The following is a 115,343-nucleotide window of genomic DNA, read 5'->3' on the forward strand; positions in this document are numbered from 1 at the left end:
TTGATTTTCCGGTATAGCGGCTTCCGACGTCTCGGAAAACCAAGTAGTTATCTCTAAGTTACTTTTAATAACGGCGTGAATGCTGAAACCTTTAGAAAAAAAGCAACAAAATTAAAGAAATAGCGAGAAAGGATAAGAAAGCGTGACTGGCAGTGAAATTATCAAAAAAAGATGAGAAAAAGGCTAAAGTTGTCGAAACGTCAGCCGGGGGAAATATTGTGTTTTAATTAACCAAAGGACTTTAGTTAACCGAGAATACCTTTATAAGAATTAACCTAATTTATTAGCCTAGCAGCGTTAAAGCTAAGTTCGGCGCTTGCTTAGCTTGAGCTAAAATAGTGGTACTGACTTGCTGCAGTATTTGTTGTTTGAGCATTTGAGTGGTTTCTTTGGCGTAGTCTGTATCTTTGATTCGACTGTTTGATGCCCCCAAGTTCTCATGAACATTTTCAAGGTTATTAATCGCATGGTCAAAGCGGTTTTGCATCGCCCCGAGTTCAGAACGGTGACTATCAACATACTTCATCGCTGTATCCAAAATAGACACGGCGCGCTGTGCTCCACCAACATCAGTGACATTAATATCATCGACTGACTCGTAATAACCCGCCGACATCGAAAGCTCACTGGCTAACGAGCCTGAGAAAGAGATCGTGCCTGCCGTGTCTTCGCCTGACATATAGATCTGAAGCTGCCCTTCATCATTGACGGAAGCCGAAACCAGATCCGTTTGACCATTGATATAAGTCGCTAGCTCTTCAATGTCATCGCCCGCCTTGGCATTAATGTTGATCTCTTGAGGCTGACCAAAACGATCGGTAAACGCCATCGTCATATCTGTCTGGTTGGATTTAACTTCCCACGAGTCACTTGCCATGCCATTGGCAACATAGCTAAAGCCGCCCATGTTGATATCATCGGTGCGCATGTTTTTCAAACCTATATGCACCGCCTCACCAGAGCTGCCACCGATTTGAAATGACGAGCTACCAAAGCTGCCGTTAAGGAGCTTTTTCCCACCAAATGACGTGGTTTCCGCAATTCGGTTCAACTCATCATTTAAGGCGGTTACTTCTTCTTGAATAGCCGTCCTTTCTGATTGGCTATTCGAACCATTAGTCGCTTGCAGTGACAGGTCTCGCATGCGTTGCATGATATTGGTGGTTTCATTCATCGCCCCTTCTGCTGTCTGCATAATGGAGATACCGTCGTTAGCATTTCGAACCGCAACATCGATGCCGCTCATCTGTGCTTCTAATCGATTAGAGATTTGTAAGCCAGCAGCATCGTCTTTTGCACTATTAATACGACTCCCTGAAGCCAAGCGCTCCAAAGATTGGTTCAGCATGTTATTGGCATTAGAGAGATTCCTCTGAGCCACTAATGCTGAAACATTCGTATTCACAGTTATAGCCATAGACCTTCACTTACAAAAAGATGAATAAAACTTACGATTGCTCTTGTATCGACCTATTTATATAAAACTTTAAAAAAAAGGAGCCATGAGGCTCCCTTTGTTTATTCTATTTGAGACGACTTACTTAATCGTTAGTGTACTCAACATCTCAGCTGAAGGAGCAAAGTAGTAAGCGCCAGTAACGGCTTTAGTAAAGCGAAGCAGTTGGTCTGTTTTGCCATCTGTTTCGCCGTACATACTCTCTAGCATCGCATCGAAATTATGACGAACATTACAGTAAGCGATGAACAGTAAACCGTGATCGCCTGTTGCTGTGCCGTAAGGTAGGCTATGACGAACAATTTTAAGGCCCTTGCCTTCTTCTTTGATATCCACACGACCAACGTGAGACGCCGCTGGAACATCGTCTAGCTCGATCGAATCTGGCTTGGTACGGCCAACCACTTTCTCTTGTGCCGATACGTTTAATCTATTCCAAGCTGGCAGGTTATGCACAAAACGCTGCACCATTACGTAGCTACCACCTGCGAATTCACCTTCAGGCACAATCGCCACTTCAGCACGCTGCGCGTCTTTCGGGTTTTCAGTGCCATCAACGAAATCAGTCATGTCACGTGAGTCTAGGAAACGGTAACCGTAAGTTTCATCTACTACTTCAACGTCTGCCGCTACTTCAGATAGCAATTTACGTAGGATGAAGAAGTGTAGGTCATGTCGGTTTGAATGACAGTGAATCAGAACATCAGACAGTGTGCTCGGTGCTGTGATATCACCTTCACCAAGCGCAGGAAAATCAATTAGATCAGAGGGAGCAGCGTGCTCGAACTTATCCCAAAAAGCTTTTGAGAATGCTACCGACGCCGTTAGGTTCGCATCAGGTTGAGTTTGGTTTAGCTCGTCGATTAGAGTCGGAAGCTTTTGAATTTCTGCTAGTACATTAGCAGTATTAGCGTTCACTTTAAGTTGAACGTAAAGAGCGAAAGGCCCAGCTTCAGGCAAAATAGCACTTTGAACGTTAGGCTGCTCATTTGAAACATTAAGCATAGATTATTCCTTCCAGTTTTAGCTTCTAAGTATAATTGTGAATGGTACAAATGTTTTGATGAGAATCAGTCTTCGTGCTCAACCACTTTAAAGCAATCCCTAGCGGCATGGCTATTGGTTAAATAAAGCGCTAACCAGAGGAGCAATAATAGGGTGATAGCATTTGACCAACGGAACCATCCGTTATCCGAATAGATTAGATAAATTGTGTGGGAGCCCTGTGCCAAGATAGCCATCATGGTAACCCAACGTCCCCATGACACGACTTTGTTAAGGCGCTTTCTATCTGGAGATCTTAGTCCAAATAACCACATCAATAACAAACTAGGGACACTCAACGCAATCCCGACATAAAACATCTGGTGGTCTGGATAGATGGTCTCAAGAATATCCGTTCCCGACTCTCGGCTTGCGCCCGCAACAATGAAAACGACCAAAGCTTTCGCAAGAAACAGCCAACCTAACCATAATAAGATTGGGGCTTTCAAAAAGCCGTGTTTATCGTATTGTTCTATGGAGTACCGCACAACTCTCACTTTCACTTGTTTTCAAACCAACACTTTAACGCAAATCATTCATACTTAACTAGGTTTGCGTTATCTTATTGGTTAATCCGTTTTAATTGTCGAACTCAGTATGAAAAAGAAAACTAATACACCGTCTGTTGAATCTCAACAAGAAGCACTGAAGATAGCCAAAGCGACGCAAAAGCCAGCTCAAACCAAAGAACAAACAAAATTAATTGCTCAAGGTATCGAAAAAGGCATCGCACTTTACAAGAAACAGCAAAAAGAACGCAGCCGCCAAGCCGATAAAGCAAGAAAACGCGTAAAGAAAGAGAAGCAAACTCAACAAACTAATCTAGACGAAGAGAACAATGTAGACACAATTGTTGAAACAACATCAAATCACGCCAGCAAATTGCCGTGGTTACTATTGATCGCAAGCTGGGTAGGTTTCGCGATTTATTTGATGAAATAGCAGGATAAATGTATGAAAAAGGAATTAGTCGCTTTAGCTATGACAGGCATATTAGTCGGGTGCACGACACCGACAACAGTCCCACATAGCAAATCTGACCAAGTACAAATGGATTACCACGGACTGATTGATATCAACGAGTGCGAATATAAAGGGGAAGTCACCGGCAGCGAAGGCCATTGGTATAGTTATCTGTTTTACCCGAACGACACTCTGATTCAAGGCGCAATGAATGAGCTAAAGTCCAATGCTATTGGATTAGGTGCGGACACCGTAATTTTCACACTTCCCCAAGATTTTGCGACTTCCGTAACCATGTTGGGCACCGCTTATCGGTGTCGCTAATTCGACTTATCGGTAATCGGTAATCGGTAATCGGTAAGGAGAAGAAAGAAGAAAGAAGAAAGCCAGCTTTCGCTGGCTTATGCACTAAATCCAAGGCTTGTTGCTATATCGCCTTTACGCTGGATAACCCATTGACTGTCAAATGGCCCCCAGTCGGATAATTGGTAATAGCCATCATTATGACGTCGCCCATCTTGAACAAACATAAGTTCAATACCGATCCCCGGTAACGCCTTGAGTACATCTTGAATAGTACGACGAGGCCACCCCGTTTTTTCGATGAGTTTAGGCACATTTGGCCTATCAAGGCTTTCCACTAACAATGCTAAATATAGCCGCCTTGCAAAAACAGGACTCAACTCCATTGACACCTCCTATATATGTGCAACTCAATTATTTCTTTTTTTGCTGACAACATGTTGAGGCTGATCAATAAGTCTCCAATAGTGACATTTTCTTACTGTTTTTTTTCACTCTATGAAATATTCCTCACTCTATTTTGTCTGAATTGCCGCTTCCTGATAGGATTCAACTCATAACAACGAAATAAAATCACCCAAAGGAAGAATAATGACTATCACTATGTTTGGCATTCCGAATTGCGACACCATCAAAAAAGCAAAAAAATGGCTCGAAGCTGAAGGTATTGAGTTCGAATTTCACGATTATCGTAAACAAGGCATCACCGAAGAGTTGGTAACAAGCTTCTGTTCAGATCTTGGGTGGGAGCTTGTGTTAAACAAACGTGGTACGACTTACCGCCAATTTTCTCAAGAGCAAAAAGACACATTAACGGAAGAAAAAGCCGTAATTCTGCTTGTTGAACAACCAGCAATGATCAAGCGCCCTATCTTGAAAGTCGATGGCAAGCTTCATATTGGCTTCAAAGCTGATCAATACGCTGCTATTTTTGCGTAATCAGCTGTATTAGAACAGATAACAAAGCGTTGAACTTCCCCTGTTCAACGCCTGAAATTAATGACTAGACGTTTAATTTAAACAAGGAACTCAAGGATGACAGACAGCCCAACTTTGGCTCTGGCAAAAGACCTAATCAGCCGTCAATCGGTAACACCAGAAGATGCAGGCTGCCAAGACCTGATGATTGATCGCTTAAAAGCGCTAGGTTTTGAAATCGAAGTGATGGTATTTGAAGATACGACGAACTTCTGGGCTCGCCGTGGTACCGAAGCCCCCCTATTTGCTTTTGCTGGTCACACTGATGTTGTACCTGCAGGCCCAATTGAGCAGTGGAACACTAAGCCATTTGAACCGACTATCGTAGATGGTTTCCTACACGGTCGCGGCGCGGCAGATATGAAAGGTTCTCTGGCTTCAATGGTTGTGGCTGTAGAACAGTTCATTGCTAAGCACCCTGATCACACAGGCTCAATCGGTTTCCTTATCACGTCAGATGAAGAAGGCCCGTTCATCAACGGGACAGTGCGCGTTGTCGAAGCATTGATGGCTCGTGGTGAGAACATCGACATGTGTATTGTTGGCGAACCATCAAGTACTGAGTACGTAGGTGATGTCGTAAAGAACGGCCGTCGTGGTTCTATCACTGGCGATCTAACGATTAAAGGCACACAAGGTCACGTTGCCTACCCTCACCTTGCGAACAACCCGGTACACAGCTCTCTGCTTGCGATCAATGAATTGGCGACGACCGAGTGGGACAAAGGTAATGATTATTTCCCACCAACCAGCTTCCAGATCCCAAATGTAAGTGCGGGCACTGGCGCATCAAACGTGATTCCTGGTGAATTTAATGTTCAGTTTAACCTTCGCTTTAGCACTGAGTTAAACAACGATATCATCGTTGAAAGAATCACAAATACACTCGACAAATACGATTTCGAATACGATTTAAAATGGACATTCAATGGCGACCCGTTCTTAACCGACGCAGGCTCGTTGCTTGATGCTATTGTCGATGCAGTAGGTCACGTGAATGATGTTAAGCCGGCACTGCTTACCACAGGTGGTACATCAGACGGACGCTTTATTGCGCGCATGAAAGGACAAGTGGTAGAACTAGGCCCTGTTAATGCAACCATTCACAAGGTTAACGAGTGCGTGAAAGTGGCTGATTTAGAGAAACTAACTGACATGTACGAAAGAACATTAGTGAACCTGTTCGCTAAGTAGTTTTTTCATCAGCGATTCATAGCATCTAATTATTGAGAGACACGTTATGACACCAGAGCAGCTAACCGGACAATCAGATTCTCATCTAGAACCTAGCCTCATTGGCAGCAAAACCTTCTTGGTTCACAGTGAGGTCAAAGATGACCTAAACGATTTGATTGAAGCTGCTCAACTCGCGGGTTTCAAAATGGAGATTGCCAGTGGCTTTCGCGACTATGAAAGGCAATCTCTGATTTGGAACCGTAAGTTTTCTGGTGAAGCACCAATATTAGACTCAGAAAGCCAACCACTTGATGCTTCAAGACTCAGTGAACATCAAAAGTTGTCAGCGATACTGAGGTGGTCTGCACTGCCTGGGGCGAGTCGTCACCATTGGGGTTGTGACTTTGATGTCTTTGCTCGTAATCACTTACCTGAAGGCACACAGCTGCAACTGGAACCATGGGAATACCTTACTGGCCACCAGCAAGCGTTTTACCAATGGCTTTTTGCCAATGCATCTCAATTTGGGTTCTTCTTTCCGTACAGCCAAGACCTCGGCGGTGTGGCGATCGAACCATGGCATATCAGCCATCGAAAAGTATCGGAGTTGTGTTTATCACAGTTATCTCCCACTTTACTTGGCAAGCAACTCCAATCTAAGCCAATATTAGGGTATGAAATTATTGCGGAGCAGCTAGACGAGATCTATGCGCGCTTCGTGGCGAATATCAGTCATTAGGAGCGCTTATGTTAGAGTGGCTTACAAACCCTTGGGTTATCATCATCATCGTGGTTAGCGTTGTGGTGGGTAATATTGCTGCGCTCAAACAGACCGCTAATATGGATCTGACAGGTCGTAACAAAACAGAAAAAGACTTAGACAAGCTCAATCAATTGGATAAACAGAACCAAGAAAAAGCTCAAAAAGATGAGTCTACTGACAGCAAAAGCACTTAGCGTAAAGTCCTTGATACGCTAGCCCCAACAAGTCAGGCGCGTGTTACCCCTTGTTAGCGAAATGACAACATAAATTGACAACACGCACATAAAACACTGACTAACAAACATAAAACACTGACTAACAAACATAAAAAAGAGGACATTGTATGTCCTCTTTTTTTTCTTCTAAATTTGCTCAGTGCTTATTCAGATTTTGCTTCTTTCTTGTCTTTGGTTTGGTCTGCAACGTGTGCTAATACCGGTACCATTGACTTAAGTAGCTCTTCTTCTACAGGCTTACCTGTTGCATCCGTTACGTTAATCGATGTACGGTTGCCAAGATCACCAAATAAGAAGGTGTAAGTACCTGGCGCTAAGTCAATAGGCTGTAGGCCAATCTCTTCCCAGAATTCATCATCTGGCGCGGCATACTTAGCTTTCACTGTACCTTGAGACTGGTTACGCTCTTCAAGTTCGAAGCCCATCGTCGGTAGCAAGGTAGGTAGACGTTGCCACAATACATTGTATGGTGTACGAGCAATGATCACAGGGAAACCACTGCGGTCCGAACCCATTGAGATAGGAATGCGTTTCACCAACTCTTGCGCTTTCAACGCAGCTTCAGCACGAAGGTTGGCATCGTATTTAGCCATCACTAGATTCGTTAAGAACGCGTTGTAACGCTCTTTATTGGTTGCCGATACTGGTTTCTCTTCAGAACCTTCACGCCAATCAATCAGATTAATCTTGAAGCCATGGCGATTGTTCGCTTGGAAACGAGAGAGAGAATAGCGGCTACCAATCTCGACTTCTTCATCTTCAGAAACCCAAGTTACCCAATCGGTCTCAATATCGCTATCTGATTGTTCAAGAATGCCAATGCCACGCTGAGTTAGCATATCTACAGCCGTTTGCCATACTCGGTCAGCCTCTTCAGCACGAAGGAGCCATAACGTCACTTCACCATTTTGACGCTCAGTACGAGCACCTGGGATCAGTTCAAGAACCTGTTGAGGAGGACGAATATCCACTTGACGACCGGTACCACCACTGAATTCACCGTTTGGGATATCAAAGTTTGGGTAAAACTGAGGCTGAGCATCTTCAGGCAATTGCCATTGTGAAAACTCAGGTGTTTCTAAGTATTCAAAATCATCTTTGGCTTGGCGACGTTGAGTCGGGCTGCCAGAACATGCTGTAAGAACGAAAACAGCCAGTGAACCGATCACTAGCTGGTGAGAATACTTCATTTATACTCCTAAATGCCGAAGGTTCGCTTCGGCATTGCTTTATACGTTTTTAGTAAATGCACGCTTCAGTCATTGCTTGAGCAACAACAGGTTGAGCTGGTTTTGACAGTTCAGTCAGTGGTAGACGTAAGCCACCTTCAGCAATCAGACCCATTTTGTGAACCGCCCATTTTACGGGAATAGGGTTAGACTCAACGAACAAATTCTTATGTAGAGGCATCAAACGCTCATTGATCGCTTCAGCTTCCTCAAACTTGCCTTCCTTCGCTAGCTTGAACATAGTCGCCATATCAGCAGCTGCAACATTGTTCGTTACAGAGATCACACCATCGCCACCACGCTTAACAAATTCAAGACCAGTTAAGTCATCACCACTTAGTAAGATAAAGTCTTCGCCACAAAGTTCACGGTGAATTGCAATTCTTTCGAGATCACCCGTCGCATCTTTAAGTGCAACGATGTTTTCGATCTCGGCAAGGCGAGCAACCGTTTCTGGCAACAAGTCTACCGCAGTGCGACCAGGTACATTGTAAAGGATCTGTGGAACGTCACTGACTTCAGCAATTGCTTTGTAATGTTGGTACAAACCTTCTTGAGTCGGTTTGTTGTAGTACGGCGTTACGCTCAGGCAACCAGCAATACCAGAACCATTGAGCAAACGGCTGAAAAGTACAGATTCGTGAGTTGCGTTTGCACCCGTACCAGCGATAACAGGAATACGGCCATCAGCAAATTCAACGACCTTATTGACGACTTTGACATGCTCTTCAATAGTGAGTGTTGAAGACTCACCAGTTGTGCCAACCGCAACCAGACCATCACTACCTGCTGCAACATGGTGATCAACTAACTTTTTAAGGCTGTCGAAATCCACTTCACCATCTGTATTAAATGGTGTAACTAGCGCAACGATACTTCCTGAAAACATGTCTATCTCCCTTAATTTATTCTTTTTGCATGTTACTGTAAGCCAATCAATAAACACAAGACATTAAAGTGGCTTACCAGCAACATCTGCAGTAAATATTGTCGTATGTTTGAGGTAAAACGACTTATAACGGCGTTCGACCTAGAATTTGGGTAACCTACACTCAATCTAGCGAATAGCTCTGCACTCGATGTCAGTAACAAGTAAGCAATGCTCTCACGCCACTCTTTGAATTTTGAACACTCTAAATATTCCTATTACTTGTTACATATTTGAAGCAAAGTGCCTCATAAAAGCCCCAAGCACACACTTATTCCTCTAGCTAACTGTGCTAACATGCATGAATCAATGGAATATAAGAGACGTGATTTTATGACTCAACATCTAGTAATCACAGCTGTGGGCACAGATCGCCCAGGTGTATGCAACCAAGTGGTTCATTTAGTCACCCAATCAGGCTGTAACATTATTGATAGCCGTATCGCTCAATTTGGCGAAGAATTTACGCTTATCATGCTACTGTCTGGAAAGGCAAACAACATCACCCGCGTTGAAACCACCCTGCCCTTGCTTGGACAAGAGCACGACTTGATTACGATTATGAAGCGAACCTCAACTCATGATGTTATTGAGAACTCTTACACAGTAGAGGTGTTCGTTGAGTCAGACGATAAAATCGGCCTTACTGAGCAGTTTACCCAGTTCTTCGCAGACCGAAACATCGGCCTCGATTCGTTAAGTGCGCGAACCATCAATAAGTCTAAGGTTCAGCTCGACAACGACCAATTCCATATCTCTATTACCGCTTCTGTGCAATCAGAATGTAATTTGATGCAGCTACAAGAAGAATTCGACGCGCTGTGCCAGAGCCTATCCGTACAAGGCTCGCTCAACTTTATCAAAAACAGTTTTTAAAAAGGAAATATCATGAATACGCTAACGGCTGGTGTTCCAGCACCTGCTTTTTCTCTTCCAGATCAAGATGGCAATATCGTATCTCTTGGTGACTTCAAAGGTAAAAAAGTCCTTTTCTATTTTTACCCTAAAGCAATGACTCCAGGTTGTATTGTGCAAGCAGAAGGCCTGCGTGATATCAAAGCACAGCTTGATGATCTGAATGTGGTTGTTTTAGGTGTGAGTGTTGACCCAGTTAAACGCCTACCAAATTTCGTTGCGAAGAAATCTCTGAACTTCACACTTCTATCTGATGAAGACCACAGTGTTGCTGAACAGTTTGGTGTTTGGGGCGAGAAGAAATTTATGGGTAAAGTGTACGACGGTCTGCACCGTATTAGCTTTCTAATTGATGAAGAAGGTCAGATTGAACACGTCTTCAACAAGTTCAAAACAAAGACTCACCACGAAGTGGTTCTAGACTACTTCAATCCAGAAGCTTAATGTTGATTTTAGTGAGTTGATTCTCTAAATTCGCACCTAGCGAATCTAAATACACTACTCACTACTAAGCCAAATGCCAAAAGGCCGAATATCATGGATATTCGGCCTTTTTGTACTTATTAAAATTGATAGCGCATTCAAATTGATAGCGCGTTCAATTACGATTGGTGTTCAGGGTCATCATCGAGAGCGTGACTCGGTAGGGCATTCCAAACCGCTTTCACTAGCGTGGCTAGAGGGATCGCAAAGAACACTCCCCAGAACCCCCACAGTCCGCCAAACACCAACACCGCTACAATAATCGCTACTGGGTGTAGGTTCACTGCTTCAGAGAACAGAACAGGAACGAGCACGTTACCATCTAACGCTTGGATAATACCGTAAGCGAGAAGCAACCAATAAAACTGAGGTTCTAAGCCCCACTGGAACAGGCCAACAATCGCGACTGGAACGGTCACAGCCGCCGCGCCGATATAAGGAATCAATACCGAGAAGCCGACCGCGACAGCCAGCAGTGCTGAATAACGTAAATCCAGAATCGCAAAGGTTACGTAGCTGACACCACCGACGATCAAAATCTCAAGCACCTTACCGCGAATGTAATTTGAGATTTGTTGGTTCATCTCTACCCAAACCTTGGTCGCTAGACGACGGTTCTTAGGCAGAACACCACTAGCCATACTGATCATCTCTTCTTTGTCTTTCAAAAGGAAGAAAATCAGCAGCGGTACAAGAATCAGGTAAACCGCAAGCGTCGCCAAACTAACAAGAGAAGCTAAAGAGCCCTTCACAACGCTTTCGCCAAAGCCTAATGCTTTGTTTTTCGCATTAGACACAATCGATTCAACGATCTGCAGGTTTGCTAGTTCAGGGTAACGCTCAGGGATGGTTGCGATGAACTTCTGTAAGCCACCATACATGCTTGGAATATCATTGATAAGGTTACCTACCTGTTCCCAAATCGTTGGTACTAGACCAAACAGCGCAAGTAACATCACGCTAAAGAACATTAAAATCACCAACATCACTGATGGGGTTCTTGGAACACCGAGTCTTTGAAGTTGAGTAACCGGCCACTCAAGCAGATAAGCCAAAACAATAGCCACCAAAAGTGGGGCAATGAGGTGACCAAAGAAGTAGATCGTAATAAAGCCGAAGAGAATGATGGCAACCAAGCTGACAGCATGGGGATCAGAGAAACGTCGTTTATACCAACGATTGACCATTTCAAGCATTTGACTGCAATTCCTTTTTAGTGACGAGGAGATGATAGTAATTAGAGCAAACCTCTACGATGACGTCATAGGCTTGCTTTGACAAAAAAGTAACAATATCTTTCATCGAGCTGTTATCAGAGACATAAATTGACAATGATTGCCCTACTTCTAACTTTACACTGTGACGCTTGGCTAATAATAGTGCCATTGGACAGCGCTCTTGGCGTAAATCTAGAATATTAGGTGTCATTCTTTAGCTCGATGCTTATTATAAGGGTCGTATTGTAATCTGTTTTTGAAAACGCGCCATCATTCATTCATCTTCCTTCATGATAGCGCACGCACTTGGTAAAGGTTACATCAGATAGAGAACCAATTTGCATTGCACTTGTCTTACTGTCAGAAGAAACGGAGTATTACTGACTAATATGTTTAAACGCGCTCGCTCAATTGCTTGCTTATGCATCGCAGCTACATTAAGCACTCCAACGTTGGCAAATACCAATGGTTTGGAGCTACCCGATATCGGCACCGCGGCAGGCGGCACACTCACTATCGACCAAGAACTTATCTATGGTGATGCCTACATGCGCATCATCAGAAGCAGCCAGCCTATCGTAAACGACCCGGTTCTAAACCAATACATTGACACGCTTGGCCATCGCCTTGTCGCGAACGCAAATGATGTAAAGACACCTTTTCAGTTCTTTATGATCCGTGACCGAAACATCAACGCTTTTGCTTTTTTTGGTGGTTATGTTGCTTTGCACTCAGGTTTGTTCTTGCATGCACAGTCTGAAAGTGAACTCGCTTCCGTATTGGCGCACGAAATCGCGCACGTTACCCAGCGTCACTTAGCACGTAGTATGGAAGATCAAGCTCGCCGCTCTCCTGCAACCATCGCAGCACTGGCCGCTTCTGTATTATTAGCGATTGCAGCACCAGAAGCCGGTATCGCAGCTATCACTGCAACAACTGCTGGTAACATGCAAAGCCAAATAAACTACACCCGAAGTAATGAAAAAGAAGCCGACCGCTTTGGCATCAACACGCTGGCAAAAGCAGGGTTCGATGTAAACGCGATGCCACGTTTCTTTGGCCGCTTAGCTGATGAATACCGCTATGCAAGCACACCGCCACCAATGCTATTAACTCACCCATTGCCTGAAGACCGAATCACAGATTCACGCGCCCGTGCTCGCAGCTATACCCCACTAAAACTGGCTCCGTCACTGGATTACCATTTAGCAAGAGCCCGGATTGTTGCGCGCTATGCAGGGATTAATAATGATGCAGCTCTTGATTGGTTTGAGCGAAAGCTGAAGAAAGCCCCCAAAGCCTTGGTTCCATCATTAGAGTATGGGCAAGCACTGGTTTACCTAGATTCAAAAAAATTAGATAAAGCAGAACCAATTCTGACCAAGCTGATGAATAGCGACCCAACCAACTTGTTCTATCTGGATGCTATTTCAGATCTGCACATTGAACAGAAAAAGCCTGAGATTGCGATTAAAGAACTTAAGTCAGCACTTGAGCGTCAACCAAACAACTCAGTTCTAACCATAAACTACGCCAATGCACTGATCGAAAATGAAGACCTACAGGAAGCCGTTCGCGTGTTGCAACGTTACACGCACGATAACCCGAACGACACCAATGGGTGGTACCTGCTTTCAAAGGCAAATACAAACCTTGGTAACAGCGATGAAGAACTGTCTGCTAGGGCAGAGATCTTGGCACTGCAAGCCAACTGGAACAAAGCGATTCAGTACTACACGCAGGCGAGCCAAATCGCAGAACTAGGCAGCCTAAAACAAGCACGTTATGACGCTCGAATTGATCAACTAATGATACAGCGCGAACGCTTCTTATCGTTGCAATAAGTATAATGACTGGTAGCGAAGCTCGTTGCCAAAATACAAAGAAAGCTCAACGTTACACAATAAGAAGCCACTCAGTTGGCTTCGGCTGAACTATTAAATCAAAAATAATAATGAGGAAGAACCATGTCTGTCGTGATTTATCATAACCCACGCTGCTCAAAGAGCCGTCAAACTCTCGAACTGCTTGAAGCAAACGGCGTACAACCAGAGGTGATCAAATACCTAGATGCGCCTTTGACTGTTGAACAGCTGAAAGTGCTTTTCACTCAGCTTGGTTTTGAGAGTGTTCGCGACATGATGCGTACCAAAGAAGCGGATTACAAAGAAGCGAACCTTGGTGACGCATCAGTGACTGATGAAGATCTTTTCGCTGCAATGGCAACGAATCCAAAACTGTTTGAACGTCCAGTGGTTGTCGCGAACAACAAAGCAAAAATTGGTCGTCCACCAGAACAAGTACTAGAGATTCTGTAATCCAATATGAGCATCAACATTCTTGTTCTCTACTATAGTCGACACGGCAACACCCAAGCGCTAGCAAGGCAAATCGCTCGAGGGGTGGAATCCATCCCGAACTGCGAAGCCATGCTAAGAACGGTGAACAACGTGTATACGGTAGAAGAGCAGCCGGATTCGCGCTATCAACCAACAGATCCTATTGCGACCTTACAAGATCTCCGTTCTTGCGATGGTTTAGCACTCGGCAGCCCAGTATGGTTTGGCAATATGGCTGGGCCAATGAAGCACTTTTGGGATAGCACAACATCGTTATGGATTAATGGCGATCTCATCGATAAACCAGCTTGTGTATTTACTTCCTCTTCATCACTACATGGTGGTCAAGAGACGACACAGCAAAGCATGATGCTGCCTCTACTTCATCATGGCATGTTAGTCGTGGGCATCCCCTATTCAGAACCTGCGCTGCACACCACTCAAACCGGTGGCACACCTTACGGTGCAAGCAGCACTGGAGAGAGCGCTTCATTAAGCAAAGAAGAAATTGAGTTGGCGAAAAACCTAGGCAAACGCGTAGCGCGCATCGCTATTAACCAGAAGGGAATGCCTCAATGATGTATATGTCAGAGAGACCGATGTCTCCCAAAACCAAGCTATTTCGCTACCTTGCTTTAACGGGCAATTTGTCGCTTTTATTCTGGGTGGTTGCTTGGCAGATGACACTTTCACCGCACCCTCACCTCAGTAATGTAACACTGGCGATTGCTTGGGCTATACCGCTGTTACTACCATTACCGGGAATATTATCGGGCAAGCCTTATACGCATGCTTGGGCGAATTTCGTCTTAATGCTCTACTTCCTACACGCGTTAACTATTATGTATGTAGACGGTGGAGAGCGCTTGTTAGCCGCTGTAGAACTGCTTTTGACGACTCTAGGCTTCGCAGGCAATATATTATTTACCCGTTTTAGAGCCAAAGAGTTAGGCATCAAGTTGAAGCGCCTTTCCGAAGTAGAAAAGAAAGAGAAAGCTAAGTTCGAACAATAATATTGGTTCGATGCTCTAGATCTGACATGACAACAGATAAACAAAAAGCCCTGCGAGATTTCTCTTGCAGGGCTTTTTTCGTGATTTCATATCAATCTGTCATGTCGGTAGACGATTACGAGCGAACCCATTCGTATACTAAGCTTGGCTTAGCGTGCACTGGCGCTGTGACTGGTAGCGCTTCCTCATCAGATTCACCTAGCGTCACCTCAGTTGTATTTGTTAGCTCAGCACCTGTAGATAACTCACTGCCTTTCATCACTTGAACGCTTGGGGTAGTTTCATTGCCCATCGCATCAGTAACAACAGCAGAGTCATCGCCTACAGACATAATGTTATCTTGCGCTTCAAATTCTGGGCTCACTTCAGGTTCGATATAAGACTCTTCAACCTTCGCGACTTGGCGAATGCTTTCAACTTCTTGTTCAAACTCTTGTTGGGTCGATAACAAATGAATTCGGAACGTCACTTCATTGTTTTGAATTTGTAGAATATCTAAGCTTGCCACCGAGTTTAGACGCTTCAGTGCATTCTCCAATTGGAAGAAGTCTTGCGCGTTATTCAGGCTGATAAACTGCGTTAAGATTGATTCCGAAGATTCACTCGCCACCGTTACTGCACTCTTACTCGCGTAGTAGTTACTGATTTGGTCAACAAGCTTCTTAGAAGTCGTCGCGCTGTTGCCCGATACCGAACCACTCACAGGCGATGTTGGCGCGCTCGTCAGTTGGTTTGGTTTTTGATCATACAAAGTCCAGCGTAATCCAGAAGACTGTGCCTTAATCACCAAAACAGCATCAACAGGGTAACGTTGACTCGCGTTGCTAATCGGTGTGACAAAGCTGCCCCACAAATCCGAGGTGGCCACTCCCGTAACATCATCAAAATCACCAACAGGAAACATCAAAGGCAAACCGCGCTCTTTTGCATTGGCTTGTAAGCCTACAGCTAACAGTGAGTTGGAGTGTTCCCAGACAATGTTCTTGTCGTAGTTACTCTCTTCTACCAGCCAAACAAGAATATTTGAGCGAGTATCAGGCCAGTACGGTAATTGCGCTTGAGTCAGTAGTGAACGAATTTGAGCACCGTTAAAACGCATACGCAATGTTGATTGGTCATTGCTTTCGCCAAAACTCATTTGAGACATGTACTGCGCACTCTTACGCATCGCCTTTTGAATCGTCTCATTCGACGCGACATCAGTTTGGCCAGTAGCACGTATCAATACCTGCTCCATGCCAGTATTTCTTGCCACTTGTTCTGGTTGTTTGTCTTCAGCGTTAATCGCAACTTCAGCACTAAAGATATCTACTTGAGTTAAGGCATAACTCGGAGAGGCTAATAGTCCCATCAACAACAATGCTATGTAGCGCATATTGATCCTAATATTCAAAGCTTGTGCCTTGATGATAAGCAACTATGGATTGAGGGGCAAGGTCGTTAGCCCCCACTGTGTTTAATAACCATAAAATATCACCTGACCATGATAAATCGTTCACTTGTAAACTGAATTTTTCTTATTTTGATAGAGATAAACATAACTAATATAAATAAATTTGATCTATCTGACATAGCAACCGATTGCCAAGTGATAGAATCCCGCGAATTTTATTTTTCGCTTTTCATATAACGACCATTTTTAAGGACATAACATGAAAAATGCTCTGCAAGGTGCGCAAATGCTATTTGTCGCTTTTGGTGCACTTGTACTGGTGCCCCTGCTGACAGGCCTTGATCCCAACGTAGCGCTCTTTGGTGCAGGTATCGGTACCCTTTTATTCCAACTTATTACACGCCGTTCAGTACCTATTTTCCTTGCGTCTTCTTTTGCATTCATCGCACCTATCATGTTTGGCATTCAAACTTGGGGTGTAGGTGCAACTATGGGCGGCCTTATGGCGGCAGGTGTTGTGTATGTATTAATGGGTGCCTTAATTAAGGTACGTGGTGTAGCCTTTATCCACAAACTGCTTCCCCCAGTCGTAGTTGGCCCTGTAATCATGGTGATCGGCTTAGGTCTTGCTCCTGTTGCGGTAAACATGGCGCTAGGTAAAACAGGCGATGGTGCGGTTCAGCTTATCGATGCAGACGCAGCGTTATGGATTTCTTCTATCTCATTACTGGTAACGATTGTCATCAGTGTTTTCTCGAAAGGCTTTCTTAAGCTGCTGCCGATCTTCGGCGGTATTGTGGCTGGTTATGTAACGAGCTTAGTATACGGTGTCGTTGATTTTACCCCTGTCGCTCAGGCCGCTTGGTTAGCTCTACCTAACTTCACAGCGCCAGAGTTCAACATCAACGCTATCTTCTTTATGGTATTTGTAGCAATTGCACCTGCTGTTGAACACGTAGGCGACATGCTTGCTATTTCGAATGTAACCGGTAAAGACTACCTTAAAAAGCCAGGTTTACACCGCACAATAACTGGTGACGGCGTGGCAACGATTGCAGCTTCTATGTTGGGCGCTCCACCAAATACAACCTACAGTGAAGTAACGGGGGCTGTAATGCTGACCAAAGCATTCAACCCAGTGATCATGACTTGGGCTGCAGTAACAGCGATTGTTCTAGCATTAGTAGGTAAGCTAGGCGCTCTATTACAAACAATCCCAGTTCCTGTGATGGGCGGCATCATGATTCTACTGTTTGGTTCAATCGCAACGGTAGGCTTGAATACTCTAATTCAGAACAAAGTTGACCTACACAAATCACGCAACCTTGTGATTGTCGGCATTACTTTGGTCTTCGGTATTGGCGGCATGGCATTTGGCATCGGCGACTTTAGCCTGCAAGGCGTAAGCTTATGCGGTATCGTTGCTATTCTACTGAACCTAGTCCTTCCTGAAGAGCTAGGCGACAACACCGTAGTAGACAAAGCCCAAATCGACTAACTGCAAGTCAACAAACTGTAGAGGCTTGTGATCCTCAATTAAGAGCATCACAAGCTAGCAAGATCAAAAAAGGGAGAGCATCGAATGCTCTCCCTTTTTATTAATACGGCTAATTCAGCGAGTTAAGAAACGGTTTAGCGTAACTTAAGCTGAAACCGAATTACTTAGTACCGAAGATCTTATCACCAGCATCGCCAAGACCAGGAACAATGTAGCCCTTGTCGTTTAGCTTCTCATCGATTGCAGCAGTGTAAAGCTCAACATCTGGGTGCGCTTTTTCTAGTGCAGCGATACCTTCAGGGGCAGCAACAAGTACCAGTACTTTAAATACTTTACAGCCTTGCTCTTTTAGAAGGTCAAGAGTTGCAATCATAGAACCGCCAGTTGCTAACATTGGATCAACCACTAGAGCAATACGCTCATCAATGTTAGATGCTAGCTTGTTGAAGTATGGTACAGGCTCTAATGTTTCTTCGTCACGGTAGATACCCACGACACTGATTCGAGCACTTGGCATATGCTCTAAAACACCATCCATCATGCCTAGACCTGCACGTAGGATTGGCACTACTGTTACCTTTTTACCTTTAATTTGGTCAACTTCTACTGGGCCGTTCCAACCATCAATAGTTACACGTTCAGTTTCAAAGTCTGATGTCGCTTCGTATGTTAGAAGGCTACCCACTTCTGTCGCTAGCTCACGAAAACGCTTAGTACTAATGTCACCTTCACGCATCAGGCCAATTTTATGTTTTACTAGCGGGTGTTTCACTTCAACAACTTTCATTTCCAACTCCGGCAATATTTAAACAAACCTGTAGATTATACACGAACTGTGGGGTTATTTCAGAATCTTTATTCTAATAAAAAAAACCGCGCAAACGTTTGCTCTTCGTAATCAAGCCCTGTTAGAATAGCGCCGTTTTCACATCCAACTTAAGTTCGAGGACTATCCCGTGAGTGGTAATACTTCTTCTCTAAGCTACAAAGACGCTGGTGTTGATATCGACGCAGGTAATGCACTAGTAGACCGTATTAAAGGTGCTGTTAAACGCACTCGTCGCCCTGAAGTAATGGGCGGTATTGGTGGCTTTGGCGCCCTATGTGAACTTCCAACGAAATACAAAGAGCCGGTACTTGTTTCAGGTACTGATGGTGTTGGTACTAAACTTCGCCTTGCTTTGGATCTGAAAAAACACGACACCATTGGTATCGACCTAGTGGCAATGTGTGTGAACGACTTAATCGTTCAAGGTGGTGAGCCGCTATTCTTCCTAGACTACTACGCAACAGGTAAGCTAGATGTAGATACAGCAGCAGATGTTGTTTCTGGTATTGCTGAAGGCTGTGTTCAAGCAGGTTGTGCACTCATCGGCGGTGAAACTGCTGAAATGCCAGGTATGTACGAAGGCGACGACTACGATGTAGCCGGCTTCTGTGTTGGTGTTGTAGAAAAAGCTGACATCATCGACGGTACTAAAGTAGCTGCAGGCGACGCACTTATCGCTGTTGGCTCAAGTGGTCCACACTCAAATGGTTACTCTTTGATTCGTAAAGTTCTAGAAGTTTCTGGTGCTGATAAGAGTGAAGAGCTAGAAGGTCGCACTATCGGTGAACACCTACTAGAACCGACTAAGATTTACATCAAATCGGCACTTAAGATGATTGCAGAGCATGACATTCATGCTATCTCGCACATCACAGGTGGTGGTTTCTGGGAAAACATCCCACGCGTACTTCCTGAAGGTACTAAAGCAGTGATTGATGGCAAGAGCTGGGAATGGCCTGCTATCTTCAACTGGCTACAAGAGAAAGGTAACGTGGAGACATTTGAAATGTACCGCACTTTCAACTGTGGTGTAGGCCTAGTTGTTGCTCTACCTAAAGATCAAGCAGACGCTGCGGTTGAACTGCTGAAAGCCGAAGGCGAAAACGCTTGGGTTATCGGTGAGATCGCAAACGCTGAAGCTGGCGAAGAGCAAGTTGAAATCAAATAAGTGATACGCTCACTTACTTAGTTAATCAATGAGGACCTTATGGTCCTCATTTTGCTATTTGGCCCACAGAAAACCTTAGTTTATGTAGGTACATTGTAAACAGTTCAGTTAATCAATCGCATGACCCACTCTATGAAAAACAGCCATTCTATGAATAACAGTCACTCTAAGAAAAACATCGTCGTTTTAGTTTCAGGAAGCGGAAGTAACTTGCAAGCAATTTTGGACGCCTGTGATAGCAATATGATTGATGCTTCAGTTAAAGCTGTCTTCTCAAACAAAGCAGAGGCTTTTGGTCTAGAGAGAGCAAAATCAGCAGGTGTTGACGCACATTCTGTGAACCCAAAAAACTATGGTTCACGTGAAGAGTTCGATCATGAATTGATGATTCAGATCGATGCTTACCAACCCGATTTAATCGTACTTGCGGGATACATGCGTATCTTGAGTTCAGAATTTGTTCGTCACTATGCCGGTAAAATGGTCAACATCCACCCTTCCCTGTTACCTAAATACCCGGGCCTACACACCCACCAGCGTGCCATTGATGCACAAGACAAAGAGCACGGTACAAGCGTCCACTTTGTTACCGAAGAACTTGATGGTGGCCCTGTAATCTTGCAAGCCAAGGTGCCGGTATTTGAAGATGATGATGCTGACATGTTAGCAAGCCGAGTACTGACTCAAGAGCACTGTATTTACCCGATGGTTTGTAAATGGTTTGCTGAAGATCGTTTATCGATGGTAAACGGGAGGGCTGTCTTAGACGGTGAAACATTAGGTACACACGGTTACGCAGAAGAGTAATTAATAAGGTTGTTCTCCCAGAGTAAATCACGGAAGAATAAGCCTTAAAAAACAGAAAACAAAAAGGCCGCTCACTGACTTATTAGTACAGTAAGCGGCCTTTTTTAATCAGGACAAATAATAGTATCGACTAGATTAGCTCAATGGTTCAGTAGGCGCTTGGCTTGCCACCTTCTTCGGAGCATAAGCGACATCTTCCAACGCTTGGTGGTTGTTGCCAATTAACTCTCCAAAATGAAACAGCGCGTATTCACCCGGCTTCATTCTAAACCACTCTTCATTGTCTGTTAGAGGCTGAGTTGCGACGACGGTTACCACATCATTAGGCGTGGTCTCTTCTTGGAAGTTAATCTCAACATCTTCATCAATCAGGCTCGCGTTACCAAAAGGAGCTCGTCTTGTTATCCAGTATAAATGGTTCGTACAGTAGTTCATCACGTACTCACCGTCACTGAGCAACATATTGAAAACACCTTTCTCTCGTAACTGGTCACAGCACTCAGCGACAAAGCGAAACATACCTTCCATATCTTGAGGAGGTTCAGGAAAACGGTCTTCAAGTTGTTTCAACAACCAGCAGAAAGAGAGTTCGCTGTCCGTCTCACCGACAGGTCTGAATCGACCACTAATCAGATCATCATAATCCGTTAGTTGACCATTGTGAGCAAAGGTCCAGTATCGTCCCCAAAGCTCACGAGTGAAAGGGTGAGTATTTTCTAGATTAACGCCACCGCGGTTAGCTTGACGGATATGACTGACAACAGCTTGGCTCTTAATTGGGTAGTTTTGAACCAGCTCAGCGATCTTTGATTCACAACTAGGATTAGGGTCTTTAAATGTACGAAAACCCTTCCCCTCATAGAAAGTAATACCCCAGCCATCACGATGTGGACCAGTGTTGCCTCCACGCTGCATAAGGCCAGTAAAGCTAAAACAAATATCAGTAGGCACATTCGCGCTCATACCGAGCAATTCACACATGGTTTAATCTACTCCCTATTTAAACCAATGGAGCCACAAACCTAGGCTCCAAATGTCTGTAAAACTATTATTCCATTTCTTTTTCAACAAGCTGAATCACAATGTGGATGATCTTAATGTGAATCTCTTGGATGCGATCAGCGTAGCCAAAGTGTGGGACTCGGATTTCGATATCAGCACAACCTGCCATTTTACCGCCATCTTTACCGGTCAGCGCAATGGTTTTCATCCCTTTAGCTTGAGCAGCTTCAATCGCTTTTAGGATGTTGCCAGAGTTACCTGAAGTCGACAAACCAAACAACACATCGCCTTTACGACCCACGGCTTCTACATAACGAGAAAATACGTGGTCGTAACCAAAGTCGTTACTCACGCAAGACAGGTGACTCGGATCTGAAATCGCAATACCAGCAAAACCTGGACGATTTTCACGGTATCGGCCTGTTAGCTCTTCCGCGAAATGCATTGCATCACAGTGTGAACCACCGTTACCACAAGAAAGCACTTTGCCTTCTTGCTTGAATGAATCTGCAATCATTTTTGCAGCAGCTTCAATTTGAGCAATGTTATGGTCATCACTCAAGAACTTGTTCAGAACGTCAGCAGCTTCGTTCAATTCACTTTTGATTAGGTCTTGGTACATTTGGCTTATCTCTTATGTTTTTTGACGCAACTTAAAGTGCGTGAAATGAGAATTGAGGGTTTTCCCCTCTTTATAACTGAGTTTACCCACAAACATGAAATAGTGTCGACACTTAAGCCCAAAGATTGCCACCTTTATTAACCTCTCATTGCCGATCCGTCCAAATATTCACCACCAACCTCTCACAATTAGAACTTTAACTCTATTGAGATCACTTTTTATTCACTTTGGAGTTTTACAAATATTTAATATTTTGTTTACACTTGACTGGTTAGACCTCTTACCTAAACTTAATAACAATAAGTGATCTCTGAAAAGGAAATCGATCATGAACATATTGCTCTCCCTACTCGGCATGTCAGCCATCTTAGGCGTCTGTCTTTACCATAGAGTTAGTCTGGTCCGTGCGTTAATTGTGTTAACTGGCGCAATGGTCGCATTAACCCTGTTTGGCAGCGTGGCAGTCACTGGCTGGCTTTGTTATCTATTGGCCATTGCAATCTTTGCTGTACCAGCAATTCGCCAGACCCTCATTAGCCAAAAAGCACTTTCTTTGTTTAAGAAGGTTCTACCAGCAATGTCTCAGACGGAAAAAGAGGCATTGGAAGCAGGCACAGTATGGTGGGAAGCAGAGCTGTTCAAAGGCAAGCCTGAGTGGAAGAAGCTTCAAAACATTGCGGATCCGAAACTTTCTGAGGCGGAACAAGCGTTTTTAGATGGCCCAGTCAATACAGTGTGTGAAATGGTCAATGATTACCAAGTAACACATGAGCTTGCTGATTTACCACCAGAAGTTTGGCAGTACCTAAAAGACCATAAATTCTTCGCCATGATCATCAAGAAAAAATACGGCGGTTTAGAATTCTCAGCTTACGCTCAGTCGTTAGTTCTACAGAAGCTAACGGGTGTTTCGAGCGTATTATCATCGACGGTTGGCGTACCTAACTCACTAGGTCCTGGTGAGCTATTGCAGCACTACGGCACAGAAGATCAAAGAAACCATTACCTGCCACGCCTAGCTGAAGGTAAAGAGATCCCTTGTTTCGCACTGACCAGTCCAGAAGCAGGCTCAGACGCAGGCTCTATCCCAGATTATGGTGTGGTATGTAAGGGTGAATGGCAAGGTGAAGAAGTATTGGGCATGCGCCTAACTTGGAACAAACGTTACATCACTCTAGCGCCTGTCGCGACCGTTTTAGGCTTAGCCTTTAAACTGAGAGACCCAGAAGGTCTGCTTGGTGACAAACAAGATCTTGGCATCACCTGTGCCCTTATCCCTACCGATTTAAAAGGCGTAGAGATTGGTAACCGCCACTTCCCACTCAACGTGCCTTTCCAAAATGGTCCGACTCAAGGTGATGACATCTTCGTGCCTATCGATTTCATCATCGGCGGCCAAAAAATGGCAGGACAAGGCTGGCGTATGTTGGTTGAATGCCTGTCGGTTGGTCGTGGTATCACACTGCCTTCAAACTCAACCGGTGGTATTAAATCTGCAGCATTAGCAACTGGTGCTTACGCTCGTATTCGTCGTCAATTCAAACAACCCATTGGTCGCATGGAAGGGGTTGAAGAGCCACTGGCACGTCTAGCTGGTAATGCTTATGTAATGGATGCAGCAAGCAACCTAACGGTTGCGGGTATCGATCTTGGTGAAAAGCCTTCGGTTATCTCAGCAATCGTGAAGTACCACTGTACTCACCGTGGCCAACGCAGCATCATCGATGCGATGGATATCGTCGGCGGTAAAGGCATTTGCTTAGGCCCATCGAACTTCCTCGCTCGTGGTTACCAAGGCTCACCAATTGCGATTACGGTTGAAGGCGCAAACATCCTGACTCGTTCAATGATCATCTATGGTCAAGGCGCGATTCGCTGCCACCCTTATGTTCTGAACGAAATGGAAGCGGCTTATTCGGAAAGCAGCGATGCACTTGATAAGTTTGATTCAGCATTAGCAGGACACGTTAGCTTTACTATGAGTAACCTAGTCCGCAGCTTGTGGTTTGGTTTAACCGACGGTCGTGGTTCAGACGCTCCAACACCATCCAATAAAACGGATAAGCAGACACAGCGTTACTACCAACAGCTGAACCGCTACAGTGCTAACCTAGCGCTACTGTCTGACATTTCAATGGCTGTATTAGGCGGTTCACTGAAACGCAGAGAGCGCCTATCAGCAAGACTGGGGGATATCCTGAGTCAACTCTACCTAGGTTCAGCAACACTTAAGCGCTTTGAAAGCGAAGGTAGCCATGCTGAAGATCTCCCATTAGTCCATTGGGGTATGCAAGACAGCTTGCGTCAAACTGAAGTCGCGATTGATGAGTTCTTGGCGAACTTCCCTAACCCTGTGATTGGTCAACTACTTCGCGTTGTGTTAATGCCATTTGGCCGTATCCGTCGTGCACCAAACGACAAGTTGGATAGCCAAGTCGCGCAAATCCTACAAACACCAAGTGAAACACGCTCTCGTATCGGCCGTGGCCAATACTTGGAAGCAACGGAATACAACCCTGTAGGCAAGATTGAAAAAGCGCTAGAAGTGATTCTTCAAGCTGAACCTCTGTTCGATAAGGTTTGTAAAGAAACACATCAAAAACGTGCTTTCTTACGACTCGACCTTGTCGCTCAGCTGGGACTTGAGAAAGGTATCTTAACGCAAGAAGAAGCAAATCTTCTGATTAGCGCTGAGGAACATAGACTGTACACAATTAACGTTGATGACTTCTCACCAGAGGAGCTTGCAGCAAAGACTCAGTACCCAGAACAATCGATTGATAACGTCGCTTAAGGTCAGAGACAGAAACAAAAACGGGACTCCTATGAGTCCCGTTTTTTTATTCATCACTTCATTGTCACAAATTTTAATGCTTACTATCTCGAGGCTTGCTCTATCTAAATTTAGTCTCTCGAGGTTTGTTGTCCCGAGGTTTACTCACTCAAGACAACAACCTCAAGACAACTCTAGGAATGCAGACTAGTTACTTAGGTGCCTTGAGCTGCATCTCGGGTAACGCTCTCTTCTTCGCTGTGATTTTACGTATTACAAACCAAATCAGTAAGCCCAATAAAATCGCAGCCACATTACCTACCGCTATAATCATTATGCTGCGCTGCCTGTCATCTTCTCTTTTTTGAAGAATCATTAATTTTTCAGCAATACGTTTCTGCTCAGCAAGAGCTTCCTCTTGAAGACGTCGAGATTCTGCTAGGTCTATCTCTTGAACAACGCTGTACGACTGCTCGGTAATCGGGAAGATCAGTGGACGCTGGCTTGACGCATCGGTGGCATAAACCATCCCCGACCAAGTGTAAATTCCCAAATCATCATTATAAGGCAACGTTAAAGACACTTTCATCGCATCAGCTTCGGCTTGGCCTTGCTTATACATCACATACCCATCAGGGGCTTTATACTCAACGTGAGCTGCTAACGAGCTCGGTGCAATCATACCTGGCTCGCCAGAAGCCACTACAGTATGAGATAAACCTTCTTTGCGAGACTGAATGAAGGTGGTTGTGATTGGCGTTGGGTAGACCAAGACTTCTTGCTCTTGTGCTCGCAGGAACACACCATTACCAGAAGTAATTCGAGCTCGATATTTACCAGGCTCAATGTCCATTGGTAACGACACGGTGAACACACCATCTCCAGCTTTTTCGTCAAGATCAACGCCATCATCGGCAAATTCCCCCATGACAACCGGAATTGGCCGCGCTTCTCTCACTAAGGACTCTTCGTTTTCGACGAACTTAGTGAATGTTACTTTAAGCTTCACACGGTCAAGAAAATCACGCAGCACAAGCGGCTTGCCATCGGATGTCAAACGAGCGGTAAATTTAATGTGTTCAGTTTGGTACAATTTGTCTGGAAATTCATTGGCGTCTAAAACCAGATGAGATAAAAGTTTGATATTATTTTTAGGTGAGACTTTACCTACCGCTTGCCAAGGACCCGGCATCGGATTGTCGATAGAGATAATATCCATTGACGATTCTTGGTACCAACGGACATTATCAGCATGACGCAAAGCGTGATACTTCTTGCCATCAGGACGAACCAAGACGACGGGTTTAGAATTATCGGCTCGATAGATCACAAAAGTAACTTGCTCGATACTGGGATCAACTCGAAAGCGATTATCCAATAAACTCATTACAGATTCTGTTGCTGCGTGTAAGCCAAAGCTCAACAGCAATAAACAACCGGTAGCCAATGCCCTTAACATACTTTCTCCCTACTGACGCCAGAGGCAGCTTCCGCTTTTCTCGACGAGGTCTAAACGACTTTGATGCGCTTCTACTTCATCGGCCGTAGCTCGCAAAACCTTTAGGGATTTTCGACCACTTTCTGCTCTTCGTATGCTTTCGCCTTCGCCTTCTTGTTGGCCAGCGTTAAATTGCAGCGAAGTTTGCCCACCTGTCATCAATAAGTAGACGTCAGCTAGAATCTCCGCATCGAGCAATGCGCCGTGAAGAGTACGGTGTGAGTTATCAATACCATAACGGTCACATAAGATATCTAGATTGTTTCTTTTCCCTGGGAATATCTTCTTCGCCATCGCCAAGGTATCGGTAACTTTGCAGTAGTCATCCGTTTTACCTATAGCAGGGTTAAGTTTCTCAAACTCATAGTCCATAAAGCCCGTATCGAAGGGCGCGTTATGAGCCACCAGCTCCGCACCTTTAATAAAGTCGAGAAACTCTTTATGTATGTCTTGGTATTCTGGTTTATCAATCAAGAATTCATCGGTAATACCGTGAACGCCAATTGCCTCTTCTTGAATCGCACGATCGGGCTTGATATAGACGTGAAAGTGACGCCCAGTCAGCCTACGGTTGATGATCTCTACTGCACCAATTTCAACGATGCGATGTCCCATATAGTGGGGGCCACCCTCTGTATTCATACCGGTGGTTTCGGTATCGAGTACAACGATGCGTTTGTTTTCATTCGAACTGTTTTTTTCGTTCGTGCTTTGTTCTGGAGTGCTACTGGTATTCATAAGGATAACTGTGTCAGACTATGCCGATAATGTGCTTGAGGTAATAGTATCAAATCATGACGAAACAAGTTGAAATTTTCACTGATGGTTCTTGTTTAGGCAACCCAGGTCCTGGCGGCTACGGCATTGTACTTCGCTACAAAAAAGTAGAGAAGACGTTAGCCGAAGGTTTCACCTTAACCACCAATAACCGCATGGAAATGCTCGCCGCTGTTGTGGCTCTCCAAGCCCTCAAAGAGCCTTGCTCTGTCATTCTGACCACAGATAGCCAATACGTGCGTCAAGGTATCACCCAGTGGATTCACAACTGGAAAAAGCGCGATTGGAAAACAGCCGATAAAAAGCCCGTTAAAAACGCAGACCTGTGGCAAAGACTCGACAAAGAGACGGCGCGCCATAGCGTTGATTGGCGCTGGGTTAAGGGGCACGCGGGGCACCGAGAAAATGAAATGTGTGATGATTTAGCTCGAAGTGCAGCTGAAAACCCGACCCAAGAAGATACGGGCTATCAGCCAAGCTGATCATTTTCTTAAAGGAAATGTCAGTATCTAAAACAGATATAGCAATGGAAAGCCGACTATGAGTCGGCTTTTTCTGCTTTTAACGGATACGAAGTTTTAGCGGAGTCCAAGGTGCGACGCGTATTGGTTCTAAAACTGGCTCCTACAGGAGAGAAGCGTCGCTTAAGGTGCCAATGTGGCTTGATAGGCTTAAGTGGATAAGTACGTTTACGAGCAACAATAAAGTATTGGCTACCAGCGAACGATGCACAGCTGCCTAAGCTGTTCTCCAACCACGTCCACATCGCTTGGTATTTACTCATCGGGAACAACGCGTAGGTGTCACAATGAATCACTTCATAATTAAGTACGCCTAGCCAATCTTTAATTCGGTTTGGCGTGTACATACGTCCACTCCATGGCAAGCTGTTCTTTCGCCAAGGCATCAAACTGGCAAGCCCAGTCACACTAAAAGGGTTAAAGCCGGTGATAATAATATAGCCATCGTCCATCATTACTCGGTCGACTTCCCTCAATAGCCGGTGTGGGTCGTTGCTATAATCTAACTGATGACTCAGCACCACAACATCAAAGCTTTTCTCTAAAAAGGGTAAATTATAACCATCTGCTATCACATTATGTAATGGGTTCTGGATATCTAGGTTTACTTGATGTTGAATGTTGCATGTGCAGCTAGAAATCTCACTGCTGAGGCCACCAAGTTTGAGCATATGGTAACCAAATAGTTTTGGGCACCACTCATCAAGTCGAGTTTGAATAGATTCTCTCAACCAGTCCCCATTGTGCAATTGTGCCCAAGTATAAGGACGCTCAAACTTCTTTCTGCTACGTGCTGGCTTCATCAATAATCTGTCTCACTTATTCTGTCTCACTAAAAGTGACTGGAGAACCAATAATGTTACATATCAAAAGCATACCTGCATTTAACGACAATTACATCTGGCTGATTCAAAATAGCGATCGCCGTTGTGCTGTCGTCGACCCTGGTGATGCAGCTCCAGTATTAGAGTACTTAGCACACCATGAGCTAACTTTAGATGCAATCTTGATTACGCACCACCACCACGATCACATTGGTGGCGTGCCAGAGCTGGTAAGACAATTCCCTGGCGTGGATGTCGTTGGCCCCAAAAATGAACCTATCCCGACCTTAACGCATCCCGTTGATGACGGTGACCAATTAGAGCTGTTTGGCGAAGTATTCCTCGTGCTAGGGCTCAGTGGGCACACCGCTGGGCACATTGGTTATGTGGGTGATGCCAAACTGTTTTGTGGCGATGTACTGTTTTCAGCTGGTTGTGGGCGAATCATGGAAGGCACACCACAGCAGATGTTTGATGCATTGAACAAGATCACAGCACTCCCACAAGAAACCGAGGTTTACTGTGCTCATGAATACACGGCAGCCAATATCGCTTTTGCACTGGCTGTTGAGCCTGACAACCAACATTTGCAACAATACCGCGACCAAGTGAATCGGCTTCGAGCCCAAAATAAGTCGACCATCCCCACAAATTTAAGACAAGAAAAGTTTGTTAACCCCTTCTTACGCTACACAGAACCAAGTGTAGTGAAATCAGTATCTAATCGTACTGAGCAGACCGATCCTTTATCGGTTTTTACCGCTTTACGTGCGTGGAAGAACGAATTTTAACAAATACAGGCTTGTCACTCATAGGGAGTGGCAAGTATTATCATCGGCCGTTTATTAAAAAGGCTGTAACATGCGAGTTAAGTACAGCTGGGCTTTGGTACTACTACTTTCTGGTTGCCAATTAACTCAGTCAGAGAATCCAGACCAAGCTTCCGAGCAAACCAACACCTCCCCTACTAAAGAAGTTTCTCAAGCGAACGTTTCATCGGGAGCGATCCAAGAACAACCAAAAGTTGAAACACCCGTCGTTACTCCACAAACACAGCAAGATGTTTGGAAACGTATTGCGATGCAACTTGAAATGGAAGTGCCGGACCAAAAGAAAGTCGACTACTACCGCACTTGGTACCTCAAGCACCCTGGTCATCTAAAAACTGTATCAAAACGCGCTGAACCTTTCCTTTACTTGATCACAACTAAGATTGAAGAAAGAGACTTGCCTTTAGAGCTGGCCCTGTTGCCCGTCGTTGAAAGCTCGTTTGATGCATTTGCTTATTCTCATGGTAGCGCTGCTGGACTATGGCAGTTCATTTCGGGTACTGGCAAAGCTTACGGACTAGAACAAAACTTCTGGTACGATGGCCGCCGTGACGTAGCCGCTTCAACCGACGCTGCATTGGATTTCTTAACCGACCTGAACAAACGTTTTGATGGGAACTGGCAACACGCAATCGCTGCCTACAACAGTGGCGGTGGTCGTGTGAACAGCGCAATCCGTAAGAACAAGAAGCTGGGTAAGCCAATCGACTTCTTCTCTCTAGACTTACCAAAAGAGACCAGCAGCTATGTACCTAAGCTACTTGCACTGGCCGACGTGATTGCCAACCAAGAAAAGTATGGCATCGATATCCCTACGATCCCGAACAAGGCAGTACTGACTCTGGTTAACCCAAATGAACAACTTGATTTAGCCATTGCCGCAAGCTACGCCGACATTCCTGTCAAAGAGCTGCAAGGCTACAACCCGGCTTATAACCAGTGGGCAACGGCACCAGAGAAACACCAACAATTATTGCTTCCTCTAAGCTCTGTTGAGAAGTTCAACAAAGAAGTGGCAGCCAATAAAGGCAAAGGCATGAAGTTGGTGCGCTATAAAGTGCAATCTGGCGATAGCATCAGCGTACTGGCGAGTAAATACAACACCACCAGCAAAGTGATCCGCTCTGCAAACGGTTTGAGCAACAATAATATTCGTGTTGGTCAGCACCTATTTATTCCAACATCAACCAAAGACGATAAGACATACGCACTAAGCGCTTCAAATCGCCTAGCAAGCACACAGTCAAAGAGTCGTGGTCAATATAAGCTTAGCCATACCGTAAAAAGTGGTGATAGCCTATGGACGATTGCGCGCGCAAATAAGGTATCTCACCAATCACTGGCTAAGTGGAATGGCATGGGACCACGTGATACTCTTAGAATTGGTCAAGAACTGGTCATTTGGAAGAATAGTTCAGACGGTGCCATCATCCGAACTGTCTTTTATAACGTAAGATCAGGTGACACAGTCAGCGGTATTGCATCAAAGTTCAAAGTAAAAAGCGCAGATGTTGTAAAATGGAACGCTTTGCAGAACAAGAAATACCTACAGCCAGGACAAAAACTGAAGCTGTATGTTGATGTAACTAAGGTAAGTGTATGAACCCGTCAAGTAACCCACTCGTCATGCTGTTGGATATATTCCGTTCACCAACAGCGTGTTTCTTAGCGCTTTATCAACGAAGTGCTTGGGGATGGCAACCCTACGTCGTATTAATGCTCAGCCCATTCTTATTTTGGGGAGCCTATTTTTCGAATGTAGATTTTGCATGGTTAAGCGCTGAGTTGTCACAGCAACTGGCTCAAACAAACCCTGACCAATTGGCGTTACTTGACAGTAATACTCTACTCGCGAGTGAAATCATCAGTGATGTATTCGGCCGTACGTTAACCATCATTCTGTTGGCATTTTGGTTTAACTTAGCAACAAAGCCAAGCCAACACCAACATAGCTTTTGGCGATGGTTTGCAGCCGCATCGGTAGTGATATTCCCTGCCGTTCTAGGCGATGTAGCAAGCTACGCAAGCCTGATACTCAAGCACGGGCATGTGATGAGCTACGCGGCCGACTTGAACAGCTTAAACGGCTTAATCAAGTTGCCACTAACCAATGATTGGTCGCAATTTGCCAGCTCATTACCACTCTTGTTGCCTTGGTACATTGTATTGGGTTATGCAGCAGTATTAACTTGGACGGAGTTTGAGCGTGGTCAGGCACTGGTCATCTCTGGTTTGCCATGGGTTGGCTATTACCTAATCTGGGCTCTCTACATTTTAATCTTTTAAGCTGAATAGATAAAAACAAGGCTAGCGAAAATTCACTAGCCTATTTATTCCCCTGCTTATTACCCAAAGTAACCACAGTGTGAATGGTGAATAGCTAAGATCCAATGACTAATAGGCTAATAGGCTAATAGGCTAGATAGCTTCTTCTATTTAGCCTTAAAGGTCACTCGCATAGGGTTATGATCAGAGGCGTCCGTAATGGGCGCCTTTGCTTTGTCTACTTCTAACCCTCGATAGAACACATGATCGAGCACCAACCCTGTCATAAACTGTGTACGGTTATCTGGTTCAAAAGCAACTTCCGTCAAACCTACCTGTTCCAACGCATCTTTCAATACAGCAAAGCGAGCTTCACTCCAACTGTTAAAATCCCCAGCAAAAATAACAGGCCCACGATACTTTTGGAGATTGTCGGTTAAGCTCTTGAGCTGAGCCTCATAATCTTCCGTACCAAAGGTAAAGTTCACCGCATGGATATTAATCACAGCCAGTTCTTCGCCATTACTTAGCAGATAGCGAGACCAAAGTGCAGATTTAGGTAATTGAAGCCAAGGTTCTTCATGAGTATAAGCACAAGCTTCAATCGGTAGATGCGTCGCTAGGTTGAGTACGCCTGCACTTTGTTCAAAAGCTTCAAATGCATTCACTCGAGTACTTCCCCATTGACCACTCGTTACCCATTGGCGAAGCCCTTCTGTCATACTCGCTTCTTGCAGCAAAACTAAATCGCTACCGGCTGACAGCTGATTTAACTCACTTTGCCAATTATTTCGGTTTTGCTTATAGATATTCCACACGGTAATGTCTAGGCCATCAGACACATCAATCGCTTTCGGGGCTGAGTTTTGGTAGCAGCTGTAGATATCGTTGCTAGTATTTTGAGAAGAAGTGATCAAATTGGGTTTATTCGGGATCACGAAGATAATATGAAAGCTAACAACAGCAAGCGTTATCAATAGCGTGATAACAATGATGGTTTTCTTAAACATACAGCACCCTACCAGAAATGAAAAAGGAGCGATAAACGCTCCTTTTAAGGTAATAGTTTTTTTATACGGCGTCTTCGTCTTCTTCGCCAGTACGAATACGTACCACACGTTCAACTTCAGTAATGAAGATCTTACCGTCACCAATTTTACCTGTTTGAGCCGTTTCGATAATGGTATCAACACATTGGTCAGCCACTTCGTCGGTCACAACAATTTCCAATTTCACTTTAGGTAAAAAATCGACCATGTACTCTGCGCCACGGTATAGCTCAGTATGACCTTTTTGACGTCCAAAGCCTTTAACTTCAGATACTGTCATACCCGTAATACCCACTTCTGCAAGTGCTTCACGTACATCATCAAGTTTGAATGGCTTGATAATGGCTTCAATCTTTTTCATGTTCATCCCTTAAACTGTGCGAATAGCTCATTATCGGTTAGCTATAGTAAACATTCAATGAAAAAAGCCAGAGCATTAAAGCTCTGGCTCGAAATTTATCATCTTGTTTAATCAGCGCTTTAAGAAGATTTTACTTAAGGCTTGAGTAGTAAGCAGCTAGATTAGCAATATCTTCATCACTCAGCATTGAAGCCTGAGCCTGCATTACAGCCGCCAAACCGCCGGTGCGCTGGCCGTTCTTATATGCCTTAATTGATGAAGCGATGTATTGCTCGTTTTGGCCTTTAAGATTTGGATATCCTGGGATCATTGCGATACCGTCTGCGCCATGACAAGCCGCACAGATTGCCGCTTTAGCTTGACCCGCAGCAACATCACCCGCCAGAGCGTTACCACTCAATAGTCCAAATCCAAGAACTAATCCTAGTGTAATTTTCTTCATTGCATATTCCATTAATTATTTTTATTAAAGTGACGGTGAATTGTGACACAAACTTTTTCTACTTGCTCCAAAGCGCTTCACAATCTTGACCTTCGTAGTTTTTATCTACGAATAGGCCTAAAACAGCGATCACTCGATCGCCATCCATTAATATCGGCGTTCTACGTCTTAACCAGCTGGGTACTTGGTATTCCTGAAAAAGCTTCTTGAGTTTTCGACTATGACCACGACCAACTGGGTGAGCCGACACTCCTTCAGGGTTAAAGATCACTCGTAAGGTTCCGTTGGCTTTAGTAAGGGAAAAACGTTGTACATCTCGGTTATGAGATGCACTACCACTCGACACCGCTTTTAAATGGATCTCACCTAAACCATCAGGCAATAATAAATTCTCATCAATCAAGATTTCACTTTTCCAGCTCGACAAATCTTTGGTGTCTTGTACCAAATAGAGCTGATTATTAAAGCGCCTAATCTCAACATCATTCAACACCAGCTTAGGATTGGCATCTGCCTGAGCACAAGCCACTTCATCCCAAATAAGTTTTAGCTGCTTTTGGCTTGGCATCGGTTGATTGCAATGGCTGAGCCACATTCTGATCAAACGTGCTCGTAACAAATCAGAATGCTGAGATAACGAATCAATGCTTAAGCTCTGGCTCTTACTGTTACAGCCTCCCAAAGCTTGTTGTAAGTGAGACTCAAGCAGTTCGTCGAGTAGCGACTCTTGTTCTGCACATAATTGAGCACTGCGACAGACCGATTCTCGAAAGCTAGGCCAGCGCTCTGTCAACGTCGGAGTGACTTGATGACGAATGAAATTTCGATCAAAGCGCAGATCCTGATTACTCTCATCTTCGACCCAAGTTAACCCCATATCGTGAGCCGACGCTTCGATGTCTAATCGAGTCACAGACAGCAGAGGTCTCACAATAAACGCTTCGCCAAACGACATCACTTTCGCCATTGAAGAGAGTCCTTTCGGACCACTGCCACGTTTTAATGCCAGCAAGAAAGTTTCAAGTTGGTCATCAATATGTTGGCCTGTAATTAGAACATCACCAAAACTAAGGTGCTTCTGAAGCGAATCATAACGAGCATCTCGAGCCAGCTTTTCAACACTTTCTCCGCTGTTAATATCTAGAGATACTCGCTCGATGGCTAAAGGAACCGACGACGCATCACACCATGTTTGGCATTGCTCAGCCCAAAGATCAGCATTCTTACTGAGACCGTGATGAACGTGCACCGCACAGCACTCAATGTGATGGGACTTAGCGTATTTCGCGGCCAATTCCAATAACACTCGAGAATCGACACCACCACTGAAAGCAACGACTAACCGACGAGGTTTGAGATCGCTTTGTTGAAATGCAGAGGTAAAAGTTTCGATTAAGTGAGTCATGGGGTTAAGTGAGCCGTGTGTACTAATGAGAAAGGAGAATGTTTTAATAATAAAAAAGGGTTGGCACTGAGTCCAACCCTTTCATCAACTTGTTACGGAAAGCAGGTCTTATACCTTGCTAAGGTCCCTTATCAGCAGTAACCGTAGCTCATTAGACGCTGGTAACGACGCTCTAGAAGTGCTTCGTTGTCAAATTGCTCTAGCTCTTCTAACTGCTTAACTAACATGTCTTTCATGTTCTGAGCTGTCTGTATTGGATCGCGGTGCGCGCCACCTAGAGGCTCAGGGATGATTTCATCGATAAGCTCAAGCTCTTTAAGGCGAGGAGCTACTAGGCCCATCGCTTCAGCAGCTTGTGGTGCTTTATCTGAATCACGCCATAAGATTGAAGCACAACCTTCTGGAGAGATTACTGAGTATGTAGAGTACTGAAGCATGTTCACGTAATCACCAACACCAATCGCTAGTGCACCACCAGAACCGCCTTCACCTACAACGTTACAGATAACTGGAACTGAAAGGCCGGCCATCACTTTTAGGTTCTTAGCGATAGCTTCAGATTGACCACGCTCTTCTGCACCAACACCTGGGTATGCACCCGCTGTGTCGATGAAAGTAATGATTGGCATATTGAAACGCTCAGCCGTTTCCATTAGGCGAAGTGCCTTACGGTAACCTTCTGGCTTTGGCATACCAAAGTTACGGATCACTTTCTCTTTAGTCTCACGACCTTTCTGGTGACCAATAACCATAACAGGACGACCATTTAGACGAGCCATACCACCCACTATTGCTTTGTCGTCAGCGTAAGCGCGATCGCCCGCCATCTCTTCAAACTCTGTGAAGGCATGCTCCAGGTAATCTTTGGTGTAAGGACGTTGAGGGTGACGAGCAAGTTGAGCTACCTGCCATGCACCTAAGTCACTAAAGATTTTCTGTTTAAGCTCTAAGCTTTTTTTCTCTAGTTGTTCAATTTCTTTGTCTAGATCTACCGCTGTGTCACCACCGTGACGCGAAACGTCACGTAGCGCTTCGATTTTTGCTTCAAGTTCAGCGATAGGCTTTTCAAATTCTAGAAAGTTCAGGCTCATCTATGAATCCTTGTTGATTCAGCTCCGCAGTTACGGAGCTAAATTTTAGTTAAATTCGAGTTCTACTTGGCTATTTCCAAGCAGCTGTTTTAATTCGTCTAGTAATGTATCACTTGGCGTCACACGCCATTCTGTGCCCAATGTTAACCGCGCTCTAGCGTCGGCACGTTGGTAGTATACATTGACTGGGACCGTTCCGGCTCTATAAGGTTCTAAGATTTGACCAAAGCGTTCAAAAAATTGACCGTTAATTTGGGATTGCTCGATAGATATCGACACCCCACGAGCATATTTCTCACGGGCGCTTCCTAAGTCCATGACCTCGCGCGCGGACATTTTAAGCCCACCATTGAAATCATCAAAGCTGACCTGTCCAGAAACAACCACAATTTTGTCTTTTTCGAGCAATTCTGCGTAGCGATCGAGCGCATCAGAGAACAACATCACTTCCATCCGACCCGATCGGTCATCAAGAGTCATCAAACCGATTCGAGTACCGCGCTTCGTGGTCATGACCCTAGCCGCAATGACCAAACCTGCAATCGTTAAGGATTGGTCACGACGAGTCGGCGTCGCATCTTTCAAACGACAGCTGGTGTATTTCGCAAGTTCTTTAATGTAAGCATTCACCGGGTGACCCGTTAAATACAAACCAAGCGTTTCGCGTTCACCTTCTAGCCAAACCTTTTCAGGCCATTTAGGCACTTGGGTATACTTGTGTTCAACCTCTTCCGGAGCGTCGGTCAACACACCAAACATATCAGATTGACCGAACGACTCAGCATGGTGATGTTGGCTTGCTGCCTTAACCGCATCTTTCAAAGATGCCATCATCGCCGCTCGGTGAGGACCTAATCTATCTAAGGCTCCGGATAGAATCAACTTTTCGATAACACGTTTGTTGACCTTCTTCAGATCAAGACGTGCACAGAAGTCGAATAAGTCTTTAAAGTAACCACCTTTGTTACGCGCTTCGATGATGGCTTCAATTGGGCCTTCACCCACCCCTTTAATCGCACCGATGCCATAAACAATTGCGCCATCTTCATCCACATTAAAGCGGTATAGGCCCGAGTTGATGTCAGGTGGAAGGAGCTTGAGCTTCATACGGAAACACTCATCGACAAGGCCAATAACCTTCTCGGTGTTATCCATATCCGCGGTCATTACTGCCGCCATGAATTCCGCAGGGTAGTGTGTTTTCAACCACAGTGTTTGATAAGAAACCAGTGCGTATGCAGCCGAGTGAGATTTGTTAAAGCCGTAGCCCGCAAACTTCTCTACCAAGTCAAAGATCTTCATGGACAGTTCGCCATCAACACCATTGGCTTCAGCACCTTCTTTGAAGGTACCGCGCTGTTTTGCCATCTCTTCAGGCTTTTTCTTACCCATCGCACGACGCAGCATATCGGCTCCACCAAGCGTATAACCCGCAAGAATCTGAGCGATTTGCATTACCTGTTCTTGATACAGGATGATGCCGTACGTAGGTTCTAGTGTCTCTTTAAGCGATTCGTGTTGCCACGTTTCATCAGGGTAAGAGACCGCCTCTCGTCCGTGTTTACGGTCGATGAAGTTATCTACCATGCCTGATTGCAGAGGGCCAGGACGGAACAAGGCCACCAATGCGATGATATCTTCAAAACAGTCGGGTTGCAGACGCTTGATCAGATCTTTCATACCACGCGATTCCAGTTGGAATACCGCGGTGGTTTCAGAATTTTGTAATAGGTTAAATGACGCTTGATCATCCAGAGGAATCGACTCGATACGAACCGGATCTTTCCCCTCTTTCGCTAAGCGAGGGTTTACTAGGCCTAATGCCCAGTCAATGATCGTCAGTGTACGCAGCCCCAAGAAGTCAAACTTAACCAAGCCAGCAGTTTCTACGTCATTCTTATCGAATTGCGTTACTGGGAAGTTACCTTCCGCATCGGCATAGATAGGTGCAAAGTCAGTAATCGTGGTCGGTGAGATTACAACACCACCCGCGTGCTTACCTGCGTTTCGCGTACAACCTTCTAGAATTCGACATTTATCAATCAGCTCACGAACTTCTTCATCACCATCATAAAGTTCAGGCAATGCAGGCTCTGCGAGGAATGCTTTCTCTAGCGTCATGCCCGGATCAGGCGGAACCAGCTTAGAAATTCGGTCAACAAAACCAAATGGGTGGCCTAATACACGGCCAACGTCACGGATTACCGCTTTTGCCGCCATAGTACCGAAGGTGATGATCTGAGAAACGGCATCACGGCCGTACATTTCAGCCACGTGATCAATAACTTGGTCACGCTTATCCATACAGAAGTCGATATCGAAATCGGGCATGGATACACGTTCTGGGTTCAAGAAACGTTCGAACAGCAAGTCATATTCAAGTGGATCAAGATCCGTGATATCAAGCGCGTAAGCCACCAAAGAACCAGCACCAGAACCACGACCCGGGCCTACTGGTACATCGTTATCTTTTGACCACTGGATGAACTCCATTACGATCAAGAAGTAACCTGGGAAACCCATGTTATTAACTACTTCTAGCTCGATTTTAAGTCGCTCATCGTATTCAGGCCTGCGTTCAGCTCTGACTTTTTCGTCAGGAAATAGGAATGCTAAACGTCGTTCAAGACCTTCTTCTGATTTTTTGATCAAGAAGTCTTCAATCGCCAAACCTTCCGTCGGGAAGTTCGGCAAGAAGTATTCGCCCAATCGAACGGTGACATTACAACGCTTAGCGATCTCAACACTGTTCTCTAATGCTTCAGGGATATCTGAGAACAACTCACACATCTCTTCTTCGCTACGGAGGTACTGTTGTGGACTGTAGTTTTTCGGTCGACGTGGATCAACCATGGTAAAGCCGTCGTGAATCGCCACACGGATTTCATGAGCGTCAAACAAGTCTTCAGAAATGAATACCACTTCGTTGGTCGCAACAACTGGCAGGTCTTCTTGCTCAGCCAATTCCAGCGCAAAGTGCAGATAAGACTCTTCGTCCGTACGTCCAGTTCGAATGAGCTCCAGATAAAAACGGTCTGCGAAATGTGTTTTGTAAAACTCAACGCTGCTTGCAACCAACTCTCTATTGCCTTTCAGCAACGCTTTACCAATCTCACCTTCTTTTGCACCCGATAAAAGAATCAGGCCTTCCGCATGTTCAATCAGCCACTCTTTATCAATAACAGGCTGATGCTGCACATGGCCACGAAGGTAAGCTTTTGATATTAATAACGTTAGGTTATTGTAGCCTTTATTACTCGTTGCAATAACGGTGAGTTTTGTCAATTCATCGCCAAAATCAGGAGACTGCATCAAGAAGTCAGCACCAATAATTGGTTTAACCCCACACCCATGAGCAGTACCGTAGAATTTCACCAAACCGCACAGGTTGGTAAAGTCGGTCAATGCTAGAGCAGGCATACCCATTTCAGCGACTTTTTTAACTAATGGTGGCACCTTGGATAGGCCATCCACCATCGAAAAGTCACTGTGTACGCGTAGGTGAACAAATTTTGGATCTGACATTATTTTTCCTGAGTTCTAGGTTTGAGCCTAGGATTACAACTGTGTGTATTCTATTTTTTTCTAGCGTCACTAAGCAACTTTATTCGATGCTAAGCTCTAGTTTACGTAAAGCTCTAATCTATATAGAGCTTATTCAATTCGCTCTAATCTATGCCAAGAATACGTTTTACTGGCTTAAAGCTTTTGCGGTAATGCTCGGTTACGCCATGTTTTTCAATCGCTTCAAAATGCGCTTTTGTCGGGTAACCTTTATGTTTAGCAAAACCAAACTCTGGATGAAGCTTATCAAGTTCTTCCATCTCTTGGTCACGAACCACTTTAGCGATGATAGACGCTGCGCTGATTTCAGCCACCCGTAAATCCCCTTTCACAATAGCCAGACCGGCCATCGGTAGCTCAGGGACTCGGTTTCCATCTATTAGCGCTATATCAGGTTGAACACTCAGCCCGGCAATAGCACGCTGCATAGCTACCATAGTCGCTTGTAAGATATTCAACTCATCAATTTCTTGTGGGGAACAACGCCCCACAGACCATGCCAAGGCTTTCTCTTTAATTTCAGGAAGCAGAGCAAGGCGCTTTTTCTCAGACAGTTTTTTTGAATCGTTCAAGCCTTCGATTGGGTTATTCGGATCGAGGATAACCGCGGCGGTAACTACATCACCAACTAACGGCCCACGCCCCACTTCATCAACACCAGCGAATAACTGGTAGCCTTGAGGATACTCAAAAGGAGGAAATTCTTTTTTCTCTTTTACTGCCATGACAATTCTCTTTGTAACTTTTAAGCAAATGCTTTTGAAAGAAGCACTTTATGATTCAACAAACTCTCGACCGATCAATTTCAGAACTGCGTTAGCTGCCTGTTTGTCAGCATCTTTACGAATCCAGTGATGCATTTCAGTAAAGCGTTCAATAAGTGGCGCGTTGTCAGTTGAAAGCATCTTATCGACCGATGGGAAAAGGTAATCTGGGTGACACTCCTCAAGAATGTGTTCTTTTACGATTTCTTCACCCGCTAGGATATTCGGTAACGAGACAAATTCTGTGATCGACAATTTCTTAACGATATAGCCAGTGAGCTTGTTGACCTTGTAGCCAACGACCATCGGTCGTTTCAGCAACATACACTCAAGAGCAACAGTACCAGAAGCTAACAAAACAGAATCAGCAGCAGTAATCACATTGGTAGCCGTATCTTCTACCAAGGTAAATTCAAGTTCAGGTGCCGTCGATTGCCAGATCTCTGTAAACTGTTTCTTGCGCTGTTCATTAACCAATGCAACAACAAAATTGATATCAGGGTACTTTTGCTTAATGCGCTGACAAGTTTCGATAAATGGTTGAGCAATCAAACTCATTTCACCACCACGGCTACCTGGCAATACCGCTAACCACGGCTTATCTTGATCTAAACCTAAAAGATCGCGAGCCTCTTTCTTATTCGGCTCCAGTGGAATGGTATCAGCCAACGTGTGGCCAACGAATTCACAAGCAACGTTATATTTATCATAAAACACTTTTTCGAATGGTAAGAAAGCCAGTACCAAATCGGTTGCTTTGTCGATTTTAAAGATACGCTTTGGACGCCATGCCCAGACTGAAGGGCTGACATAATGAACAGTCTTAATGCCCGCGTTCTTAAGATCTAATTCAAGTCTTAGATTAAAGTCTGGCGCATCGATACCGACGAAGACATCTGGCGGGTTTTGAGTAAAGTACTTAACTAGCTCCGCTTTCACTTTTAGCAAGCGAGGTAAACGACCAAGCACTTCTACAAGCCCCATCACGGCAAGCTCTTCCATTTCGAAAAGAGACTCACAACCAAGCGCCTTCATTTTTGGTCCGCCAATACCCACGAATTCAGCATTCGGATATTGTGATTTGATCGCTTTAATAAAGCCTTCGCCAAGCGTGTCACCAGAGAGTTCTCCGACAACGATACCTACACGCAGAGGTTCATTCGAAACAAAGTCCAAGCTATTGGTTGCTGCTTCTTGCTGTGCCATAGTTTTCTAATTCCCTTCTTGCCTAAAACAAAAAAGATCGCCTAACGAGTAGCGATCTTTTTGTTATACCAATCTAACGAGGTAACTATTGTCATACTCATATTGATTGGTACATAACCACATCAAGTATTAACGAATAATACCGCGCTCAGAGCTCTCTAGCATTTCTAACATAGGAGTTACCGAAGCAAACTCTTTCGCCATTTCAACTAAAGCGGCTTTCGCTTCTTCAAGTGTTTTGCCTGAACGGTATAACTCTTTGTACGCTTTCTGTAATGCTCGAATTTCTGGTTTCTCAAATCCGTTACGCTTCAAGCCCACTAGGTTGAGGCCGAATGGAGCGGCATGATTACCCTGTGCAAGCACGTACGGCAGTACATCTTGAACAACCGCAGAACAGCCGCCAATGTACGCATAAGCACCAATAGAACAAAATGGGTGAATAGCAGAAAGCGCCATAACACCCGCATAATCGCCAACGGTTACGTGGCCACCAAGAATAGCATTGTTACCAATGTGAGTATGGTTACCAACAATAACATCATGCGCTACGTGAGCATTTACACAAAGTAAGTTGTCATCGCCAATCACAGTGGTAGCTTTGTCTTGAGTTGTACCACGGTGGATCTGAACTGCTTCACGAATCACATTACGGTCACCGATCACAACAGTCGTGTCTTCACCACCGTATTTCTTATCTTGGTTTTCTTCTCCAATCACTGCGTGTGGGAAGATTCGGTTTTGCTTACCAATTGTCGTGTGACCTTTGATCACAACATGCGACATCACTTCAGTGTCATCACCAATTGTCACGTTACCAGCAATGTAAGTGAAAGGACCAACCGTCACGTTAGCACCGATAGTTACATCACCTTCGATTACTGCTGCCGGGTGAATTTTCGCTGTTTCATGAATCATATTAAAACTCTCTACGAGCACATTTAAGTTCAGCTGAACATACAACTACGCCGTCAACTTTCGCTACACCGTTGAACGATGCAATGCCACGACGTTCTTTTAAGAACTCAACTTCGATAACCAATTGGTCACCTGGCACTACTGGCTTGCGGAACTTCGCTTTATCTACGCTAGCAAAGTAGTAAAGCTCATTACCAGAAGGAGCACCAAAAGATTTAAATGCTAGAAGACCTGTTGCTTGCGCCATTGCTTCTAAGATCAACACACCTGGGAATACAGGAAGTTGTGGGAAGTGGCCTGTGAACTGAGGTTCGTTAACAGAAACATTCTTAATCGCAGTCAGTGTCTTTTCTTTTTCAAAGCTAGTCACACGATCAACCATTAAGAATGGGTAGCGATGAGGTAATAGTTCCTGAATTTCAGTAATGTTCATCGTTGTCTGTTCAGTAGTCAAAGTCGTATTCCTATGTATATTCTTTATTTAATGAGAAGGATTATAAACGAAAAAGACTCGCTGTACGCGAGCCTTTTATTAGAAATGCTGGAATTATGATTCCGCGCTGTTCTCGATAAGTTTTTCAACGGTTTTCAAACGCTTGTTCATTTCATCAATACGATGAACTCGCGTTGCTGTTTTACGCCAATCTTTATTTGGCTGTAAAGGAATACCTGAAGAGTACATGCCTTTTTCGGTGATACTGCGCATTACCATCCCCATACCGGTGATTGTAACGCCGTCAACGATTTCTATATGACCATTAATCACACAACCGCCACCAATAATACAGTACTTACCTATCGTTGTGCTGCCGGCAATGATAGTACCACCTGCAATAGCAGAACCATATCCGATGTGAACATTATGAGCTATCTGAAGTTGGTTATCTAAGATAACGTTATCTTCAATAATAGTGTCATCTAATGCGCCACGGTCAACGGTAGTACACGCGCCGATTTCTACGCGGTTACCAACACGAACTGAACCGACTTGCGGGATCTTAACCCACTCGCCTTTCTCATTCGCATAACCAAAACCATCGGATCCAATCACTGTACTAGATTGAATCAAACATGCTTCGCCAATCACCACTTCATGGTAAACACTTACGTTAGCCCAAAGCTTAGTACCTGCGCCAATTTTTGCATTTTGACCAATAAAGCAACCAGCACCGATAACGACGTCATCACCAAGCACTACGCCAGTTTCAATCACAGCATTGGCACCAATAGACACATTTTGTCCAATGGTCGCGTCGCCTAAAATTGAAGCAGAATCAGCAATACCAGCAGCTGGCGCTGGCGTGGTATCAAGCGCTTGAGCAACCTTAGCAAAAGCAACATAAGGGTCGCTGACCACAATAACGTTGGTCTTACACAGTTCACGCTCGCTCTCTTTAACCATAATAGCGGATGCTTTACAGTCGCCAAGGTGCTTGCTGTACTTCACGTTCGAAAGGAACGTAATATTTCCTTCTTGCGCTTTATCCATAGGAGCGACTGCTGAAACGGTAACTGCACCGTCTCCGTGTAGCTCTCCACCGGTAATCGTTGCCAATTCGGCTAAGGTCAGATTCTTCATAAAACTTATTTCAGTGATTTAATTACTTTTTCAGAGATGTTGTATTCTGGCTTACCGTACTGCAGAGCTTGAATATCAACGATCATGTCGTAGCCTTCTTTCTCTGCAACTTTAGTTACAGCATCTTGAATTACTTTGAATAGCTTCTGCTTCTCTTGTGCTTCACGACGTTGGCTTGCTTTTTCTAATGCTTGAGCTTTGATTTTGTATTTGCTGTCTAGTTGGCCGACTTCAATACGAAGTTTCTCTACTTCATCAGGCCCTAATAGCTCACCATCACGCTTAAGCTTTTCAATCTTAGTCTTAGCTTCAGCTTGGATACTTTGAAGCTCAGCAGCTTTATCTTTGAACTCTTCCTGCATTTTTTGAAGAACAACTTCACGCTGAGGTAGAGCCTGGAATACTTGTGCAGTATTTACATAGCCCACTTTTTGCGCAGCTTCAGCCGCTGTTGCAAAGAAAGAAGAGCTAAGAACTACAAGGCCTAAACCTGCTGCTTTAATCATATTTTTCAAAATATTGTCCTTTAAAGATTAGAAAGTTCTACCAATGGTGAATGTGAAGAATTCTTCGTCATCGCCTTCGTAGATTTTAATTGGTTTCGCTAGAGAGAAAACCAATGGTCCCATCGGTGACATCCACTGAAGAGCGGCACCATAAGATGAACGGTAATTTGTTGGGTCAGAGTAATCGTAGTAGTACTGTTGACCGCTATTAGGTACGCCACGGTCTACGAATTCGGTATCCCATACACTTGCCATATCGAAGAACACGCTAGTTCGAATCTGACTGCGCGCTTCATCAGAAGCAAACGGTGTTGGTACGATTAACTCTACGCTAGCCAAAGCAACCGCATTACCACCAACCGAATCATCGGTTGCAGAATTGTACGTCGGGTTGTTGCCCGTGCTATTTCCGTAAACAGCTTTTGGACCAGCTGAGTTCGAACCAAAACCACGTAGTGTTGTAAAACCACCCGCGTAGTAGTTTTCGTAGAATGGGAACAAGTTATCATTACCATCCGTTTGACCATAACCGTTACCATAGCCTAATCGACCACGCATCAATAGTGTGAACTCATGCTTTTTAGTCAACGGAATGTAATGTTTTACATCGTATTGCGCTTTGAAGTATTTCGCATCCGAGCCTGGTACGGTTATTTTCGCGAAAGCACGTTGGTGGTTACCTTCAGTAGGGAAGAAGCCACGGTTAAGGTTGTTGCGCGTCCAAGAGATATTGATATCGAAGTCATCGGTTAAGATATGCTCATCACCGTATTGGTCAATACTTCTCGCAAACTGTTCAACTTGAATATAGGTAGGAACGTTACCGATTTTGTTGTGCGTATAACCAAAACCAAACTCGAGACGGTTCAGCTCATCCATAGGGAAACCCCATGTTAAGCTCGTACCATAACTTTGGTTGGTATAATCGACAATACCCGCTTCAGAGGCTTCAAATTCGTTGTAGAAGATTTTCCCTCCCATACTCACGCCATCAAGGTTCCAGTATGGGTCGCGGTAGTCTAAGCTCACATTCTTTTGGTAATCGTTCATCATGGCGCTTACGCCAACACGGTTACCAGAACCTGCAAAGTTATCTTGCTGTAAACCAACCTGGAAGCTGACACCCGATTCAGTACCGTAGCCAACACCGAAGTTGACGCTACCCGAGTTCGCTTCCTTAACGTTGTAAACCAGATCCACTTGGTCTTCACTGCCAGGAACACGTACCGTTTGCACATCGACCGTTTCAAAAAAGCCTAAACGGTTAAGACGGTTCTTACCTGTATCAATCGACTTGGAGTTCAGCCAGCTGCCTTCCATTTGACGCATTTCACGACGCAGTACTTCATCTTTCGTTGAGTTGTTACCCGTGAATCGAATATCACGAACGTAGATACGGCTGCCCGCTTCTACATTGATAACCAACGACACTTCTTTGGTCTCATCGTCAAATTCAGGAATCGTACGAACTTGTGGGTACGCATAGCCAGATTCGCCTAGAATTCGTTTCACGCCCTCTTCTAAAGACGTTACAGAAGAACCGTTATATGTATCGCCATCTTCGAATGGCACTAACGCTTCGAAGTCAGCCTCGCGGCCGATAAGCTCACCACGGAAAGAGACATCTTTAACGGTATAAGCTTCGCCTTCATCTAGGCCTAGCGTGATGTAAACACCTTTCTTATCAGGAGAGATCGCAACCTGAGTCGAATCCACCTTAAATTTAAGGTAACCACGGTCAAGGTAGTAAGATTTCAACGCTTCGATATCACCAGCCAGTACTTGCTTCTGGTATTTTTCATCCGCAAGGAAATTCCACCATGCAACATCAACGTTCAAGTTGAAACGACTAAGTAGATCAGCGTCAGAGAAAACTTCGTTACCGATAAAGTTAATTTGCTGAATCTTAGCGGACACGCCCTCAGTAAATACAAACTTAAGGTCAGAACGGTTACGAGGCAGAGGCGTCACTACAGCTTTTACTGTCGCGTTGTATTTACCAACACTGTAGTAGAAATCTTCAAGGCCCTTCTCAATGTTACTCAGTGTAGTACGGTCAAGGGCTTCACCTTCACGAACACCAGATGCATCTAGGTTCTGCTGAAGTTGTTCTTCTTTGATCGCCTTGTTACCTGAGAATGAGATACTTGCGATGGTCGGTCGTTCTTTGACTTGAACAACTAAAACATCATCATCGCGAAGAACTTTAACGTCCTCAAAGTTGCCTGAAGCATACAGTGCACGAATGATCTCAGACACATCGCCGTCATCCACTTCATCGCCAATACGTACTGGCATTTTCAGTAGAGCTGCACCAAGTGCAACACGCTGTAAACCTTCGATCTTGATATCTTGAACTACAAAGTTTTGTGCTCCGTTCGCAGCCACACTAGTGGCCAATAGACTTGCGAACAGAATTTGCTTAATCGCCATACTTATTCTAATTATTCCTTGCTACTACCAATGCCTGTGAGAAACCATTCACAGACGAGTAAAATCATTAAATATTGCCAGAGCCATCAAAGAGAAGAGGATTGCGCCTCCCACTCTATATCCCATTTCTTGAACTTTTTCAGGTACAGGTTTACGAGTAACGGCCTCAATAGCGAAAAAGAGCAAATGTCCGCCATCAAGCATAGGCAGCGGAACTAAATTAATAATACCCAAGTTAACACTAATCAGAGCTAAAAAACCTAAGAAGTAAACTAAACCGTAATCGGCGGTTGCCCCTGCGCCTTTAGCAATTGAAATTGGGCCACTCAAGTTATTTAAGCCAACATCACCAACGATAAGCTTCTTAAGCATTGTCAGTGTCAAACCTATGATTTGACCTGTTTTATTAAATGCTTTTCCTACAGACTCAATTACACCAAATTGTAACTCAAAGCGATAATCTTCTGGCCATTCTGCGACTTCGGGAGCAATACCCGCATAGCCGATTGTAGAACCATCAGAAAATTCGCGACTATTGGGCGTCATAACCAATGACCGCTCAATACCATTTCGTAATACGACAAGGTCCAAGGGCATCATTGGGTGTGAACGGATTAATTCAACAACCGACTTCCACTGTTCAATAGGCTGACCATTAATTTCGACAATTTTATCGCCAGATTCTAGCCCTGCAGAATAGGCAGCACCGTCATCAATAACTTGAGCGAGCACTGTCGATATCTCTGGAGAATAGGGTCTAAAACCAAGCGTTGTCATTGCTGACTCAGTTTCTGGGTTGAACGACCAGTCAGAAATATCCAATGTTATCTGTTGTTCAAAGCCGATGTCGTCTTGAGAAGAAACCGTTACAGTCATGGACTCATCACCAATATGTGATATCAAACCCAAGTTTACTGATTCCCAATCTGCGGTTTTGATTCCTGAAATAGATTTAAGTTCCATTCCAGTTTCAATTCCGGCTCGTGCAACAATAGATTGCGGGGTGACCTCACCGATCACCGGTTTAACCGCAGGCACGCCAATCAAAAATACCAGCCAATATGCGAACACGGCAAAGATAAAGTTGAATGCTGGACCTGCACCCACAATCGCTGTTCGTTTCCACAACGGTTTCTTATCAAAAGCGTATTGCTGTTCGTCTTCAGAAAGGTCATCAACACGACCATCAAGCATCTTAACGTAGCCACCCAATGGAATGACTGACAAGCTATATTCCGTTCCATCGCGGCCAACTTTACTCCAGATCGATTTACCAAAACCAATCGAGAATTTTTCTACTTTCACACCGCAGCGACGAGCAACCCAGAAGTGTCCAAATTCATGAACAGCGACCAGAATACCAAGCGCTACAATAAAGGATGCGAAGTTCCACAGAATTCCACTCATGCTAGCTGCTCTTTTATAAATTGAATGGCTATTTGACGAGACATATTATCGAGCTCGAGAAGGCTTTCCAAGCTATCTAAGCCTTCAGAGTTATGTTGTTCACATACTTTGTTCATAACATGCTCGTTAATGATAGCAATATCGGTAAACTTCACTTGATTGTTCAAGAAAGCATCGACTGCAATTTCGTTTGCCGCATTAATTGCTGTTGTTGCATGCTGCCCCAAATAGCACGCCTCAATGGCTAATCTCAAACATGGGTAACGAGTTAAATCGGGCTCTAAGAAGGTAAGCTCGCCCACTTTGGTGAAATCCAGAGGCTTAACACCCGCTTCAGTACGATCAGGATAAGACATGGTCAAAGCAATTGGCGTCGCCATATCAGGTTCACCCATTTGAGCCAATACTGAGCCATCTTTGTACTGAACCATAGAATGAATCACAGACTGAGGGTGAATAATAACTTTGAGTTGCTCTTGAGAGGCATTAAATAGCCATTTCGCCTCAATGTACTCTAAGCCTTTATTCATCATCGTAGCTGAATCAACAGAGATCTTAGGGCCCATTGACCAGTTAGGGTGTGCAATCGCTCTCTCAGGTGTGACCGAATCTAACTCTGCAACATCCGTATAGCGAAAAGGGCCACCCGAACCAGTCAAAAGAATATGGTTGATACCATTTTCTTCAAGGTCACAACGGCCTAGTTTGGTTTGCACATTCTGAGGTAAACACTGAAAGATAGCATTATGCTCGCTGTCGACAGGAAGCAGTTCAGCGCCGTACTTCTCTACGGCGTCGATAAACAACTGGCCAGACATCACCAACGCTTCTTTGTTAGCCAGCAAGATGCGCTTACCAGCCTTAACCGCAGACATCGTAGGAAGCAAACCTGCCGCACCCACAATAGCAGCCATTACCGTGTCCACTTCATCTAGAGAAGCGACCTGACACATGCCTTCAGAACCAGAAAGAACTTTGATGTTTGGGTGATTTGTAGACAACACTTCAGTCAGCTTAGATGCTGCATCAGGGCAAGCCATAGCAACATAGCTTGGTTGCCACTTTTCAACTAACGCCAGCATCTTTTCAACATTCGAGCCTGCAGCCATTGCTACAACCGAATAGAGTTCTGGGTTTTGTTCAACGACTTTTAGTGTACTTGCACCAATTGAGCCGGTAGCGCCAAGGATAGTTAGATTTCGCATCACATATGACCGTAGAAATGTAATAAAGGGCAGAATCACTGCCCTTTTTTATTAGAATGCTAAATAAAGCAGAGCAAAGACAGGGAACGCAGCCGTTAAGCTATCTATTCTATCAAGTATACCACCATGACCAGGAATCAGATTACTGCTGTCTTTCACCCCAGAAACACGTTTAAACATGCTTTCAACAAGATCACCAAGAACAGAAATAACGACGGTCACAAGAGTAATAACAATCATGTGGAGAGGGCTTGTGAATTGGATATCAAACAAGTCAGCAAAGATCCAGGCCACGATCACTGCTGTAATGATGCCACCAATAAGACCTTCAATCGTTTTATTAGGACTCACCGCAGGGGCCATTTTGCGCTTGCCAAAGCTCTTTCCTGAAAAGTAAGCACCACTGTCCGCAGCCCAAACAAGCAAGCAAACGAACATCACCAATTTTGCGCCGTGGTAAGGATCAACATCAATACCGTTAGCACGCAGGATAACCACACTCCAGAAGAATGGTAGCAAAGTCAGCACGCCAAATGCGTGACGAAGAATGGATGAGTCTTTCCATGCTGGCATAGACTTAGGATAAGTCACTGCCATACCACTCGCGATTACCCACCAAATTGAACCAATCGTTAGAATGGCGTAGTGAGCACCCGATAAGTTATTAAGGCTAAATGCATCAAAAGGTATAAAAGCAAAACTTGCAGCACTTACCACAACTGTTGGAATCAACGCTAAATAACGTGATTTGCTTTCAACAAACTGAGTCCACTCCCAAAGACCCAATAGCGAGATTACTGCTAGTGAAAGAATAAACGTGGGAAGTGATAACTCGAAAATACCTAGAATAACTAGGGGAGCTAAAATCAACGCCGTAATAATTCGTTGTTTCAAACCAAAAAAATCCTTATTAACTGTCCATCAGAGCTTTAATTTGCTCACCGGTGCATCCAAAACGACGCTCGCGGTTTACAAACCAAGTCACAGCTTCTACTAAGCTGTCTTCATTAAAGTCTGGCCAGAATTGTTCAGTGAAATACATTTCGGCGTAAGCTAATTGCCAAAGCATAAAGTTACTAATGCGGCACTCGCCACTGGTGCGGATAAGTAGATCGACTTCTGGAATATCTGCCATCGTCAGGTGTTGTGTAATCATAGCTTCATCAATGTCTTCTACATTAATATCGCCAGACTTAACCTGTTGAGCAATCGAAGTCATCGCTTGCTGGATATCCCACTTACCGCCGTAGTTAGCCGCAATATTAATAACCATACCCGTATTGGTGCTAGTCAAAGCTTCCGCTTCTTCTATTTTCTTTTGTAGTCGCTCATTAAAACGACTTTTATCACCAATAACACGAAGTTGTAGATTATTTTTATGAAGCTTTTTTACTTCACTCGATAGCACTGAAATAAACAGTTCCATCAAGAGACCCACTTCTTCTTCAGGACGACGCCAATTTTCACTACTAAAAGCAAAAAGAGTTACGGCTTTAATGCCAAGTCTGGCTGCTGAAGATATGGTTTTTCGAACAGCTTGAACGCCATTTTTATGACCAAAGACACGAGGCTTACCCTGAGCTTTTGCCCAGCGACCATTACCATCCATAATGATAGCAATGTGTTTAGGAAGAGAGTCTGTGAACGCTTGAGAATTATGCATAAAAGAGTGAATCAAATTCTAATAGTCGAACAGAATAGCATAAAAAAACGCTGCACCGTGAGTACAGCGTTTTTCCTGAAAGAAAAGAATATGGAAAATTAAACTTCCATCAACTCTTTTTCTTTAACTGCTAGAACTTCGTCTACGTTCTTAACCGCAGCGTCAGTTAGCTTTTGAATTTCGTCTTGTGCTTTACGATCTTCGTCTTCTGAAATTTCTTTGTCTTTAAGAAGTGCTTTTAGATCGCCATTCGCGTCACGACGGATGTTACGAATAGCAACACGGCCACCTTCAGCCTCGCCACGAACGATTTTAACTAGGTCTTTACGACGTTCTTCCGTAAGCGGTGGAAGTGGAACGCGAATAACCGTACCTGCAGACATAGGGTTTAAGCCTAGGTCAGAAGTCATGATTGCTTTTTCAACAAGAGGAGTCAGTGTTTTATCAAACACTGTAATTGCTAGTGTACGTGCGTCTTCAGCAATAACGTTAGCTACTTGAGTCAAAGGTGTTGGTGCACCGTAGTACTCAACAGTAAGACCAGAAAGTAGGCTCGGGTGAGCACGGCCTGTACGGATTTTTTGTAGGCTGTTTTTTAGTGCATCAACACTTTTTACCATGCGCTCTTGAGCGTCTTTTTTGATTTCGTTAATCACAATTTCACCTTGATTATGTTCTTTCTTCAAGAAAGCTTTTTATTTGGAGTGATAAGGATAAGCTTACCGAAGCATTATACTTCAGTAAGCCCGAAAAATTAGTCAGCGTCGCTGATTAATGTACCTTCAGTTTCACCCATAACCACGCGACGTAGTGCGCCTGGCTTATTCATGTTAAATACACGGATTGGCATTTTGTGGTCACGTGCTAGCGTAAATGCGGCCAAGTCCATTACTTTCAATTCTTTTTCAAGAATGGTGTTGTAAGACAACGTATCATACAACTCTGCGTCTGGGTTTGCTACTGGGTCAGCAGTAAATACACCATCTACTTTTGTTGCTTTTAGAACTACGTCAGCTTCGATTTCGATACCGCGTAAACATGCAGCAGAGTCTGTAGTAAAGAATGGGTTACCAGTACCAGCAGAGAAGATCACAACACGACCTTGACGTAGTTGGCTGATTGCATCTGCCCAGTTGTAGTCGTCACATACACCTTTAAGAGGAATTGCTGACATTACACGTGCGTTTACGTAAGCACGGTGTAGTGCGTCACGCATAGCAAGGCCGTTCATTACCGTTGCCAGCATCCCCATATGGTCACCAACAACACGGTTCATACCCGCTTCTGCTAGGCCTGCGCCACGGAAAAGGTTACCACCACCGATAACAACACCAACTTGAACGCCTAGTTCAACTAATTCTTTTACTTCTTGAGCCATACGATCAAGGATCGTTGGGTCAATACCAAAACCTTCTTCGCCTTGTAGCGCTTCACCGCTAAGTTTTAACAGAATACGTTGATACGCTGGTTTAGGGTTCGTAGTCATGGAGCTTACCTTCCAAAGAGTTGATGATTAACAGTCATGGATAAAAACTGAAGAGCTCAGTTTGCATTCATAACAGCTAAAAGCCGGAAATAATTCATTATTCATAAAAAGACCGCAGCATTTGCCACGGTCTCTTTTCAAACAATACGCTAAGGATTAACCTTTTTGTACCGCTGCAACTTCGTCTGCGAAGCTCATTTCAGCTGCTTTCTCGATACCTTCACCAACTTCTAAACGAACGAAGGTAGTAACTGATGCGCCTTTCTCTTTAAGAATGTCAGCAACAGTTTTCTTAGGTTCCATGATGAAAGCTTGACCAGTAAGAGATACTTCGCCCGTGAATTTCTTCATACGGCCGATAACCATTTTCTCAGCGATCTCTTGTGGTTTGCCTTCGTTCATAGCGATTTCAACTTGAACAGCTTTTTCTTTTTCTACTACGTCAGCAGGTACGTCAGATGGGTTAACGTACTCAGGCTTAGAAGCAGCAACGTGCATAGCGATGTGCTTAAGCGTTTCAGCTTCGCCTTCACCAGCAACAACAACACCGATTTTCTCGCCGTGACGGTAAGAAGCTAGTGCAACACCTTCAACAAGCTCAACACGACGGATGCTGATGTTCTCACCGATCTTAGTTACTAGAGCGATACGTGCGTCTTCAAACTTAGCTTGAAGTGCAACGATGTCTAGACGTTCAGCTAGAGCAACTTCAGCAACTTCGTTAGCGAATGCAAGGAAACCTGCATCTTTAGCTACGAAATCAGTTTGGCAGTTCACTTCAAGAAGAGCAGCAACGCCAGCTTCTTCTTTAATGATGATTGCGCCTTCAGCAGCAACGTTACCAGCTTTTTTAGCTGCTTTCGCTGCGCCAGATTTACGCATATTTTCAATTGCTAGCTCGATGTCGCCTTCAGCAGCAACAAGCGCTTTTTTACATTCCATCATGCCCGCAGCTGTGCGTTCACGAAGTTCTTTAACTAGAGCTGCAGTTACAGTTGCCATTCTCTATTCCTCAGTAAATTCTAAAAAAGATAAAAAACAGGGGCCTAATTAATTGGCCCCTGATATTGACTGTATTCAGTTCTTAAGCCATCGATTATGACCGCTTAATATGAACTAAATATGGCTCAGAGCCGCTATTATTCAGCTTCTACAAAACCGTCTTTTTCAGCAGCTACAGCAGCAACATCTTTGTTACGACCTTCTTTAACCGCGTCTGCAGCAGCGTTTAGGTAAAGCTGTACTGCACGGATTGCATCATCGTTACCAGGGATAACGAAGTCAACACCGTCTGGGTTAGAGTTAGTATCAACTACAGCGTAAACTGGGATACCTAGGTTGTTTGCTTCTTTAACTGCGATGTGTTCGTGATCAGCATCGATAACGAATAGAGCGTCTGGAAGGCCGCCCATGTTCTTGATACCACCAAGAGACTTCTCTAGCTTCTCCATTTCACGAGTGCGCATTAGAGCTTCTTTCTTAGTAAGCTTGTCGAAAGTACCGTCTTGAGCTTGCGCTTCAAGTTCTTTCAGACGCTTGATAGACTGACGAACAGTTTTGTAGTTCGTTAGCATACCGCCTAACCAGCGGTTGTTAACGTAGAACTGGTTGCTGTTGATAGCAGCTTCTTTAACAGCTTCAGATGCAGCGCGCTTAGTACCAACAAAAAGAACTTTACCTTTCTTCTCGCCAACTTTAGCGATTTCAGCTAGAGCGTCGTTGAACATTGGTACAGTTTTTTCTAGGTTGATGATATGTACTTTGTTACGAGCACCAAAGATGAATGGCTTCATTTTTGGGTTCCAGTAACGAGTTTGGTGACCGAAGTGAACACCAGCTTTAAGCATATCGCGCATTGATACAGTTGCCATTTTAAAATCCTCTATGGGGTTAGGCCTCCACATCCCCCATGAATCCGACCCCTAACAACTAACCACTTTTCAGCCGTTATCTGTGTTGTTGAGGCACCCCGGAACATGTGTCGGAATGTGTGTGATTTAAAGAAATAAGTTAGTGGACACAAAGCTTGTTTCGCCAATTGGAGAAAACAGTCCTGATGTCCGGCGCGCTTTATACCATATTTTGTCTATCTATGGCTAGAAAAAAATCCAAAAATGGCGACTGCTATACTCTAGCCTATTAGCGGATTTCACCGATAAATCGCGGCCTAATCAAATCGATTCAGCATCGTCTTACAGAGCAATATCGGCTTAAATTAAGTAGTATCCACCAGCATTGTATGGATATGGGAATGTTGCGCTAAAATGCTGCACTGATAGAATAGCCCCAATATGCACACTTAGGTGCTACCAAATTAAGAGATATGCAATGGCTGTAAAAATTAAAACTGCTGAAGAAATTGGAAAAATGCGCGTCGCCGGCAAGCTGGCTTCTGAAATTTTAGAGATGATTGAACCTCACATCCAAGTGGGTACAACGACAGAAGAGCTTAACCAAATCTGTCACGAGTACGCTCTAGAGAGAGGCGCATACTCAGCACCACTTGATTACCACGGTTTCCCTAAGTCTATCTGTACGTCTATCAACCACATCGTGTGTCATGGTATTCCAGCATCACAAGATGAGACTGGTAGCACAGGTCAATTCAAACCTGCAGTATTGAAAGATGGCGATATTCTAAACGTTGATATCACTGTGATTGTTCCTGATGACGAAAATGCAGACCTAAGCACTCGTCCGCAAGGTTACCATGGTGACACATCTAAAATGTTCCTTGTGGGTGAAGTTTCACCAGCAAACAAACGTCTATGCATGGTTGCTCAAGAAGCACTTTACGAAGGCATGCGTCAGGTTAAACCAGGCGTTCAACTTGGCCAAGTTGGTACTGCTATCGAGAAGTACATCAAGACAAACAACAAGAATAACCCACGCGCTAAGTTCTCTATTGTAAAAGATTACTGTGGTCACGGCATTGGTTCTGAGTTCCACGAAGATCCACAAGTCGTTCACTACAAAAACAGCGATCGCACAGTGCTAAAAGCAGGCATGTGTTTCACAATCGAGCCAATGATCAATGCTGGTAAATTTGGTTGCCGTCTAGATGACGAAGATAGCTGGACAGTGTACACAGCTGACAGCAAGAACTCGGCTCAGTGGGAACACACTTTAGTTGTTACTGATACTGGTTGTGAAGTACTAACACTACGCAGTGATGATACGATTCCACGTATCATGAAGAACGCTTAGTTCAACAAACTGAACACCTCAGACTTTTGAAAATATCCTCGCATTGCCGAGGATATTTTTTTATCCGCTCAATTTCGATTTTGCATCAGCTTCTGTTAAATTGTTTACTATTCTCATTTGCTTGCACGGATAGCAGACTATGCCTTATCAATGCCCTATTACGTTCAATGACGAACAACTTGAAATCTGCGAATTAAAAAATCAGCTCGAAATCTTCACGCAGTATCAAAAGAGTGAATTTCTAAATCATCATCCAGTTACCGATTTGGTTCTGCTGCGCTCCGAATACATGGATTTGCTTCTCAACCGTTTATGGGAGCATTTCGGATTTAGCAAACTGCCTCATATTGCGTTGGTCGCAGTAGGCGGCTATGGCCGTGGTGAACTACACCCTTTATCCGATATTGATATTCTCATCGTCTCGCAAAGAACTCTACCATCAGCACTAGGTGAGAAAGTCAGTCAATTCATCACCCTACTGTGGGATTTGAAGCTAGAAGTCGGCCACGCAGTCCGTACCATTGCCGAGTGTCTTGAGATTGGCATCGATGATTTAACCGTTGCGACCAACTTACAAGAGTCACGTTTACTATGCGGAAGCGAAGACACCTTTCAAGAGTTAAAGCTAAAGATTCATTCCGATTCATTTTGGCCAAGTGAGACCTTCTACAAGGCGAAGATTCAAGAACAGAGAGAGCGTCACGCTCGTTATCACGACACAACTTACAATCTAGAGCCGGATATCAAATCAACTCCGGGCGGGCTCAGAGACATCCACACTCTGAGTTGGGTAGCACGTCGCCACTTCGGTGCGACTTCTTTGTTAGAAATGAGCAAGTATGGCTTTCTTACCGATGCCGAATATCGTGAACTCGTGGAGTGCCAAGATTTCTTATGGCGCGTTCGCTTTGCACTGCACATAGAGCTGCGCCGTTATGACAACCGACTTACCTTTGCGCATCAGGCTCAAGTAGCCGAACACCTTGGTTACACTGGTGAGGGCAATCGCGGCGTAGAAATGATGATGAAGGAGTTCTACCGAACACTTCGTCGTGTAGCAGAGCTCAACAAGATGCTGCTTAAGCTGTTTGACCAAGCAATCATTAACGGTGGTCAAACACAAGAAGCCGAGATTCTCGACAATGACTTCCAACGTCGAGGTTCATTAATCGAAGCGCGTAAGCCAGCCCTATTCCAAGCACGGCCAGAAACGATTCTCGATATGTTTATCCATATCGCGAATGACTCGACGATCGAAGGGGTAAGCCCACCAACATTACGACAACTGCGAACGGCGCGTCGCCGATTGAACCGCTTCCTGCATACCATTCCTGAAGCTCGTGACAAGTTCATGGATTTAGTTCGCCACCCCAACGCACTGCACAAAGCTTTTAGCTTGATGCATAAACTGGGCGTGCTATCGGCGTACTTACCGCAATGGAGCCAAATTGTCGGCCAAATGCAGTTTGATCTGTTCCACGTTTACACCGTGGATGAACACAGTATTCGCCTGCTCAAGCACATCAACCGCTTTAGCCAAGTAGAGAACCACGACAAACACCCAATTTGTTGTGAAGTGTACCCTCGAGTTCAGAAAAAAGAACTCCTGATCCTCGCCGCTATCTTCCACGACATCGGAAAAGGCCGTGGTGGAGACCACTCGGAAATCGGCGCCGTTGAGGCTTACTCTTTCTGTATTGAGCATGGGCTATCGAAGCCTGAAGCCAAACAAGTTGCGTGGCTAGTACAAAACCACCTATTAATGTCAGTGACCGCTCAGCGCCGTGATATCTACGATCCGGATGTGATTACCGAATTCGCCAAAAAAGTTCGCGATGAAGAGTCACTTGAGCTGCTGGTTTGCTTAACTGTCGCTGATATCTGTGCTACCAACCCAGAGCTATGGAACAGCTGGAAACGTACCCTACTCGCAGAGCTATTCCATTCTACGCAGCGAGCACTGCGTCGCGGCTTGGAAAACCCAGTCGATGTCAGAGACCGTATTCGTCACAATCAACAAATGGCATCTGCACTGCTGCGTAAAGAAGGTTTCTCCGCTCGTGAAATTGAAGTGTTGTGGCAGCGTTTTAAAGCTGACTATTTTTTGCGTCATACACACACTCAAATTGCTTGGCACTGTGAGCACTTACTTCGCTTAGAAGATCCGAGCCAACCTTTAGTACTTATCAGCAAAAAAGCAACACGAGGTGGTACAGAGGTATTCGTATACTGTAAAGACCAAGCAGCACTTTTCGCCACCGTTGTTGCCGAGCTCGACAGACGTAACTTTAACGTTCACGACGCACAGGTCATGGTCAGTAAAGATGGTCACGTTTTGGATACCTTTATCGTACTTGATCAACATGGTGAAGCGATTGATGAAGCAAGGCACAAAGCCGTTGCGAAGCATCTAACTCATGTTCTGGCTGATGGCCGTCCAACTAAGATTAAGACACGTCGCACGCCTCGAAACTTGCAGCATTTCAAGGTAAAAACTCGGGTTGAGTTCCTACCAACTAAGAGCAAGAAGCGCACCTTGATGGAGTTGAGAGCTCTTGATACACCGGGGTTGTTGGCTCAAGTCGGCGCAACCTTTGCTGAGTTAGACATCAATTTGCACGGCGCTAAAATTACCACCATCGGCGAACGTGCAGAAGATTTGTTTATTCTGACCAGTGACGCGGGAGGAAGGTTGTCTGAAGAACAAGAACAAGCCTTAAGAGAAAGATTAACCGAGCACGTTTCAGAACTCGCACCTTAGAAAGCTAATTTAGAGCTAGAAGTAAGTTGTGACGAGGAAACAAGTTTAGCTCTAGGAGCTGCTTTAATAGCCAAATAAGTGTGGGCAAAGATAGAGAGCGATCTTGCCCACAACTTACAATCAATTCACAGATATCAACTATCTAGCTCGTCGTTAGGCTGCTACATTGATCAAGTCAATTACATAAAAGTATTACATTCATAACCTAGAGGTCGCTTATGTATCCAAACCTCACTGGCTTAGGTATCCACGAACCTAAACAGATTGAACGTTACTCCCTTCGCCAAGAAGCGCACAAAGATATCCTGAAGATTTACTTTCGTAAGCAGAAAGGTGAACTGTTCGCGAAAAGCGTTAAGTTTAAGTACCCACGACAAGTAAAAAGTGTGCTTGTTAGCGGCGGCAATAATCAATACAAAGAAGTGACCGAGATTAACCGCAACCTCACTCTTGTGATTGATGAACTCAACAAAATCACCAAACCGACGCCAACGGCTGAGGTGGATGTGAAGCAGAAGATCCTTACTGACTTACGCCATCTAGAAAAAGTGGTATCAAGCAAGATCGCAGAGATCGAAGCCGATCTAGAAAAACTTAAATGATCCCGCGATTAACTGTTAGCAATTAACGATTAACTAACCTACATTAGTTATGCCGTTAAGGTCGCACAGACATCAAAAAGGGCTGATATCACTATCAGCCCTTTGTTTTTATTCTATTTTCTCTATTCACTTAGACTCGCGATTGCTTAAACACGCGTGACTTACTTCGACAAGCAAGTTTGAGCATCGATTAAGTTGGCATCCCACTCAAAAGTTTCAAACAACCTTAACCACGTTTCATCTAAGTTCGCCTTCATCACCAATTCTTCTTTAGTGAAAGGATGAATGAAGCGCAATTCAGAAGCATGCAGCAACAGACGGTGTGAGTCTAAATCATCACGGAACAGTCGGTTATGCTTACCATCACCATGTGAAGTATCGCCCACGATTGGGTGTCTTAGATGAGCCATGTGACGACGCAGCTGATGTTTACGTCCTGTCTTTGGCATCATCTCAACTAAGCAATAACGACTGGTAGGAAAACGGCCTGTTGAATACGGCACTTCGACTTTCGCTAACGGCTCGTAAACAGTGACGGCCTCTTGTGGTTCTTTATCTTCTTTCGCGAACTTATCGGCGATCTTATCCAACTCGACCTTGAGTGCATAATCGAGCGTATCGCCCTCTTCTATCCACCCACGGACAATCGCATGATAAGTCTTTTGCATCTCATGGTTGGCGAACATCGGCATCACCTCTGAGGCAACCTCACTCGACAGTGCGAACACCAATACGCCAGACGTTGGACGGTCTAAGCGATGCAGAGGAAATACGTGCTGACCAATTTGGTCGCGCAGAGTCTGCATCACAAACTGAGTCTCGTGTTTATCCAACCATGAGCGATGCACTAGCATACCCGCTGGCTTATTCACCGCGACAAAATACTCATCTTGATAAATGATCTCTAACATTACGCGCATACCTCATCAATGCTCTGAATCGTCACTAGCAGTTCAGCTTTGTCTGCCTCATTTTTCCACACTTCACCAAAATAAGGATGAATCGCAAAGCCTTTCGGTAGGCTCATTTGGGCATCCATCATTGCGTTGATCTTTACGATAAAGATCCACTGCAACCACTCTTCTGGTTGTAGCGAGTCAATCGCAAAAGGCTCAACGCTCGCCAAAGCTTCATTCGAAGGCGGAAGTTCACTCCATAGCGAACATTGGCGCATTTGTTGTTCTAATTGTTGAAGTAAAGGAGGTAACTTTGTGGCAGCTGTCATTTTTCACCAAGTTATTTATCTAGTGACCTTGAAATTGGGGCATAGAGTACCATCTATTTAGGAAAGAAAGTTAGGAGCTTTATTACTATGGAAACCATTCACACGCTCACTCAGTTACTAAAGAATAGCGGTTGCCAATACGACATCTACGACCTAGGTCGTCGTATCCAGAAAATCGACAACACCCTATTCTCTGATGTTGAGCAGGGGAAACAGCCATACCCGTTTCCACTTCAGAAACAAGCTCACTTAGCGATTAGCTACTGGAACGAACACAAGCAACCTTGGATCTGGTTCCTAAAATTCAAACTCGATGAAAGAGGCTTACTGCATCAAGGGGATGTGGGTAATTTTCTTAAGTTTGTTATCGAAGCGATGGGCACACGTTTGAACGGTGATATCAGCGAAGAGCAACAACAAAAGCTGTCTAACAACCCATATACCTTCAAGCCTTCAGAAGACAAAATGGCCGTATTTCATAGCCAAGTAAGAGCAGGGTTAGACCTAGCGACGAGCCAATATTACGAACACGCTCAACACTACTTCACTGGCGACCTAGGTTGGGACAACTGGAAAACCGTTGGTCTTCAAGGCATCACCGATATGTGTGCTCGCTTAGGCAGTCAGCAAAACGGTGTCGCTATTCGCAAGGCATTGAATAAACTGCCATCAGAGCCGCTATACGCAACACTAGGGGCGCTTGAGCACACGCAAATCAATGATAAGCTCGCTCAACGCTTACAAGAGATGGCAGACAATGAGATTAACAGTCAAGAGCCGGATCTGTTCTTACTGTCAGCTTTGGTTCGTGCCCTTTCCGGTGCAGAACAAGGAATCGCGAATAACATCATTAACCAAGTTCTCGCTAGTCCACGCTTAAGCCACCAAGAGGTGTTAATTGGTTTAGCGGGTCGCAGCTGGCACGCACTACAAGATCCAGCGATTGCCGAGCAATTCTTGTTACGTCTCGCACAAACAGGCAACCAAAACCTGTTCAATCAGTTATTTGCAGATTTAGTGATGATTCCGACACTAAGAATGGTATTTTTGCCGTTGTTGAATTCGAACCCATCACCAGAACTCGCAAATGCATTGATTGAGTTACAACAAGCGGCTAAGTCGCAATAAAAACTAGACAGAACAGCTCAGTAGCTCGTAACAACGAGCTCAAAACACAATTGGAATAGAAAGATAAAAGGAAGTATGGACTAAATGATAGATAACTTAGTGGCTATTTTGATGCTGTGCTTCTTTTGCTTTCTGTTTTGGCAGCAGCGCAGGCAATCCGAGCTTGCGAAAGCTGCCATTGCGAGAAAGTGTAAAGAGCTCGACTTGCAGCTATTAAGCGTTGCCTTCAACGGTCATAAACTTAAGATGCGCCATGAACTCACGACCATTTGGCGCTGGCATACTGTGTACCATTTTGAATTTTCGGCATTAGGTGATGACCTATACCAAGGAAAACTGACCATGGTCGGCTTCCGCTCTATGCGGTTTGAGCTACAGCCTCATAGAATGTAACGTCGCAGTGCGCGTTATAGCTATATTCATGATAAGGGCCAAACGAATCTTGTTTGGTTTCCTTAAATTCAAATCCTAGTTTTTCTAATAACTTAATCGATGGGTTGTGGCCGACATTCACAGTCGCAACAACATTCGTTAGGCGCTCTTCAAAACACACCAAACTTAAAAATGGTTTTAGCACCTCACTAGCAAAGCCGCGATTCCAATACTCTTTATCCAAAATAAAGCCAAGCTCATGCCTACCCTCTTCTGATGAAATAAAGACATGCCCAAGATATTCACGGGTTTGGTTGTGGATGATAGCGCGGCAGAAGCCGACGTTGTCTTGCAGTATCTCTTGAAATAAGAACTTCGCAGAGGCAATAGAGTGCGGCCCATTCATTTCAGAACGATTAACGGGGCAGCAATTCAACTTGATAAAGTCGTGTTGTAGCTGTTCGGTATAAGGTACCAACAGCGTTCTTGAGGTTGCTATCGTCATAAAACACTCCTTGTGTTGACCATTAGCAGAAAAGCAGATGTCGCGATCTTAGATAAAAGCTCCTGAATTAAAGAGCCCCCTAGAGAGAAGAAAAGCCTCAGATAAAGAAAAGCCCCGACACCGAAGTGTCAGGGCTAGGGTCTTACTCGCAGCAGTCCGGCTACTAATAAATGCTCCATGCATCATCCATAATAGTGGCTGTAATCCTTCAGCTCTTTCCTTTACTTCGCCGTCCTAGCGGTGTCCAATCATCCTGAAAGCTAACAATCCTAGTTAGCGCACATCACTTGTTCCGTGAGCGGTGTCCTTTACATCGTCCTGATGCTAATCCAACCCTTTAAATCCTAAAGGTGTCCATTGTCATTCCGTTGCAGCTAACTTCCTGTTAACTGACTGTATCCCTACAATGTCCTTACGCTCCATGCTTGACTACTCAATCCTAAGTAACCAAATCTTCATCCTGAAGATAACCAAATCCTTGGTGCTTTCCTGTTCCGTGTCAGAATCCTTCCGACAAGGTTTAATTTACGCGATTTACGATTTGGGACAATAGATTTGCATCACACTTTGAATTCATAAAAGTTGTTAATTATATAAAACAACAAAAAATCAACCACTTAATCATATGCACCTCAATCTCTCTAGCGATGTATTCGTGTTATCTCACAACCTTTGTAAGAGATCTCTCACAAGCTATGGGCGGTTTTATGATTCGCTATCACTCACCAGAGCGAGTAAAATGGCTGAAGACTAAAAATGGAGGTCAACATGCTGACAAAAGATGTGTCTGAAGAGTTGAAATCAGTGCTTGAAGGACTGCAAGCACAAGGGAAAGAGCCTACAGTTGCTTTAGTTAAAGCTCGTATGAGTACATCGGTTCCGATGCCCGCTTTAATCACAACCATCAAGAGCTGGAAAAGCGCGAATCGCGTTCCTAAAGTTGAAGTCGCGACACAAGAAGAGCCAGCACTCGATCGTGTTAGCCAACTGGAAAAGCAAATCCTTGAACTTACCACCCGCGTTGCCACGCTAGAAGCCAAGTTAACGGAACAATAAGTTAACTGAGCAATAAGCTAACAGAGAAATAGAACACTATGAAAATATGGGTTGATGCGGACGCTTGTCCTAAGGTTATCCGAGAAACAATCGTACGCGCAGCTGAGCGCACTGGGGTTGAATGTACCTTCGTGGCAAACCATCTGGTTCCTGTCCCTAAACGCAATAACATCCACTCAATTCAAGTCCCAAGCGGATTTGATATTGCAGATGATGAAATCGTAAAACGCACTGAACCCGGTGATCTCGTGATTACATCCGATATCCCTCTCGCCGATGAAGTGATCACCAAAGGTGGTCAAGCACTTAGCTCTCGTGGCGAGCTCTACACCAAAGAAACCATCAAAGCGCGCCTGAACATTCGTGACTTTATGGATACCATGCGTTCAAGCGGCATCCAAACGGGTGGACCAAGCGCCCTCTCACAGACCGATCGTCGTGAGTTCGCGAATCATCTTGATCGCCTGCTAGCAAAGCGCTAATCATTAAGAAACATTGAGATTCGTTCATAGCCATAACCGTGAACCTGTAGATATGTTTGTCGACATACTCCGTTTTTGTTACTTAACACTTGATACTAAGTGCTACTTTAACGGAGTATTGATGATCCACCTTGTCACCATCTCTTCTTTTTAAATCATCCCAATTTTCTACACTCTTTCAGATCACTTTCCGTGATTGGTACACCATACTTTCGATCAAAAAAAACCTGCACGAAGCAGGCTTTAAAATCTAACAATATGACTTGTACTAACGTTACTACGGCGTGTAGAACGTTGCTGCACCTGGGCCTACTGGAAGACCAAATACGAACACCCATAGGTAGAACAAGATGCTCCAACCGAACATAAAGCAGATTGAGTATGGAAGCATTGTAGCAATCAGAGTACCGATACCAAGGTTCTTCATGTAACGCGTCGCTACAGCAAGAATAAGACCGAAGTAGCTCATCATTGGTGTAATGATGTTCGTCGTTGAATCACCGATACGGTAAGCTGCTTGAATCGTTTCTGGTGCGTAACCAACAAGCATTAGCATAGGTACAAAGATAGGTGCTGTTACTGCCCACTGAGCAGAAGCCGAACCGATCATTAGGTTAATGAAGCCACACATTAGGATAAATGCAAAGAACAACATTGGGCCAGTAAGACCGATATCTTGTAAGAAGCTAGCGCCACCAACAGCGATTACTTGACCAAAGTTAGTCCACTTAAAGAAAGCAACAAACTGTGCAGCAAAGAATACAAGAACAATGTACATGCCCATTGAAGACATAGACGTTGCCATCGCGTTGATCACATCACGATCGTTCTTCATTGAACCGGTAACTTTACCGTAAACAAAACCAGGAATAGCGAAGAATACAAAGATAAACGCAACAATACTCTTCAAGAATGGAGAACCCGAAACCGTACCAGACGCTGAACGTAGAACACCGTCAGCTGGAACGATAGTCCACGCTAGAAGTGCAGAAACAGCCAATACAGCAATACCTGCTAGTTTTAGACCTTTCTTCTCAACATCCGTCAGTCTGCCCATCGAATCATTTGATAAATCTTCAGAAGCTTCTTCGTCGTTGTATTTACCCAACTTAGGTTCAACAATCTTCTCAGTTACAAATGCACCTGTAATCGCGATGAAGAAAGTAGAAACAAACATGAAGTACCAGTTTGACTCAGGACCAACCGTGTAAGACGGGTCAATCATCTGTGCCGCTGTTTCTGTAATACCAGAAAGCAGTGGGTCAACCGTACCGATAAGTAGGTTTGCAGAGTAACCACCTGACACACCAGCGAATGCCGCAGCAAGACCAGCAAGAGGGTGACGACCTAAAGAATGGAAAAGCATTGCTGCTAGTGGAATAAGTACCACATAGCCAAGCTCTGATGCTGTGTTAGAGATAATACCTGCAAACACAACAGTTACTGTAACCATACGCTTAGAAGCACCCATTACCATGCCACGCATTGCAGCAGATAGTAGACCTGAGTGTTCAGCAATCGCTACACCAAGCATAGCAACAAGTACAGTACCTAGTGGAGCAAAACCAACAAAGTTCTTAACTAAGTTAGTCACAATAAGTTGTAGACCTTCTGCGTTAAGCAGACTTACAACGTGGATCATGCCGTCAGCAGCACGACCTTTAGCACCTTCTGGTCGAGGGTCCATAACAGACACTTCGAAGTAACCAGCAATACCTGAAGTAACGAGGATTGCTAAGCAGAAGATTGCGAAAAGAGTGATTGGGTGGGGTAATAGGTTCCCCAAATATTCAACGCCATCTAAAAAGCGAGTAAAAATAGGTTTTTTAGGCGAATTGTTTTTTATTGAAGCTGATGAACTCATCAGTTCCCTCCTTGTAGTGATTCCTGTGCAATTGTGACAAAGATGTTTAAATTGCCCGCGCAGATTACTCGACAAAAGGGTCAATTAGAAATCGTAAATGTTACAAAGTGTGTAATAAACCATTCTTTTTAACTTAATAAAAACAAAAAATTAGCAAATAACTCCGATTAAAGTATAAAAGTTAGGTTTATAATTGGTATGGATGCATTCGTTCGGTTTATGCTTGCGCTTGTAAGCTATTGATAAAGTGACAAATAAGAAACAACGTACGCTAAGTGAGCACATACTCTCCTGCAAAGTTCCTCTCGAAGGAAAAGAAAAACAGACAAATGAATGAAGTTTGACTTTCCCCTCGTTTTTACACTCATGTCACATCAAATTGACTGACTATTTTTGAACCGCTTTGAATCTCGGGTTGGATTTACAGATGACATAGAGACGACCTCTACGCTTTACTATTTGGCAATCTGGGTGACGGCTTTTCGCACTTTTCAGTGATTTCACAACTTTCATTCTATTTAGCTCCCTTACCTAATTGACCAAAACGACGAGTGAAGTTCGCAACGCGTCCCTCTTTATGTAGCACTCGCTGTTTACCCGTATAGAAAGGATGCGACTTTGACGACACCTCAATCGTGAAGTAAGGATAAGTATTTCCGTCTTCCCATTCGATAGTGCGATCTGTTTTCAATGTTGATCCGATTAAGAAGTACTCATCGACACTGGTGTCATGAAAAACCACGGGGCGGTAATCAGGGTGGATATTCGGTTTCATTGTATTTCCCTTAAATAACTAACTTGATATGTTATAACATATCAAATGATAATTATTATCAAAAGAAAAACAAGTGATTTTATGATATTTTTCCGTCTTAACTGAAACCAGAGAACACCTTGCTATGTACACCATTGAACCTGTTGGCTTTATTGAGTCTCCTTATAAAGAGAAGTTCGCTGTGCCAAGACAGCCTAGGTTAGTACCCACTTCTACCTCAAGAGTCAGGCTAGTTGAAGCAGCGAACTGCCTTGAGTCTGTTCGTGATATTGAACAATTTAGTCATGTGTGGTTGTTGTTTTTGTTCGATAAGAACCTTGAAGCAGGATGGAAACCAACCGTGAGGCCACCTCGCCTTGGCGGGAACGAACGTATTGGTGTATTCGCGTCTCGTGCCACATTCAGACCGAATGGAGTGGGTATGTCCGCGGTTGAGCTCAAAGGTGTATCTCAAGAAAAGGGACAAACTTGGTTGGACTTGGGCAGTGTTGATCTCGTTGACGGCACACCGATCATCGACATCAAACCTTATATCCCCTACTCGGATTCAATTCCCGATGCACTAGGAGGGTTTGCCGCCGATGAACCTGAAGTGCTAGATGTGAACTTCTCGCAGCAAGCCCAAAGTAAGCTCGCAAACCACCCACAAGCACGCCATATCATTCAGGTGATCAAAGAAGTATTAGGCCAAGATCCTCGCCCTGCCTATAAGAAAGGTAAGCCTGACAATAAGGAATATGCGGTAAATTTGTTCGATCTTAACGTGAAATTCGTGGTTGAAACGCTTTTCATCAATGTAACTGACATTGAACGCTTTTGAGATCCCAAATAGGCTGATATTATATGCGGCTATATCAGATTTGCTGTGGTTACGAACGACAGCAAGTTTTCTTTTATCAATGATGAAACGGATACCATAGAATGCGTACCAGTAACTACCTTCTTTCTACTCTGAAAGAGACTCCAAACGACGCAGAAGTTATCAGCCACCAGCTGATGCTACGTGCAGGTATGATCCGTAAGCTAGCTTCAGGTTTATATACTTGGCTACCTACTGGTCTACGTGTACTGCGTAAAGTCGAAAATATCGTTCGCCAAGAGATCGATAATGCAGGTGCCGTTGAAATCTTGATGCCCGTAGTTCAACCGTTTGAGCTTTGGGAAGAGACTGGCCGTTCTGAAAAGATGGGTCCTGAGCTACTTCGTTTCACAGACCGTCATTCTCGTCCATTTGTTCTTAGCCCAACAGCAGAAGAAGTGGTAACGAGCCTAGTACGTAACGAGATCAGCTCTTACAAACAGCTACCTCTAAACCTGTACCAAATCCAGACTAAATTCCGTGATGAACGCCGCCCTCGTTTTGGCGTAATGCGTGCTCGTGAATTCTCTATGATGGATGCGTACAGCTTTGATATCGATAAAGAAGGCTTAGAAAAGTCTTACCAAGCGATGCACGATGCTTACTGTAAAGCATTTGACCGCATGGGCCTTGAGTACCGTCCAGTATTAGCAGACTCTGGCGCAATCGGTGGCAGCGGCTCTCAAGAATTCCACGTTCTTGCTGAAAGCGGCGAAGACCTAATCGCATTCTCTTCAGAATCTGATTACGCAGCGAACATCGAGAAAGCAGAAGCACTAGCTCCAACGACTGAAGCGGCAGCGCCAACTCAAGAGATGGAACTGGTTGATACGCCAAACGCAAAAACAATCGCAGAACTTGTAGAGCAACACGGTTTAGCAATCGAGAAGACAGTTAAGACTCTATTCGTTAAAGCTTCTGATGAAGTAAATGCAGACATCATCGCGCTAATCATCCGTGGTGACCACGAGCTTAACGAAGTGAAAGCAGAGAACCTTCCACAGGTTGCTACTCCACTAGAGATGGCTTCTGAAGAAGAAATCCGTGCACTTGTTGGTGCAGGTCCTGGTTCACTTGGCCCTGTTGGTCTAGAGCTACCATTCATCGTTGACCGCTCTGTTGCTGTAATGAGCGACTTCGGTGCTGGTGCAAACGTAGACGGTAAGCACTACTTCGGTATTAACTGGGGTCGTGACGTTGAGCTTGCTCAAGTTGAAGACCTACGTAACGTAGTTGAAGGCGACCTTAGCCCATGTGGTCAAGGTACCATCCAACTTAAGCGCGGTATAGAAGTTGGTCACATCTTCCAACTAGGTAATACTTACTCTAAAGCAATGAACTGTAACGTGCTTGGTCCTGATGGTAAGAGCGTAATCCTAGAAATGGGTTGTTACGGTATCGGTGTTTCACGTGTTGTTGCATCTGCTATCGAGCAAAACCACGATAAATTCGGTATCACTTGGCCAGACGCACTAGCACCATTCCAAGTTGCTATCGTACCAATGAACATGCACAAATCTGAGCGCGTTAAAGAAGCCGCTGAGAAGCTATACGCTGAATTAACGGCTATGGGAATCGAAGTACTATTTGATGACCGTAAAGAGCGCCCAGGTGTTATGTTTAAAGATATCGAGCTAGTGGGTATCCCTCACACTATCGTCATCGGTGATCGCAGCATGGACGAAGGTAACTTCGAATACAAAAACCGTCGTACTGGTGATAAAGAAGCAATCGCTATGGACACGGTTATCGAGCACCTTACAGCTCAACTAGCTTAGTAATCCGATTACTCGCTAGATATACATTGAAAGGCTGCCATTAGGTGGCCTTTTTTGTGCCTGTCGTTTCTCTTCAAACTCCCTTCTATTTATCACCAGAGTAAATAACGTAAGTTAATCCCCTGTTCATCTTTAAATCCGTATATTGGTTCATCAACTCTTTAGACACGATTACATTGGAGGTATCGATGGATATCAAAAGCTTACTTAACCAAGCACTTAAGTCAGATCTCGTAAAACAAGGTACTCAGAAGCTTTCCCAAGGCTCTTCAAGTTTAAGTGGCCTAACTCAAGGCGGCAGTGGTAAGAATATCAACAAAAGCACGCTCGGAGCCTTCGGCGCTGGCGCAGTGGGCGGCGGACTCTTAGGTGCGTTAATGGGCTCTAAGAAAACCAATAAAATGGGTAAGAAAGCCGCTGGTATTGGTGGCGCTGCGGCACTTGGCGCACTCGCTTACAAGGTCTATAACGACTATCAGTCTAAACAAGGCCAAGCACCGAATTCCGAACAAGCTCAATTTGATGAGACCGATTCAAACCATAGCGTACTGATTCTAAGATCAATGATTGCTGCGTCCAAAGCTGACGGGCATGTTGATGAAGAAGAGATGGCTAAGATTGAACAAGCCGTCGAGAACATGGGCGCCGATTATCAGCTGACTAAATTGGTGTCTGAAGAATTGCACAAGCCACTCGATCCAAGCGAAATTGCTCAATTAGCAACGTCACCTCAACAAGCGAGTGAGATCTACTTAGCCTCTTTGATTGTAGCGGATGAGCAGAACTTTATGGAGAAGGCTTACCTCAAAGAGTTAGCAAAGCAGCTCAACTTAGCTGATGAGGTCACTTATCAGCTTGAACAGCAGATCTCTAGTTAAGCGGTAATTATCAGGCGAATCAGTAAATATCACGCTAAGTAACAAGTTAGCAAAGTGATACATTGAGCATCAACAGAATGAGATATTGAGCAAGAACAAACTAACTCGGAACTTAGTCAGATCCACTTTGTTTTTGCTTATCTCTATGTGTATATTGAGATCAGTTATCATTTGGTTAGGTATAAAAATGAAAGTATACGATTGTTGTGATTTGGTGCGTGAACTGTATTCTCAAATTGGCAGTGGCGACCAAGGCTATATCCCTAAAGCGATCACCTGCGCGGTAAAAACATTGAACGACCTTGCTGCAGATGAATCTCTTCCTAAAGAAGCAAGAGATCGTGCTGCATTTGCCGCAGCGAATCTACTGATCTCAGATTTCGAGGACTAATATGAACCTCGCTAACTTTGAAAAGATGGATCCTGTGATGTTGATGAGCATCGTCAACATGAAACTGCGTGACGATTTCGGCGGTGACTTGGATCGAGTAGTCAACTTCTATGAAATCGACAAAGCGGCATTGACTGCAAAACTTGCGTCTGCCGGTTTTGAGTTTCTTCCTGAAGCAAAACAGTTTCGATAATCATTTAGAACAAACTTAAATTTTAAAGACCAACCTCTGTGTTGGTCTTTTTGTTTCTAGGGCAGGCTAAACACGAATAAACTTATTATAAATTATCTGTTTGTACCTATACTTTTATATCCTAGAGTCAGCCAACACTCCTTGAATCAAAGCGTGTTGTTGTATAGGCTACTCCAAACAGCATATAAAACTCATCACCAAATTCGATGATATCGAAGGACTAACAATGAAAAGACTCGGACTTTTAGCCGTTATCGCAGCCGTATTTACCGCAGGTTGTGCTTCAAATACTCAACAAGACAACTTCCGTGAAGCCTCTTTTGAGCTGTGTAATACTGAAGTCGATATCTACTCTGTAAGCCATGATGAAAGAGTACGTATCGTCTGCTCTGACGGCTCTAAATTTGCCTTAAACAGTGAAGATACGCTAGAAATTATGCGCGATATCAACATCGACTATTGTGATGGCGAAGGCTTAGGTAAATTCAACGAAAGCCGTCACTACTACTCTTTCAAGTGTAAGTCAGGCACCCTACTTAGCATTAAAAAGTAGAAGCTACACAAGAAAGCGATAAAGCAATAAAGGGTTGATGTGAAAGCATTAACCCTTTTTAGTACCTGCCTTTCTGTATTCTCAGATAACCTAAATCTCATACCTACAGATACAAAAAAGGCCCCAATACAGGAGCCCTTCAAATCGTATGTTTCAATCAAATAGATTTAGTTCAAGGAAAAGGCACGGAGTTTTCAGCACCTTTCCCTAAAACAAAAAGGGACTCAATGAGCCCCTTTAAAAGTACTTTTCAAAGTAGTCGTTTGAAATTCTAGGAGAGCACGCGGAGCTTACGGATGTAAGTGAGCATGCTCGACAACGAAGTTCAAATTACTACGCAGAAAAATTATGCGTAAACAGGTAGACGCTTACAGATATTTAGTACTTTCGCTTTAGTTGCTTCGATAACAGACTCATCACCCATGTTATCTAGGATGTCACACATCCAACCTGCTAGCTCTTTCGCGTCTGCTTCTGAGAAACCGCGACGAGTGATAGAAGGAGAACCGATACGGATACCAGAAGTAACGAACGGGCTACGTGGATCGTTTGGTACTGAGTTCTTGTTAACTGTGATGTTAGCTGAACCCAGTGCTGCATCTGCTTCTTTACCTGTGATGTCTTTGTCGATTAGATCAACTAGGAACAGGTGGTTCTCTGTAGAACCTGAAACGATGTTGTAACCGCGAGCTAGGAATTCAGCAACCATTGCTTTTGCGTTAGCCACTACGCGAGCTTGGTATTCTTTAAACTCTGGTTCTAGAGCTTCTTTGAACGCTACTGCTTTACCAGCGATAACGTGCATTAGAGGGCCACCTTGGCCACCTGGGAATACTGCTGAGTTTAGTTTCTTGTAAAGATCTTCGCCTTCGTTAGAAAGGATAAGACCACCACGAGGACCAGCAAGCGTTTTGTGCGTTGTTGTTGTAACAACGTGAGCGTGTGGAACTGGGTTAGGGTAAACACCTGCAGCGATAAGGCCAGCAACGTGCGCCATATCTACGAAGAAGTAAGCACCTACTTTGTCAGCGATTTCACGCATGCGCGCCCAATCACAAACTTGAGAGTAAGCTGAGAAACCACCGATGATCATCTTAGGTTTGTGCTCGATAGCTAGCGCTTCCATCTCTTCGTAATCGATTTGACCTGCTTCATCGATACCGTAAGGGATGATGTTGTAAAGCTTACCAGAGAAGTTTACTGGAGAACCGTGAGTTAGGTGACCACCGTGCGCTAGGCTCATACCTAGAACAGTATCGCCAGCATTCAGTAGTGCCATGTATACAGCGTTGTTTGCTTGAGAACCTGAGTGAGGTTGTACGTTCGCGTATTGAGCGCCAAACAGTTCACATGCACGTTCGATTGCTAGAGTTTCAACTTTATCTACGAACTCACAACCACCGTAGTAACGCTTACCAGGGTAGCCTTCAGCGTATTTGTTTGTAAGTTGAGAACCTTGAGCTTCCATTACACGTGGGCTTGTGTAGTTTTCTGAAGCGATAAGTTCGATGTGCTCTTCCTGACGAAGAGTTTCTTCTTGGATAGCTGCGAATAGGTCCGCATCGTAATCAGCAATGTTCATGTCACGCTTAAGCATCTGTATCTCCTGACTCAGATTGTACTGAAAGTTTCAAAAAAACCACACAACGACCGAAAGCAAACGTTTCCGTCACCGTTTTGATGTGACGCATTCTACATAATTTGATCTAGGTCATAAAGAGCTAATTGCAATTTTATCATGCAGTTTTTTCATAATCACAAATAAGATTCATCATGGTTATTGAGCTTATCCAACCAAAGATGACGCTTACTGTCAATTTTACGCTTTACACCCTGTAAAACGCAGATTACATAGGTTTACCTTAATTTTGCACCTCAAGCTACCGAAAGCTAAGGTTTTTCTCTACTATGCACGCCTTTATTGGTTAGGTAATTATAAAAACGATGGAAAAACACTCACGTAAAGAAGATTGGGTAGCCATTCTTACTGGCACGTTTTTAGTGGCGTTAGGCGTCTTCTTTTTACAGTCAGCAAATCTGCTTACCGGTGGTACTACTGGCTTGGCTCTGCTTTTGAGTCAATTCTTACCTGTAACCTTTGGTATTTTGTACTTTGTTGCCAACTGTCCATTCTATTTATTAGCTTGGAAACGATTTGGTCGTCACTTCGCAATAAGCAGTGCCATCTCTGGATTTTTAGTGTCTGTATTTGCCGACCATTTATACTTGGTGATTTCGTTAGACGTTCATAATGAAATTTACTGTGCAGTCGCTGGCGGCTTATTAATGGGCTTAGGCATGTTGATCTTGTTCCGTCATCGCTCGAGCTTGGGTGGCTTCAACGTATTGTGTCTGTTCATTCAAGATCGCTACGGTATCTCAGTAGGCAAAACCCAAATGGCCATTGATGCCTGTATTCTGTTTGCATCCTTCTTCTTTGTATCACCTTGGGTGATTGCCGTATCTGTATTAGGCACCGCAGTATTGAACATCGTATTGGCAATGAACCACAAACCAACTCGCTACTCGGTGAATTACGCGTCTTAATACCAATTCCCCTATGAATTACTAGCTGTTTTTAATAACAAAAACAGCTAGAATTTAGGTTTTATAAACCGTCGCCTTTTCTATGCAAGATTACCTCTCTAGCGCCAAAGACCAACAAGCCTCTATTTATATTGAAGGTTTGGAATTCAACCCCAACACACGAGTCTTTAGCTGCGACGAGCAGGTCATTGATTTAGAACCTCGTTCTATCGAGCTCTTAGAGTTATTTCTTACCAGCGTTGGTCAGCCGCTCTCTGCCGAGTACATTATTGAATCTATATGGCAAAGTAGCTTCATTTCCAAAAATGTTCTGACAAACCGAATCAGTACCTTACGTTCAATACTTCAAAAACATTTGCCTAATAGCGATGCGACCAAAATACTGGTGACTTACCCGCGCAAGGGCTACTTCCTTAACCCTAGCTCGGTTAGCTTTTCCACGGTTCCCCCTGAAACCGCAGCGGATGATGCCACAATAGAACCTCCAACCAGACAAAAAGGATTTGCCTCCAATCCAGTTAACCCCTGGCTTGTTGTAGTGTCTTTGGCTTTGCTGATCAGCACTGCGGTAATGGGTTATATGCTTTGGCAATCTTCGACTCGAGCCTCCGAAGTTGAACGCGACCAACGATTGATTCCTAAGGTCGAACTCCTCCTGAATCGATTGGATGCCATTGGTGATAATTCCAGAAAATACCGAAAAGTCGTAAAAGCATTATTACTTCAACAGCAGATTGAATACGCCTACACCGATCTTGCTAACCAAGATGCGCCAAGCTACTTCCTTGACCCTATTGATAGCTCTCCCTTCTTTCCGGGCGCAAAGAACATGCGTACCAGTGATTACCTGCTTAACATTCAGCTCAAAGATCAAGAAGTGGACAAACGCCTTATCGCAAAGATAAGCCTGATTTACCCAAACTCAGGGAAGCTCGCATTTGGTGGTGTTTACTCTATTGATGTCAATAATATCAGCAGCAGCCTTATGGAGATCAACCGAGAGCTAGCTAACTACTTTGCACTGCCAGCACCATTACCACCAGAATGGTCAGTCGACAATGCCGAAGTCAGCGAATTGCTAAGTGGAAAAGCCATAGCGCTGGATGGCATCAAGCTCAATACCATGACGTCGACTCTGATTGCGCGTCAACTTGCGCTATTTGAAACAGATCAGAAGAAGCTCGTCGCGTTCACTAACCTTGTTCAAACTCGTTTTAACCGACTACCAGACGAACTGAAGCTGTGGCTTGGTATCATTCATTTCAAACTAAGAGACCTGCAAACCGCAAAAGAGCTTCTGACCAATACCTCAGGCAACTCTACGATCGAAAATGCGTTGGTTTATATGATGGTTTCTCACATTGCTTATAAGCAAGACAACATGGAGAAGTTCCGCCTGAACTACATGGAGTCTCTGGTTGCGTTATTAAGAGTGGTTCCATCCGAAGATCTATTCGCTCGACTATCCAAACCTGAATCAAAATCGACCTGCCTACAACCTTGGAAGAGCTTAAAGCTAAGCGTTAAAGAGCCTCTGATCATAAAGCAGTGGGAAAACTTAATGCTTAACTACTGCACCGCAGTCGGGCAACAATTCTCAAAGGAAAACAAAAAAACCTTTCAGATAAATAACTTAAATATAAATTAAGATCTTATGTGACTTCGTTTTTTGCCCTATTCACTCCTCAAACAATAGCATTCCTAAAAACATCGGGCCCACCAAGGGCTTCCAACTTTAGGAATGTTCAACATGAAAAAAACAATGACGCTGCTAGCAACCTCTCTCTTTGCTCTCTATGGTTGTGGCGGCGGAGGCGGCTCTTCTTCTGGTTCAACAGATGGTAACAAAGGTCCAAACAATCAGGTTGATTACCCTATTGAGAGCTCTGCATTTGCCCCTAAATCAGAAACAACATTAGGCTACTCATTTACCAAAGATGGTCAGACTGAAGGCGTGATGATAATGAGCTTCACACCTGTAAGCGGTGAACTCATCATTGCTGGTTTAAAAGAAGAGACAGGTAATGAAGCGGTAGTTCAAGTTATCAACGACCTAATCAATTACGGCATCACCGAATTTTATGTTTCTGAAGACATCATGACGAATGCTGAAGGTACACAAGAAGACGGCAGCATTTATTTTGCAGGCCCCGACCGTGGGTTACACGAAATCACCAACGCTTACTTCATTGGTAGCCAATACATCACAAGAATGATGTACAGCAGCCCAATGTTCCGTTTGAAAGGAACAGACGTAAAAGAGAGCAACCCGATCATTGATATCAGTGAGGAAACCGTTTCGTTACAAGTCACGTTAGATGGCGAAGCAGTCGCTAACATGCTGAATGACTTTGAAGATCACTCGTGGGTAGCAAGCCTTCCAACTGACGCCTCGTGCCGAGTCACATGGCAACAACAGATTGAAGAAACAGGTGTACGTAAGAGTTTCAAGATCTCTGATAAATTAATCGAAGCTGCGAACCTAACAGAGAAAAACACCTACAACATCAACTGTGAAGGCATGGATTCCGCAGAATTTGGCACATCATCAGAGCGCTGGTTCAACCCAAGTATCGGCTTAATTGAACATATTGAATTGATGTCTGTAGAGCAATCTACTATTGAAGAATCAGCAGCGATACTGACCTCAATTAGCTAGCCTTGACTTAGATTCACTAAACCTAAACTTGACCGCGAAACCGCAAACAATAAAAAAGGCTTTGGGGAGCACTCCAAAGCCTTTTAACAGCCGAATCCTTTAAGGGGAATAAGAATCAAGCCGATTGAAATAAAAACAAGGCTAACCTTCGATCAAGAGAATGCGAGTCTCGTAAGGTCGCAAAACTTGATGATGAGACGCCACTAAACTCTCGCTCACTTGATAATTAGACAACAAGCTCTTAGCCTTCGCCATCTCAAAACGTTCAGGTAAAACGCATTCAGCCTCTTTACCATAGTAGTTGTTAATGCACAGCAGAGTTTGTTCTTCACTCTCACGAACATACGCAAAAATGGATGGATGCTCAGGCAGTAGGTCTTGATAGCTACCATGAGTAATCACCGGCACTTCTTTACGCAATTCAATCAAACTCTTATAGAAATAGAAGACCGAGTCTTTATCTTCAAGCGCTTGCTCAGCATTGATCTCAGTGTAGTTATTCGAAACATCTAACCATGGCTGTGATAGCGAAAAGCCAGCGTAAGGCTCACTGTTCCATTGCATTGGTGTACGAGAGTTATCACGAGATTTCTGCGCTAAAATCGCCATCATATCTTCATGAGTAACACTGTCACGGTTAACCATGATATCGTACATATTGGTACTCTCTACATCACGATACTGGCTGATCTCGGTGTAACCCGGGTTAGTCATGCCAATCTCTTCACCTTGATAGATATAAGGTGTGCCTTGCATCATATGCACAGAAGCAGCCAACATTTTAGCCGATTCAACACGATATTGTTGATCGTTACCTAAGCGGCTCACGACTCTTGGTTGGTCGTGGTTACACCAGAATAGTGCGCCCCAACCTTTTCCGTTCAAGCCAGTTTGCCAGTGGTTAAAGATCGACTTGAGCTGTAAGAAATCGAAGGGAGCGTTGGTCCATTTCTCACCATTGGAGTAATCGACCTTAAGGTGGTGGAAGTTAAACACCATCGATAGCTCGCTGTTATCAACGTTTGAATACTGCTGACAATGCTCCAACGTGGTTGAAGACATCTCACCTACGGTCACGCTACCATATTTCTGGAATACCGCTTCGCTGATCTCTTTTAGATATTCGTGCACACGTGGGCCATCGGTATAGAAACGACGACCATCACCAATATCATCATTAGAGAAATCTTGCTGCTTTGAAATCAGATTAATGACATCAAGGCGGAAACCATCGACGCCCTTCTCTGCCCAGAAGCTGATAACGTCTTTTACTTCTTCGCGTACAACCGGGGTCTCCCAGTTGAGGTCGGCCTGTTCTTTCGCAAATAGATGTAAGAAATACTGACCAGTGGCTTCATCCATTTCCCATGCATTACCACCGAACTTAGACTGCCAGTTGGTTGGTGCTTGACCGTTTACTGGGTCTTTCCAGATGTAATAATCACGGTATGGGCTGTTTTTGTCACCCAGTGCAGACTGAAACCATGCATGCTCTGTTGAAGTATGGTTGACCACAATATCCATCACGATGCGAATGCCACGTTGGTGCGCTTCAGACAATAATAAGTCGAAGTCTTCCATAGTGCCGAATTGAGGGTTAATCGCGTAGTAGTCTGAGATATCGTAACCATTGTCGATCATGGGTGACGCGTAAACTGGGGTTAGCCAAATCGCATCTACACTCAAATGTTTGAGGTAATCCAGTTTCGAAATGATCCCTTTGATATCGCCAGTACCCTTACTGCCACTGTCGCAGAAGCTCTTTGGGTAGATTTGATAGATGGTCGCGGTTTTCCACCAGCTTTCATCATGTTCAGTCATCGCCATCTCTAACACTCACTTACCAGAAAATATAAAATAAAAATCACCATGCAAATCATGGTCGAATAGCCGTTATAACTGAGAGAAAAAGCTATAACTAAGAGAAAAGCGATGACTCAATTGAATCATCGCTTGTTAAATGCATTACGCGTTGGCGGTTTCTAGCTCGCCTTTCATCTGTGCTCGTTTATAGAAGAACAATGTCAGCGTTATCGGCAGTACAACCGCCACCAGCATCGCGACTAAGTAAATCGACCAATATTGAGGTTGAATCGATAAGATGCCCGGCAAGCCACCAACACCGATACCATTCGCCATCACACCTGCACTACCACAGATTGCAGCCGCTGCGGCACTGCCGATCATTGCGCTCAGCATTGGGAATTTGTATTTAAGGTTGATGCCGTACATCGCTGGTTCCGTCACACCTAAGTACGCAGAGATTGCCGCAGGTACCGAGATGTCTCGTTCGCCTTCGCGCTTACTCAAAATGATGATGCCGACAACCGCTGAAGCTTGTGCAATGTTTGATAGCGCAATCAAAGGCCAGATTGGTGTGCCACCTAAGTCTTGCATCAGTTGTAAGTCCACAGCGTTGGTTGTGTGGTGAATACCCGTAATAACCAAAGGTGCGTATAGGAAGCCAAAGACCACTGAACCAAGAACCGCGAAGTCACCTGTCATTGCCACTTTGGCAGTGAATGCCACACCATCACCCAACATACGACCGAATGGGCCAATAAAGGCGTGAGCCAGAATCACAGACAAGATGATCGAGACAAATGGCACGACAACTAGGTACAGATAAGAGGGTACAATGCGCTTAAGGTTGGTCTCAATGAAAGCCAGAGCCACGCCCGCTAACATCGCAGGGATCACCTGAGCTTGATAACCGACTTTCTCAATCACGAACAAACCAAAGTCCCACACCTCAGGTACCGATTTACCTATCATGTAAGCGTTCATCAATTGTGGGGAAACCAAGGTCACACCGAGCGTGATACCCAAAATAGGGGTTCCGCCGAGTTTCTTAACCGTTGCCCAACACACACCAACCGGTAGGAAGAAGAAGATCGCTTCGCCAATCAACCACAAGAAAGAATGAACGGTAGCCCAGAATTGGCTTATCTCAACCAAGGTTTTGCCGTCGAACATGCGAATGTCGCCAATCACATTACGGAAACCAAGAATCAAACCACCCGTAATAATGGCAGGTAGCAGTGGTACGAAAATTTCGGCTAAATGGGAGATACCACGCTCAAGGAAGTTCATGTTCTGGCGAGCCGCTAGTTTCGCCTCATCTTTTGATGATGCATCTTTACCGGTTTGCTCAATAAGAAGGGCGTACACCTCATCAACCTCGGTGCCAATAACCACTTGAAATTGACCTGCGTTAGTAAAGCAGCCTTTTACCAGCTTAAGCTTCTCCAATTCTGCTTTGTTCGCTTGTTCCGTATCATTCAATACAAAACGCAGTCGAGTCAGACAATGGCTGACACTCGCAATATTCTCTTTGCCACCGACTAACTCGATAAGACGCGCAACGTCTTGCTTCGCTATCTTACTCATACTACCCCACCCTGGTTTCATTCAATTACTCATCTAAACCATGCAGCGATAACCACTCGGATTTAGACTTATGGGAACATTCCCAATCACGATTATTATAATGCCCACATGAATGATAAATTAAAATGGGAACAGTCCCATTAATTGAAAGAGATCACACTCTAATTTTAATCTAAGCGGTTCAATTTCGCTTGATTGAGTGGATTATAGAATAGGTGATTGAGTGTGATGAGAGATCTCTGCATTACCTAAAAGCTGAGAGATCAATAAATTAGCGGCCAACTTACCCGCAGATTGATACCCAGGATCAATACTAAATACTCGCGGGAACAAGAAAGAGAGAAGATCATTGCCACCAACACCGGTCACCACCACATCTTCACGTTGTAGTTCTTGCAGACGTTTGATTACACCAAGAGCCAATGTGTCACTGGCACACACAATCGCTTGAGTTGTAGGAGTCAGTACCTCATCCACCAGCTGATAAGCACTTTCATGATGAAGTTGACCAGTACGATAGTTGGCAATCACTCCAGCGCTTTCACACCAATCTAGATAGGCCTTAAGACGCAGTTCACCGGTTGATTTGTCGCTAGGATCAACGCCAATGAAACCAACCTCAGAGATTTCCTGCTCTGCTAGATGCGTTAACGCACTATTGATCACCTGTTGGTTATCATAGTTAATCGACGTCACGTTCTCGGTATCCAGAGCAATCACCACCGCTTTGTGTTCCCAAGCTTCGATTGCAGGAATATCACAGTCAGTAAAGCCAAACACAATGATGCCATCTACATTGCGGCGCTTGAGAACCTGAAGGTGCTCATTGGCTTTTTCTCTATCTAGCTGGCTTTCCATGATCACCACATCATAATCCGCTCGATACAACTCGGCCAGCATCGTACTTACCGCTTTGTTTTCAGAAGGAGAGTCCAGACGAGAGATGATGACACCGATGACTTTTTGACTGCCACCACGCATCGACTGCGCAGACTTCGAAGGCGTGTACCCAGATTCTTGAATTACTCTTTCCACCCTTTCACGGGTTTCAGGTTTTACTTTGGGATCATTGGTCAGAACGCGAGATACGGTAGACTTACCAACACCGGACAGCTTAGCAATATCGAGAATAGTGAGTTTTTTGCTCATAAAAAGTCTGACGTTAAAGGGAAGAGAAAGAAAAAGTGAGGGCGAACTCCCTCACTTAACTGTTTGTAAATCCTAGTAGATAACTATGACCTACTTTCGGCAGTTTTTATAGACGACACGACCAAATTCTAGACGTGCGTTGTCACCTTTAGTGCGTAAAGTGACGCTATTGATCAGTTCAGAGGTTCCATCATCTAAGATGTACTTCGTTCCTGAACCTGCCGCTATTTGAGTTAGGCGATATTCATTCTCTGGCAAACGTAATACCGCTTTTTCATTACCAAGGTAAGCGACCTTAAATGAAGCGTCAGACTCACATTGATAAGTCACGAATTGATCGTCCGAGACTGCACCATCAAGCGCCGCGGATTTAGAACACCCGACTAACGCTACCGTACATAGAGATGCTGCCAACAATGCTTTCATACTGCGTTCCTCATCTTTATATAGTTAACGGCGCTGATATCTTATTGATAGGTTAGCACCCCAGTTGACTGGTTAGAACCCACGTAATAAGTAAGCCTGTTAACGGTAGGAAAATGTATCAGCCTTTCAGGAAAGCTGGTACATCTTTAATGCTATCTAGCACGACACTGGCAAGTGCCTCACCCTTTTCAGTCACGGGTTTACCGGTTCTCACCAATACTCTGGTACCAACACCAGCGGCTTCTGCGGCCATCATGTCTTCAGCTTTATCGCCAATCATGACAGAGTTAGCCATATCAATTTTGAGAAAGTCACGCGCAGAAATGAACATACCAGGTTTAGGCTTACGACATTCACAATCTTGCTTGTAGTCGCCAATGCCGTGTTCAGGGTGATGAGGACAGTAATAGATACCATCTAACTCAACGCCATTATCGACAAAGTTCCAATCCATCCACTGCGTCAAAGAAAGAAAACGATCTTCGCTAAACTTGCCACGAGCAATACCAGATTGGTTGGTCACAAGTACCAATAAATAGCCCATATCTTTAAACGCTTTTGCCGCTTCAAACACACCATCGATGTATTCAAAGTCATGCTCATCATGTACGTAGCCATGATCAACGTTAATCACACCATCACGATCTATAAAAACAGCAGGTTTAGACAAAATTTAGTTCTCTATCAACTCTCTATTAATCATTAATTATTACACGCTTTATTTGCTTCATCACTATCTATTTAGTTTTGCGTTCGTTAACGATTTGTTTCTACCTTAGCAACACAATCGACGTTTAGCCGTCTAGACGTAAAAATATCTATTGACTTAGATCATAGAACACCATAGCATCGTCTGTAAATCGAGCGAGCTATCGACATATTATTCTGTTCCACCTGCACGGGTTTCTCTATGATTAAAGTGAATCAAGTCAATAAGGTTTTTTATCAAGGCACTAAAGAAATCAATGCCTTAATTGATATCAACCTCCACATACCTCAAGGTCAAATCTTTGGAGTCATCGGCTCTTCAGGTGCAGGCAAAAGTACCCTTATCCGTTGTGTAAACATGTTGGAAGCTCCAACATCAGGTGAAGTGATTGTTGACGGTATCGACCTGACAAAACTCAGCAAATCAGAACTTAGCGAAGCACGCCGTAACATCGGCATGATATTCCAACACTTCAATCTGCTGTCTTCTCGTACTGTATTTAACAATGTAGCACTGCCTTTAGAGCTTGCTGGTAAAGATAAAGCTGCGATTGAAGCGAAAGTGAGTGAACTACTTGAGCTTGTCGGCCTATCGGATAAGCGTGATACCTACCCTGCGAACTTAAGTGGTGGTCAAAAGCAGCGTGTCGCGATTGCTCGTGCGCTAGCTTCAGACCCGAAAGTACTACTGTGTGATGAAGCGACCAGTGCTCTGGATCCAGCAACGACTCAATCTATTCTTGAGCTGCTACGTGAAATCAACCGCAAGCTACACATCACGATCCTACTTATTACGCACGAGATGGACGTAGTTAAGAGCATTTGTCACGAAGTCGCAATCATTGGCGGTGGCGAGCTAGTAGAGAAAGGTACAGTTGGCGACATATTCGCACACCCTAAGACAGAGCTAGCACATCAGTTTATTCGCTCAACGCTAGACCTATCTATCCCTGAAGATTATCAAGCGCGTTTTCAAGAAACTCGTGTTAACAGTAGCTACCCATTAGTACGTCTTGAGTTTACTGGTGCAACGGTTGATGCTCCGCTGATGACGCAAATTGCTCGTAAATTCAATATCGATGTCAGCATCTTAAGCTCTGACCTCGATTACGCCGGCGGCGTGAAGTTCGGCATGATGGTCGCTGAGCTGTTCGGTAACGAAGCCGATGATAATGCTGCTATCCAATTCCTACGCGACAACAATGTAAAAGTAGAGGTGCTTGGTTATGTCCTTTAGTTTCAACGAGATTGCTGACTGGATCAGCCTTAACGGCAACCTTCTATTGGAAGCAACAGGCGAGACACTTTACATGGTTGCTGTTGCTGGCATCGTTGGTTTCGCTGTCGGTATTCCATTAGGCGTTATTCTACACACGACTAAAAAAGGTGGCCTGTTAGAGAACACCAAGCTAAACAAAATTCTTGGTGCGGTTGTGAACGTGGGCCGTTCTGTGCCTTTCTTAGTATTGATGGTAGCGATCATCCCTCTCACTAAGATGCTGATTGGTACCTTCATCGGAACAACCGCAGCGATTGTTCCGCTGACGATTGGTGCTATCCCATTCGTAGCTCGACTTATCGAGAGTGCACTACTTGAAGTACCAACAGGTCTAGTGGAAGCAGCTCAGTCAATGGGCGCAACACCCACACAAATCATCAATAAGGTTCTGCTTCCTGAAGCACTGCCGACTATCATCAACTCAGTGACGATTACGCTAGTGACTCTTGTGAGTTACTCGGCAATGGCTGGAACTGTGGGTGGTGGTGGCCTAGGTGATGTCGCGATTCGTTACGGATTTCACCGCTACGATGTGACCATTATGGCAGTAACAGTCGTCATGTTGATTGTGCTAGTACAAATTATTCAATCAATCGGTGATTCATTAGTTCGCCGCGTTGACCACAGATAACGACTTACAGACCAAAATCAAAGTCGTCTGAACCAAATTAAATAGATTTATTAAAAGGAGATTATTATGAAATTTAACCTTAAAGGTTTACTTACTATTGCAGCAGCAGCTTCAGCGCTAGTACTAGCAGGTTGTGGTGATAAAGAAGTCGATACTTCTAAGATCAAAGTTGGCGTAATGGCAGGTGCAGAAGCACAAGTTGCTGAAGTAGCAGCTAAAGTCGCGAAAGAGCAATACGGCCTGGATGTTGAACTGGTCACTTTTACGGATTATGTAACACCTAACGCAGCGCTAGATGATGGTTCTATCGACATCAATGCATTCCAACACACGCCGTACCTAGATCAGCAAGTTGCTGACCGTGGTTACAAGCTAACGGTCGCAGGTAACACTTTTGTTTACCCTATTGCAGGTTACTCTAAAGAAGTTAAATCGGTAGACGAAATCCAAGATGGTGCTCGTATCGCTGTACCAAACGACCCAACAAACCTAGGTCGTTCTCTACTGCTTCTTGAGCAGCAAGGTTTACTTGAACTTCGTGAAGGTGCAGGTCTTCTAGCTACCGTTCGTGACATCGTTGGTAACCCTAAGAACCTAACGATTGTTGAACTAGACGCAGCTCAACTGCCACGTTCTCTTGATGATGTAACTTTATCTATCATCAACACTACTTACGCGAGCTCTATCAACCTGACTCCACAAAAAGATGGCGTATTCGTTGAAGACAAAGATTCTCCATACGTGAACCTAATCGTTTCTCGTGAAGACAACCTAAATGCAGAAAACGTACAAAACTTCGTTAAAGCATATCAAACTGAAGAAGTGTACAACGCAGCTTCTGACATCTTCCAAGGTGGCGTAGTTAAAGGTTGGTAAATTAAGGCTGATAATTAACGTGTAATACAAAAAAAGCTGATACCTTCTGTATCAGCTTTTTTTTAACTTATTCTTCTATCATCGCCTGTAGTATGGGTTTTATTGAAAGAGCTGTTTCTACATGATCAGTATCTTTTATTATGACCTTAGCACCATGCTCTCTGAGAAATGAGGTTTCAGCCTCCGTCAATGCCCCAACTTGCTCATCCGACGCTGCGTAAACATATGTAACATTTCTCATATCGAGACCTTTTAGGGTCTCAGAATAACGATTGTATGCTAACCCTGCAGATAGTTTAGCCATGTTGATATCGGTGTAAAGACCATCCCCCCCCATTCCCGCTTCCTGCGCTGAAAAGTCGACTATAGTATTGTTATCTTCAAACCCCACCATGCGTCCACCTGCAAACTCAGTCCATACTTCACTTGGCATATCTAACCGTCCGACCATCAAGAGATAACCATCAGCAACATTACCTTGAGTTGCTAGCGACTCTTGAACCATAAACGCACCAAATGAAGCACCTACGACATAAACACGCTTGCCGCTATCTTTAAATTTGTTAATGGTTTCCGATAACCACAAAACACTTTGCTTATCCGCTTCTTTAGCGTCCTCGAATGTGATTTCTCTAGATTCAAAATCACTACCAGGCTTAGTTTGAGTTTGATGGACGTTCAATAGCATATAACGACCCAAATCTAACCAAGAAAACATTTCTCGAAGGAAGTTTCGTTCTAAATCAGGGAAAGCACCACCCTGTGCGTTAATGATAACCACCTCTGAACTCTCGTTACCATACGACTCAAAATTTTCCGAATCCAAATTAATCTGTTCCCACTTTGAAAAAGAACAACCAAAGAGCAAAACCACAGATAACGATAAAAAAATATTGAATATTTTAATTTTGTTCATAAAAATAAGCTCTCAAAGTTTTAGCATTAAAAATTACCCTATAACAATAAACTCATGTTCCATTTAAATGGTTCTAAAGTTCATAGGCCCAACTCATAAAAAATGAACGATGTCTATTTAAGATGATCCCAAGAAATGTTGGATACCAGATGGCAATCATCACACTTGAAATAGAAAATATCGTGGATTGGCGCATCTAACAGCCATTCACCACCACATTGTGGGCATTTGCGCTCTTTTTCATCTTTCAGGCTGATCCCACCGACACGATATAAGTAGTAGTAAGTTGGAATCTTAGTCAGAAATTCAATGCGCCCTCTTAGACCCCAACCGCGTTTAAACAACACACTCTTAGTATCACTGATCTCGGTTAGCGTTGCATGTTCAGCACGGCAACCACCACCCATTTGCACTTCATCACAGGCTTGCCATTCGGTCTGCCATTTCAGTACGGCTTTATGATCGCCATTAAATGTCGGCGGGTTACGATATAGTGGAATAGGCAACAAGCTGTCGCCACTGCGCAGCGGTGAACAGGTATGCACGAACGTCGTGTACAACACTTGCCAGCTCGGCGTTTCATCTTCGGCTACTTCTTCGGAGTTAAGATCTCGGCCAAGCAGACGCATCTTAGGCGCTAATAAACTCGCCGCAGATAAGCGCTCGAAACAGACTTTGACGAAGTCTGAATGATTACGTGGGTGTAAGCTATCTTGCTCCGGACACACAACGCGAACATAGAATTCACCGTCACCCATCACGATTGGAAACTCACGACCTAACACTTGTCCGTTATAACGAAGTGCATCCATTAAGCCATTAACCGCCTTATCGACAGCGCTTACCGTTGTGTTATCAAAACACTCAAATTGAAGTTCTAGTACGTACATCTATTTATACCGCTGGTTGTAGCTTTTCTAAAAATTCTGCCAATGTCTCGGCTAGTACATCACGATTTTTGGTGCCTAAGCGCTCTAGGATTACGTTACCCGTTAGGTTACAGATAGAGATAACATCCAGTTCAGCATCAGTCGCGGCAATGAAAACCGTTGGTTTTAGCTTCAAACGACGCTGAGTCACTAGGTGTCCTAAGATGTTTTCTTGTAGGCATTCGAAATCTTCATCACTCCAAATCTGTAACAGAGTCAGTTCGTTACCATCAAAAGTCGCGTTCATATCCGCACTAAATTGTGCGCCGTAGAAAGTCTTGACGTCTTCATGCAGAGTCAACTCAATACCCGTTTCAACATTGGTGAAATCTGCGAATTGCTCACGTGGATAGTGTTTCCACAACACGGCATCACCACTCTTTTCTTCTACGCATGGCGATACGATGTCCACTAACTCCTCATTACGAGGTAAGCTTTGGTGTTGCTGCTGCCACGCGTCAACGTATCGCTGACTGAAAGAAAGTAGTGCGTCTTGAGCGCGTTGAGTCATGAAAATCTCCTAAACACAAAATAATAAATAGAATCCGAGCCCTTTCCGTGCCGATTAAGCGATGACTTAATGACAGGATAATGGGGATTCAGTAAAATCGACCCCATTCTAATCGAATTTGAAACGAAAGTATGAGCAAATATTCTGACGCAAAAGAGCTAGCGGGTTTAACCCTAGGCCAAAAAACTGAGTACTCTAACCAATACGATGCAAGTTTATTGCAACCAGTACCTCGTAGCCTTAATCGTAATGATCTTGCGCTAAACGGAGAGTTACCTTTTGTTGGTCATGATATTTGGACGATGTACGAGCTTTCGTGGCTAAACACCAATGGCTTACCACAAGTGGCTGTTGGTGAAGTGTTCATTCCGGCAACTAGCCAAAATTTGATTGAGTCAAAATCTTTCAAGCTGTACCTAAACAGCTACAACCAAACTCAGTTTGAAAACTGGGATCAAGTCACTGAGCGTCTAACTCAAGATTTGTCAGCATGTGCAGGCGAATCTGTGATTGTGAATGTAAATTCAGTAACCGATTACACCAACCAACCTATCGTGACGATGGAAGGTGACTGTATCGACAATCAAGACATCCAAATCACGAGCTATGATTTTGAAGCGTCACTGCTTGAAGGGGCTGCTGGCGAGCAAGAAGTAGAAGAAACTCTACATAGTCACTTATTGAAGTCAAACTGCTTAATTACCAATCAACCGGATTGGGGCAGCGTAGAGATCGCATATTCCGGAAAGCAAATTGACCGTGAAGCTCTGCTACGCTATTTAGTTTCTTTCCGCGAACATAACGAATTCCACGAACAATGTGTTGAGCGTATCTTCACTGACATCATGAAATACTGTGCACCATCGAAGCTAACCGTATTTGCACGTTACACGCGTCGTGGCGGTCTGGATATCAATCCATACCGTTCAACTGAGCAAGATAGACCAAGCCACAATAAGCGTATGGCTCGCCAATAATCGGCGTGAACCGCCCAAACTTATTTGAACCTACAAAATCTTTAAAGGGACATTGAAATGCGTTGGTTATACGTTGTTAGTCTATTCATTTTAAGCTTAAGCACATCGGTTAATGCGTCGGTCTATTCGTCGGCGCTCCTCAATGAAGCCAATAACTTGGTTGAGATAGAACCGAGCCAAGCAAAACGAATGGCCAACAGCTACCTAACGCTACGTATCCTTTCAGATCAACGCGAGAAGAGCCCGTCAGCTATTTCTCGTGAAGAGGCCGACTCTTCGATTAGAACCCCGAACAGCAGTATCGATGCGTATAAGATCTTAGCGAAAGCAGAGTTTAATCTAGGCAACATTCGTATTGCGATTCAGCACATCGACAAAGCCTCTGAGCTAGCAAAAACCTATAAGCTTGAGTATCTAAAGTTAGATCTGGAAATACTTAAAGTTAGGTTACTTTGGCTTACGGACAGAAAATCTGCCCAAGCAGAATCAGAGCTAAAAAAAATAGAAACAAGCTTAGAGTCGGTTAATAAAACCTTACGCCTGACGGAAGGAATTACCTATCGCTTAATCATGTTGAAAGCCGACATTTCCTCTTATAACAACAACGTAGGGGAAGCAGAAAAACTCTATCAAGAAGCAAAAACTTACCTAGAACAGCGTCACTCGGAAAAAGTCGTCATTGATTATCACATCACCGTCGGCGAGTTTTATCTTACCCATAAAGAGTACAACCATGCACTATCTGAGTTATTGTACGGCTACTGGAAATCAGTAGAAGGTAACCTGAGTTCGCGCTTGGCCAAAGTAAACCGCCTACTTGCACAGCTTTTCTTTGAACGCCAAGTATTAGATAAAGCTCTAGAGCACCTGTCTCAAGCTGCTGACTTTTACGATAATTTTGAAAGCTCTCCCATATTAGCGCAAGTACTAAAAAAGATGGGGGATGTGTACTTCAATCAAGGCAAATATAACCTTGCCCTCGTGCACTTTTTCAATGTCCTTGATCATGAGAGTACCGACCGAGACATCCACCAAGTCATTGACATTCGTCTAAGTTTATCTGCGACTTACTTACGACTTTATAACTACCCTCTAGCCGAGCAATACCTAGCACGAGCTCTTGAACTGCTGGAGTATTCCGACATTCCTAAATTGGAAGGCCGCGCTGCACTCTTATCCGCAGGTTTGGCATACCACCTACAAGAAAGCGAAGATGTAATTAAGCATGCGACACGTGCGCTCAAGATTTCGCGTCAGGTAGAGAACATGCGCCTGTCGCAACACTCCTACCACTTGCTCTCTTTAGGTTATGAGCAAGCAGGGCGTCCACAACAAGCGCTAGCAAATCTCAAACAATACAATATCCTTGTCTCTTTGGAACAACAAAAACTCAACCGTGTTGGTGAAGACGCATTCCGCCAACAAAAAGAGTTTGCCGAGCAAACGCTCCACTATGCAGGTCAAGAACAAGAATTAGAGAAATACAAACTTGAGCACCATAAGTTCCAGAAAATATCGTTCGCCTTATTTTTGTTCAGCATTGTCTTGTTCTTCTTTGTGCTACGCCGAGGCTACATCATTCAAACCTTAGTCACGGAAATGGATTCACTGCGTACCGACCTATTTACACACTCACGCTCAAAGCTTCCAAATCTAAGAATGCTGAACGCGAAGCTATCAAATTCTCTAGAACAAACCAGCCAAAACTTCGAACAATGGCAACTTGGTGAGTTGATTCATGAACCACTCAACGACCGTTTACGCTTTGTGATGATAGATTTACCGTTCCTACGCAATATGTACACTCAGAACGGTTATAAAGCAGGTTTAGAGCTCGAAGATGCTTTCGGCGAGTTCCTTAAATCTAAGCTTGAAGGTCCTGCGCGCGTCTACCACTTCTCGGATGCAAACTTGCTTTATATCGAACCAAATGCTGACCGTGATACATCGCCTGAGGCTATGTTCAGAAAGATTCAATCTTGGATTAATCACTTCGAACCAGAGCGAAACATTAATCGAACCGTCCGCATGGGCATCGCTGACTACCCGTTCTTGCCACGCGCTTATACCGCGATTAACGACCAAGAGCTGCTCGATGTACTATTAATGTCGACCAACCTGGCACGTGAAATCAGCCTCAAAGAACGCAGTAGCCAATGGGTTTACCTTAAAGCCATCGACAATGCCCCCGCAGCAAGCCTTGCAACGGGTAACATAAGAGAGGCTTGTAAACATGCGATTAATCAAGGGTTAATAAAGATACAATCCTCACACCAGAATGAGGACAATATCAAAAAAATGCTAAAAGATGACTGATTTGCGAGCGGTTAAACGTCGTAGGTCGTGACCTTATTTTTAGTTTTGTTATTATCAAGGTCACGGAATTTCATCTATACGATCGAGTACGATCTACGCGGCGCTAATTAATACATCTATGGGCATTCTTGAAAAAGACATTCAGGCGCAACTCCACCAGCTGAAATATCAGTTGGATCAAGTCCGCTTGACGCAAAGAGATACCTCGTTCAAATTTATTCGAGAACAAAAAGTTCTCAAGCGTATCGTTGCGTCTTTAAGTGATGCATGTGTTGGCAGCAACACTCATTTAGATGAAAATCTCATTGCCCTTAGGGAAGAGCTCGAAAAGCAAAAAGACATTAGCTCAATGATCCCCAAGTTGGCAGTATTAGAAAGGATGCTCAAGCAAAAAACGTTGGCTATGGATAAACAGAACGGATATCTGGATGATAGTATTAAGCACAGTGGGGAAACGCTGCAGCGTATAACTGGCCTTCCGGCTCAGCTAAAGCGCGATCTAAGAAACTTACTTAGCTTCTCCGAGTGTCATGGCAGTCAAAAAGTCGACCATGCGATGAAGCTTCTCAGCATTTATGAGCGTGCCATTAAGATTATGGCAAACAACTCACGCACTCATTTTGCCGACGTAGATCAATCAACTGAACAAGAACTCCTTTCCGAACTATCAAACGAGTTACAACACCTGATCACTGAACTCGACTTCGAGGGTGAATCGGGGGATCTACTGACCGATATTAGAGCGAAGCTACTACTTGGTGTTTCAACACAAAACCTACTTGAGCTAGCACTTCAGATCCTCAAACTGGTGATTGATGGCACGAGCCTAGAGCGTAAGCAGTCTGAACAATTTATCGAACAACTCAATTCCTCGCTCGCTTCTAGTATCAAAACAGCCGATCAAAACGCCGACCAGAGCCAAAGCTATTTTGAACATCGCCAAGGTCTTAATTCGGAGTTGAATGAACTTGTTACTAAGAGCCAAAGCTCTGTTGATAAAGCAACGGATATTGATAACTTAAAACTTTCGATAAACCCGCTGCTCAGTGAAATTGCCTCTCTTTCAGAAAGACTGAATCACGCAGAACAGAAAGAACAAGCTCTAATAGAAAGAATGAGCTACGGAAAAAACCAATTAGATTCGCTCTATGAAGTCACCCAAGATTACCGCAAGCGTCTAGAAGATCAGGCTCAGCGTATGCTGCTTGACCCTCTGACTAAGATCTACAACCGTACCGCCTTCACCGATCGTTTAGAGTTAGAATATCGTCGCTGGATTCGTGCACAACACTCACTAAGAGTCGTGCTGCTAGATATCGATAACTTCAAAGCAATTAACGATAGCTTTGGCTATACCGCTGGTGACAAAGCACTCAAGATCATCGCAAGAGCGATCACCAAAGAAATTGGTACTACCGATACTGTCGCTCGCTTTTCTGGTGAAGAGTTCATCTTACTACTTCCCGAGCAAAGCGATGAATATTGCCATCAAGTGACTCAAAGCATCCAGAATCAAGTCAGCCGCTTACCTTTCAAATTCCGTGACCAACAAATCACAATTACCTTGTGCGCAGCAAGTACTCCGTTTAAAGAGTCAGACACACCTGAAGAAGTATTAGAACGACTCAATAAAACACTTAACAAAGCCAAACAGCGCGGTAACAACCAACTTGTTTGGGACTAAGACAGCCCTAGATTTAATTTATTTCATTTTTTCAAATACTTATCACATACCATATCCCTCAATGTTTGCTAAGCTAATGATTAACATTCGCTTAACAAGCATTCTTGGCAAGCAATGCTGTATTTAAAAGAGCAACGCTGTCGTAATCGTTTCGTCTGGTTAATTCTCTCGCCTTTAACCAAACACTTTCAACGTTAGCTTCTCATCTCGAACTAAAGGGCCACTTTCAACCTCCCCTAGTTCTTTTCAACAAGGAGGCACTATGATCACTCATATCAGCCCTGCCGGTAGCATGGATTTACTCTCTCAACTTGAAGTTGAGCGTCTTAAGAAAACCGCATCTAGTGATCTGTACCAGCTTTATCGTAACTGTACGTTAGCGGTACTCAACTCGGGTAGCCACACCGACAACTCCAAAGAGCTGCTCGATAAATATCAATCGTTTGATGTTGAGGTCGTCCGTCGTGAGCGCGGGATCAAGCTTGAACTGAGCAACCCACCAGAGCATGCCTTTGTCGATGGTGAAATCATCAAGGGTATCCAAGAACACTTATTCTCAGTGTTGCGCGACATTGTCTACGTCAACATGCACCTTGCAGATAACCAAAGACTCAACCTGACCAATGCCACTCATATTACCAACCTTGTATTTGGCATTTTGAGAAATGCAGGCGCACTTACGCCAGGTATCGAACCTAACCTGATCGTGTGTTGGGGTGGTCATTCAATTAATGCCACTGAATACCAGTACACTCGCGAAGTGGGTAATGAACTTGGCCTGCGTGAGCTGAATATCTGTACCGGTTGTGGACCGGGGGCAATGGAAGGGCCAATGAAAGGGGCTGCAATTGGTCACGCGAAACAGCGCTATACAGACCACCGTTACTTAGGGCTAACTGAACCATCAATCATTGCGGCTGAGCCACCAAACCCGATAGTGAACGAACTGGTGATCATGCCAGATATCGAGAAGCGTCTTGAGGCATTCGTTCGTATGGCGCATGGCATCATTATTTTCCCCGGTGGTCCAGGTACGGCTGAGGAGCTGCTGTATATCTTAGGGATCATGATGCACCCAAATAACGTCGACCAACCAATGCCGATTGTTTTAACAGGTTCAAAAGAGAGTGAAGCTTACTTCCGTTCTATCGACAAGTTCATCGGCGAAACCTTAGGGCCTGATGCGCAAAAACACTATGAGATCGTGATTGATGACCCAGCACGCGCTGCGAAAATCATGAAACAGGCAATGCCAGATGTACGCTCTCACCGTAAAGAGACTGGCGATGCCTACAGCTACAACTGGTCACTGCATATTGAACCTGAGTTCCAACTGCCATTCGACCCTACACATGAATCTATGGCGGCGCTTGATCTGCATATGGATCAGAAAACAGAAAGCCTTGCGGCGAATCTACGTAAAGCCTTCTCTGGAATTGTGGCAGGTAACGTCAAAGCTGAAGGTATTTTGGAGATAGAGAAACATGGCCCCTTCCTGATTGATGGCGACAAAGAGCTGATGACAAAAATGGACCAGCTGCTGAATGACTTTGTTGAACAGCATCGAATGAAACTGCCGGGCGGCACTGACTATGTTCCTTGCTATAAAATTATGCCTAGCAGCGAATAACGGCAAGTAACTGATAACAAGCCACAAGTATAAAGTTAAACAAGTCATGACGTTTACGTCACCAAAGTTTCAACTCACCAAGTGATACGTTACTATAAGGGGCTAGCAGCCCCTTATTTATTGCCTATTTAGTGGAAACTTATGTCTATCCATCTTGTTATTATCGATGCCTTGAACCTCATCCGACGCGTGCACTCTGTTCAGCCGGACCCAACCGATATTGCAAGAACCATCACCACGACTGCTCGTACTCTTAATCGCATCCTAAACGAATCAAAACCCACTCATATCATTGCGGTATTTGATCATCATTTACAAGATCGAGGTTGGCGCGCGGAAGTCCTTCCCGCTTATAAGCAAAACCGTAAGCCGATGCCAGAACCATTGATGAAAGGTCTCGATGCGATTCAACAAGCTTGGTGGGAATTAGGGATTGATTCACTGCTCTCTGACGGCGCTGAAGCGGATGATCTAGTTGCAACATTGGCAAAGAAAGTCGCTGACCACGGAGAAACTGTCACTATCATTTCGACAGATAAGGGCTACTGCCAACTGTTGTCTCCAACGCTACAAATCCGTGATTATTTCCAACACCGTTGGTTAGATAAGCCCTTTATCGAAGCGGAATTTGGCGTAAAGCCAGAGCAACTGGCAGATTACTGGGGATTAACGGGCGTCAGCTCAAGCCAAGTCCCCGGAATTCCAGGTATAGGGCCAAAAGCAGCCAAAGAGATATTAACGACATACCCTGATATCGAAACAGCATTCCTAGCTGAAGACTTACCGAAAAAGTATCGTAAGAAATTCGATGAGCATATCGAGTCGGCTCGCGTATGTAAGCTCGTTTCTGCACTCAAAACAGACATCGATTTAGGTTTTAATCTGCAAGATATTCGCTACGAAGCTGTGTCTTAATCTGACGTCACAAATTCAGTCATTAAAGCTAACCGTTAGAAATAAATCCGCTTATAAATCAACAAATAGAAAATAAATCATTAGAAAGCAGAAAGCCTTAGTCTGAACTAAGGCTTTTTTGTTGTTTCATTTTAAGACGAAACATTGCACTTATACTGATAACTCTCTATTTCTAGAATAACTTTCAGCTAAGAGCAGATTAGAAGCTATAAGCGATAGAAGCTTTAAAGTTACGACCCGCTTCATAGCTGGTGTACTTTTCTGAACCCCAAGAGATACCAAAACCAGTATGCTCAGCGTACTTCTTATCAAGCAGGTTATCGATACCAAGGTTCATCTCTAGGTCTTTAGCAAACGTCGGTGTGTAAGCCGCCCAAATGTTGTGCGTTGCGAAGCCTGAGCGTTTGATCTCTTTGCCTTTTTCGTTCTCGTAATCGTTCCCCGGAACAAAGCGTGAATCCCAACCAAACACAAATTCATTGTTTAGGCTGTAGTTAAAACCGGCCTTAAAGTTATGAATACCGGTTTTATTCATGTGACTTGTCTTGCCGTTTTTCAGGCTCTTTTGCTCACCATCAGAGTAAGAGTGGTTAGCGTAAACACTTAATGCATCTAACTGATAGCTCAATACTGTCTCTACACCCCAAACTTCAACATCATACTTATTAGATAATGTTGCGTTGTTCTTAGTTGGGTGCATTTGGTTATCAAGGTCATAGGTATAAGCCGTGAAACCTAGAATCGCGTAATCAGCCGCAAGCAAACGTGTTAGCTCGTAATCAAAGCCCGCTTCGTAGTTATTACCCGTCATCGCCTTAGTATCAGACTGCTTAACTTTGCTTGGTGCTTTCATCGTTAGCGTTTCTGGTAGTGACGCGCCTTTAAACAGACGACCGTAACCTACACGAAGTTTTAGGTTTTCCGTTGTTTGGTATTCACCTTTGAACTTTGGAGATAGTTGGTCAAACTCGCCCTTATACACACCACCCAGTTTATGAACGTCGTAACGAAGACCTGTTGTCAGACGGAAATCGCTGAATTCGTACATATCTTGCAGATACAGACCGTAAGCCGTCACCGTACCACCATCCATGCTGTACTTCTCAGTTTGGCCTTGCTTAGTACCGCTTAGATATACGCCTTCACCAGCATCAATCCATTGCTTGGCTTTGTAGCCCTCAAGACCATAAGTAAGCTCATGCTCACCAACCCAAGAAACGTTACGAATGTCACCACCAATGGTTGTTACATTGTATTCACGCTTAGGGTAAGACATTTTGCCATCTTTGAACCATTTACCTGCCGGTGTTTTGCCCCAAGCGGTACCTTCAAGAGCATCACGATCCATGTATTGACGGTTGTAGTAAACATTACTTTTCAGATGAACTAGATCACTACCCGCATCGTATTCGTGCTGTAGCGTCACTGTATCGCGATTAAGCGAATGATAGTCGTGTTTATCGTCAGCATACAGAGCACCCGCCTTTTCGCCAGAAAGCTGACGCGTACCACCATCACTGTATCGGTTGAAAGTCAGTTTAAATTCATTGGCATCATTAGGAATGAAAACAACTTTAGCCAAACCCGACTTAAGCTCACCCTGCTTAGAGGTTACCGCTTCTTGATCAGGAATGTGCAGATCGCCATCTTCTGAATAGTTCGCAATACCCATGAACTGTAGCTTGTCGTTCACTTTTGCATACACAGCAACGTTGGTTGCAAAACGCTCATAAGCTGTTTGATAGCTTGTTTTTACTCGAGCACCAACGCTTTCACCCGGCTTAAGAAGATCGCTTGGGTCTTTCGTTTCGTAGCTAAATGAACCATTGATAGCACCAGAACCTGACAGTGCAGAGTTACCACCTAATTCAATTTCAGCTCTTTTTAGCATTGCAGGATCAATCGCTTGGTCACCAGAGTGGTGGAAAAGCTGACCTTCTTGTCGCGCGCCATCAATAGTCACTACGGCAAATTTGTCTTCCATACCACGTACAAATACTTTGCGTGAGTAACGTGCGTTCCCGTCAACCGTAACGCTAGGCATAGTATTCAAAACATCTTTGATGTCTGATGCTTGCTTCTTTTCCAGTGTGTCAGAGTTGATTTCAGTCTGAATCAATTGGTCAAGGGCAGAACCGATAACGACTACGGTTTCTGGTTCGTCGGCAGCAAATGCTGTAAATGAGGTTAAGGCAACCGTAACGGCTACTGATAATGCTTTAAGTTTCATAATGCGACTTATATTTTATAGATTTAAGTAAAAGTGCACGAATGGTACACGACACTAATAACAATGTTAATAGTAATAGTTATCATTTACATTCTTTACTTACATTTACTTACTTATAATAAAATACAATTTGATTAGGATGTTCTTGCTGTAATTTACTGCTGAATTTTAAATAAACCCTTCTTCGTTTCATCGCTGAACTAGGTAGCCGTAAGTATCGATAGCTTACGGCTTTTTTGTCTCATATCGACACTAATAGTCGACAATTCGACGACTATCAACCAAGTTGAATTAGTCACATTTACACTTAAATATGACTAAAAAACGCATATAGACCAACCTTTCTAAACTACCCATACGAAGCGATAATCAAACTCATAAACAAACTTCAGATATAAAAAATGCCCCTTAAAGGAGCATTTTCTTTATCACTGACACACTAACGTAAATATTAGTACGGTGAGATATTCGAAAGCGACTGAATATGAACCGTGATCTCTTCGCGATCGTGGTAAAGGTGCTTCGCCTGCATCTTGAACTTCACTTTGTTATCAATCAGGAACTGCTTTAGGTTTTCGATATCCTGCAGAACTTCATCGTAACGGCCTTTCATTGGCAGTTTAAGGTTGAACAGTGCTTCTTTCGCCCAGCCTTTGATGATCCACTCACCCATAAGGTGTGCAACACGAGCTGGCTTCTCAACCATGTCACAGATAATCCAAGTGACGTTCTTACGGTCAGGTTCGAATTTAAAACCATCCACCATGTGGTGCTTAATTTGACCCGTTTCCATTAGGCTATCTGCCATCATGCCGTTATCAACACAGTGAACAAACATAGAGCGCTTAACCAATTGGTAAGTCCAACCACCTGGACACGCGCCTAAATCTACGCCCCACATACCCGGAGCCAGACGTTCGTCCCACTCATCACGAGGGATGAATACGTGGAATGCTTCTTCTAGCTTCAATGTAGAACGACTTGGTGCATCTGATGGGAACTTCAAACGAGGAATACCCATGAAGAACTGCGAGTTGTTGGTTGGGTAAGAGTAACCAACAAAACAGTGACCCGGCGCGATAAAACATAAGTGAAGCACAGGCTTCTTAACATTGTCTTTCGCTGTCATCAGCCCTTTACCGCGCATTGCTTGACGCATTGGCACAGTAAACTTACGGCAGAACTTCAAAAGCTCTTTCGCTTCATTGGTGTCAGGTGTTTCAATACGGATATCGCCACAACGTGGGAAACCTTCTTTCTCAGAAAGCGCCTCAAGAATTGGAGAAATACGATCATCAGTCGGCAGATCTTTGATTTCAACCGCTACCGCGATCATTTGACGAGCAAAGATCAACGATTGGAAGTCGATCTCTTTTACCAGTTTATCGGCTTCGCCTGCTTGATAACATTCAAACAATACAAAGCCTGTATTGTTCTTTAAGCGAGGAAAACCAAACACTTCCAGTTGTGTTGCCTTGTCTTGAATTTCGCCAGCACATTCTTTTTCAAAACCAGAGCGACAATAAAGTAGTACGTGTTTCACTGAGTTACCTCTTTTATATTCAAAGCAGCGAAGGAGAAGACTCCCCAACCAATGATAAATAGTAGACCACCAAACGGTGTTATAGGGCCAAACCATTTTATTCCTGTCAGTGCTAAGCCATAAAGGCTGCCACTAAAACAAAGGATGCCGATGATAAAGCAAATTGCCGCAATGAAAAAATATTTTTGTGATTTAGCGCCAAGTTTCATCTGCAGCAGTGCACCACACGCCAATATTGCTAGTGTATGGATAAACTGGTACTGAACACCTGTCTCAAACACGCCTAGCAGATACTCTGGCAAGACAGCTTTTAACCCGTGAGCGGCGAAGGCACCTAGCATTACGGCTATTGCGCCAGAGATACCTGCAAAAGTGAGTAAATACTTACTTCTCATTAAGCACCTCTTTGATAAACGCCGATAGTTTCTCAACGGTTAACGCTATGTTCTGCTGTTCGGTGTAGCCAGAGCTCTTACGAGGCTTAAAGCTGTGATCGCCATCAGGAATAAACTCAACACGAATCGAATCCGACAGGTCGAAATCAGCAAACTCTTCTCGCTTACCAAAGGTATCGCGCTCACCTTGTAGAATAAGACACGGCTTTGCTAACTCAGCCAAGTGCTCACCTTTGTATTTCTCTGGTTTGCCTGGCGGATGGAAAGGAAAGCCTAAACAGGCCATTGCAGCCACCTTATCAACTTCAGACAAATGGCTCGCCATACGTCCTCCCATCGACTTACCGCCAATCACAAGCTTATCGGCATCTACCTGTCCGATAATATCTTGGTAAGCTTCGAGCAGTTTAGGGGCTCGATCAGGTGGACGACGCTTACCATCTTCAGCACGTTTGATCATGTAAGGGAAATTAAAACGAATCACTCGTATCCCTTTAAACGCCAACCCTTTTGCTACCGACTGCATGAACTCATGATCCATACCTGCGCCAGCACCATGTGCAAAGATAAAGGTTATTGGGTTGTCTTCACCATCAATGATGAGGTTATTCATCAAGTAAGTCCTCTTGTTCACTTTGCGCTTTCGCCAACATCCAATCACGGAAAGTCGCAATACGCCCCATGTCAGCTTGTTTCTCATGACACACTACATAGAAGGCGTTCTTACTTACCAACACTTCATCAAAAGGGGCAATCAAACGACCTGCTTCGATTTCAGGTTGCGCCAACACATTATTACCCAAAGCAATACCTTGCCCGTGAGCGGCCGCCTGCAATACCATGGTTGAATGACTGAAGATAGGGCCATGATTAACGTTTACCCCATCAATACCATTTTGCTTAGCAAACTGTTTCCAATCCTTTCGAGATGTATCATGCAGTAGCGTATGACATGCCAAATCACTGAGAGATTCTAAAGGTTTAGCTCCTAGCAGCACGGAAGGTGAGCAAAGAGGAATTAAGTATTCTTGGTAAAGTTTATCGGCTCTGAGCCCCGACCAATTCCCTCGGCCATAGTAAATAGCCACGTCTACATCATCGGTCAACGAGCCTTCATCCATATCAACGGCTTTGATTCTTACATCAATATCAGGTTCTTGCTGATTAAAGTCAGCGAGCCTTGGTACCAACCATTGAATAGCAAAACTCGGCGGCAAACTGATGGTCAATGCGCCCTTCTCACTTCGCTCAAGCACTTTGTCTGTCGCTTCTGCCAGTGATGTGAAAATATCTTTGATATCCAAGAAGTAGCTTTGACCTTCTTCAGTCAGCAGCAAAGAGCGGTTTCTTCGACGAAACAGCTTCAAAGATAAGAATTCTTCAAGCGCTTTGATCTGATGACTGACCGCGGCTTGAGTAACAAACAACTCTTCTGCGGCACGCGTAAAACTCAAGTGTCGAGCCGCGGCTTCAAACACTCTTAGCGAGTTTAATGGGGGTAATCGACGAGACATAGTTACTCTCTAAATAAGCATTAGTTTTTTTTATCTGAAACATTATAATTTGTCCATTGCCTAGCGGCCAGAGAAATTCTATATTTCATCCCGCAGCAGCTAGCCTGAACGGCTTGATTCTCTCTAGAATCAATTGGTTTAGCTCCTGCGATGTTGTGTTTGCAAACTCGTTCTTTTCGAGTTGGGTAGAGTTCTACCAAATGTTTTGTTGCAGTTCTATACTGAAACGAGGCATGTACTTCCTGTATTTATTTTGACCTGTCTGTCAAATTTGTTTACACCGCCTTATGGGCGGTGTTTTTTTATGTGCAAAGAAAAGTAACAATAAGTTTATCAATAGCTGTGCTAATTAATCTTTATTATTTTTCATCGCTAATCACAGAATCAGACACCCACTCAAATAAACAACTGAACACATACAAATAGCACCATTGAGTTGCACTAAAAAGTAACAGAATACTTCAAGATACTCACACTTCTTCAGTACTTATAGACCCGTTTAGATCTCACCAGTTCTATCAATCCAAAATTTCAAAGCTGAGCATGACGATAGCACGTCCAAACGCATGCCTCTGTCTACTGTCAATCCTTCATCATAGACAATAAAAAAGCCGCTTACTTTTCAGTATGCGGCTTTGCAAAATTATTAACGGTTGGTCAACACACCACTATGGGCGGTAAACCTTAACGTTGTGGAAGCCTTGTTCTTGCAAGTAAAGCGCTTGCAGACGGCTCATGACACCACGGTCACAGTACAACAAGTACTCTTTCGATTGGTCTAGGTCACCAAACTGAGTTGAAAGCTTGAAGAACGGGATGTGTTTGATTTCAACACCATCGATCTCTAGCGGGCTTTCATCTTCTTCGTCTGGGCTACGGATATCAAGAACGACAGCGTGCTCAGCAACGGCTTGAACTTGCTCCACTTCTGGTGCCTGTTCTTGGCTCTCTTTCTCGATATCACGGATATCCATAATACGAGCGTTCTCGATCACTTGCTCCAGCACTTCGAAGTTAAACTTAGCTTCTTCCGCTTCTAGTTTGCCTTTCTTCGCTTTCACGGTTGGCTTCTTAGAGATAACACCACAATACTCAGGCATTACTTTAGCGAAGTCTTCAGTACCAATCTTACGAGACAGGTCGATGATGTCTTCTTTGTCCCAGTTGATCAGTGGACGAAGGATCAAAGTGTCCGTCACGTTGTCGATATGACGCAGGTTAGTTAGCGTTTGGCTAGAAACCTGACCAAGAGCTTCACCCGTTACTAGTGCTTCGATACCAAAACGCTCTGCAACCATACCACCAGCACGCATGAACATACGCTTAAGAACAACGCCCATTTGACCGTCTTCAACGTTCTCAAGGATCTCTGCAACTACAGGTTCAAAATCAATAGAGATGAACTTCACCTTTGCAGATGAACCGTATTTATCCCATAGATAATGAGAAACCTGCTTAACACCAATCTCGTGAGCAGGGCCACCAAGATTGAAGAAGCAGTAATGCACTTTAGAACCACGTTTGATGTGTAAGTAGCTTGAAACACCAGAATCAAAGCCACCAGAGATCAAGCTAAGCAGATCTTCTTGAGTACCAAGAGGGAAACCACCTAGGCCTTTATGACGTTCAATAACTTGGTTTAGCTTATCGTTCTCGACTTCAACTTTAACGGTAATATCTGGATTTTTCAGTTTTACTTTTGCTGATTCAACCGCTTGATTTAGACCGCCGCCTACGTAGCGTTCTAGCTCGATAGAAGTAAAATCATGCTTACCACGACGCTTAGCACGTACAGAGAAAGTCTTACCTTCAATAAGAGCACCGCTACGCTCGAGAACTTGCTCGTAAATATTGTGCAGGTCTTTAAATTCTGATTGCTGAACTTCAAGGGAGTGATGAATACCCGGAGTTTGCGTCAATACTTCAAGTGTTTCTTTAAAGTATTTGTCGCTCTCAGACGTCACTTCGATATGGTCACGGCGGTTGAAGACAGCCACAGACTCAGTACGACGCTGAAGAATAGTACGAATATTACGTTCTAGAATCTTTGTGAAGCGCTTACGCACCGATTCACTTTTTACAAAAATTTCCGGGTGGGGCTTAACAATAAATTTCATAGTACTTTCACGCCAATAAGGTTCACAATTTTAATAGGTTCATCACCACGTAAAAGGTCATTTCACATAGTTATTGAAGCAATAATAGATCAATATTAAATCTAAGGGCGCGAATTATACATGAGAAAATCAAACAAGGAAAAGAGTGCGTGCTTTGGTGCCATTAATAAACTCACCTTAGTGACAAACTATCGTCTCGATTTCATCCAAGCTCATTTATCCATATCTTCTCTTCTCTTCTCTTCTCTTCTCTTCTCTTCTCTTACTAGCTTGGTACAAACCCTTTTGTGTATCAGACAAAGAAAAAGCCCAATCTACGACAGATTGAGCTTTGGGATGCATATTCTTGGTAAATACTATTCAGTGATTACTGGGACTTCTTCACTGTAAAGCGGTTCGCCCTGCATAATACTGATTTCAACACGACGGTTTAAGCTACGTTGCCATTCAGTATCGTTCGGCTCTACTGGCTCAGTATCAGCCATACCACGCACTCTTAAGCGTTGATGAGAGAAACCACGGACCTTTTCCATCTCTTGAGCCACAGACACCGCACGCTGCGATGATAAGTCCCAATTAGAACGGTAAAGCTCAGAATCAAGACGTTGATTATCAGTATGCCCAGAGATTCGGACAATGCCCGGAACATCTTTCACTAACTCGGCAACCTGTCTCACCAAAGGTCGGAACTTAGGCTGTAGGAAAGCGGATCCTGATGGGAATGCACCCTTCTCGCGAATTCGAATCACAATTTGCTGGCCAAGGTTTTCCACCTCAATCGCGCCTTGGTCGATCTCTCGCTCCAACGCCTTCTTGATGCTCTCCATCAAGGTTTCCATCTCTTGAGACTGTTCTTGAGCTTGCTGTTGCTGCTGATCTGATTCTGAGTTTTGGTTGTTGTGCGCAGAAACCTCTGCTGATTTACCCCCCGTCATCTTGCCCTGATCACGCATCGTACCGCCAGCACGCTCAGATTCCCCTTCATGAAACTCTAGAGTTTGCTGCGTAATATCAATGGTTTGCTGCATGATTACATCAATAGGCGTCGGTTCTGGGCGACCAGGACGAAACTCCTGCGCAATAATGCTGGTACCTTTAGGAATGTCTTTTACTTCCAAGCGGTTTTGTACACCAAACGCGAATTTCATTGAGCCTGCGATCTGTTTAAATTTCAGTACGTCCATCTCAGAGAATGAGAGGAGCAGTACAAAGAAACACATCAACAATGACATCAAGTCAGCAAATGTTCCCATCCATTGTGGCAAACCCGGAGGGGGACATTTACATGGATTTTCTTCATCCATTTTTATTCCCCTTAAGCCATTTCACCATCAATCGTACGTTTACCTTCGTTAAGGTAACTCTTCAGGTAACCGTCAATAACTCGTGGGTTTTGACCATCTTGAATCGCGAGTACGCCATCCATCACCAAACGACGATTCAGTGTCTCTTGGTCACGACGTAGAGCAAGTTTGTCCGCGATAGGGAAGAACACCATGTTCGAAAGAATTGCACCATATAGAGTGGTTAAAAGTGCAACCGCCATCGCCGGCCCGATCGCTTTTGGATCATCCATGTTCGAAAGCATGGCAACCAAACCAACCAAGGTACCAATCATACCCATTGCGGGTGCAACATCACCAAAAGCTGTAAATACTTTAGCGCCCTGTTCGTGACGTTCTGTGGTTAACGCGATGTCTTTTTGCAGTGCTGCACGCACTACATCACCATCATGGCCATCAACCAATAGGTCGATACCCTTTTGCATGAAACTGTTGCTGATTTCCATCTCTTCAAGTGCTAAGAAACCGCCTTTACGCGCGGCATCCGCCATCTCTACGACTTTAGCAATAAGATCTTCTGGCTCATCGGCTTTAAACATAAATGCTTTACCGGCAATTTTTGCCGCACCAAAGAACTGTCCCATGGTGAATTTCATTAGAACAACAAACGTTGAACCACCAATCACGATCAAAACGGATGTCGTGTCATAGAACATCCCGAGGCTTCCACCTAGGATCATTGCCATAATTACGAAGGCAAATCCACCAATCAAACCTATTAGGGTTGCTAAATCCACTGAGCACTCCTCATGCTTTTTTACAGTTCTACGTCGACGATAATATTCTTATCGGCAAGACTATAAGATCTTTTAGTTAATTCTTCGTCTAAGTATCACACTTTTCGTTTTTGAATCACAACTATTGGCTTACTTTGGACTTATCCAAAGCGTATAAACTCGATAAAGCCACGGTTATTCAATCAAAGTAAATTCAAGCGCCTTAAAAACGAACTTTCTAGCAAAAATTCTTGGTTACATTTGACCATCTCAGCGGCCTAGGGTAACGTTCGTTCATCTTTCCAAACGCAGATTTATTATGGCTACTAAGAAACCTGAAAATATGAGCTTTGAAGCGGCTATCGAAGAGCTTGATGGCTTGGTTGATCAACTAGAAAATGGTGATCTAGCTTTAGATGATGCGCTGAAAAAGTTCGAACGAGGCATCTCCCTCGCTCGTGCTGGTCAAAGTAAACTAAACGACGCTGAACAGCGTGTTAGCATCCTGCTGCAAAATGATGAAAATGCAGAACTGAGTGACTTTAACCCACAACCTGAATAACAAATTGTATGAGATCCCCTATGATCGAGACGTTATTGTCTTATCAAGCACGTAATAACGAGCAACTTAACCTTTGGCTTGATCGCCTGCCACACCAAAATCAGAATCTCATTAACGCGATGCGTTATGGGTTACTTTTAGGCGGCAAACGCGCACGTCCGTTTCTTGTCTACATTACAGGGGAAATGCTCGGTTGCACTGCGGAAGAACTCGACACTCCAGCTTCAGCAATCGAATGTATTCATGCCTATTCTCTGATTCACGACGACCTTCCAGCAATGGACGACGACGAATTGCGTCGTGGCCATCAGACTTGTCACATTAAATACGATGAAGCAACGGCAATTTTAACTGGCGATGCACTACAAACTCTCGCGTTTACTATACTTGCGGAAGGCACATTAAGTGCTGACGGGGAAAGCAATCGCGTTCGAATGATTCAACGCCTAGCAGAAGCATCTGGTGCACAAGGTATGTGTATTGGACAAGCACTTGATATTGAAGCTGAAAACCGCTCTGTCACGCTAGAGGAGTTAGAAGAAGTTCACCGTAACAAGACTGGTGCTCTAATGAAGAGTGCGATTCGTTTAGGTGCTCTAGCTGCTGGCGAAAAAGCGTTCGAAGTGATGCCTCAATTAGATAAGTACGCCGATGCAATCGGGTTAGCCTTCCAAGTTCAGGATGATATTTTAGATATCATTAGCGATACCGAAACTTTGGGTAAACCACAGGGCTCTGATCAAGAATTGAACAAAAGCACCTACCCTTCTTTGTTAGGTTTAGAGGGCGCTCAAGAAAAAGCGCAAACTCTGCTACAGGAAGCGCTTCAAGCTTTGGCTGCAATCCCATACAATACCCAGTTACTCGAAGAGTTCGCCCGATACGTCATCGAGCGCAAGAACTAAGACAATAAGCGCGCATTACCTATGACTCTTGATATATCCAAGTACCCAACTCTTGCTTTGGCTGATAAGCCAGAGGATTTGCGTCTACTTCCAAAAGAGACGCTTACACAGCTTTGTGATGAATTACGCACCTATCTTCTAAACTCAGTGAGCCAGTCAAGTGGCCACTTAGCATCGGGCTTAGGTACGGTAGAGCTAACCGTTGCTCTGCACTACGTGTACAACACGCCTTTTGACCAGTTGGTTTGGGATGTTGGTCACCAAGCCTACCCGCACAAGATCCTTACAGGTCGTCGTGACCGCTTATCGACTATCCGTCAAAAAGATGGACTGCATCCATTCCCATGGCGGCAAGAGAGCGAATACGACACGCTTTCTGTTGGTCACTCTTCAACATCGATCAGCGCCGGACTTGGTATGGCGATCAGTGCGAAGAAAGAGGGCAAGAACCGTAAAGTCGTCAGTGTGATTGGTGATGGCGCGATTACCGCAGGTATGGCCTTCGAAGCGATGAACCACGCGGGTGATATTCACAATGACATGCTGGTTATCCTGAACGATAACGAGATGTCGATCTCTGAAAACGTCGGTGCGCTAAACAATCACCTAGCTCAAGTTCTTTCTGGCAGTCTTTACACGTCAATTCGTGAGGGCGGCAAGAAAGTGCTATCGGGCGTTCCGCCGATTAAAGAGCTCGTTCGTCGTACAGAAGAACATCTAAAAGGCATGGTTGTCCCTGGCACCATGTTTGAAGAGTTAGGCTTTAACTACATTGGTCCGGTTGACGGTCACGATGTGAATGAGCTGATTAAAACGCTGAAGAACATGAGAGACCTAAAAGGCCCTCAGTTCCTGCATATCATGACCAAGAAAGGCAAAGGCTACGAGCCAGCAGAGAAAGATCCAATCGGTTACCACGGCGTTCCGAAATTCGATCCCGCACACTCAAGTCTGCCTAAGAGCACCAGCTCGAAACCAACTTTCTCTAAGATTTTTGGCGACTTCCTGTGTGATATGGCTGCGCAAGATCCTAAGCTGATGGCAATTACGCCAGCAATGCGTGAAGGTTCTGGCATGGTGCGTTTCTCGAAAGAATACCCAGAACAGTACTTCGATGTAGCGATTGCTGAGCAGCACGCAGTGACACTAGCAACGGGTATGGCGATTGCGGGTGATAAGCCGATTGTGGCTATCTACTCGACGTTCTTACAACGTGGCTACGATCAACTGATCCACGATGTCGCTATCATGGATCTACCGGTTATGTTCGCTATTGACCGTGCAGGTCTTGTTGGCGCCGATGGTCAAACACACCAAGGTGCGTTCGACTTAAGCTTTATGCGCTGTATTCCAAACATGGTGATCATGGCACCAAGCGACGAAAACGAATGTCGCCAAATGCTATACACTGGCCACCAGCACACAGGTCCAAGTGCCGTTCGTTATCCTCGTGGTAATGGTATGGGCACCGAGATTCAAAGTGAGTTTACTGCGCTAGAGATTGGTAAAGGTCGTATCGTTCGCGAAAGCAAAAAAGCAAAAGATGGCTCGAAAGTCGCTATCCTAAGCTTCGGTACTTTCCTTGAGAGTGCACTTCAAACCGCAGACGCTATCGATGCGACAGTGGCTGATATGCGCTTTGTGAAGCCACTCGATGAAGCTTTGATCAAACAACTTGCTGCAGACTACGATGTACTTGTTACTATCGAAGAAAACGCAATAGCAGGTGGTGCGGGCGCGGGTGTGATTGAATTCTTGATGCAAGAGAAACTACTGATGCCAGTATTGAATCTTGGCCTCCCAGACAAGTTTATTGCTCAAGGAACACAGGATGAGCTGCATGAAGAGCTTGGCTTAGATGCGAAAGGCATTGAGAAGTCGATCTCTGACTATCTTGCTAAATAGCCTTAACACGTAAGCTCGTAAGCTCGTAAGCTCGTAAGCTCTAAAATCGTAAGCAATAAAAGCAATAAAAGCAAAAAAGGTTGGCCCTAGGGTCAACCTTTTTAGTATCCGAGACTTAGCTTAATGTGCTTGCAACTAAGTCTTAATCCTTTAGCTAACTTAAACTAACCAGCCCGCGAAATGTGCCACTGCGTACAAGGCAACAGCCGCCATAATACCCGCCACGATATCATCAATCATGATACCTAAGCCGCCGTGTACTCGTTTATCTAGCCAGCCAATAGGCCAAGGCTTCACCATATCGAAAAAGCGAAATAGAACAAAACCAGTGAATAACCATTTCCAGTCATCCGTAGGGATATTCAATAAAGGCACTAGGCCCATGGTGATCCAAAAGCCCGCAAACTCATCCCATACGATAGAGCCATGGTCGTGTACACCCATATCATCAGATGTCACCTGGCAGATCTTGATACCGATAATACAACTAACAACCACTACTGCGACATAAGCAGGAAACGGTAACTGAACCAGCAATAGATAAAATGGAATCGACGCAAGCGTGCCCATTGTGCCTGGAATAATCGGCGATAAGCCACTGCCAAAACCCGTAGCCAATAAGTGCCAAGGATTTTTAAGAGAAATAAGAGAAAGTGGATTTGTCATCAATTAACCTTAAAGTGATCGTAACCAGTTAAGTTCCAGCTTAGTGGTTCACCATTATTGTGTAATTCAAAATATTCTACAGGTCTTATCTGGCCAATGCAGGTGACTTTTGTACCTGTGTGCGACAAAGCACTTTCCAATGAACCTTTATTCTCTTCCGGCACGGTAAAGCAGAGTTCGTACTCTTCACCACTGGTCAATGCATACTGCTGTGCAGAACCGGTATCAGAAGAGAATTGAAGTAATTCAGCGGAGATTGGTAACGCACTCACATCAATGCTTGCACCGACCTGAGAACGCTTAAGGATGTGTTTTAAATCGGCAATAACGCCATCAGAGATATCAATAGCCGATGAAGCTAGGTTCACGAGCGCCTGCCCCGCCAATACTCGTGGAGAGCTGATGTAGTGCCTCTCTTCTAACTCAAGTGCATAAGGCTTAGCTTTGTTCTGTTCTGGGTCTAATATCACCTCTAGCCCAGCTTTGCTGTCACCTAAGTTACCCGTTACGTAAATCCAGTCCCCCACTTTCGCGCCATCTCTGCGTAGTGCTCGGCCTTCTGGCACAAAGCCCTGTACAGTCAGCGTTAAACTCAGCGGCCCTTTGGTCGTGTCACCACCAATAAGTTGAATACCAAAATAGTCTGCAAGTTTGAAGAAGGAATCACAGAAGGGAGCAAGCCATTCTTCATCGATTTCTGGCATGGTTAACGCAAATGAAACCCAGGCAGGCGTCGCACCCATCGCCGCAAGGTCGCTAATGTTCGAAGCCAACGCCTTGTGTGCTACCCATGCCGGATTCGCCTCTGTTAAGAAGTGAGTGCCCGCAACTAAAGTATCCGTGCTAATCGCTATCTGAACATTACTTGGCGCTTTGACCAAAGCACAGTCATCGCCAGCAGCCAGATGTACGTCTTTACGTTGTGGTTGTCGATTTACAAAATATTTTTCAATCAGGTTAAATTCGCCAGACATCACATGCCCTATCTTTAGTCTTCATACAAATCACCGTAATTATTGATATTACAGAAATTTAGTTACAAAAAAGGCCAGCATAAAAGCTGACCTTTAGATTCAATATACGAACGTCTTATTTCTTACGAACGTGCGGTGCAGCTTTATCAAGCACACCGTTAACAAACTTATGGCTGTCTTCTGCTGCGAATACTTTCGCAAGCTCGATAGCTTCATTGATAACCACTTTGTATGGTACATCTTCGCGACGAGTCATCTCGTACATAGCTAAACGTAGAAGCGCTAGTTCCATCAAATCCAAATCTTGCATAGGGCGAGATACGAATGGACGAAGCTTGCTATCAAGTTCCATGTGGCTAAGAGCAACACCAGTTAGTAGGTCGCGGAAGTATGCAACGTCTGTTTCTGGCATAGCTAGAGCAGGTTCTGCGGCATGATGCTCTTCTTCATCATACTTACCACCAGATAAGAACTGTTCTTCAACGGTAGCAATATTTTCTTTAGTAATTTGCCAAGAATAAATTGCTTGTAGAGCAAATTGACGTGCGTTACGACGTGCGGCTGGTTTCACACTGGCCCCCATTAGGAATCGATTTCAGAAAGAACGTTGATCATCTCAAGTGCGCTAAGTGCGGCTTCTGCACCCTTATTACCAGCCTTGGTTCCTGCGCGTTCAATAGCTTGATCGATCGTATCAACAGTAAGAACACCAAACGCTACTGGAAGAGAAAATTCCAGAGACACTTGTGCCAAACCTTTATTACATTCACTACAAACATAGTCAAAGTGAGGTGTACCGCCACGGATTACTGTACCAAGAGATACAATCGCATCGAACTTACCTGTTTTTGCAACGCGTTGCGCTACAAGTGGAAGTTCTACTGCACCAGGGCAACGAACAACAGTGATGTTGTCTTCGCTTACTTGTCCATGACGCTTTAAAGTATCGATTGCACCAGAAAGTAAACTTTCGTTAATAAAACTGTTGAAACGAGCAATAACGATAGCAATTTTTGCATTTGGCGCTGGGAAGCCACCCTCGATCACTTTCATAAGCCTTCCTTTAACTATTTTCATCAAGTGAGAATCGCCGGATTCTAGCACAAAACTGTGAGCAATATCTAATGCTAATTTAGAAGAACAGACACCGGAGATGTAAAGATGATAACGCAGCGCTGCTGCCAACCATATTGGAGCAGCAAGTAGCCAAACTTGTGTATTCAACACGTTTTGAATCGGGCTTGGCTACTTTACTCTTTTATCGTAATTAACCTCTAAAAGAGCCACTGAAATCATCGGTAAATTATGTCGCTATAAACGGACAGACGTCATCTTACTCGCAAACGTATTCAACAACATTAAGGCCAAAACCACCCAATGCGTGGTAACGCTTAGTGCTTGAAGACAACAAACGCATATCATGAACACCTAGGTCTTGTAGAATCTGAGAACCCACACCAACACGACGAGAAGTACCTTGTTTCTTAGCCATGGTTGGTTGCTCATTCTTATCTTGAGCTTCGAACGTCTTCACTTTATGAATCAAAGAATCAGACGACTCTTCGTTGCCAAGAATAACCAGCACACCGCCTTCATCGCCAATGCGCTTCATCGCTTTATCTAGCGACCAGCTGCGCTCGGTACCACGGTCTGAATGAAGCAGATCGGTAAACGTGTCATGCAGGTGAACACGCACCAAAGGAGCACCTTCGGTTAAGCTGCCTTTTTGCATTGCATAGTGGATCTGGTTATCAATCGTGTCACGGTAAGTCACAAGCTCGAAATCACCAAACTCTGTTGGCAAATGACATTGTGCAACGCGCTCAATCGTTGTTTCTGTGTTGTTACGGTATTCGATCAAGTCAGCTATGGTGCCTAGCTTGATGTCATGCTTTTCTGCGAACACTTCAAGATCAGGGCGACGTGCCATGGTGCCATCGTCATTTAGGATCTCAACGATAACAGACGCTGGCTCACAGCCTGCTAACCGAGCTAAGTCACAACCTGCTTCAGTATGGCCTGCGCGAGTTAGAACACCACCTTCTTGAGCAGTCAGAGGGAAGATATGGCCAGGTTGAACTAAGTCAGCCGCTTTTGCGTCTTTTGCCACAGCAGCTTGAACGGTAACAGCGCGGTCTGATGCAGAAATACCGGTTGTTACGCCCTCTGCCGCTTCAATCGAAACCGTAAAGTTAGTAGTGTATTGAGCGTTGTTGTCTTGGACCATAGGCGCTAAACCCATGCGGTTTGAACGCTCTTTGGTCAGTGTTAAACAGATTAAGCCACGGCCATACATCGCCATGAAGTTAATCGCTTCTGGCGTAACATGTTCTGCTGCCATGATCAGATCGCCTTCATTTTCGCGATCTTCATCATCCATCAGGATAACCATTTTCCCTAGGCGAATGTCTTCAATAATTTCTTGAGGAGTACTAATTGGCATTGTTCTATATCCTTTGAAATGGTTCTGCTTCCTAGAACCGACACTATTTAAACCTGATGATATTGCTCGCTTTTACAAAGTGATGTTTAGTGCACTTTATACCAACGGTTAGGCAAAACCATTCTGCTGTAAGAATTCCATTGTTAATCGAGAGTCAGGCTCAGACTCTTGCTGCTGGCCTTGCAGTAAACGCTCCATATAGCGCGCTAATACATCGACTTCTAGATTCACTTTGCGACCAACATTGAATTGATCTATGGTCGTTTCTGAAGAGGTATGAGGAACGATAGTCAGCTTAAAGGCATTCTTGCGTAAATCATTCACCGTCAAGCTAATACCATCAACGGTGACTGAACCTTTTTGAGCTACGTACTTTGAGATCTCTGCTGGCATTTCTACCCAAAACTCAATTGCACGGCCAACTTGGTTGCGTTCAACAATCTCACCCACGCCATCAACGTGACCAGACACAATGTGTCCACCGAAACGCGTGGTTGGTAACATTGCTTTCTCAAGGTTAACTTTATCGCCCGCTTGGTAATCGACAAAACCCGTTTTTTTCAGGGTCTCAAGCGAAAGATCTGCACTGTAGCTGTGGTCGTTAAACTCAACCACCGTCAAACACACACCATTGGTCGCGATACTGTCGCCTAACTTAACGTCAGCCATATCAAGATTACCAACATTAACCGTTACGGTGATGTCTTCTCCGCGGGGAGTGATTGCACTCAATGTACCTACGGCTTCTACAATTCCTGTAAACATTTTAAAACTCTTTTTGTTGTCAACGACACGTATGCTGTTGGAATGACTATTTCTACTGTGGTTTCGTCGCGATAATAGGTTTCGCGACGATGCGAATATCCACACCAACCTGTCGAACATCTTTAATTTCTAGGTCAATCACATCAGACATTGAAGTGAGCCCTAATGCGCCCATCAAACCTCGTCCATCACTGCCCATTAGTTTAGGTGCTAAATAGAGGATTAGCTCATCCACTAACTGCGCTTCAATCAAGCTTTTTGCCAATGTAGCACCCGCTTCGACCCAAATATGGTCGATATGATTCGCAGGTAATTGGCGCATCAAATCGTGTAAATCGAGCTGACCTGCATCTGTGGTTTCGACTTCAATATCAGCAGAGGTTTCAGCGACTCTCAATACCGATGTTGGAGTTTGGAATAACTTGAGCTCAGGATACAGTTGATTTTGGCGATCAAGAATCACGCGAATTGGCTGACGAAGTTCATCTTCAGCGTAATGAGCTTTAATACTGCTTGGCAACTCTGCCCAGCGAACATTCAACGAGGCGTTGTCTTCAATCACCGTCTGGCTAGTTGATAACACAGCGCCTGATTTTGCTCGGTAGTTCTGAACATCACGACGCGCTTCTGGCGATGTGATCCACTGGCTTTGACCATTTTCCAATGCCGTTTGCCCATCAAGGCTAGCGGCCATCTTTAACTGAACGAATGGCATGCCCGTTTGCATACGCTTGATAAATGCAGGGTTCAAGTCGAGAGCATCTTGCTCTAATAAACCGATTTCAACCTCAATACCCGCATCGCGTAGCATTTTGATACCACGACCTGCAACTTTTGGGTTTGGGTCCTGCATGGCACAAATCACTTTGGCTACTTGAGCCTTAATCAAACCTTCAGCACAAGGTGGCGTTCGACCATAGTGCGAGCAAGGTTCTAGCGTGACATAAGCAGTCGCACCTTTTGCTTTGTCGCCCGCCATTCGCATAGCATGTACCTCAGCATGAGGCTCACCGGCTTTGGCATGAAAACCTTCGCCAACGATCTGACCGTCACTGTGTACGATGACACAGCCAACATTAGGGTTTGGTGCAGTGGTGTAAATGCCGCGTTTTGCTAACTGAATAGCACGCGACATCATTTGAAAATCTAGGGGAGTAAAGTTTGACATGATTGAGGAGTTAGTCCTCTAATTTAGCGATTTCTTCGCCAAACTCTCGGATGTCTTCAAAGCTGCGGTAAACAGAGGCAAAACGAATGTACGCCACTTTGTCCAATTCTTTCAATTGGCCCATCACAAGGTTACCAATCATTTCGCTTGGTACTTCACGCTCACCAGTTGCACGGAGTTGTGACTTAATCGTACTGATCGCAAGTTCAATCGCATCAGCACTCACTGGGCGTTTTTCTAGGGCGCGCTGTACACCACCCACCATTTTATCTTCATTAAATGGTTCGCGGTTTCCATTCGACTTTATGACTTTAGGCATCACAAGTTCTGCCGATTCGAAAGTCGTAAAACGTTCACTACATGCAAGGCATTGACGGCGACGACGAACCTGATGGCCATCGGCTACCAGTCTTGAATCGATTACTTTAGTGTCGTTCTCTGAACAAAAAGGACAATGCATATCACCTCCAAATAATTGAATATCAGTGTAACGGAATTGCCAAACGTTAGGAAAGAAAAAGGGCCAATTAAGGCCCTTTTGTGTGGTAATTCATTGATTATTGCTACTCGAGCGCCATTTCAAAAATGAGCTGAGGAGTAAAATTAACGACCAGCGTTAACCGCGAACTAAATAGTTCGCTTTACCTACCCACTTGTAGCTTGTCAGCTCTTCTAAGCCCATTGGGCCGCGAGCATGCAGCTTTTGAGTAGACACAGCAACTTCAGCGCCTAAACCAAACTGTGCGCCATCTGTAAAACGTGTTGATGCATTCACATAGACTGCAGCTGAACCGACTGAATTAATAAAGCGCTCTGAGCTCTCTAGACTGTTAGTCATAATCGCATCTGAGTGACTCGCGTTGTGTACGCGCATGTGGTCAATCGCTTCTGCAACGTCAGCAACCACTTTCACGCCTAGCGTGTAGCTTAGCCATTCTGTGTCAAAGTCGCCTTCAACCGCATCACGTTGGTCTTCAAAACCAGTAAGCAATAATT

Annotated in this window: 115 protein-coding genes (1 of these 115 running past the window's edge); 47 read left to right on the forward strand and 68 right to left on the reverse strand. The window is 44.3% G+C overall.

All coding sequences use genetic code 11. From position 1 onward, the window contains the following. Positions 1-283: 283 nt before the first annotated feature. The 3 genes from AB4513_RS02865 to AB4513_RS02875 form a co-directional block, all read right to left on the reverse strand. Complete coding sequence (locus tag AB4513_RS02865; protein WP_032555262.1) at positions 284-1,417, reverse strand: flagellin; 1,134 nt, start codon at positions 1,415-1,417, stop codon at positions 284-286. 120 nt (positions 1,418-1,537) lie between these two features. Beyond that, positions 1,538-2,461: a Dyp-type peroxidase gene (locus AB4513_RS02870; RefSeq protein ID WP_009847367.1), complete on the reverse strand. Its 924-nt coding sequence runs from the start codon at positions 2,459-2,461 to the stop codon at positions 1,538-1,540. A gap of 65 nt (positions 2,462-2,526) precedes the next feature. Further along, positions 2,527-2,988 (reverse strand): DUF2919 domain-containing protein, encoded by a 462-nt coding sequence (locus tag AB4513_RS02875; protein ID WP_009847368.1) that lies wholly within the window; start codon positions 2,986-2,988, stop codon positions 2,527-2,529. 109 nt (positions 2,989-3,097) lie between these two features. On the opposite strand from AB4513_RS02875, the gene AB4513_RS02880 reads away from it, so the two are divergent. Together AB4513_RS02880 and AB4513_RS02885 are read left to right on the forward strand one after the other, a co-directional pair. After that, positions 3,098-3,442 (forward strand): DUF2956 domain-containing protein, encoded by a 345-nt coding sequence (locus tag AB4513_RS02880; protein WP_009847369.1) that lies wholly within the window; start codon positions 3,098-3,100, stop codon positions 3,440-3,442. A gap of 12 nt (positions 3,443-3,454) precedes the next feature. Next, the gene (locus tag AB4513_RS02885; protein WP_102257778.1) at positions 3,455-3,787 is read left to right on the forward strand and encodes a DUF4156 domain-containing protein; all 333 of its coding nucleotides are present in this window, start codon (positions 3,455-3,457) and stop codon (positions 3,785-3,787) included. A 77-nt stretch (positions 3,788-3,864) separates the two neighbouring features. Here the strand turns inward: AB4513_RS02885 and AB4513_RS02890 are convergent, their stop codons facing one another. Further along, a complete protein-coding gene (locus AB4513_RS02890) occupies positions 3,865-4,152 on the reverse strand; it encodes a helix-turn-helix domain-containing protein (protein WP_004734273.1) in 288 nt (95 codons plus the stop codon). A gap of 205 nt (positions 4,153-4,357) precedes the next feature. Here AB4513_RS02890 and AB4513_RS02895 point away from each other — a divergent pair, with 205 nt between their 5' ends. From AB4513_RS02895 to AB4513_RS02910, 4 genes are all read left to right on the forward strand, one after another. Beyond that, a complete protein-coding gene (locus AB4513_RS02895) occupies positions 4,358-4,705 on the forward strand; it encodes an ArsC family reductase (protein ID WP_009847371.1) in 348 nt (115 codons plus the stop codon). A gap of 96 nt (positions 4,706-4,801) precedes the next feature. Further along, complete coding sequence (gene dapE / locus AB4513_RS02900; RefSeq protein ID WP_009847372.1) at positions 4,802-5,938, forward strand: succinyl-diaminopimelate desuccinylase; 1,137 nt, start codon at positions 4,802-4,804, stop codon at positions 5,936-5,938. Between the two features lie 46 nt (positions 5,939-5,984). Continuing rightward, on the forward strand, positions 5,985-6,659 hold the full coding sequence (locus AB4513_RS02905) for a M15 family metallopeptidase (RefSeq protein ID WP_009847373.1): 675 nt from the start codon (positions 5,985-5,987) through the stop codon (positions 6,657-6,659). Between the two features lie 8 nt (positions 6,660-6,667). Continuing rightward, positions 6,668-6,877 carry a DUF2897 family protein gene (locus AB4513_RS02910; RefSeq protein ID WP_009847374.1) on the forward strand — a complete coding sequence of 70 codons (210 nt, stop codon included), beginning with the start codon at positions 6,668-6,670 and terminating at the stop codon, positions 6,875-6,877. A gap of 185 nt (positions 6,878-7,062) precedes the next feature. Here the strand turns inward: AB4513_RS02910 and bamC are convergent, their stop codons facing one another. Both bamC and dapA read right to left on the reverse strand, forming a co-directional pair. Next, positions 7,063-8,109 carry an outer membrane protein assembly factor BamC gene (bamC, locus tag AB4513_RS02915; protein WP_009847375.1) on the reverse strand — a complete coding sequence of 349 codons (1,047 nt, stop codon included), beginning with the start codon at positions 8,107-8,109 and terminating at the stop codon, positions 7,063-7,065. A 49-nt stretch (positions 8,110-8,158) separates the two neighbouring features. Continuing rightward, on the reverse strand, positions 8,159-9,037 hold the full coding sequence (gene dapA / locus AB4513_RS02920; protein ID WP_009847376.1) for a 4-hydroxy-tetrahydrodipicolinate synthase: 879 nt from the start codon (positions 9,035-9,037) through the stop codon (positions 8,159-8,161). Positions 9,038-9,409: 372 nt separating this feature from the next. Between dapA and AB4513_RS02925 the strand changes: the two genes are divergently transcribed. Then, complete coding sequence (locus tag AB4513_RS02925; RefSeq protein ID WP_009847377.1) at positions 9,410-9,952, forward strand: glycine cleavage system protein R; 543 nt, start codon at positions 9,410-9,412, stop codon at positions 9,950-9,952. Positions 9,953-9,964: 12 nt separating this feature from the next. Beyond that, a complete protein-coding gene (gene bcp / locus AB4513_RS02930) occupies positions 9,965-10,435 on the forward strand; it encodes a thioredoxin-dependent thiol peroxidase (RefSeq protein WP_009847378.1) in 471 nt (156 codons plus the stop codon). Between the two features lie 158 nt (positions 10,436-10,593). On the opposite strand, the gene AB4513_RS02935 is transcribed toward bcp, so the two are convergent. Together AB4513_RS02935 and AB4513_RS02940 are read right to left on the reverse strand one after the other, a co-directional pair. Beyond that, entirely contained in the window at positions 10,594-11,670 is a 1,077-nt protein-coding gene (locus AB4513_RS02935) for an AI-2E family transporter (RefSeq protein WP_009847379.1), read from the reverse strand. Continuing rightward, the gene (locus AB4513_RS02940; protein WP_009847381.1) at positions 11,663-11,902 is read right to left on the reverse strand and encodes a sulfurtransferase TusA family protein; all 240 of its coding nucleotides are present in this window, start codon (positions 11,900-11,902) and stop codon (positions 11,663-11,665) included. Before AB4513_RS02940 ends, AB4513_RS02935 begins: the two co-directional genes overlap by 8 nt. Positions 11,903-12,080: 178 nt before the next feature. Between AB4513_RS02940 and AB4513_RS02945 the strand changes: the two genes are divergently transcribed. From AB4513_RS02945 to AB4513_RS02960, 4 genes are all read left to right on the forward strand, one after another. Beyond that, a complete protein-coding gene (locus tag AB4513_RS02945; protein ID WP_009847382.1) occupies positions 12,081-13,535 on the forward strand; it encodes a M48 family metallopeptidase in 1,455 nt (484 codons plus the stop codon). Positions 13,536-13,658: 123 nt separating this feature from the next. Then, entirely contained in the window at positions 13,659-14,009 is a 351-nt protein-coding gene (gene arsC, locus AB4513_RS02950) for an arsenate reductase (glutaredoxin) (RefSeq protein ID WP_009847383.1), read from the forward strand. 6 nt (positions 14,010-14,015) lie between these two features. Further along, on the forward strand, positions 14,016-14,609 hold the full coding sequence (gene wrbA, locus AB4513_RS02955) for an NAD(P)H:quinone oxidoreductase (protein WP_009847384.1): 594 nt from the start codon (positions 14,016-14,018) through the stop codon (positions 14,607-14,609). Beyond that, positions 14,606-15,043 carry a DUF2069 domain-containing protein gene (locus tag AB4513_RS02960; RefSeq protein ID WP_009847385.1) on the forward strand — a complete coding sequence of 146 codons (438 nt, stop codon included), beginning with the start codon at positions 14,606-14,608 and terminating at the stop codon, positions 15,041-15,043. Before wrbA ends, AB4513_RS02960 begins: the two co-directional genes overlap by 4 nt. 115 nt (positions 15,044-15,158) lie before the next feature. Here AB4513_RS02960 and AB4513_RS02965 read toward each other — a convergent pair whose 3' ends face one another. Then, the gene (locus tag AB4513_RS02965) at positions 15,159-16,418 is read right to left on the reverse strand and encodes a DUF2066 domain-containing protein (RefSeq protein WP_009847386.1); all 1,260 of its coding nucleotides are present in this window, start codon (positions 16,416-16,418) and stop codon (positions 15,159-15,161) included. A gap of 277 nt (positions 16,419-16,695) precedes the next feature. Between AB4513_RS02965 and AB4513_RS02970 the strand changes: the two genes are divergently transcribed. Beyond that, entirely contained in the window at positions 16,696-17,934 is a 1,239-nt protein-coding gene (locus AB4513_RS02970; protein WP_004734317.1) for a uracil-xanthine permease family protein, read from the forward strand. Positions 17,935-18,094: 160 nt separating this feature from the next. Here the strand turns inward: AB4513_RS02970 and upp are convergent, their stop codons facing one another. Further along, positions 18,095-18,721: a uracil phosphoribosyltransferase gene (gene upp, locus AB4513_RS02975; protein ID WP_009847387.1), complete on the reverse strand. Its 627-nt coding sequence runs from the start codon at positions 18,719-18,721 to the stop codon at positions 18,095-18,097. Positions 18,722-18,890: 169 nt separating this feature from the next. On the opposite strand from upp, the gene purM reads away from it, so the two are divergent. Both purM and purN read left to right on the forward strand, forming a co-directional pair. Next, entirely contained in the window at positions 18,891-19,931 is a 1,041-nt protein-coding gene (gene purM / locus AB4513_RS02980) for a phosphoribosylformylglycinamidine cyclo-ligase (RefSeq protein ID WP_008222945.1), read from the forward strand. A gap of 120 nt (positions 19,932-20,051) precedes the next feature. Beyond that, positions 20,052-20,738 (forward strand): phosphoribosylglycinamide formyltransferase, encoded by a 687-nt coding sequence (gene purN / locus AB4513_RS02985; protein WP_086027545.1) that lies wholly within the window; start codon positions 20,052-20,054, stop codon positions 20,736-20,738. A gap of 135 nt (positions 20,739-20,873) precedes the next feature. Here purN and AB4513_RS02990 read toward each other — a convergent pair whose 3' ends face one another. Next, positions 20,874-21,719, reverse strand: a complete 846-nt coding sequence (locus AB4513_RS02990; protein ID WP_009847389.1) for a class II glutamine amidotransferase — start codon at positions 21,717-21,719, stop codon at positions 20,874-20,876. A 67-nt stretch (positions 21,720-21,786) separates the two neighbouring features. Beyond that, positions 21,787-22,362: a D-sedoheptulose 7-phosphate isomerase gene (lpcA, locus tag AB4513_RS02995; RefSeq protein WP_009847390.1), complete on the reverse strand. Its 576-nt coding sequence runs from the start codon at positions 22,360-22,362 to the stop codon at positions 21,787-21,789. A gap of 328 nt (positions 22,363-22,690) precedes the next feature. Here lpcA and fadE point away from each other — a divergent pair, with 328 nt between their 5' ends. Beyond that, complete coding sequence (gene fadE, locus AB4513_RS03000; RefSeq protein ID WP_009847391.1) at positions 22,691-25,156, forward strand: acyl-CoA dehydrogenase FadE; 2,466 nt, start codon at positions 22,691-22,693, stop codon at positions 25,154-25,156. A gap of 190 nt (positions 25,157-25,346) precedes the next feature. On the opposite strand, the gene AB4513_RS03005 is transcribed toward fadE, so the two are convergent. Together AB4513_RS03005 and dnaQ are read right to left on the reverse strand one after the other, a co-directional pair. Then, entirely contained in the window at positions 25,347-26,594 is a 1,248-nt protein-coding gene (locus AB4513_RS03005; RefSeq protein ID WP_009847392.1) for a TIGR03503 family protein, read from the reverse strand. A 9-nt stretch (positions 26,595-26,603) separates the two neighbouring features. After that, positions 26,604-27,371 carry a DNA polymerase III subunit epsilon gene (gene dnaQ, locus AB4513_RS03010; protein WP_009847393.1) on the reverse strand — a complete coding sequence of 256 codons (768 nt, stop codon included), beginning with the start codon at positions 27,369-27,371 and terminating at the stop codon, positions 26,604-26,606. A gap of 56 nt (positions 27,372-27,427) precedes the next feature. Here dnaQ and rnhA point away from each other — a divergent pair, with 56 nt between their 5' ends. Continuing rightward, positions 27,428-27,892, forward strand: coding sequence for a ribonuclease HI (gene rnhA, locus AB4513_RS03015; RefSeq protein ID WP_009847394.1), 465 nt, complete (start codon positions 27,428-27,430; stop codon positions 27,890-27,892). A 56-nt stretch (positions 27,893-27,948) separates the two neighbouring features. Here the strand turns inward: rnhA and AB4513_RS03020 are convergent, their stop codons facing one another. Next, a complete protein-coding gene (locus AB4513_RS03020; protein WP_009847395.1) occupies positions 27,949-28,734 on the reverse strand; it encodes a class I SAM-dependent methyltransferase in 786 nt (261 codons plus the stop codon). A gap of 53 nt (positions 28,735-28,787) precedes the next feature. Here AB4513_RS03020 and gloB point away from each other — a divergent pair, with 53 nt between their 5' ends. The 3 genes from gloB to AB4513_RS03035 all read left to right on the forward strand — a co-directional run bounded on the left by gloB (position 28,788) and on the right by AB4513_RS03035 (position 31,871). After that, complete coding sequence (gene gloB / locus AB4513_RS03025; RefSeq protein ID WP_009847396.1) at positions 28,788-29,546, forward strand: hydroxyacylglutathione hydrolase; 759 nt, start codon at positions 28,788-28,790, stop codon at positions 29,544-29,546. A gap of 70 nt (positions 29,547-29,616) precedes the next feature. Continuing rightward, on the forward strand, positions 29,617-31,188 hold the full coding sequence (locus AB4513_RS03030; RefSeq protein WP_009847397.1) for a LysM peptidoglycan-binding domain-containing protein: 1,572 nt from the start codon (positions 29,617-29,619) through the stop codon (positions 31,186-31,188). Next, the gene (locus tag AB4513_RS03035; RefSeq protein WP_009847398.1) at positions 31,185-31,871 is read left to right on the forward strand and encodes a YIP1 family protein; all 687 of its coding nucleotides are present in this window, start codon (positions 31,185-31,187) and stop codon (positions 31,869-31,871) included. Before AB4513_RS03030 ends, AB4513_RS03035 begins: the two co-directional genes overlap by 4 nt. Positions 31,872-32,017: 146 nt before the next feature. Here the strand turns inward: AB4513_RS03035 and AB4513_RS03040 are convergent, their stop codons facing one another. From AB4513_RS03040 to rpsB, 21 genes are all read right to left on the reverse strand, one after another. Continuing rightward, on the reverse strand, positions 32,018-32,860 hold the full coding sequence (locus tag AB4513_RS03040; protein ID WP_009847399.1) for an endonuclease/exonuclease/phosphatase family protein: 843 nt from the start codon (positions 32,858-32,860) through the stop codon (positions 32,018-32,020). Positions 32,861-32,921: 61 nt separating this feature from the next. Next, a complete protein-coding gene (gene glnB / locus AB4513_RS03045) occupies positions 32,922-33,260 on the reverse strand; it encodes a nitrogen regulatory protein P-II (protein ID WP_017063373.1) in 339 nt (112 codons plus the stop codon). Positions 33,261-33,390: 130 nt separating this feature from the next. Then, positions 33,391-33,714: a cytochrome c gene (locus tag AB4513_RS03050; RefSeq protein WP_012604592.1), complete on the reverse strand. Its 324-nt coding sequence runs from the start codon at positions 33,712-33,714 to the stop codon at positions 33,391-33,393. 46 nt (positions 33,715-33,760) lie between these two features. Then, positions 33,761-35,107 carry a tRNA lysidine(34) synthetase TilS gene (tilS, locus tag AB4513_RS03055; protein WP_009847402.1) on the reverse strand — a complete coding sequence of 449 codons (1,347 nt, stop codon included), beginning with the start codon at positions 35,105-35,107 and terminating at the stop codon, positions 33,761-33,763. 131 nt (positions 35,108-35,238) lie between these two features. Further along, a complete protein-coding gene (gene accA / locus AB4513_RS03060) occupies positions 35,239-36,198 on the reverse strand; it encodes an acetyl-CoA carboxylase carboxyl transferase subunit alpha (RefSeq protein WP_009847403.1) in 960 nt (319 codons plus the stop codon). Between the two features lie 45 nt (positions 36,199-36,243). Beyond that, positions 36,244-39,723 carry a DNA polymerase III subunit alpha gene (gene dnaE / locus AB4513_RS03065; RefSeq protein ID WP_009847404.1) on the reverse strand — a complete coding sequence of 1,160 codons (3,480 nt, stop codon included), beginning with the start codon at positions 39,721-39,723 and terminating at the stop codon, positions 36,244-36,246. A 143-nt stretch (positions 39,724-39,866) separates the two neighbouring features. Further along, complete coding sequence (gene rnhB, locus AB4513_RS03070; protein WP_009847405.1) at positions 39,867-40,487, reverse strand: ribonuclease HII; 621 nt, start codon at positions 40,485-40,487, stop codon at positions 39,867-39,869. Between the two features lie 48 nt (positions 40,488-40,535). Next, entirely contained in the window at positions 40,536-41,732 is a 1,197-nt protein-coding gene (gene lpxB / locus AB4513_RS03075; protein WP_009847406.1) for a lipid-A-disaccharide synthase, read from the reverse strand. A gap of 129 nt (positions 41,733-41,861) precedes the next feature. Then, on the reverse strand, positions 41,862-42,650 hold the full coding sequence (gene lpxA, locus AB4513_RS03080; RefSeq protein WP_009847407.1) for an acyl-ACP--UDP-N-acetylglucosamine O-acyltransferase: 789 nt from the start codon (positions 42,648-42,650) through the stop codon (positions 41,862-41,864). 1 nt (position 42,651) lies between these two features. After that, the gene (gene fabZ / locus AB4513_RS03085; protein ID WP_009847408.1) at positions 42,652-43,104 is read right to left on the reverse strand and encodes a 3-hydroxyacyl-ACP dehydratase FabZ; all 453 of its coding nucleotides are present in this window, start codon (positions 43,102-43,104) and stop codon (positions 42,652-42,654) included. A 93-nt stretch (positions 43,105-43,197) separates the two neighbouring features. Further along, complete coding sequence (gene lpxD, locus AB4513_RS03090; protein WP_009847409.1) at positions 43,198-44,229, reverse strand: UDP-3-O-(3-hydroxymyristoyl)glucosamine N-acyltransferase; 1,032 nt, start codon at positions 44,227-44,229, stop codon at positions 43,198-43,200. Between the two features lie 5 nt (positions 44,230-44,234). Then, complete coding sequence (locus AB4513_RS03095) at positions 44,235-44,735, reverse strand: OmpH family outer membrane protein (RefSeq protein WP_009847410.1); 501 nt, start codon at positions 44,733-44,735, stop codon at positions 44,235-44,237. 27 nt (positions 44,736-44,762) lie between these two features. Beyond that, positions 44,763-47,168: an outer membrane protein assembly factor BamA gene (gene bamA, locus AB4513_RS03100; protein WP_009847411.1), complete on the reverse strand. Its 2,406-nt coding sequence runs from the start codon at positions 47,166-47,168 to the stop codon at positions 44,763-44,765. Positions 47,169-47,216: 48 nt separating this feature from the next. Beyond that, positions 47,217-48,575, reverse strand: a complete 1,359-nt coding sequence (gene rseP / locus AB4513_RS03105) for a sigma E protease regulator RseP (RefSeq protein WP_102257777.1) — start codon at positions 48,573-48,575, stop codon at positions 47,217-47,219. Then, a complete protein-coding gene (gene ispC / locus AB4513_RS03110; protein ID WP_009847413.1) occupies positions 48,572-49,780 on the reverse strand; it encodes a 1-deoxy-D-xylulose-5-phosphate reductoisomerase in 1,209 nt (402 codons plus the stop codon). The genes rseP and ispC overlap by 4 nt, the downstream gene beginning before the upstream one ends. A 51-nt stretch (positions 49,781-49,831) precedes the next feature. After that, the gene (locus AB4513_RS03115; RefSeq protein ID WP_009847414.1) at positions 49,832-50,674 is read right to left on the reverse strand and encodes a phosphatidate cytidylyltransferase; all 843 of its coding nucleotides are present in this window, start codon (positions 50,672-50,674) and stop codon (positions 49,832-49,834) included. 16 nt (positions 50,675-50,690) lie between these two features. After that, the gene (locus tag AB4513_RS03120) at positions 50,691-51,443 is read right to left on the reverse strand and encodes an isoprenyl transferase (protein WP_009847415.1); all 753 of its coding nucleotides are present in this window, start codon (positions 51,441-51,443) and stop codon (positions 50,691-50,693) included. A gap of 98 nt (positions 51,444-51,541) precedes the next feature. Next, the gene (gene frr / locus AB4513_RS03125) at positions 51,542-52,099 is read right to left on the reverse strand and encodes a ribosome recycling factor (protein WP_009847417.1); all 558 of its coding nucleotides are present in this window, start codon (positions 52,097-52,099) and stop codon (positions 51,542-51,544) included. A gap of 98 nt (positions 52,100-52,197) precedes the next feature. Then, complete coding sequence (gene pyrH, locus AB4513_RS03130) at positions 52,198-52,929, reverse strand: UMP kinase (RefSeq protein WP_009847418.1); 732 nt, start codon at positions 52,927-52,929, stop codon at positions 52,198-52,200. Positions 52,930-53,085: 156 nt separating this feature from the next. Continuing rightward, complete coding sequence (gene tsf, locus AB4513_RS03135) at positions 53,086-53,931, reverse strand: translation elongation factor Ts (protein ID WP_009847419.1); 846 nt, start codon at positions 53,929-53,931, stop codon at positions 53,086-53,088. Between the two features lie 137 nt (positions 53,932-54,068). Beyond that, positions 54,069-54,800 (reverse strand): 30S ribosomal protein S2, encoded by a 732-nt coding sequence (gene rpsB / locus AB4513_RS03140; protein WP_009847420.1) that lies wholly within the window; start codon positions 54,798-54,800, stop codon positions 54,069-54,071. A 457-nt stretch (positions 54,801-55,257) separates the two neighbouring features. On the opposite strand from rpsB, the gene map reads away from it, so the two are divergent. From map to AB4513_RS03155, 3 genes are all read left to right on the forward strand, one after another. Next, the gene (map, locus tag AB4513_RS03145) at positions 55,258-56,136 is read left to right on the forward strand and encodes a type I methionyl aminopeptidase (protein ID WP_102257776.1); all 879 of its coding nucleotides are present in this window, start codon (positions 55,258-55,260) and stop codon (positions 56,134-56,136) included. 139 nt (positions 56,137-56,275) lie between these two features. Next, positions 56,276-58,897 (forward strand): bifunctional uridylyltransferase/uridylyl-removing protein GlnD, encoded by a 2,622-nt coding sequence (glnD, locus tag AB4513_RS03150; RefSeq protein ID WP_009847422.1) that lies wholly within the window; start codon positions 56,276-56,278, stop codon positions 58,895-58,897. A gap of 218 nt (positions 58,898-59,115) precedes the next feature. Continuing rightward, complete coding sequence (locus AB4513_RS03155; protein ID WP_004734354.1) at positions 59,116-59,499, forward strand: DUF3461 family protein; 384 nt, start codon at positions 59,116-59,118, stop codon at positions 59,497-59,499. A 161-nt stretch (positions 59,500-59,660) separates the two neighbouring features. Here AB4513_RS03155 and truC read toward each other — a convergent pair whose 3' ends face one another. Further along, the gene (gene truC, locus AB4513_RS03160; RefSeq protein ID WP_009847423.1) at positions 59,661-60,410 is read right to left on the reverse strand and encodes a tRNA pseudouridine(65) synthase TruC; all 750 of its coding nucleotides are present in this window, start codon (positions 60,408-60,410) and stop codon (positions 59,661-59,663) included. Further along, positions 60,410-60,724 (reverse strand): YqcC family protein, encoded by a 315-nt coding sequence (locus AB4513_RS03165; RefSeq protein ID WP_009847424.1) that lies wholly within the window; start codon positions 60,722-60,724, stop codon positions 60,410-60,412. Before AB4513_RS03165 ends, truC begins: the two co-directional genes overlap by 1 nt. 87 nt (positions 60,725-60,811) lie before the next feature. Here AB4513_RS03165 and AB4513_RS03170 point away from each other — a divergent pair, with 87 nt between their 5' ends. Beyond that, the gene (locus AB4513_RS03170) at positions 60,812-61,852 is read left to right on the forward strand and encodes a DUF3549 family protein (protein ID WP_009847425.1); all 1,041 of its coding nucleotides are present in this window, start codon (positions 60,812-60,814) and stop codon (positions 61,850-61,852) included. An 84-nt stretch (positions 61,853-61,936) separates the two neighbouring features. Next, the gene (locus AB4513_RS03175; RefSeq protein ID WP_009847426.1) at positions 61,937-62,245 is read left to right on the forward strand and encodes a DUF3301 domain-containing protein; all 309 of its coding nucleotides are present in this window, start codon (positions 61,937-61,939) and stop codon (positions 62,243-62,245) included. Here the strand turns inward: AB4513_RS03175 and AB4513_RS03180 are convergent. Further along, positions 62,211-62,729 carry a GNAT family N-acetyltransferase gene (locus AB4513_RS03180; protein ID WP_009847427.1) on the reverse strand — a complete coding sequence of 173 codons (519 nt, stop codon included), beginning with the start codon at positions 62,727-62,729 and terminating at the stop codon, positions 62,211-62,213. The genes AB4513_RS03175 and AB4513_RS03180 overlap by 35 nt on opposite strands. Before the next feature lie 768 nt (positions 62,730-63,497). On the opposite strand from AB4513_RS03180, the gene AB4513_RS03185 reads away from it, so the two are divergent. Both AB4513_RS03185 and AB4513_RS03190 read left to right on the forward strand, forming a co-directional pair. Continuing rightward, complete coding sequence (locus AB4513_RS03185; RefSeq protein ID WP_009847428.1) at positions 63,498-63,785, forward strand: hypothetical protein; 288 nt, start codon at positions 63,498-63,500, stop codon at positions 63,783-63,785. A 38-nt stretch (positions 63,786-63,823) separates the two neighbouring features. Beyond that, positions 63,824-64,267, forward strand: a complete 444-nt coding sequence (locus AB4513_RS03190; RefSeq protein WP_009847429.1) for a YaiI/YqxD family protein — start codon at positions 63,824-63,826, stop codon at positions 64,265-64,267. Positions 64,268-64,544: 277 nt separating this feature from the next. Here AB4513_RS03190 and AB4513_RS03195 read toward each other — a convergent pair whose 3' ends face one another. The 3 genes from AB4513_RS03195 to AB4513_RS03205 all read right to left on the reverse strand — a co-directional run bounded on the left by AB4513_RS03195 (position 64,545) and on the right by AB4513_RS03205 (position 66,906). Then, entirely contained in the window at positions 64,545-66,131 is a 1,587-nt protein-coding gene (locus AB4513_RS03195) for an AbgT family transporter (RefSeq protein ID WP_009847430.1), read from the reverse strand. Positions 66,132-66,518: 387 nt separating this feature from the next. Continuing rightward, a complete protein-coding gene (gene ykgO, locus AB4513_RS03200) occupies positions 66,519-66,644 on the reverse strand; it encodes a type B 50S ribosomal protein L36 (RefSeq protein ID WP_009847431.1) in 126 nt (41 codons plus the stop codon). A gap of 1 nt (position 66,645) precedes the next feature. Beyond that, positions 66,646-66,906 (reverse strand): type B 50S ribosomal protein L31, encoded by a 261-nt coding sequence (locus AB4513_RS03205; protein WP_009847432.1) that lies wholly within the window; start codon positions 66,904-66,906, stop codon positions 66,646-66,648. A gap of 124 nt (positions 66,907-67,030) precedes the next feature. Between AB4513_RS03205 and tsaA the strand changes: the two genes are divergently transcribed. The 6 genes from tsaA to AB4513_RS03235 all read left to right on the forward strand — a co-directional run bounded on the left by tsaA (position 67,031) and on the right by AB4513_RS03235 (position 71,558). Next, the gene (gene tsaA, locus AB4513_RS03210) at positions 67,031-67,726 is read left to right on the forward strand and encodes a tRNA (N6-threonylcarbamoyladenosine(37)-N6)-methyltransferase TrmO (RefSeq protein WP_009847433.1); all 696 of its coding nucleotides are present in this window, start codon (positions 67,031-67,033) and stop codon (positions 67,724-67,726) included. Between the two features lie 101 nt (positions 67,727-67,827). After that, complete coding sequence (locus tag AB4513_RS03215; RefSeq protein ID WP_102257775.1) at positions 67,828-69,543, forward strand: proline--tRNA ligase; 1,716 nt, start codon at positions 67,828-67,830, stop codon at positions 69,541-69,543. A 188-nt stretch (positions 69,544-69,731) separates the two neighbouring features. Then, complete coding sequence (locus AB4513_RS03220; RefSeq protein WP_009847435.1) at positions 69,732-70,421, forward strand: tellurite resistance TerB family protein; 690 nt, start codon at positions 69,732-69,734, stop codon at positions 70,419-70,421. Positions 70,422-70,608: 187 nt separating this feature from the next. After that, positions 70,609-70,812, forward strand: a complete 204-nt coding sequence (locus tag AB4513_RS03225; RefSeq protein WP_009847436.1) for a YaeP family protein — start codon at positions 70,609-70,611, stop codon at positions 70,810-70,812. 1 nt (position 70,813) lies between these two features. Then, a complete protein-coding gene (locus AB4513_RS03230; protein WP_009847437.1) occupies positions 70,814-71,005 on the forward strand; it encodes a DUF4250 domain-containing protein in 192 nt (63 codons plus the stop codon). A 226-nt stretch (positions 71,006-71,231) separates the two neighbouring features. After that, entirely contained in the window at positions 71,232-71,558 is a 327-nt protein-coding gene (locus AB4513_RS03235; RefSeq protein WP_009847438.1) for a hypothetical protein, read from the forward strand. Positions 71,559-71,904: 346 nt separating this feature from the next. Here AB4513_RS03235 and glyA read toward each other — a convergent pair whose 3' ends face one another. Further along, positions 71,905-73,155 (reverse strand): serine hydroxymethyltransferase, encoded by a 1,251-nt coding sequence (glyA, locus tag AB4513_RS03240; RefSeq protein ID WP_009847439.1) that lies wholly within the window; start codon positions 73,153-73,155, stop codon positions 71,905-71,907. A 347-nt stretch (positions 73,156-73,502) separates the two neighbouring features. On the opposite strand from glyA, the gene AB4513_RS03245 reads away from it, so the two are divergent. From AB4513_RS03245 to AB4513_RS03255, 3 genes are all read left to right on the forward strand, one after another. After that, a complete protein-coding gene (locus AB4513_RS03245; protein WP_009847440.1) occupies positions 73,503-74,105 on the forward strand; it encodes a YitT family protein in 603 nt (200 codons plus the stop codon). A gap of 82 nt (positions 74,106-74,187) precedes the next feature. Continuing rightward, complete coding sequence (locus tag AB4513_RS03250) at positions 74,188-75,753, forward strand: winged helix-turn-helix domain-containing protein (RefSeq protein ID WP_009847441.1); 1,566 nt, start codon at positions 74,188-74,190, stop codon at positions 75,751-75,753. 102 nt (positions 75,754-75,855) lie between these two features. Then, entirely contained in the window at positions 75,856-76,764 is a 909-nt protein-coding gene (locus tag AB4513_RS03255; protein WP_009847442.1) for a hypothetical protein, read from the forward strand. Positions 76,765-76,905: 141 nt separating this feature from the next. Here AB4513_RS03255 and treC read toward each other — a convergent pair whose 3' ends face one another. From treC to gmhB, 5 genes are all read right to left on the reverse strand, one after another. Beyond that, on the reverse strand, positions 76,906-78,591 hold the full coding sequence (gene treC, locus AB4513_RS03260; protein ID WP_009847443.1) for an alpha,alpha-phosphotrehalase: 1,686 nt from the start codon (positions 78,589-78,591) through the stop codon (positions 76,906-76,908). Positions 78,592-78,729: 138 nt separating this feature from the next. Continuing rightward, the gene (treB, locus tag AB4513_RS03265; protein ID WP_009847444.1) at positions 78,730-80,154 is read right to left on the reverse strand and encodes a PTS trehalose transporter subunit IIBC; all 1,425 of its coding nucleotides are present in this window, start codon (positions 80,152-80,154) and stop codon (positions 78,730-78,732) included. A gap of 204 nt (positions 80,155-80,358) precedes the next feature. Next, the gene (treR, locus tag AB4513_RS03270) at positions 80,359-81,303 is read right to left on the reverse strand and encodes a trehalose operon repressor TreR (RefSeq protein ID WP_009847445.1); all 945 of its coding nucleotides are present in this window, start codon (positions 81,301-81,303) and stop codon (positions 80,359-80,361) included. Positions 81,304-81,393: 90 nt separating this feature from the next. Continuing rightward, positions 81,394-81,729, reverse strand: a complete 336-nt coding sequence (locus AB4513_RS03275) for an MliC family protein (RefSeq protein ID WP_009847446.1) — start codon at positions 81,727-81,729, stop codon at positions 81,394-81,396. 118 nt (positions 81,730-81,847) lie between these two features. Next, positions 81,848-82,399, reverse strand: a complete 552-nt coding sequence (gmhB, locus tag AB4513_RS03280) for a D-glycero-beta-D-manno-heptose 1,7-bisphosphate 7-phosphatase (protein WP_009847447.1) — start codon at positions 82,397-82,399, stop codon at positions 81,848-81,850. Between the two features lie 240 nt (positions 82,400-82,639). Between gmhB and metN the strand changes: the two genes are divergently transcribed. The 3 genes from metN to AB4513_RS03295 all read left to right on the forward strand — a co-directional run bounded on the left by metN (position 82,640) and on the right by AB4513_RS03295 (position 85,223). Continuing rightward, entirely contained in the window at positions 82,640-83,674 is a 1,035-nt protein-coding gene (gene metN, locus AB4513_RS03285; protein WP_009847448.1) for a methionine ABC transporter ATP-binding protein MetN, read from the forward strand. Then, positions 83,664-84,347: a methionine ABC transporter permease gene (locus tag AB4513_RS03290; RefSeq protein WP_009847449.1), complete on the forward strand. Its 684-nt coding sequence runs from the start codon at positions 83,664-83,666 to the stop codon at positions 84,345-84,347. Before metN ends, AB4513_RS03290 begins: the two co-directional genes overlap by 11 nt. A 66-nt stretch (positions 84,348-84,413) precedes the next feature. Then, complete coding sequence (locus AB4513_RS03295) at positions 84,414-85,223, forward strand: MetQ/NlpA family lipoprotein (protein ID WP_009847450.1); 810 nt, start codon at positions 84,414-84,416, stop codon at positions 85,221-85,223. Positions 85,224-85,290: 67 nt separating this feature from the next. Here AB4513_RS03295 and AB4513_RS03300 read toward each other — a convergent pair whose 3' ends face one another. The 3 genes from AB4513_RS03300 to syd all read right to left on the reverse strand — a co-directional run bounded on the left by AB4513_RS03300 (position 85,291) and on the right by syd (position 87,579). Then, the gene (locus AB4513_RS03300) at positions 85,291-86,139 is read right to left on the reverse strand and encodes a hypothetical protein (RefSeq protein ID WP_012604629.1); all 849 of its coding nucleotides are present in this window, start codon (positions 86,137-86,139) and stop codon (positions 85,291-85,293) included. Positions 86,140-86,252: 113 nt separating this feature from the next. Then, positions 86,253-87,029, reverse strand: a complete 777-nt coding sequence (locus tag AB4513_RS03305; RefSeq protein ID WP_009847452.1) for a Zn-ribbon-containing protein — start codon at positions 87,027-87,029, stop codon at positions 86,253-86,255. A 4-nt stretch (positions 87,030-87,033) separates the two neighbouring features. Further along, positions 87,034-87,579 carry a SecY-interacting protein gene (gene syd / locus AB4513_RS03310; protein ID WP_009847453.1) on the reverse strand — a complete coding sequence of 182 codons (546 nt, stop codon included), beginning with the start codon at positions 87,577-87,579 and terminating at the stop codon, positions 87,034-87,036. A gap of 131 nt (positions 87,580-87,710) precedes the next feature. Here syd and queF point away from each other — a divergent pair, with 131 nt between their 5' ends. The 5 genes from queF to xni all read left to right on the forward strand — a co-directional run bounded on the left by queF (position 87,711) and on the right by xni (position 95,101). Beyond that, positions 87,711-88,556 (forward strand): NADPH-dependent 7-cyano-7-deazaguanine reductase QueF, encoded by an 846-nt coding sequence (gene queF, locus AB4513_RS03315; RefSeq protein WP_009847454.1) that lies wholly within the window; start codon positions 87,711-87,713, stop codon positions 88,554-88,556. 57 nt (positions 88,557-88,613) lie between these two features. Beyond that, positions 88,614-90,872, forward strand: a complete 2,259-nt coding sequence (locus AB4513_RS03320) for a lipopolysaccharide assembly protein LapB (protein WP_009847455.1) — start codon at positions 88,614-88,616, stop codon at positions 90,870-90,872. 118 nt (positions 90,873-90,990) lie between these two features. After that, positions 90,991-92,556: a GGDEF domain-containing protein gene (locus tag AB4513_RS03325; protein ID WP_009847456.1), complete on the forward strand. Its 1,566-nt coding sequence runs from the start codon at positions 90,991-90,993 to the stop codon at positions 92,554-92,556. Positions 92,557-92,818: 262 nt separating this feature from the next. Further along, positions 92,819-94,186 carry a nucleotide 5'-monophosphate nucleosidase PpnN gene (ppnN, locus tag AB4513_RS03330; protein ID WP_009847457.1) on the forward strand — a complete coding sequence of 456 codons (1,368 nt, stop codon included), beginning with the start codon at positions 92,819-92,821 and terminating at the stop codon, positions 94,184-94,186. A 141-nt stretch (positions 94,187-94,327) separates the two neighbouring features. Then, positions 94,328-95,101, forward strand: coding sequence for a flap endonuclease Xni (xni, locus tag AB4513_RS03335; protein WP_102257774.1), 774 nt, complete (start codon positions 94,328-94,330; stop codon positions 95,099-95,101). Positions 95,102-95,300: 199 nt separating this feature from the next. Here xni and AB4513_RS03340 read toward each other — a convergent pair whose 3' ends face one another. The 8 genes from AB4513_RS03340 to pomA form a co-directional block, all read right to left on the reverse strand. Beyond that, positions 95,301-97,331, reverse strand: a complete 2,031-nt coding sequence (locus AB4513_RS03340; protein ID WP_009847459.1) for a TonB-dependent receptor — start codon at positions 97,329-97,331, stop codon at positions 95,301-95,303. A 451-nt stretch (positions 97,332-97,782) separates the two neighbouring features. Further along, positions 97,783-98,874, reverse strand: a complete 1,092-nt coding sequence (rlmM, locus tag AB4513_RS03345; RefSeq protein ID WP_029223102.1) for a 23S rRNA (cytidine(2498)-2'-O)-methyltransferase RlmM — start codon at positions 98,872-98,874, stop codon at positions 97,783-97,785. Beyond that, positions 98,871-99,269: a DUF423 domain-containing protein gene (locus AB4513_RS03350; RefSeq protein ID WP_017069500.1), complete on the reverse strand. Its 399-nt coding sequence runs from the start codon at positions 99,267-99,269 to the stop codon at positions 98,871-98,873. Before AB4513_RS03350 ends, rlmM begins: the two co-directional genes overlap by 4 nt. Then, complete coding sequence (locus AB4513_RS03355; RefSeq protein ID WP_017069501.1) at positions 99,259-99,882, reverse strand: alpha/beta fold hydrolase; 624 nt, start codon at positions 99,880-99,882, stop codon at positions 99,259-99,261. The genes AB4513_RS03350 and AB4513_RS03355 overlap by 11 nt, the downstream gene beginning before the upstream one ends. After that, on the reverse strand, positions 99,875-100,783 hold the full coding sequence (locus AB4513_RS03360; protein WP_017063339.1) for a transcriptional regulator GcvA: 909 nt from the start codon (positions 100,781-100,783) through the stop codon (positions 99,875-99,877). Before AB4513_RS03360 ends, AB4513_RS03355 begins: the two co-directional genes overlap by 8 nt. A gap of 668 nt (positions 100,784-101,451) precedes the next feature. Then, a complete protein-coding gene (gene thiI / locus AB4513_RS03365) occupies positions 101,452-102,900 on the reverse strand; it encodes a tRNA uracil 4-sulfurtransferase ThiI (RefSeq protein WP_009847462.1) in 1,449 nt (482 codons plus the stop codon). A gap of 356 nt (positions 102,901-103,256) precedes the next feature. Beyond that, on the reverse strand, positions 103,257-104,204 hold the full coding sequence (locus AB4513_RS03370) for a flagellar motor protein MotB (RefSeq protein WP_009847463.1): 948 nt from the start codon (positions 104,202-104,204) through the stop codon (positions 103,257-103,259). Between the two features lie 11 nt (positions 104,205-104,215). Further along, on the reverse strand, positions 104,216-104,980 hold the full coding sequence (gene pomA / locus AB4513_RS03375) for a flagellar motor protein PomA (RefSeq protein WP_009847464.1): 765 nt from the start codon (positions 104,978-104,980) through the stop codon (positions 104,216-104,218). Between the two features lie 298 nt (positions 104,981-105,278). Between pomA and xseB the strand changes: the two genes are divergently transcribed. The 3 genes from xseB to dxs are packed head-to-tail and all read left to right on the forward strand — an operon-like array spanning position 105,279 to position 108,331. Next, complete coding sequence (xseB, locus tag AB4513_RS03380; RefSeq protein WP_004734405.1) at positions 105,279-105,521, forward strand: exodeoxyribonuclease VII small subunit; 243 nt, start codon at positions 105,279-105,281, stop codon at positions 105,519-105,521. Positions 105,522-105,541: 20 nt separating this feature from the next. Next, on the forward strand, positions 105,542-106,426 hold the full coding sequence (gene ispA, locus AB4513_RS03385) for a (2E,6E)-farnesyl diphosphate synthase (protein ID WP_009847465.1): 885 nt from the start codon (positions 105,542-105,544) through the stop codon (positions 106,424-106,426). Positions 106,427-106,447: 21 nt separating this feature from the next. Then, entirely contained in the window at positions 106,448-108,331 is a 1,884-nt protein-coding gene (gene dxs / locus AB4513_RS03390; RefSeq protein WP_009847466.1) for a 1-deoxy-D-xylulose-5-phosphate synthase, read from the forward strand. 159 nt (positions 108,332-108,490) lie between these two features. Here dxs and pgpA read toward each other — a convergent pair whose 3' ends face one another. The 9 genes from pgpA to AB4513_RS03435 form a co-directional block, all read right to left on the reverse strand. After that, positions 108,491-108,997 (reverse strand): phosphatidylglycerophosphatase A, encoded by a 507-nt coding sequence (pgpA, locus tag AB4513_RS03395; protein ID WP_009847467.1) that lies wholly within the window; start codon positions 108,995-108,997, stop codon positions 108,491-108,493. Next, positions 108,997-109,971, reverse strand: a complete 975-nt coding sequence (gene thiL / locus AB4513_RS03400; protein ID WP_009847468.1) for a thiamine-phosphate kinase — start codon at positions 109,969-109,971, stop codon at positions 108,997-108,999. The genes pgpA and thiL overlap by 1 nt, the downstream gene beginning before the upstream one ends. A 115-nt stretch (positions 109,972-110,086) precedes the next feature. Further along, complete coding sequence (gene nusB, locus AB4513_RS03405) at positions 110,087-110,554, reverse strand: transcription antitermination factor NusB (protein ID WP_004734399.1); 468 nt, start codon at positions 110,552-110,554, stop codon at positions 110,087-110,089. After that, a complete protein-coding gene (gene ribE, locus AB4513_RS03410) occupies positions 110,554-111,024 on the reverse strand; it encodes a 6,7-dimethyl-8-ribityllumazine synthase (protein WP_004734398.1) in 471 nt (156 codons plus the stop codon). Before ribE ends, nusB begins: the two co-directional genes overlap by 1 nt. A 280-nt stretch (positions 111,025-111,304) precedes the next feature. Beyond that, positions 111,305-112,414, reverse strand: a complete 1,110-nt coding sequence (gene ribBA, locus AB4513_RS03415; protein ID WP_017096788.1) for a bifunctional 3,4-dihydroxy-2-butanone-4-phosphate synthase/GTP cyclohydrolase II — start codon at positions 112,412-112,414, stop codon at positions 111,305-111,307. 108 nt (positions 112,415-112,522) lie between these two features. Further along, a complete protein-coding gene (locus AB4513_RS03420) occupies positions 112,523-113,179 on the reverse strand; it encodes a riboflavin synthase (RefSeq protein WP_102257773.1) in 657 nt (218 codons plus the stop codon). Between the two features lie 52 nt (positions 113,180-113,231). After that, positions 113,232-114,317, reverse strand: coding sequence for a bifunctional diaminohydroxyphosphoribosylaminopyrimidine deaminase/5-amino-6-(5-phosphoribosylamino)uracil reductase RibD (gene ribD, locus AB4513_RS03425; RefSeq protein WP_102257860.1), 1,086 nt, complete (start codon positions 114,315-114,317; stop codon positions 113,232-113,234). Between the two features lie 40 nt (positions 114,318-114,357). After that, entirely contained in the window at positions 114,358-114,807 is a 450-nt protein-coding gene (gene nrdR, locus AB4513_RS03430) for a transcriptional regulator NrdR (protein ID WP_004734394.1), read from the reverse strand. Positions 114,808-114,963: 156 nt separating this feature from the next. Next, positions 114,964-115,343 carry the 3' end of a glutamate-5-semialdehyde dehydrogenase gene (locus AB4513_RS03435; protein WP_102257772.1) on the reverse strand. The gene runs 871 nt beyond the window's last position, so 380 of the gene's 1,251 nt are visible here — the last part of the coding sequence; the start codon falls outside the window, past its right edge — the gene reads right to left on this strand; the stop codon is at positions 114,964-114,966.

The organism is Vibrio sp. 10N.222.54.E6, from assembly GCF_041473955.1.
In the GTDB taxonomy this organism is placed as follows: domain Bacteria; phylum Pseudomonadota; class Gammaproteobacteria; order Enterobacterales; family Vibrionaceae; genus Vibrio; species Vibrio tasmaniensis_A.

Coding starts and splice junctions, on each gene's coding strand:
- AB4513_RS02865 (WP_032555262.1), bottom strand. CDS start 1,417: ATGGCTATAACTGTGAATACGAATGTTTCAGCATTAGTGGCTCAGAGG.
- AB4513_RS02870 (WP_009847367.1), bottom strand. CDS start 2,461: ATGCTTAATGTTTCAAATGAGCAGCCTAACGTTCAAAGTGCTATTTTG.
- AB4513_RS02880 (WP_009847369.1), top strand. CDS start 3,098: ATGAAAAAGAAAACTAATACACCGTCTGTTGAATCTCAACAAGAAGCA.
- AB4513_RS02885 (WP_102257778.1), top strand. CDS start 3,455: ATGAAAAAGGAATTAGTCGCTTTAGCTATGACAGGCATATTAGTCGGG.
- AB4513_RS02890 (WP_004734273.1), bottom strand. CDS start 4,152: ATGGAGTTGAGTCCTGTTTTTGCAAGGCGGCTATATTTAGCATTGTTA.
- AB4513_RS02895 (WP_009847371.1), top strand. CDS start 4,358: ATGACTATCACTATGTTTGGCATTCCGAATTGCGACACCATCAAAAAA.
- dapE (WP_009847372.1), top strand. CDS start 4,802: ATGACAGACAGCCCAACTTTGGCTCTGGCAAAAGACCTAATCAGCCGT.
- AB4513_RS02905 (WP_009847373.1), top strand. CDS start 5,985: ATGACACCAGAGCAGCTAACCGGACAATCAGATTCTCATCTAGAACCT.
- AB4513_RS02910 (WP_009847374.1), top strand. CDS start 6,668: ATGTTAGAGTGGCTTACAAACCCTTGGGTTATCATCATCATCGTGGTT.
- bamC (WP_009847375.1), bottom strand. CDS start 8,109: ATGAAGTATTCTCACCAGCTAGTGATCGGTTCACTGGCTGTTTTCGTT.
- dapA (WP_009847376.1), bottom strand. CDS start 9,037: ATGTTTTCAGGAAGTATCGTTGCGCTAGTTACACCATTTAATACAGAT.
- AB4513_RS02925 (WP_009847377.1), top strand. CDS start 9,410: ATGACTCAACATCTAGTAATCACAGCTGTGGGCACAGATCGCCCAGGT.
- bcp (WP_009847378.1), top strand. CDS start 9,965: ATGAATACGCTAACGGCTGGTGTTCCAGCACCTGCTTTTTCTCTTCCA.
- AB4513_RS02935 (WP_009847379.1), bottom strand. CDS start 11,670: ATGCTTGAAATGGTCAATCGTTGGTATAAACGACGTTTCTCTGATCCC.
- AB4513_RS02940 (WP_009847381.1), bottom strand. CDS start 11,902: ATGACACCTAATATTCTAGATTTACGCCAAGAGCGCTGTCCAATGGCA.
- AB4513_RS02945 (WP_009847382.1), top strand. CDS start 12,081: ATGTTTAAACGCGCTCGCTCAATTGCTTGCTTATGCATCGCAGCTACA.
- arsC (WP_009847383.1), top strand. CDS start 13,659: ATGTCTGTCGTGATTTATCATAACCCACGCTGCTCAAAGAGCCGTCAA.
- wrbA (WP_009847384.1), top strand. CDS start 14,016: ATGAGCATCAACATTCTTGTTCTCTACTATAGTCGACACGGCAACACC.
- AB4513_RS02960 (WP_009847385.1), top strand. CDS start 14,606: ATGATGTATATGTCAGAGAGACCGATGTCTCCCAAAACCAAGCTATTT.
- AB4513_RS02965 (WP_009847386.1), bottom strand. CDS start 16,418: ATGCGCTACATAGCATTGTTGTTGATGGGACTATTAGCCTCTCCGAGT.
- AB4513_RS02970 (WP_004734317.1), top strand. CDS start 16,696: ATGAAAAATGCTCTGCAAGGTGCGCAAATGCTATTTGTCGCTTTTGGT.
- upp (WP_009847387.1), bottom strand. CDS start 18,721: ATGAAAGTTGTTGAAGTGAAACACCCGCTAGTAAAACATAAAATTGGC.
- purN (WP_086027545.1), top strand. CDS start 20,052: ATGACCCACTCTATGAAAAACAGCCATTCTATGAATAACAGTCACTCT.
- AB4513_RS02990 (WP_009847389.1), bottom strand. CDS start 21,719: ATGTGTGAATTGCTCGGTATGAGCGCGAATGTGCCTACTGATATTTGT.
- lpcA (WP_009847390.1), bottom strand. CDS start 22,362: ATGTACCAAGACCTAATCAAAAGTGAATTGAACGAAGCTGCTGACGTT.
- fadE (WP_009847391.1), top strand. CDS start 22,691: ATGAACATATTGCTCTCCCTACTCGGCATGTCAGCCATCTTAGGCGTC.
- AB4513_RS03005 (WP_009847392.1), bottom strand. CDS start 26,594: ATGTTAAGGGCATTGGCTACCGGTTGTTTATTGCTGTTGAGCTTTGGC.
- dnaQ (WP_009847393.1), bottom strand. CDS start 27,371: ATGAATACCAGTAGCACTCCAGAACAAAGCACGAACGAAAAAAACAGT.
- rnhA (WP_009847394.1), top strand. CDS start 27,428: ATGACGAAACAAGTTGAAATTTTCACTGATGGTTCTTGTTTAGGCAAC.
- AB4513_RS03020 (WP_009847395.1), bottom strand. CDS start 28,734: ATGAAGCCAGCACGTAGCAGAAAGAAGTTTGAGCGTCCTTATACTTGG.
- gloB (WP_009847396.1), top strand. CDS start 28,788: ATGTTACATATCAAAAGCATACCTGCATTTAACGACAATTACATCTGG.
- AB4513_RS03030 (WP_009847397.1), top strand. CDS start 29,617: ATGCGAGTTAAGTACAGCTGGGCTTTGGTACTACTACTTTCTGGTTGC.
- AB4513_RS03035 (WP_009847398.1), top strand. CDS start 31,185: ATGAACCCGTCAAGTAACCCACTCGTCATGCTGTTGGATATATTCCGT.
- AB4513_RS03040 (WP_009847399.1), bottom strand. CDS start 32,860: ATGTTTAAGAAAACCATCATTGTTATCACGCTATTGATAACGCTTGCT.
- glnB (WP_017063373.1), bottom strand. CDS start 33,260: ATGAAAAAGATTGAAGCCATTATCAAGCCATTCAAACTTGATGATGTA.
- AB4513_RS03050 (WP_012604592.1), bottom strand. CDS start 33,714: ATGGAATATGCAATGAAGAAAATTACACTAGGATTAGTTCTTGGATTT.
- tilS (WP_009847402.1), bottom strand. CDS start 35,107: ATGACTCACTTAATCGAAACTTTTACCTCTGCATTTCAACAAAGCGAT.
- accA (WP_009847403.1), bottom strand. CDS start 36,198: ATGAGCCTGAACTTTCTAGAATTTGAAAAGCCTATCGCTGAACTTGAA.
- dnaE (WP_009847404.1), bottom strand. CDS start 39,723: ATGTCAGATCCAAAATTTGTTCACCTACGCGTACACAGTGACTTTTCG.
- rnhB (WP_009847405.1), bottom strand. CDS start 40,487: ATGGCAGTAAAAGAGAAAAAAGAATTTCCTCCTTTTGAGTATCCTCAA.
- lpxB (WP_009847406.1), bottom strand. CDS start 41,732: ATGGCACAGCAAGAAGCAGCAACCAATAGCTTGGACTTTGTTTCGAAT.
- lpxA (WP_009847407.1), bottom strand. CDS start 42,650: ATGATTCATGAAACAGCGAAAATTCACCCGGCAGCAGTAATCGAAGGT.
- lpxD (WP_009847409.1), bottom strand. CDS start 44,229: ATGAAGAATCTGACCTTAGCCGAATTGGCAACGATTACCGGTGGAGAG.
- AB4513_RS03095 (WP_009847410.1), bottom strand. CDS start 44,735: ATGATTAAAGCAGCAGGTTTAGGCCTTGTAGTTCTTAGCTCTTCTTTC.
- bamA (WP_009847411.1), bottom strand. CDS start 47,168: ATGGCGATTAAGCAAATTCTGTTCGCAAGTCTATTGGCCACTAGTGTG.
- rseP (WP_102257777.1), bottom strand. CDS start 48,575: ATGAGTGGAATTCTGTGGAACTTCGCATCCTTTATTGTAGCGCTTGGT.
- ispC (WP_009847413.1), bottom strand. CDS start 49,780: ATGCGAAATCTAACTATCCTTGGCGCTACCGGCTCAATTGGTGCAAGT.
- AB4513_RS03120 (WP_009847415.1), bottom strand. CDS start 51,443: ATGCATAATTCTCAAGCGTTCACAGACTCTCTTCCTAAACACATTGCT.
- pyrH (WP_009847418.1), bottom strand. CDS start 52,929: ATGACTACGAACCCTAAACCAGCGTATCAACGTATTCTGTTAAAACTT.
- tsf (WP_009847419.1), bottom strand. CDS start 53,931: ATGGCAACTGTAACTGCAGCTCTAGTTAAAGAACTTCGTGAACGCACA.
- rpsB (WP_009847420.1), bottom strand. CDS start 54,800: ATGGCAACTGTATCAATGCGCGATATGCTTAAAGCTGGTGTTCACTTC.
- map (WP_102257776.1), top strand. CDS start 55,258: ATGGCTGTAAAAATTAAAACTGCTGAAGAAATTGGAAAAATGCGCGTC.
- glnD (WP_009847422.1), top strand. CDS start 56,276: ATGCCTTATCAATGCCCTATTACGTTCAATGACGAACAACTTGAAATC.
- AB4513_RS03155 (WP_004734354.1), top strand. CDS start 59,116: ATGTATCCAAACCTCACTGGCTTAGGTATCCACGAACCTAAACAGATT.
- truC (WP_009847423.1), bottom strand. CDS start 60,410: ATGTTAGAGATCATTTATCAAGATGAGTATTTTGTCGCGGTGAATAAG.
- AB4513_RS03165 (WP_009847424.1), bottom strand. CDS start 60,724: ATGACAGCTGCCACAAAGTTACCTCCTTTACTTCAACAATTAGAACAA.
- AB4513_RS03170 (WP_009847425.1), top strand. CDS start 60,812: ATGGAAACCATTCACACGCTCACTCAGTTACTAAAGAATAGCGGTTGC.
- AB4513_RS03175 (WP_009847426.1), top strand. CDS start 61,937: ATGATAGATAACTTAGTGGCTATTTTGATGCTGTGCTTCTTTTGCTTT.
- AB4513_RS03180 (WP_009847427.1), bottom strand. CDS start 62,729: ATGACGATAGCAACCTCAAGAACGCTGTTGGTACCTTATACCGAACAG.
- AB4513_RS03185 (WP_009847428.1), top strand. CDS start 63,498: ATGCTGACAAAAGATGTGTCTGAAGAGTTGAAATCAGTGCTTGAAGGA.
- AB4513_RS03190 (WP_009847429.1), top strand. CDS start 63,824: ATGAAAATATGGGTTGATGCGGACGCTTGTCCTAAGGTTATCCGAGAA.
- AB4513_RS03195 (WP_009847430.1), bottom strand. CDS start 66,131: ATGAGTTCATCAGCTTCAATAAAAAACAATTCGCCTAAAAAACCTATT.
- ykgO (WP_009847431.1), bottom strand. CDS start 66,644: ATGAAAGTTGTGAAATCACTGAAAAGTGCGAAAAGCCGTCACCCAGAT.
- AB4513_RS03205 (WP_009847432.1), bottom strand. CDS start 66,906: ATGAAACCGAATATCCACCCTGATTACCGCCCCGTGGTTTTTCATGAC.
- tsaA (WP_009847433.1), top strand. CDS start 67,031: ATGTACACCATTGAACCTGTTGGCTTTATTGAGTCTCCTTATAAAGAG.
- AB4513_RS03215 (WP_102257775.1), top strand. CDS start 67,828: ATGCGTACCAGTAACTACCTTCTTTCTACTCTGAAAGAGACTCCAAAC.
- AB4513_RS03220 (WP_009847435.1), top strand. CDS start 69,732: ATGGATATCAAAAGCTTACTTAACCAAGCACTTAAGTCAGATCTCGTA.
- AB4513_RS03225 (WP_009847436.1), top strand. CDS start 70,609: ATGAAAGTATACGATTGTTGTGATTTGGTGCGTGAACTGTATTCTCAA.
- AB4513_RS03230 (WP_009847437.1), top strand. CDS start 70,814: ATGAACCTCGCTAACTTTGAAAAGATGGATCCTGTGATGTTGATGAGC.
- AB4513_RS03235 (WP_009847438.1), top strand. CDS start 71,232: ATGAAAAGACTCGGACTTTTAGCCGTTATCGCAGCCGTATTTACCGCA.
- glyA (WP_009847439.1), bottom strand. CDS start 73,155: ATGCTTAAGCGTGACATGAACATTGCTGATTACGATGCGGACCTATTC.
- AB4513_RS03245 (WP_009847440.1), top strand. CDS start 73,503: ATGGAAAAACACTCACGTAAAGAAGATTGGGTAGCCATTCTTACTGGC.
- AB4513_RS03250 (WP_009847441.1), top strand. CDS start 74,188: ATGCAAGATTACCTCTCTAGCGCCAAAGACCAACAAGCCTCTATTTAT.
- AB4513_RS03255 (WP_009847442.1), top strand. CDS start 75,856: ATGAAAAAAACAATGACGCTGCTAGCAACCTCTCTCTTTGCTCTCTAT.
- treC (WP_009847443.1), bottom strand. CDS start 78,591: ATGGCGATGACTGAACATGATGAAAGCTGGTGGAAAACCGCGACCATC.
- treB (WP_009847444.1), bottom strand. CDS start 80,154: ATGAGTAAGATAGCGAAGCAAGACGTTGCGCGTCTTATCGAGTTAGTC.
- treR (WP_009847445.1), bottom strand. CDS start 81,303: ATGAGCAAAAAACTCACTATTCTCGATATTGCTAAGCTGTCCGGTGTT.
- AB4513_RS03275 (WP_009847446.1), bottom strand. CDS start 81,729: ATGAAAGCATTGTTGGCAGCATCTCTATGTACGGTAGCGTTAGTCGGG.
- metN (WP_009847448.1), top strand. CDS start 82,640: ATGATTAAAGTGAATCAAGTCAATAAGGTTTTTTATCAAGGCACTAAA.
- AB4513_RS03290 (WP_009847449.1), top strand. CDS start 83,664: ATGTCCTTTAGTTTCAACGAGATTGCTGACTGGATCAGCCTTAACGGC.
- AB4513_RS03295 (WP_009847450.1), top strand. CDS start 84,414: ATGAAATTTAACCTTAAAGGTTTACTTACTATTGCAGCAGCAGCTTCA.
- AB4513_RS03300 (WP_012604629.1), bottom strand. CDS start 86,139: ATGAACAAAATTAAAATATTCAATATTTTTTTATCGTTATCTGTGGTT.
- AB4513_RS03305 (WP_009847452.1), bottom strand. CDS start 87,029: ATGTACGTACTAGAACTTCAATTTGAGTGTTTTGATAACACAACGGTA.
- syd (WP_009847453.1), bottom strand. CDS start 87,579: ATGACTCAACGCGCTCAAGACGCACTACTTTCTTTCAGTCAGCGATAC.
- queF (WP_009847454.1), top strand. CDS start 87,711: ATGAGCAAATATTCTGACGCAAAAGAGCTAGCGGGTTTAACCCTAGGC.
- AB4513_RS03320 (WP_009847455.1), top strand. CDS start 88,614: ATGCGTTGGTTATACGTTGTTAGTCTATTCATTTTAAGCTTAAGCACA.
- AB4513_RS03325 (WP_009847456.1), top strand. CDS start 90,991: ATGGGCATTCTTGAAAAAGACATTCAGGCGCAACTCCACCAGCTGAAA.
- ppnN (WP_009847457.1), top strand. CDS start 92,819: ATGATCACTCATATCAGCCCTGCCGGTAGCATGGATTTACTCTCTCAA.
- xni (WP_102257774.1), top strand. CDS start 94,328: ATGTCTATCCATCTTGTTATTATCGATGCCTTGAACCTCATCCGACGC.
- AB4513_RS03340 (WP_009847459.1), bottom strand. CDS start 97,331: ATGAAACTTAAAGCATTATCAGTAGCCGTTACGGTTGCCTTAACCTCA.
- AB4513_RS03350 (WP_017069500.1), bottom strand. CDS start 99,269: ATGAGAAGTAAGTATTTACTCACTTTTGCAGGTATCTCTGGCGCAATA.
- AB4513_RS03355 (WP_017069501.1), bottom strand. CDS start 99,882: ATGAATAACCTCATCATTGATGGTGAAGACAACCCAATAACCTTTATC.
- AB4513_RS03360 (WP_017063339.1), bottom strand. CDS start 100,783: ATGTCTCGTCGATTACCCCCATTAAACTCGCTAAGAGTGTTTGAAGCC.
- thiI (WP_009847462.1), bottom strand. CDS start 102,900: ATGAAATTTATTGTTAAGCCCCACCCGGAAATTTTTGTAAAAAGTGAA.
- AB4513_RS03370 (WP_009847463.1), bottom strand. CDS start 104,204: ATGGATGAAGAAAATCCATGTAAATGTCCCCCTCCGGGTTTGCCACAA.
- xseB (WP_004734405.1), top strand. CDS start 105,279: ATGGCTACTAAGAAACCTGAAAATATGAGCTTTGAAGCGGCTATCGAA.
- ispA (WP_009847465.1), top strand. CDS start 105,542: ATGATCGAGACGTTATTGTCTTATCAAGCACGTAATAACGAGCAACTT.
- dxs (WP_009847466.1), top strand. CDS start 106,448: ATGACTCTTGATATATCCAAGTACCCAACTCTTGCTTTGGCTGATAAG.
- pgpA (WP_009847467.1), bottom strand. CDS start 108,997: ATGACAAATCCACTTTCTCTTATTTCTCTTAAAAATCCTTGGCACTTA.
- thiL (WP_009847468.1), bottom strand. CDS start 109,971: ATGTCTGGCGAATTTAACCTGATTGAAAAATATTTTGTAAATCGACAA.
- nusB (WP_004734399.1), bottom strand. CDS start 110,554: ATGGGGGCCAGTGTGAAACCAGCCGCACGTCGTAACGCACGTCAATTT.
- ribE (WP_004734398.1), bottom strand. CDS start 111,024: ATGAAAGTGATCGAGGGTGGCTTCCCAGCGCCAAATGCAAAAATTGCT.
- ribBA (WP_017096788.1), bottom strand. CDS start 112,414: ATGCCAATTAGTACTCCTCAAGAAATTATTGAAGACATTCGCCTAGGG.
- AB4513_RS03420 (WP_102257773.1), bottom strand. CDS start 113,179: ATGTTTACAGGAATTGTAGAAGCCGTAGGTACATTGAGTGCAATCACT.
- ribD (WP_102257860.1), bottom strand. CDS start 114,317: ATGATGTCGCGTGCTATTCAGTTAGCAAAACGCGGCATTTACACCACT.
- nrdR (WP_004734394.1), bottom strand. CDS start 114,807: ATGCATTGTCCTTTTTGTTCAGAGAACGACACTAAAGTAATCGATTCA.